The following is a 115,343-nucleotide window of genomic DNA, read 5'->3' on the forward strand; positions in this document are numbered from 1 at the left end:
CGGTCTGAACAGCGCGAACCAATTGTTGCTCTTTTGGCGTCATGCCGTGCGGGACGCACCGACAGTGACTGGTGCAGATTGGGCAGCAGAGCAAAGGGGGAAAGCAGGGGTGGGGGAGGCTCGTCTCTCTTTACTCTCTGTCGAACTGAAGGACGGCGGCCGCCCCTCCACGCCGCGTCAGCGGGTCGGGCTGGTGGTGGGCGAGGGGGACGCCACGGTGGGGTTCTCCACCAGGCGTCGTTCCAGATTGACCTGGGCCTGCCCGGTGCCTCCGACGGTGATGGTGTCGTACGCCTGGAGCATCTTCAGCTGGTCGAAGTAGAGCACGCTCATCGACAGCGGGGTCGGCTTCTCGCCCTCCAGGCCGCGCAGCCCGGCCCCGCCGGTCGAGCCTTCGACCATCAGCGTGGTGGGCTGCTGCCCGGGCACCTGCGGCAGTTTGGAGACCTGCCGCGCGTGGGTGTGCCCGGCCAGCACCAGCGGGCACGTGCCGGAGAGCGGCCCGGCCGACGCCGGATCGTGCACCAGCGCGATGTTCACCGGCCGGGGTGAGCGGCGCACCGTGGTCGCGAGCTGCTCGCCGACCCCGGTCACCTGGTCGGCGACCTGCTGGGTCAGGCCGCTGCCGGCGGGTGAGGTGTTCTTGTCCGGGGTGAAACGCGGGTCACCGATGCCGGCGATGGTCAGCCCGGCGACGGTCGTCGTCGTGTTGTTCAACACGATCGCGTTCGGTTGGCGGGCCACCGCGGCGGCGGTCTTGCCGGAGTCGTGGTTGCCCCGGATGAAGACGTACGGCTTCTTGAGCAGGCCGATCGACCCGACGAAGGACGCCTCCGGCTCGCTGCCCCAGTCGGTGATGTCGCCGGTGTCGATCACCACGTCGATGCCGAACTGCTCCACCACCGTGCGGATCAACTGCCAGCCGGTCGGGTTCAGGTGCATGTCGGAGACGTGCAGCACCCGCGTGGTGCCCGGGGTCGGCTCCAACAGCGGAAGCGCCGAGACGGTGGTGTAGAGCTGGCTGACATTGCCGACCAGGCGTTGCAGCTGCTCGGCGTACTTGGTGTAGTCGTTCGCGATCCGGCGGGCGTCGCCGACGATGGCCGGTGCGTTGACCAGCAGCCCCTCGTAGCGTGGTTCCTCGATCGCCTGCGGACGCAGGGTGGCCGCCGCCGTGCCGAGGCTGCCGGCGGTGATCAGCAGTGCGAGCCCGCCCGCCCAGGCGGTCCGCCGGACGTTGCGGAAGATCAGCCCGGCCAGGATCAGGGTGGCCAGCACCGACGTGCCCAGGGTCCGCAGGCCGAGCCGCATCACCCCGGAGCGGACGTCCTCGACGGCGCTCTGGCTGGCCCGGCTGATGCTGGCCGGGTCGTCGATCAGCGCCTCGGTGCGGCCCTGGTCGAGTGCGCCCAGGCGGACGGTGAGGTGAGTCGGCCCGTCGTGGCTGTCGAGCAGCAGCGCGCCCAGCGGTGGGATGTCGACGGTGGTGCCGCCGTCGCGGGCGGGGGAGATGCTGAGGTTGGCCCGGAACGGGCCGATGTCGGTGTCCACCCGACCGCCGGCCAGCACCCCGAGCACCGCCCCGCCCAGGGCCACGGCGAGGACGGCGACGACCAGCCCGATGCGGCGCAGCAGCTCGGCGGACCCGAGCCGCCGACTGTCCGGGCGCGGCCGGTCGCCGCCGGTCGCCGGGTCGTCCCGGTCGTCGGCGTCGTCGTGCTGCTCGTCGCGTTTCCCGTCCATGCTGAAAGTCTGACCTGCCCGTCGAAAGATCTTGGCAAACCTGACCGGATGGTGACGAACGTCAGCTGCGGCCGCCGTCGCCGCCCGCGAAGACAACCCGCAGGAGCCGGTCGTCGTCGCCGGCCGGGTCACCGCGCCCGTCGTGGTTGGAGGTGCCCACCCAGAGCGACCCGTCCGGTGCCGCGGCCACCGCACGCAGTCGACCGTACCGGTTGGTGAGCAGCTCACTGGGCTGGCCGAGCAGCGTCCCGGTGTCGGTCAGCTCCATCACCCAGAGGCGCTTGCCGCGCAGACAGCCGGTGACCAGCAGCCGGTCCGTGGCGGCCAGACCGGAGCAGGAGGCGTCCGAGGTGGCCCACTGCGTGATCGGGTCGGTGAACCGCCTGTCGCCGGCGCGCCCCTCGACCTCCGGCCAGCCGTAGTTGCCGCCCTTGGTGATCTGGTTGATCTCGTCCCACGTGTTCTGGCCGAACTCGACGGCGTACATCCGCTTGGCGCCGTCCCAGGTGAATCCCTGGACGTTGCGGTGGCCCAGTGACCAGACGGGGGAGTTGGGGTACGGGTTGCCGACGGAGGGCTTGCCGTCCGGCGTGATCCGGAGGATCTTGCCGCCGAGGCTCTTCACGTCCTGGGAGGAGGGGCGCTCACCCGCGTCGCCCGTGCTGACGTAGAGCTGCCCGTCCGGCCCGAAGCCCAACCCGCCGCCGTTGTGCACGTTGGCCTTGGGGATGCCGGTGAGGATCGGGGTGAGCTGACCGCCGAGTTGCAGCCGGGCGACCCGGTTGTCCTGGGCGGCGGTGTAGTAGACGAAGACCGTGCGGTCCTGGGCGTAGGCCGGGGAGACGGCGATGCCGAGGAGACCGCCCTCGCCGGCCGCGGCCACCTCGGGGATCGTCTGCACCGGGCGGACGCGCAGCCCGTCCGGCCCGGACTCGGGGCCGACCTGAAGGATCCGGCCGTTGTCGCGTTCGGTGACCAGCGCGCCGCCGTCCGGCAGGAAGGCGATGCCCCACGGCACCCGCAGACCCTTGGCGAGCACTGTCGCCACCGCCTGCTGGCCGGCGCCGCCGGCGCTCGCCGGCGCGGACGGGGTCGGCAGGTTGGGCGGCTCGCCGGCCGGGTCGGGTTCCGGTTCGCCGAAGCTGCAACCGGAGGCGAACAGCAGCGCCGCGCAGGACGCCGCGAGGGCCGCCCGGAGGCGACGGACGCGAGGGTACGGGGGACGGGCTCTCACCCGGCCCAGGGTAGCCCGCTGGACGGCCCGGCCGGGCCCGTCGCGACCCGACGGGTGCCGATGAACCCGGCCGGTGGTCCCCGGTGGACCGCTCACTGTGCCCGTACGGCCAGCAGCGCGGTGTCGTCCTCGCGGTGGTCGATCGAGGCGAGCAGCAGGTCGCACAGCTCGTCGAGGGGCAGCGTGTCGGTGCCGGCCAGTCGGCCTGTCAGCTCGGCCAGCCCTTCGTCGATGGAGCGGTCCCGCCGCTCGATCAGCCCGTCGGTGTAGAGCAGCAGGGTGTCACCGGTGGACAGGTTGGTCGACTGGCTGCTCCGCGTCGACGGCCGGGCCAGCCCGAGCAGCGGCTCCGGGGTCGCCTCCAGGGCCTCGACCGCCCCACCGGCGCGAACCACGAGGGCCGGTGGGTGCCCGGCGTTGGACCAGGTCACCTCGTGGACACCGCCGCGCTGCGGGCAGATCCGGACCAGTGTCGCGGTGGCGGCGATCGGCAGCCGCAGGCCACGGATCGCGCCGTCCAGGTTGCTCATCAGCGACCCGACCGTGTCCGGCCGGCCGAAGGCGTTGCCCCGCACCAGGTTGCGGAGCTGACCCATGGTCGCCGCCGCCTCGATGTCGTGCCCGGCCACGTCGCCGATCGCCGCGATCACGTCACCGTCGGGCTGGACGAAGGCGTCGTACCAGTCGCCGCCGACCTCCACCCGGTCGGCCGCCGGCTGGTAGCGGGCGGCGAGCTCCAGCTCGGTCACGATCGGCAGCTGGGGCAGCATGCTGTGTTGCAGCACCTCTGCGACGTGCCGCTGCTCGCCGTACATCGAGCTGTTGCCCACGGCCTGGCCGGCCCGGCGGCCGATGTCGACAGCGGTGAGCAGGTCGCGGTCGTCGAACTGCTGCCGTTGCGCGCCGTTGACGAGGGTGATCGCGCCCAGCACGGTGCCGCCGACGCCCTGCATCGGCACGCTCAGGTAGGAGGCGATGCCGAGACGGTCGGCGATCGTCGACATCTCCGGGTGTGTGGTGCCCCTCGTGACGTCGGCCAGGGACGCCACGCTGCCGAGCCGGGGCTGGCCGGTCCGCAGGACCGCCCGGACCATCGACTCGGGGCTCAGCCCGGTGCGCAGCAGCTCACCGAAGCGGTCGACGTCCGCCTCCCGGGCCGGGTCGCGGTGCACCGAGACCACCTCGCGGGGCAGGCCGGTCGGCCCGATCAGGGTGAGCAGGCACCAGTCGGCGAGCAGCGGCACCATCGCGGCGGCGAGCCGGCGCAACGCGGTGCCCACGTCCAGGGTGCCGGCCAGCGTCTCGCTCACCCCGGCCACCAGCTCCAACCGCTCGTGCGCCTGCACGATCCGCCGCCCGGCCTCCTGCGCGCTGTCGAGCGCGATCCGCAGTCGCAGCTCCGACGAGCAGGCGGCGGCCAGGTCGGCCAGTGTCCGCAGCTGCGCGGCCGTCCACGCTCGGGGCTTGTTGTCGATGGCACACAGCGAGCCGAGCACCCGACCGGAGAGGTCGGTCAAAGGCATCCCGGCGTACGCGACCACGCCGAGGTCGTCGATCGCCAGATTCTCCCGGACGCGGGGGTAGAGCCGGGCGTCCGGCAGCACCATCGGCACCTGGATGTCCACGACGTGCTGACAGAACGAGTGGCTCAGCGGGGTCTGCCGACGCTCCGACCAGGGGTCCGGCAACCCGACCGCGCCGGGGAAGAACTGCCGGTCGGCGGAGACCAGGGAGACCAGCGCCACCGGCACGTCCAGCAGGTCGCTGACCAGCCGGGCGAACCGGTCGAACGCCTCGTCCGGGACGGCGTCGAGCCCGGTGTCAGCGAGCGCGCGCAGCCGCGCCGGTTCGCCGAGCGCCGCAGGCGGGACGATCGGAGGCCGGGCGGTGGCGGGGGAGCCGTCGGTCATCGAGCACCTGTCTGCCGGGGCGGAGGCCGACCGGCCCTCCGACCCTTCGTTATACCTCGTCCAGGGCGGAGTCGAACATCGGTGTGCTGAGTCTCGCCCGCCCCGACCCCACGCGCCACCCCCCGGGACGTCTGTTCGCCGCCGTGCCCGCGCCGGCCGTGGTCAGGGGGACTATCGTCGGCGGACGTGAAGGTATGGATCCCACACCAGGCCGGTCTGAACCTCATGGGCGAGCTGCCCCCGGACGTGACGGTGGAGGTGTTCGAGCACGCCGACCGGCTGCCCTCGGAGGCGACCGACGTCCGCGTCTGGGTGCCACCGTTCCTGGGCGGCTCGGACGCGACGGCGTTGCTGCGTGAGCTGCCCGACCTCGCCGTGGTGCAGTTGCTCTCCGCCGGGGCGGACGCCTGGGCCGGCCGGACACCGCCGGGGGTCACGCTCTGCGACGCGCGGGGTGTGCACGACCCGTCCACCGCCGAGTGGGTCGTCACGGCTGTCCTTGCCCAGCTGCGGGCGTTCCCGACGTTCATCCGGGCACAGGCCGAGCGGCGTTGGGCGAACGAGGGAAACCTCCCGACCGACGAGCTGACCGGCAAGCGGGTGCTGATCGTCGGGGCCGGCGCGATCGGCACCGCGGTGCGGGACCGGCTCGCCCCCTTCGAGGTGAGCTTCACGCTGGTGGCGAGGACCGCCCGCCCGGAGCAGGGCGTGCACGGCGTCGAGGAACTGCCCCGGCTGCTGCCCGACGCCGACGTGGTGATCGTGATCGTGCCGCTCACCGACCAGACCCGTGGCCTGATCGACAAGGACTTCCTGGCCGCGATGCCGGACGGCGCGTTGCTCGTCAATGCCGCCCGGGGGCCGGTGGCCCACACCGAGGCGCTGGTCGCGGAGCTGGCCACCGGTCGGATCTCGGCCGCCCTGGACGTCACCGATCCGGAGCCGCTGCCCGCCGAATCGCCGCTCTGGACGATGCCGAACGTGCTGCTCACACCGCATGTGGCCGGGTCGGTGCGAGGTCTGCTGCCGCGTGCCTACCGACTGGTCGGTGACCAGGTGCGCCGGTTCGCCGCCGGGCAGCCGCTGATCAACACGGTGGTCGACGGCTACTGACCGGGCGCCTCGGCCGGATTGTCGGGCAGCGTCTGGCCGGTGGCCGACACCAGCCGGGGCAGGTCCACGCCGCGTACCGCCGGCAGGGTCACCTGCTGGCCGTCGTCGAGCCGCGCGACCGCACGTCCGCGCTGGTCGGTGACCAGTTCGAGGACCTGGTCCCAGTCGATGCGGCGTTGCCCGGCCAACGCCCGTACGCGCAGCTCCCGGGCGTTGGCGTCGGTGCCGGCCCGCCAGGCCCAGAGCGCGACGGCGAGCGGCAGGAGCAGCACCGGCAGCAGGTAGGCCCGGGCGCTCGCCAGCGGCAGCGCACCGATGAAGGCGATGACCGCGGCGACCAGGATGGCTTGGTTGTACCGGAAGCGGACCGTGTCGGGCTTACTCACCCTCCGATGATCCCACCCCCGGCCGGTCCGGCTCGCGGCGGGCGGTGCCGGCGGGGTGCGGTACGCCGTACAGTGACACAGGTCATTGTCTCCTCCAGGTGACCGACACGTAACCAATCCGGCCGCCGATCGTTTTCGTTTGTTGAGCAGCGGACCCGCAACGTCCGATGCCCCGCACCGTCGTACCGCCCCCGTGCCCCCTCACGAAGGCGACCGCCGTGCTCCTCGCGTACCCGTTCCGTGTTCTCGTCCCTCGCCGGGCGGCACCGGAGGCCGCCACCTCCACCGCGGTGGCGCTTCTCCTTCTCGCCGGTGCCATCGGTCTGGTCCCGGCCTCGGTGGTGATCGCGCTGGCCGCTGGTGCCGGCGCCACGCTCGCGGGGGTGCGACTCTCCCGGCTGGCCGGACGACGCCGTGCCGATCCGTCACCGCGTACGGCGGGTGTGCTCCTCGACGCGGCGGTGGTGACCGCTGGCCTCACCGCCGTCGTGCTGCCCCTGGCCGACGTCGGGTCGACCGTCGCCGTGCTGATCGGTTCGCTGGTCGTGGCCGCCCTCTCCGGGCTCGGTCTCCACCGCCTTCCCGGCCGGACGCGGGCGTCGGCCGGGGTCCGGCTGCGCCGGTCGGTCGAGTCGAGCGGCCCGGCCGTCGGCCTGGCCCTCGCCGGCTGGCTGCTGCTGCCCCGTGCCGACCTGCCGGGTTCGACCCGGCTGGTCGTCGCGCTGGCGCTCGGCGGGCTGGGGATGGCCGCGCTCAACGCGTTCGCGGGGCCGAGGCGACGCTCGGGTGCGGAGGTCTGCCGGGGCGGTGTCCTGCTCACTCTGGGCGGGTTGGTGCTGCTGGCCACGCTGCCAACCGAACCGGTCGGGCCGGCGGCCCTGCTGGTCGTACCCCCGCTGGTGTTCGGGATGCTGCTCGTCGCGGTCGGCGCGGCCGCCGCAGCCGACTCCGAGCCGGCGGAGCCGGTCGCCACGGCCTGGCCCCGAGCGGTGCTCCCGGCGGCGATGCTGCTGCTGGCGGCGGGTGTGCACCTGGCTGCCGGCCGTGCTCCCGACCGGACGAGCGTGGTGTTGGCCCTGGCGGCGGTGCCGTCCCTGGTGCTGCGTGACCTGCTGCGCGCGGGTGGCACCTCCACCACCGAACGGCGGGCCGCGCACCGCAGGCGCGCCGGCGGCGCGGTCCGGCACCGCCATGCGGCGCCAGCACGCTGGCCGGGCAGGTCGGAGCCTTCAGCCGCACCGGCCCAGCACCACTCCGGCCGCGCCGTCGACCCGGCCACACCGAGCGGTGTCGGCCCAGCCTGGGCAACCGACGACGGTGCCGCGTGGTCGGCGCTCAACCGACGGCCCGTCCCGGCGGGCGGCGGCGGTCCGGGTGAGCGGGCGGCCCTGCTGGACGCCCTCGCCGCGATCGGCGACGTGCCGGCACCGACCGGCGCGCTGCTGCTGGTGGACCTGCACGGCACCGAGGGCGTCGGCCCGACGGCCCGGGAGGACATGCTGGCCGAGGCGGTGCACCGGGCCCGCGCGGTCATCGCCCCCGACGACCTGGTCACCGGGTGCACGGGTGCCGGCTTCGCCGTGGTCACCGCCGCCGGTCCGATGCTGGCGTACGCGCTGGGCACCCGGTTGTTGACCGCGCTCAGCCCGCCCTACCGGCTGGGCGGTGCGGTGCTGCGGGTGCAGACGAGCATCGGGTTGGCCGAGGTCAGCGGGGCCGGGCCGGCGGATGTGCTCCGTCAGGCCGAGCTGGCCCGACGGCGGGCCGTGCAGCTGGGCCGGGACCGGGTCGAGTGGTACGACGCGTTCCTGGAGGAGCAGCTGGTTCGCCGGCTCGACCTGGAACGCGAGCTGCCCGGTGCGGTGGCCCGTGGTGAGTTGGATCTCGTCTACCAGCCGGTGGTCGACCTGGCCGACGGGCAGCCGGTGGGCGCGGAGGCTCTGTTGCGCTGGCGGAGCCCGGTGCTCGGCACTGTGCTCCCGGCCGAGCTGCTGCCGGTCGCCGAGGACCTGGATCTGATCGGCGAGTTGGAGTGGTGGGTTCTGGACCGGGCCTGCCGGCAGTTGTCCGACTGGTCGGTGGGCGTACGGGAGCTGTGGATGGCGGTCAACATCACCACCCGGGAGCTGACCACCCCCGACTTCGTGCAGCGGGCCGCGGCCGTACTGGCCGCGTACGGGGTGCCGCCGGAGCGGCTGGTGGTGGAGGTGAGTGAGCCGAGGGTTGCTGGTGACCTGTCGACGGTGGTGGCGCGGCTGGCCGGGCTGCGGTCGCTGGGTGTGCGCACCGCGTTGGATGACTTCCGGGCCGAGCACGCCTCGTTGGCGCAGCTTCGCCGCCTGCCGATCGACCTGCTCAAGGTCGGCCCGGAGTTGGTGGGCGCACGGCCGGACGGGCAGCCGCCGCTGATCGACGTGGTGGTCAACGTCGGAGAGCGGCTGGGTGTGGAGATCGTCGCGGAGGAGCTGGAGTCGTCGGCCCAGGTGGAGGGGGCGCGCCGGGGTGGCTGCCGGTACGGGCAGGGGTTCGCGCTGGCGCGCCCGGCGACGGCCGAGCGGGTCGAGGCGTACTTCGAGGAGTTTCCGTCAGCGTCCCGCTGAGCCCTGCCAACTGAACCGGTTCATCTCATCCGGGGTGGTGCGGTGCTGCCGCGCGGGGTGAGGTGCGGTGTCTCGTCCTGCACCCGGCCGGCGGGCTGTCCGGCGATGACCGCGAGCAGTTGGCGGGCGGCGTGCGCGCCGTACGCGGGGATGTCCCTGCCCAGCGCGGTCAACGACGGGTGCACCAGGCGGCACAGCGGCGAGTCGTCCCAGGCCACGATGGACAGATCACCAGGCACGGTGAGCCCCATCTCCTGGGCGACGGAGAGCCCGGCGATGGCCATCACGTCGTTGTCGTAGATGACCGCAGTGGGCCGTTGAGCGGAGCTGAGCAGCCGGCGGGTGGCCCGACCTCCCTCCTCGCCCGTGTAGTCGGACCAGACAGTGGTCGCGTCGACCAGGTCGAGCCGCTGGCAGATCTCCGCGAAGGCCTCGGTGCGGATCTCGGTGTGCCGCAGGTCGGGCAGGCCGCCAACCCGGGCGATGCGTCGGTGCCCGAGCGCGACCAGGTATTCCACCGTCTCGGTCAGCGCTGCGGCGTCGTCGGACCAGAGACTGGACAGCTCACCGGTGCCGCCGGGCCCACCGATCACCACCGCCGGCAGTTGGAGCTGCTCCAGCGCGGAAATGCGCCGGTCGTCGGTGCGCAGGTCGCACACGAGCACCCCGTCCACCCGGCGTTCGGCCCACCACCGTCGGTAGACCGCGATCTCGGCGTCGTGGTCGGCCACCACCTGGAGGGTCAGCGCGTACGAGCGGGCGGAGAGCTCGGCCTCGACGCCACTGATCAATGCCATGAAGAACGGTTCGATGCCGAGTGTCCGGGCCGGTCGGCACAGGGCCAGGCCGACCGCCCCGGCGGTGGCGGCGGAGAGGGCGCGGGCGGCGCTGCTCGGGCTGAACCCGATCTCCGTGGCGATGGCCAGGATGCGCTGCCGGGTGGTCTCGGAGACGCCGGGCTGCCCGTTGAGCGCGTACGACACGGCGCCCTTGGACACTCCGGCGCGTCGGGCGACGTCGGCGATGGTCGGCCGCTTCACCGGCGTGCTCCTCTTCGCTGCGGGGCGTCAACCGGCCGTTGACAGTCACCAGGGTGGACCGTACGGTTGCTAGCTTATCCGGTTCAGTAAACGTCTTTCGTTGCGGAAGGTGCGGTGCAATGGTGAGCCGACAGGCACTCTACGACGGTTGGACCCTGCGGGCGGCACCCGGAGCGCAGGTGCCGGCCGGGATCGCCGGGCGGACCGTGCCGGCGACAGTGCCGGGTTGCGTGCACACCGACCTGCTCGACGCCGGGCTGATCGAAGACCCGTACCTGGACGACAACGAGTTGGCGCTGGCCTGGATCGGGCGCACCGACTGGAGCTACCAGACCATCTTCGTGCACCGGCCGGGCGACGACGAGCGTGTCGACCTGGTCTGCGCCGGCCTGGACACCGTCGCCACGCTCACCCTCAACGGTGTCGAGGTCGGCCGCACCGAGAACATGCACCGCGGTTACCGGTTCGACGTCGGGTCGCTGCTGCGCGACGGCGACAACGACCTGGTCGTGGCGTTCGACTCCGCGTACCGCTACGCCGAGGCGCAGCAGGAGCGGCTCGGCGACCGGCCCAACGCCTACCCGGAGCCGTTCCACTTCATCCGCAAGATGGCCTGCAACTTCGGCTGGGACTGGGGGCCCACCCTGGTCACCGCCGGAATCTGGCAGGAGATCGGCCTGCACGCCTGGTCGACCGCCCGGCTGGCCACCGTCCGCCCACTGGTCACCATGGACGGCCGCGACGGCCGGGTCGAGGTGCACGTCGAGATCGAGCGGGCCTCGGACGTCCCGCTGACCGTCCGCGCCGCCGTCGCCGGCTCCCGCACCGAGGTGATCGTCCCGGCCGGCCAGCGCACGGCCGTGCTCACCCTCACCGTCCGCGAGCCCACGCTCTGGTGGCCCCGGGGGTACGGCGAACAGGCACGCCACCCGATCGAGGTGACAGTGCACGGGCCGGACGACGACACCCTCGACGTCTGGTCGCACCGGGTCGGCTTTCGCAAGGTGCGACTGGACACCACGCCCGACGAACACGGCACCCCGTTCGCGCTGTCGGTCAACGACGTCCCCGTCTTCGTCCGGGGCGTCAACTGGATCCCGGACGACGTGTTCCCCACCCGGATCACCCGCGACCGACTGGCCGAGCGGTTCGACCAGGCCGTCGAGGCCAACATCAACCTGCTGCGCGTCTGGGGCGGGGGCCGCTACGAGTCGGCGGACTTCTACGACCTCGCCGACGAGCGGGGGCTGCTCGTCCAGCAGGACTTCCTCTTCGCCTGCGCGGCCTACCCGGAGGAGGAGCCCTTCGCCACCGAGGTTGCCGCCGAGGCGGCCGAGCAGGTGGCCCGGCTCGCGCCGTACCCGTCGCTGGTGCTCTGGACCGGCAACAACGAGAACATCTGGGGCTGGCACGACTGGGACTGGCAGGAGCCGTTGGCCGGGCGCACCTGGGGGCGTGGCTACTACCTCGACGTGCTGCCCCGGATCGTCGGCGAGCTGGACCCGACCCGCCCGTACTGGCCGGGCAGCCCCTGGTCGGGCACCGAGGCGATCCACCCCAACGACCCGGCGCACGGCACCACGCACATCTGGGACGTGTGGAACACCGACGACTACACCAGATACCGGGAGTACGTCCCGCGCTTCGTCGCCGAGTTCGGCTACCAGGCACCGCCGACGTACGCCACAGTGCGCCGGGCGCTGAGCGACGAGCCCCTCGCCCACGACTCACCGGGCATGGCGCACCACCAGAAGGCGGCCGGCGGTGACGCCAAGCTCCAGCGGGGCCTGGACGCGCACCTGCCCGCCCCGGCGGACTTCGACGACTGGCACTACCTGACGCAGCTCAACCAGGCCCGCGCCATCCAGCTCGGGGTGGAGCACTTCCGCTCACACCGGGACGTCTGCGCGGGCACCATCGTCTGGCAGCTCAACGACTGCTGGCCGGTGACCTCCTGGTCGGCCGTCGACGGCGACGGCCGCCGCAAACCCCTGTGGTACGCGCTGCGCCACGCGTACGCCGACCGGCTGCTCACCGCCCAGCCCCGCGCCGGCGGGCTGGCCCTGGTCGCGGTCAACGAGACCGCCGAGGCGTGGGCCGTGCCTGCTGCGGTCACCCGGTTCACGCTCACCGCGGAGCCGAGGGCGAAGACCTCGGTCGACCTCGACGTCCCGGCGTACTCCTCGGTGGTGCTGGCGCTGCCGGCGGACCTGGCGCGGCCGGAGGATGCCCGGCGCGAGGTGCTGGTCGCGGAGGCCGGCGGCACCGCGGAGCGCGCCCTATGGTTCTTCGCCGAGGACCAGGAGGTGGACTGGCCGGCGGCGGCCTGGGACGCCACCGTCGAACCGGTCGCCGGCGGTCAGCGGGTCCGGGTCACGGCCCGTACGGTCCTGCGCGACCTGACGTTGTTCCCGGACCGGCTGGACGCCGCCGCCACTGTGGACACGGCCCTGGTCACCCTGCTACCCGGCGAGTCGACGACCTTCACCGTGCAGGCGGATCGGCCGCTGGACCCTGTCGCGCTGACCGCACGCCCGGTGCTGCGCTGCGTCAACGACATCACGTCGAGTCAGCTCACGGTCCCATGATCGTGCTCGATCGATGAAGTAGTGGCCTCCGGAGGCTGCGGAGGTCACTACTTCCTGATGTCCGTTGTGTGACCGCTGGGTGTCTCTGTTGGCGTGTGCCTGAGGTGGCCGGGGGCGAGGGGTGGTCGGTTGTCCTTTGCTCTGCACCCGCGGGCGCGACAGCTACGGTCTGCGACTGGTGCCTATTGGGGTGCAGAGCAAAGGGGGGGTGGCCTGTGCCCCCTCACCCACGGCGAGGGGGCACGCTGGTGACTCAAGGTCTTGCCTAGCCGGCCGCCGCGCTAGCGCATTGGCGTTGACCTCCATGTTCAAAAAACGATCAGCACCCGGGTGCGCTCCACCCGGCCGGTCTTGCCTGGAGCGGCGTCATGGCATCGAGTTGAAGACTTGTTCAAGTGCTAAAGTCTTCGAGTCGAGGGGGAGGGATCTCATGTCGGTGCCGCTGTACCAGGCCAAGGCGGAACTGTTCCGCACCCTCGGGCACCCGGTGCGGATCCGGGTGCTCGAACTGCTCCAGGACGGCCCGAAGCCGGTCCGCGACCTGCTCGCCGCGATCGAGGTTGAAGCGTCAAACCTCTCCCAGCAGCTCGCCGTGTTGCGCCGCGCCGGAATGGTCACCTCACACCGCGACGGCCCTCTCGTCATGTACGCGCTCAGCACCCCCGACGTGGCCGACCTGCTGGCCGCCGGTCGGCGGATCCTCGGCGCGGTCCTGACCAACCGGGACGCCCTCCTCGACGAGCTGCGCGCCACCGGCGCGGACAGGTGAGCCGCGCCATCCCGGTGGCCCGAGAGCGGTTCTTCGGACTGCTGCCCGGCCGGGCAGACTGGGCTGCCGTCCGCCGCTCACCGCGCCGGGACCTGTTGGCCGGGCTCACCGTGGCGGTGGTGGCGCTGCCACTGGCCCTGGCGTTCGGCGCCACCTCTGGGTTGGGCGCCCAAGCCGGGTTGATCACCGCCGTGATCGCCGGCGCGGTGGCCGCCGTCTTCGGCGGCTCCAACCTCCAGGTCTCCGGGCCGACCGGGGCGATGACCGTGGTGCTGGTGCCAGTGGTGCAGCAGTTCGGAGCCACCGGGGTGCTCATGGTCGGGGCGATGGCCGGCCTGGTGCTGATCGCGCTCGCCGTGGCCCGTGTGGGACGGTACGTCCGTTACCTGCCCACCCCGGTGCTGGAGGGTTTCACCGCCGGCATCGCCGTGGTCATCGCCGTGCAACAGGTGCCCGCCGCGCTCGGCGTCACCGACGCGCACGGGGAGAAGGTCTGGGCCGTCGCCGCCGACGCGGTCGCCCGTTTCGTAGTACACCCGAGGCCGGTCGCGCTCGCGGTCGCCCTCGCCGTCGCGGCGCTGATGCTGTTGGGCGCCCGGTGGCGACCCGGCCTGCCGTTCTCGCTGCTCGGCGTGGCGGCCGCCACCGTCCTCGCCGAGGTCGTCCCGGTCGACCTGGTCCGGATCGGCGCGCTGCCGCAGGGCCTGCCCGCCCCCTCGCTCGGCTTCCTCGACCTGGGCGCGATCGGCGTACTGCTCCCCAGCGCGCTCGCCGTCGCCGCGCTCGCCGCCCTGGAGAGCCTGCTGTCCGCCACGGTCGCCGATGGCATGACGATCGGTGAACGGCACGACCCGGACCGGGAGCTGTTCGGTCAGGGGCTGGCCAACCTCGCGGCCCCACTCTTCAGCGGCATCCCGGCGACCGCCGCCATCGCCCGTACGGCGGTCAACGTCCGCGCCGGAGCGGCCTCGAAGCTGGCGGCCCTCACCCACGCCGTCGCTCTCGCGGCGATCGTGCTGGCCGCCGCGCCGTTGGTCGGCCGGATCCCGCTCGCCGCCCTGGCCGGGGTGCTGCTGGCCACCACGGTCCGCATGGTGGAGGCCGCCTCGCTGTGGGCGTTGGCCCGGGCCACCCGGGGCGATGCCGTCGTGCTGGTGCTCACCTTCGCCGTCACCGTGATCTGGGACCTCGTCACCGCCGTCGCGGTCGGCGTCGGCGTCGCCGTGGTGCTCGCCCTACGCGCGGTGGCCCGTAGCGCCCGGCTGGAACAGGTGCCCCTCGACCCCGGTGAACACAGCGCCGAGGAGTACGCGCTGCTCACCGAACACATCGTCGCGTACCGGCTGGACGGGCCGCTCTTCTTCGCTGCCGCCCACACGTTCCTGCTCGAACTCTCCGAGGTCGCCGACGTTCGAGTGGTCATCCTGCGGATGTCCCGGGTGACCACAATGGACGCCACCGGCGCACACGTCCTCGGCGACGCGATCCGACGGCTACGCGGACGCGGGATCACCGTCCTGCTCTCCGGCATCACCCCCGCCCACGACCGGGTCCTCGCCACCCTCGGGGTCGCTGACGACCTACGCCGCGAGGAACTGCTCTTCCCGGATACCCCCGCCGCCATCCGGTACGCCCGCGCGGTCGCGCTCTCCGTGACCGGCGGCCCGGCTGGCCGGACGTAACGGCTGAGAAGTGCGTCCGGGGCCGGTGCAGGTAGGGCAGCCGTGCCCCGCTACGGCAGTATCTACCGCGTCTTGGCCGCTGCCTGACACCGCGGCCGACGGAAGAGGCGAAGACAAACGTCGAGCCCAGCCGGTACCCCGGGGAGCGCAAATGATCACCGAACATATCCGAGACGCGGCGGCGACGGCGTTCGTCTTCGGCTTCTTCGCCACCAGCTGGTTCGGCTGGGCGCAGGAGGCGCCTCCGAAGCCGTGGCGGCCGGTGCTCATCGCCGGTTCGGTTCTCGCGCTGCTCACGGCTGCGGCCGGTGGTCTCCTCGCCTGGAGTCACTGGTCGGACGGTACGGCGTTCGACGCCGACACCAGCCGGACCTTCGGCATCGTCGTCGGAGTCGAGTTCGGGGCTGCCGCCGTCGGTGCCGGGCTGCTCGCCCTGCTGAAGCGCCCTGATCTGACCGCCCCCTGGGTCGCCCTCGTCGTGGGCGTGCACCTCTTCCCGGTGGCGGCGCTGATGGACTACCCGCTGATCCATCTGGTCGCCGCGCTCGTCACCGTGGTGGCCCTCGCGGCGGTGCCGGTGGCCCGGGCCCGCGCCCTGGCGGTGAGTGCGGTGGTTGGGCTCGGTACCGGCGTCGTGCTCCTGGTAGCCGCGGTGTCCTCGCTGCTCATCGCCTTGGTCGCGTACTGACGTTGGCACGAGCGGTGGGCCTGAAGGGAGATGAAAGGCCTCAGGCCCACCGCTCGTCAGAGCGCGCAGCGGGTCAGGCGCGGGCGGCCGCGAGCACCTGGCCGACCAGGGCCCCGGAGGTGCCCGACCGCTCGTACTCGGGCCGGCTCAGGCTGCCGCCCATCAGCGGTGCCGGGTTGCGGTGCACGGCCGGGCTGTCCGAGCTGACCAGGGCCGCGAAGTGGTACTCGTCGGCACCCGTCGCCTCGACGATCCGGGCGATGTTGCGCGGGGTGATGCCACCGCCCGGCATGACGACGATCCGTCCGGCGGCCCGGCGCACCAGGTCGGCGATGAGCGGGGCGCCCTCCAGCACGCTGACCTCCTGGCCCGAGGTGAGCACCCGGTGCACGCCCAGCTCGATGAGCTGCTCCAGCGCCGCGTGCGGGTCGCGGGTCATGTCGAACGCACGGTGGAACGTGATGCTGGCGTCGCCGGCTGCGGCGATCAGGCGACGGGTGGTCGGCACGTCGACGTCACCCTCGGCGGTCAGCGCGCCGATCACGATGCCGTGCGCGCCGGCCTCAGCCGCGGCTCGCACGTCCCGCTCCATCGCCTCGATCTCGAACGGCGAGAAGATGAAGTCGCCGGCCCGGGGCCGGACGATCACGTGCACCCGGATCCGGTTGACGGCGCGCAGTGTCGTCTCGATGGCGCCCAGGCTGGGGGTCAACCCGCCGTCGAAGAGCGCGGAGCACAGCTCCACCCGGTCGGCGCCGGCTTCCTCGGCGGCGACCGCTCCTTCGACGCTGTCGATGCAGATCTCGAATGTGTTCATGGCTCTTCCTTTTCGGTACGAGACGGTGCCGCTTCGGTCGGAGACGATCCCGCTGATTCAGGACGGTGCGGTCCAGTCGATGACGGCCGTGACGGCGCCGACCGGTTGGCCGCCGCCGAGCACCGGCACCTGGCGCAGCGCGTCGGCCCCACCGACCGGTACGCCGACGGCGTCGAGGGCGGCGAGGGCGATGGCGGTGGTGGCTCGGGGTGACCCGTGCAGCAGATCGGCAAGGACCTCCGCGACGGTTACGTAACCCTGCCCTGGGCCGGGGCCGACCCGGTCGGGGAGCACGTCCGCAGCACAGGCCGGGGTACGCCGGCCGGTCGTCTGATCGTGGTGGCGACGCCTCCCGACGCGCCGCCGTTGGCCGAGTTGCTGCGGCTCGCACTCGGCCTTGACCTGGCGTTCATGGTGGCCATGTGCGACCTACGGCACAACGCCGCAGACCCACTGCTGGCCGACGGATTGCGCTGGTCGGTCGAGGTGAAACCGTTGAGCGACGAGCGGGTGGACACGGCACTGCCCGGCGGGCGCGTCTCCGCGCCGGCCGGGCAGTCTTCCGGTCCTGATCAGTTGCTGGCGGTCAAGCCCTGCAGACCCTTGAGCATCTCGGCGAAGTCGAGGGTCTCCGCCGTCGGTGGCGTCTCGACCGTCACCGCCTTGCCGTAGTCGGTGTAGTCCATCACCAGGTCACCCAACGGACCCATCTTCAGGGCCGCCCGGCGGGGCCGGTACTGCTCGTCAACCCACAGGTCGGTGGTGATCTCCTTGACGCCCATCTTGGTCATCTGCTGCTCGACGCCTGCCCGCAGCTTCGCGTCGACCTGCTCAAGGTGGGTCGCCAGGGGGGTGTTGACCGTGTAGTGGACGGTGGCCGTCCCGTCCACCGTCTCCTGCCCGACCACCTTCGTGCCCTCGGTGGCGATCAGCGTCTTGACCTGCTTGGTCGGGTCGATGTCCTCGAACTGCTTGCCGAAGTTCATCCCGGCCTGCTTGCCGGCTTCGCTCAGGTCCATCTTCATCCAGCGCTTGCCGTCCATGCTGGAGCGGTCCTCGGCCGGAATCTCGACGTAGATGACCGCACCGACCATCCGGACGACCGTCGAGTCGCCCTTCGGGTCCGTCGTCGTCATCTCGGCCTTGACCGGGTCACCGAGGTCCAGGACGCCGCGCATCTCGACCTTCTCGCCGCCCGCCGTGCCCGTCATCGACACGGTCACCGAATCGCTCTTGTTGGTGGCCTCGGCCGTCTTCTGCAGCGACCCCTTGAGGTCACTGGCCAGCAGCTCCAGAACGCTGGGCTGCTTGGGCTCATTGGACCCGCCGGACGTCGTGCCACACGCGGAGACAGCGAGCGCGGTGAGCGCCGAGACTGCCACCGCCACGGACTTCTTGCCAAACGACACGTACACGCCTCTTCCCCGCAGGAATCCGGGCTCTCCCCGAATTGATCGACGACACGCTAACCGACGCGTCCGACATCCGCGGACCGGTTCAGCCCCTCGACATCATCGATGTTGGGGCATCCCGTGGGACACCCCAACATCGGCGATCCAGTGTCGATCGCGAGCGGTGGTTACTCCGGGACGCGGCGGTAGGCGCCGTCGCTGGCCGAGGTGGCCATCGAGGCGTACGCGCGCAGCGCCGCCGACACCGGGCGTTGCCGATCGGTCGGGGTGTACGGCTTGTCGCGCTTCTCCTCAGCCACCCGGCGAGTCTCGAGCTCCTCGGCGGGCACGTTCAGCTCGATCGACCGGCTGGGGATGTCGATGACGACCTCGTCACCGTCCCGGACCAGGGCGATCAGCCCACCGGAGGCCGCCTCGGGGGAGACGTGCCCGATGGAGAGCCCGGAGGTGCCGCCGGAGAAACGGCCGTCGGTGAGCAGCGCGCAGGACCGGCCCAGCCCACGTCCCTTGAGGAACGAGGTGGGGTAGAGCATCTCCTGCATGCCGGGGCCGCCCTTTGGCCCCTCGTACCGGATCACCACGACGTCCCCGGCGACCACCTGCTTGGCGAGGATCGCGGTCACCGCGTCGTCCTGCGACTCGTAGACCTTCGCCGGGCCGCGGAAGGTCAGGCAGTCGTCCGGCACGCCGGCGGTCTTCACCACGCTGCCCTCCGGTGCCAGGTTGCCGTGCAGGATGGCCAGCCCACCGTCGGCGGAGTAGGCGTGCTCGCGGTCCCGGATGCAGCCACCGGCCGCGTCGGTGTCCAGCGACGACCACCGGTTGGTGGTGGAGAACGGCTCGACGGTACGCACGCCGCCGGGAGCCGCGTGGAACAGCTCGACGGCCGTCGGTGTCGGCGAGCCGCCGCGCACGTCCCAGTCGGTCAGCCACTGCGCCAGCGAGGGGGAGTGCACGGCGTGCACGTCCCGGTTGAGCTGCCCGGCCCGGTCCAGTTCGCCGAGGATCGCGGGGATGCCGCCGGCCCGGTGCACGTCCTCCATGTGGTAGTTCGGGGAGTTCGGTGCGACCTTGGCCAGGCACGGCACCCGCCGGGAGATCGCGTCGATGTCGGCGACGCCGAAGTCCATCTCCGCCTCCCGGGCGGCGGCGAGCAGGTGCAGCACCGTGTTGGTGGACCCGCCCATCGCCACGTCCAGGGCGACCGCGTTCTCGAAGGCGGCCTTGGAAGCGACAGTGCGGGGCAGCACCGAGTCGTCGTCGCCGTCGTACCACCGCTTGGAGATCTCCACGACGGTGCGGCCGGCCTCGACAAAGAGTGACCGACGCGCGGCGTGGGTGGCCAGCGTCGAGCCGTTGCCCGGCAGAGCCAGCCCGATCGCCTCGGTGAGGCAGTTCATCGAGTTGGCGGTGAACATGCCGGAGCAGGAGCCGCAGGTCGGGCAGGCGGAGCGCTCGATCTCGCCGAGCTGCTCGTCGGTGACTGCCTCGTTCGAGGAGGCGATCATCGCGTCGATCAGGTCGATCTTGCTGTGCACGACGCCCTCGATCGCCATCGTCTTGCCGGCCTCCATCGGGCCACCGGAGACGAAGACGGTCGGGATGTTGAGCCGCAGTGCGGCCAGCAGCATCCCCGGGGTGATCTTGTCGCAGTTGGAGATGCAGACCAGGGCGTCCGCGCAGTGCGCGTTGACCATGTATTCCACCGCGTCGGCGATCAGCTCCCGGCTGGGCAGCGAGTAGAGCATGCCGCCGTGGCCCATGGCGATGCCGTCGTCGACCGCGATGGTGTTGAACTCCCGGCCCACGCCGCCGGCCTCGGCGATCGCGTCGGCGACCAGGCCACCCATGTCCTTGAGATGGACGTGACCAGGCACGAACTGGGTGAAACTGTTGGCGATGGCGACGATCGGCTTACCGAAATCGTCGTCGGTCATCCCGGTGGCCCGCCAGAGGGCCCGGGCGCCGGCCATCGTCCGACCGTGTGTGGAAGTCCTCGACCGCAGCTCAGGCATGCATACCAGCATGACACCGCCGCCACGGGGGCCGGCCCCGGTGGGCGCCGTGTCCCAACAGATGCACACCCAGCCCCCCACGGCTCGCGCGCATCCGGCACTCTTGGGAGCGTGCATCTCCCCCCGGGCATGGTCGCTGTGGCGGCGCTCAGTGGGCTCGCCGCCGCCGTGGCCGCCGTGCTGCTGACCGTCGTCGCCTGGCGGCGTACCGGGCCGCGCCGGCCCGCACACGTGCTGCTCGCCGCAGCCGCCGGGGTCGCGCTGCTCAGTCTGCTGGCCGGGGTCGTGGCCGCGCTCAGCGCGAACGACCACTGGGCCCACGAGCAGGGGCAGCGTACGGGCTGGGCGACAGTGGTGGCGATCGGCGCGGCAGTGAGCGGGCTGGCCTTCGCCGCCGGTCTTCTCCGGCTGCCCGGGGTTGCCGCCACCGCGTCGGGAACGGCCCGGCTCGCCCTGGACGGGTTGGTCATGGCGGCCGCGCTGTGGTTCGTCGGCTGGGTGCTCTTCTCCGAGCCCACCCGGCTGCTCGGCGCCGCCACCCCGATGGCCTGCCCGGCGATCCTGGTGGCCACGGTGAGCGCCGCCCTCGGCGCCGGGCTCGCCGTGATCGTGGTCTTCCGGGCCGCGACCCCCCGTCGACGGCTCGCCGCGCTGGGTTCCGGCATCACCGCGGTGACCTGCGGTGGTCTCGGCCTGAGCGCCGGGCTCTGCCAGGCCGGGCCGACGATGGCGCTGACCGGTGCTGCGGTGCTCGCCGCCGGCCTGCTGACCGTCGCGCTGTCGGTGTACCGGGCGGACCGGCCAGGGCAGGTCGATCTGGACCTGATCGGCCGCGACGGCGAGTACGCCATCGCCCCGATGTTGGCGATGGCCGCGTCGGCGATGTACCACCTCGCCCAGGACGGCCGGTTCACGGCGGCGGGCATCGTGGCCGGCAGCGTGGAGGGCTTCGCCCTGGTGGCGCGGCAATACCTCACCCTCCGCGACGTCCGGGGGTACGCGGACCGCCTGGCCGAGCGGGAGGCGCACTTCCGCGAGCTGGCGCACACCGACCCGTTGACGTCGTTGGCCAACCGGCGTGGTCTGCTCCGCGCACTGCACGACAGCGCCGCGACGGGCAACCCCCGCGTCCTGCTCGGCCTCGACCTGGACGGCTTCAAGAACGTCAACGACATGCGCGGTCACGACGTGGGCGACGCCGTGCTGGCCGAGGTGGGCCGGCGCCTGCGCGCCAACCTGCGCCCCGGCGACGTGGCCGCCCGCCTGGGCGGCGACGAGTTCGCAGTCCTCATGCAGGGCCGGCCGGCCGAGGCGGACCGGGTCGCCGAACGGTTGCTCGGGGTGGTCAACCGGCCGTACGACGAGCCGGAGGGGCCGGTCTTCCTGTCGGTCAGCATCGGGGTGGCCGGGTCGGCCGGCGAGGGAGACGTGGAGCTGCTGCTGCGCCACGCCGACCTGGCGCTGCGCTACGCCAAGCAGCGCGGCAAGAACCGGATCGAGCGTTACGACGCGGCGTACGACCAGCTGTTGCGTCGGCGGACCGCGGTGGAGCACGAGCTGCGCGGCGCCATCGACCGCGACGAGCTGCGGTTGGCTTTCCAGCCGGTGGCGTCGCTGCCGTCGGTGCGGCCGGTCGGCGCCGAGGCGCTGCTCCGCTGGCACCACCCCGAGCTGGGCAACGTCCGTCCGGACGAGTTCATCCCGCTCGCCGAGGAGTGCGGGATGATCGCTCCGCTCGGCGCCTGGGTGCTGCACCAGGCCTGCTACCAGCTCTCCCGGTGGCTGGCCGACGGGCACGACGTGTGGGTGTCGGTCAACGTCTCCCCGCGTGAGCTGCACGCCCCGGAGTACGTGGTCCAGGTCGCCGAGGCGCTGCGCGCCCACCACGTGCCGCCGCAGCGGCTGGTGCTGGAGGTCACCGAGCACGCGGTCGCCACCGACCTGGACGAGCTGATCCGGCGGCTGACCGCGCTGCGGTTGACCGGTGTCCGGATCGCGCTGGACGACTTCGGGGCCGGCTACTCGTCGCTGGGGCAGTTGCGGCGGCTCCCGATCGACATCCTGAAGATCGACCACAGCCTGGTCGCCGAGCACGAGCCGGTCCGCCCGGTCGACCAGGACGGTCCGGCGTTCGCGCCGATGGTCGACATCGTCATGCGACTGGGCCACCAGCTGGGGCTGGAGGTGATCGCCGAGGGGGTGACGACGCCGACCGAGCTGGCCGCCGTGGTGGCCGCCGGATGCCGGTTCGGCCAGGGCGCGCTCTTCGGCTGGGGAGTGCCGGCCGAGCACCTGGAGGCGATGCTGGAGGCGGCGACCTCACCCGGTGCGCGGCCTGCTCCGCTGCCCACGCCACGTCGGCATCCGGGCGGGTCAGGGCAGCTCAAGCCGCCTGCCGACAGCGCGTCGCCGACCGACGCGCCGACGTCCGTTAACCAACATGTGGGATCAGTTGACTCATCGCGTGAGATGCGTCAGGCTTAGCCGCATGTCGTCGTACCGGTCGCTGCGAGTACTTACCTGAGCGCACTCTCCCTCCTGAGAGTGCGCTGGCCCCGTGCATCTGCACGAGGGCCGTTTTTATTGCCATCGGAACCTGGCGACGCGAGCCCCGCCCGTGTCGCATCGCTTGACTAGCCACCAGCCACTCCAGCCGAAGGCCAGAACCGTCATGACGAGACCCACGCCCGAGACCCTCGCCCACACCGCCCGCCGGGCCCGCGCCTCCGCCGACCCCGCCGTCGACGTCGACCCGGCCGCCGCACGCAGCGCGGCCACCCCGGCTGTCCCGGCGGTACGACCCACCGCCTCGGCCCAGGTCTCCGGGGCCGGCTCGCTCGTGCGGTCCCTCGAGGCGCTCGACGTCGACGTCGTCTTCGGCATTCCGGGCGGCGCGATCCTGCCCGCGTACGACCCGCTCTACGACTCCACCGTCCGGCACATCCTGGTGCGGCACGAGCAGGGCGCCGGACACGCGGCGACCGGGTACGCGCAGGCCACCGGTAAGGTCGGCGTCTGCATGGCCACCTCCGGCCCGGGCGCGACGAACCTGGTCACCCCGATCGCCGACGCGTACATGGACTCGGTGGCGATCGTCGCGATCACCGGGCAGGTGGCCAGCCCGTTGATCGGCACCGACGGCTTCCAGGAGGCCGACATCCAGGGCATCACTCTGCCGATCACCAAGCACAACTTCCTCGTGCAGAACGCCGAGGAGATCCCGCGGGTGCTGGCCGAGGCGTTCCACCTGGCCAGCACCGGGCGACCCGGCCCGGTGCTGGTCGACATCCCCAAGGACGTGCTCCAGGCGCCGACCACCTTCAGCTGGCCGCCGACCCTGGACCTGCCCGGCTACCGCCCCACCCTGCACCCGCACGGCAAGCAGATCCGGGAGGCGGCGCGGCTGATGTCCGGCGCCCGCCGGCCGGTGCTCTACGTGGGCGGCGGCGTGCTCAAGGCCGGCGCCACCGACGGGCTGCGCCGGCTGGCCGAGCTGACCGGCATCCCGGTCGTCACCACGCTGATGGCGCTCGGCGCGTTCCCCGACTCGCATCAGCAGCACCTGGGGATGCCCGGCATGCACGGCACTGTCGCCGCGGTCTACGGCCTGCAGAAGGCGGATCTGATCGTCGCGCTGGGTGCCCGGTTCGACGACCGGGTCACCGGCAAGCTGGACTCGTTCGCCCCGGACGCGACGGTGGTGCACGCGGACATCGACCCCGCCGAGATCGGCAAGAACCGGCACGTGGACGTGCCGATCGTCGGCGACGCCAGGCACGTCATCGACGAGCTGATCGCCGCGGTGACCGTCGAGCGGTCGGCGGGTCACAGCACCGACCTGGGTGACTGGTGGACCCAACTGGACGACCTGCGCAACCGCTACCCGCTGGGCTACGACGAGCCGTCCGACGGCACGCTCTCCCCGCAGTACGTGATCAAGCGCCTGGGCGAGATCGTCGGCTCCGACGCGATCTTCGTGGCCGGGGTGGGCCAGCACCAGATGTGGGCGTCCCAGTTCATCTCCTACGAGAAGCCGTACACCTGGTTGAACTCCGGCGGTCTCGGCACGATGGGCTACGCGGTGCCGGCGGCGATGGGCGCCAAGGTCGGCAAGCCGGACACGGTGGTCTGGGCGGTGGACGGTGACGGCTGCTTCCAGATGACCAACCAGGAGTTGGCCACCTGCGCGTTGGAGGGCATCCCGGTCAAGATCGCCGTCATCAACAACGGCAACCTCGGCATGGTCCGGCAGTGGCAGACGCTGTTCTACAACGAGCGCTACTCCAACACCGAGCTCGGCACCCACAAGCACCGCATCCCCGACTTCGTCAAGCTCGCCGAGGCACTGGGCTGCGTCGGTCTGCGCTGCGAGAACGCGGCCGACGTGGACAAGACCATCGCCGCCGCCATGGAGATCAACGACGCACCGGTGGTGATCGACTTCGTGGTCGGCAAGGACGCGATGGTCTGGCCGATGGTCGCCGCCGGCACCAGCAACGACGAGATCATGTTCGCCCGCGGCGTCCGCCCGACCTTCGACGAGGATGACATTTAACTATGAGTGAGCGAAGCGAACGAATCATCGAGCTCAGTGATGCGCAGGGGCGTGCCAGGACCGAGCGAAGCGAGGTCGTGGCATGACGATGCACACTCTGTCCGTGCTCGTGGAGAACAAGCCGGGCGTCCTCGCCCGGGTCTCCGGCCTGTTCTCCCGGCGCGGGTTCAACATCGACAGTCTCGCCGTGGGTGAGACCGAGAACCCGGACGTCTCCCGGATCACCATCGTGGTCAACGCGGAGTCGTCCCCGCTGGAGCAGGTCACCAAGCAGCTGAACAAGCTGGTCAACGTGCTGAAGATCGTCGAGCTGGATCCTCAGGTCTCGGTTGCCCGCGAGTTGCTGCTGGTGAAGGTCCGCGCCGACAGGTCCGCGAGGTCCCAGGTGCTGGAGACCGTCAACCTGTTCCGCGCCCGGGTCGTCGACGTCGCACCGGACACGTTGACCATCGAGGCCACCGGCACCCCGGACAAGCTCGACGCTCTGCTGCGCGATCTCGAAGCCTTCGGCATCAAGGAGATGGTCCAGTCCGGGCTGGTGGCGATCGGGCGCGGCTCGCGTTCGATCACCGCCGGTCCCGCACTGCGGGCCGCCTGACCGCCACCCGGTCGGCCCTGGCGGGCTGCCCCGGAACCCATCAACACAGACCACGACGGGCCGCCCCGGCCGTCGTACGAAAGGGAAGTTCTCATGAGCGTTGAGGTGTTCTACGACGACGATGCCGACCTCGGCCTGATCCAGGCCAGGAAGGTCGCGGTGATCGGCTACGGCAGCCAGGGTCACGCCCACGCGCTGTCGCTGCGTGACTCGGGCGTCGACGTGGTGATCGGTCTGCCGGAAGGCTCGAAGAGCCGTCCCAAGGCCGAGGAGCAGGGCTTCCGGGTCCTCACGCCGGCGCAGGCCTCCGCCGAGGCTGACGTGATCATGGTGCTCGCACCGGACACCGCCCAGCGTTCCATCTACTCGGAGTCGATCGCCCCGAACCTCGCCCCGGGCAAGGCCATCTTCTTCGGCCACGGCTTCAACATCCGGTACGGCCTGATCACGCCCCCGGCCGAGGTGGACGTGGCCATGGTCGCGCCGAAGGGCCCCGGCCACCTGGTGCGCCGCCAGTACGCCGACGGCAAGGGCGTGCCCTGCCTCGTCGCCGTCGAGCAGGACGCCAGCGGCAACGCGTTCGCCCTCGCCCTCGCGTACGCCAAGGGCATCGGTGGCACCCGCGCCGGCGCGATCAAGACCACCTTCACCGAGGAGACCGAGACCGACCTCTTCGGCGAGCAGGCGGTGCTCTGCGGCGGTGCCTCCGCACTGGTGCAGACCGGCTTCGAGGTGCTCACCGAGGCGGGTTACGCCCCGGAGGTCGCCTACTTCGAGTGCCTGCACGAGCTGAAGCTGATCGTCGACCTCATGTACGAGGGCGGCATCGCGAAGATGCGCTACAGCATCTCCGACACCGCCGAGTACGGCGACCTCTCCCGCGGCTCGCGCATCATCGACTCCCGGGTCAAGGACGAGATGCGCAAGATCCTGGGCGAGATCCAGTCCGGCGAGTTCGCCCGCGAGTGGGTCGCCGAGGACGAGGCCGGCCGGCCCAACTTCACCAAGTGGCAGGCCGAGGGTGCGGCGCACCCGATCGAGGAGACCGGCAAGAAGCTGCGCGGCATGATGAGCTGGGTCGACCGCCCGATCACCGAGACCGCCTGACGCATCCTGCGACACCGACGGCCCCGGCCGGCGCTCTCCCCAGCGTCGCCCGGGGCCGTCGGACCATGCGCCGCCCCGCCCCTCAACGCGCTCGATGCCCTCCGTGATCCGCGCAACATCAGGGATATTGCGCCCTCTGGCTGCTTCGAGGCAGCAGTTTCCCCGATGTTGCGCGGGTCATGGCGCCAGCGTGCGCGGGGGTGCGGGGCCCCGGGGGCACCCGGTGTGGGTGGGGCGTCTTGTTTCCGGGACCGTTTCGACCCGGTGAACGGTCGATGTCCGTCGCCCGACCGGGCGTGTGAGGGCCCTCACCCCGAAGACCGGAACATGCTGGGCAGCAAGGCACCTACGATCGCGGGTAGGTGCAGCAGCCGGCACCTGACGGCCACGGCACGGATCAGCGCAGGGTGCAGTGCGGCGCCCCGCCGCCCGGGCCGATCGCAAACACGACCTCTACGAGGACCGATGAATCCTGTCGTACTGATCGCCGAAGAACTCGCCCCCGCCGCCATCGAGGTGCTCGCCCACGACTTCGACGTCCGTCACGTCGACGGCACCGACCGTCCGGCCCTGCTCGCGGCGCTCTCCGAGGCCGACGCCGTGATCGTGCGCAGCGCGACCCAGATCGACGCCGAGGCGGTCGCCGCCGCGCCGCGACTCAAGGTGGTCGCCCGGGCCGGCGTCGGGCTGGACAACGTCGAGGTGCCGGCCGCCACCGCCCGGGGCGTCATGGTCGTCAACGCGCCCACCTCCAACATCGTCTCCGCCGCCGAGCAGGCCGTCGCACTGCTGCTGGCCGTCGCGCGTAACACCGCGAGCGCCAGCTCCGCGCTCAAGGCGGGGGAGTGGAAGCGGTCGAAGTACACAGGCGTCGAGGTGCAGGGCAAGACCGTCGGCGTGGTGGGGCTCGGTCGCATCGGGGTGCTCTTCGCGCAGCGCATCGCCGCGTTCGGCACCCGGCTGATCGCGTACGACCCGTACATCCAGCCGGCCCGCGCGGCGCAGCTCGGCGTACGTCTGGTCGGTCTGGAGGAGCTGCTGCGGGAGAGCGACTTCATCTCCATCCACCTGCCCAAGACGCCGGAGACGGTGGGGCTGATCGGTGAGAAGGAGCTGGCGATCGTCAAGCCCGGCGTTCGCATCGTCAACGCCGCCCGTGGCGGGCTGGTCGACGAGCAGGCGCTCGCGAACGCGATCGCCGAAGGGCGGGTCGCCGGCGCCGGTGTCGACGTGTACAGCAAGGAGCCGTGCACCTCGTCGCCGCTGTTCGCCTTCGACAACGTGGTGGCAACCCCGCACCTGGGCGCCTCCACCCACGAGGCGCAGGACAAGGCGGGTCTCGCCGTGGCCAGGAGCGTCAAGCTGGCGTTGCAGGGCGAGTTCGTCCCGGACGCGGTGAACGTGCAGGCCGGCGGCGTGGTCGCCGAGGACGTCCGGCCGCTGCTGCCGCTGGCGGAGAAGCTGGGTCGGGCGTTCACCGCTGTCGCCGGTGGGGTTGCCGCCAGCGTCACGGTCGAGGTGCGTGGCGAGATCGTCAGCCACGACGTGTCGGTGCTCAAGCTCGCCGCCACCAAGGGCCTGTTCAGCTCGGTGGTCGAGGAGCAGGTCACCTACGTCAACGCCCCGTACCTGGCGGCCGAGCGTGGCGTCGAGGTCACCCTGGCGACCCTTGCCGAGACGGCCGAGCAGCCCACGTTGGTGACTGTGCGTGGCGCGCTGCCGGATGGTCGTACGGTCAGCGTCTCCGGCACTGTCACCCACTCCGGTGCCCGGGACGTCCTCAAGCTGACCGAGGTGGACGGGTTCGACGTGGAGATCGGCGCGGAGGGCATCCTGCTCTTCCTGCGCTACGCCGACCGGCCCGGCGTCGTCGGCACCGTCGGCACCCTGCTCGGCGAGTCCGGCATCAACATCGCCGCCATGCAGGTGGCTCGGCGCGAGGCGGGCGGTGAGACGCTGATGACGCTGACCGTCGACCAGGCGCTCGGCGCGGACCTGCTGACCTCTGCCGCCGACTCGATCGGTGCCACGTCGGCCAGCGCCGCGGACCTGCGCGACGAGTAGTAGACGACAAACACTGTGGGGGGCCTGGCGATTCGCCGGGCCCCTCGTCATTTCCCGTCCGAGCCGCCGGCCAGGTCAGCCGGGTAGTCGGGCCGGGGGCGGGTAGACCGAGCCGTCCTGCGGGTCGAAGAGCATCAGCCCGTGCTCGCCGGCCAGCCGTTCGATGTCCAGCAGCACCTGGTCCGCGCAGGTCGGGTGCAGGTTCAACTCGACGTGATCGTGTGCGGCGTGCAGTGGCGCCACCGCCCACGGGCTGTTCGGGCCGGGGTGGCGGTCCGGATAGGAGGCGGTGATGGCGCGGTAGAAGCTGACCACCCTCGGGTCGGGGTAACGGTCCACGTGTCGCCCCTGTCGGCAACCGTCGACCGCTGTCCGTACGTCCTCGGGCGTCGCCCCGTGCTCCAGGGCCCACACGCTCAGATCGAAACTCACGGCGGACAGCGTGCCATCCGTCGTTCACCATGTCGAAACTGCCTCGCGGCCGGGTCAACCACCGGATACCGCAGTCTCCGGTCACGACGGTCCGCTGTGGAGACTCTTGCGTCGAGTTGCGTCGATTCGCTAGCGTACGTCTGCGGTCACTGGCCGAGTTCGAGGCGCCGGCCCGTCTTCGGGTGGCGCGGTCGACGTCCGGCCCGACCGGTCCGCACCCCTCGATTGTGCGAGCCACGCGCACTCGTCGCTGACCGGCCCCCACGGTCGTTGCCGAGACCGTGGGGGCCGATCGCATCGGCCCGTCCGGCCGCCTGTAAGCGGCCGAGGTGCGAGTCGGGCCCGAGCGCCGCGGGGAGACGGGCTCGTTGCGACGACGTTCTTCTCAGCGTCGGTGTGCGAACAGCGCGCGATAGTCGGAGTTACCACGGAACCACGACAGGCCGGTGGGGCCGGCCGCGTAGAGCGCTGTGGCGTACGCGTCGGCGATGGCGAGGTCTGGGCCCACGACGGTGGCGGCGACGAGCTGGTCGGCCGGCTCACCGGTGTGCGGGTCCACCACGTGCCCCTGCCGCCCGGTCACCCCGGACGTGCCGACCGCTCCGGCGGTCATCTCCAACACCAGCGGGGCGCGCTCGGGTGCGGTGGGGTGGTGCACCGCGACCCGCCAGGGCCTACCGTGCGGCGCGTGGCCGCGAACGACGAGGTCGGCACCGGTGAGGACGGCGTAGTCGTGGATGCCGGCGGCGCGAAGCCGCTCGGCGGCGCGTTCGACAGCCCAGCCGCCGAGCAGACCACCCGGGTCGAAGCCGCCGGGCACCGCCCAGGCGTCGAACCACCCGTCGGTGGCGGCGCGCATGGCCGTGCAGCGGTCCACCAGGTCGGCGAGTGGCGGGTACGAGTCGGGGCTGATCTCGCCCCTGCGCAGGCGGGAGACCAGGCTCTCCGGCCGGTTGGGACCGTAGGTGAGGTCGATGGCGCGCAGCTCCGCCACGCTGTCCCTCAGTGCCTCGCCGACGCCGCGCCGGCCGAGCCACGCGGGGGCGTTGAGCAGGAGGGTGTATTCGGCGGTCGCGGTGCGAACGGTGTGCTGCACCGCGATCCGGCCATCGGTGGCGGAGGTTGGGTCGATGCGGTGTCGACGGCTGCCGAGTCGGAGGTCCGGCCGGCGGGTGCGGAATGCGGCCGGGTCCGGCCAGCGGGTCCGCGGCTGCTCGTCGATGCGCATCGCATCTACCCCCTCGCGCTTGGCGTCGCGTCGTCGCGTCGCCGATGGTCGGCAGGCCCCCGTGACCCGCTGACCACCACGGTATGCAGCGGACATGACCGCCCCATGAGTCTCAGCTGAGAGGGTGCTGTGCATCCGCGCGTCCCGAATATTGGAAGGCGCGTACCGGGAGGCGGGACACCCACGTACCGTTGCCCCGGAGGAGAACCGTTGAGCAGAGGAGTGCGGTCGTGGCGCGGATCGCTGTGGTTGCCGGGGACGGTATCGGGCCCGAGGTGGTCGCGCAGGCCCGCAAGGTGCTCGACGCGGTGCTGCCCGGCGTGCAGGCCACCGAGTACGACCTCGGCGCCGCCCGCTGGCACCGTACCGGAGAGGTGCTGCCCGACTCCGTGCTGACCGAGCTGGCCGGGCACGACGCGATCCTGCTCGGCGCGGTCGGTGACCCGACGGTTCCGCCGGGTGTGCTCGAGCGAGGGCTGCTGCTCAAGCTCCGGTTCGCCTTCGACCAGTACGTCAACCTGCGCCCGTCCCGGCTCTGGCCCGGGGTCGCCGGCCCGCTCGGCAACGTCAAGCCGGGCGAGGTCGACCTGGTGGTGGTGCGCGAGGGCACCGAGGGTCTCTACGCCGGGGCCGGTGGTTCGCTGCACCGGGACACCCCCGCTGAGGTCGCCACCGAGGAGAGCCTGAACACCCGGCACGGCGTGGAGCGGGTCATCCGCGACGCTTTCGCCCGCGCCGGCCGCCGCGAGCGGCGCAAGGTCACCCTGGTGCACAAGACCAACGTGCTCACCCACGCCGGGTCGCTCTGGTCGCGCACCTTCGACGTGGTCGCCGCCGAGCACCCGGACATCGCCACCGAATACCAGCACGTCGACGCGGCGGCCATGTTCCTGGTCACCCAACCCCAGCGCTACGACGTCGTGGTCACCGACAACCTCTTCGGCGACATCCTCACCGACATCGCCGCCGCCGTCACCGGCGGGATCGGGTTGGCCGCCAGTGGCTGCATCAACCCCGAGGGGACGTACCCCTCGATGTTCGAGCCGGTACACGGCTCGGCGCCGGACATCGCCGGGCAGGGCATCGCCGACCCGGTCGCCGCGGTGCTCTCCGCCGCGTTGCTGCTGGAGCAGCTCGGGCACGCCGAGGCCGCGGCCCGGGTCAACGCGTCGGTCGCCGTCGAGCTGGCCAGCCGCGCTCCGGGCGTGACGCTGCGTACCGAAGAGGTAGGCGACCGGCTCGCCGCCCACGCCGTAGCCTGACCGACCCGACCCCACCAGCGACCGGCCCGGCCTCGGCCCGGCCGGGCCGCTCTGTCTCGCCCGAGCGGCGCTACCCGCTGAACGACCGTTCGGGGTAAGTTTCTGGCACAGCCAAGTCGGTGTGCGATTCCGCATGCCGTTGTCCCGCAGGGAGGTCAGCGCGATGAGCGGTGGTGACAAGCTCGACTTCGAGATCCGTCCGAATCCCGCACCGGTATCGGCCGCCGACCGGGCCGCCCTGCTGGCCAACCCCGGGTTCGGCCGCGTCTTCACCGATCACATGGTCACGGTCCGTTACGCCGACGGCAAGGGCTGGTACGACGCCCGGGTCGAGGCTCGGGCCCCGATCCCGATGGACCCGGCCAGTGCGGTGCTGCACTACGCGCAGGAGATCTTCGAGGGGTTGAAGGCGTACCGGACGGCCGACGGTGGCGTGACGATGTTCCGACCGGACGCCAACGCCGCACGCTTCGCCACGTCGGCGCAGCGGATGGCGATGCCGGTGCTGCCGCCCGAGGTGTTCGTCGACTCGCTGCACAAGCTCATCGAGATCGACCGGGAGTGGATCCCCACCGACGAGCACGGCAGCCTCTACCTGCGGCCGTTCATGTTCGCCAGCGAGGTCTTCCTCGGCGTCCGCCCGGCCAACGAGTACCTCTACATGGTGATCGCCTCACCGGTCGGCGCGTACTTCACCGGTGGCGTCAAGCCGGTCACCGTCTGGGTTTCCCCGGACTACACCCGGGCCGCGCCCGGCGGCACCGGCGCGGCCAAGTGCGGCGGCAACTACGCCGCGTCGCTGGCGGCCCAGGCCGAGGCCATCGAGGCCGGCTGCGACCAGGTCGTCTTCCTGGACGCGGTGGAGCGCCGGTTCGTCGACGAACTGGGAGGCATGAACGTCTTCTTCGTCTACGACGACGGCACGGTGGTGACCCCACCGTTGACCGGCACGATCCTGCCGGGCATCACCCGCGATGCCATTCTCGCGCTGGCCGGGGCGGCCGGGCACCAGGTCGAGGAGCGGCCGGTCAGCTTCGCCGACTGGCAGGCCGACGCCGCCAGCGGACGCCTGAAGGAGGTGTTCGCCTGCGGCACCGCCGCGGTGGTCACCCCGATCGGTGGGGTCCGCTTCCCGGACGGCGAGTTCCTGATCGGTGGCGGCGAGCCCGGCCGGGTCACCATGGCTCTGCGTCAGCAGCTGGTCGAGATCCAGCGTGGCGATGCCGCCGACCCGCACGGATGGGTGCAGCGGGTCTTCTGACATCCGTCGCTGCGCCGGCCCGTCCAGAGGGACGGGCCGGCGCAGTCGGACCGGTACAGGCGTCCGGAACCTCGGCGGTCTACGCCTCGGTGGGCTCGGCGAGCAGGTGGTCGCGGAGGGCGGCGAGCTGCTCGTCGGTCACGCCGGCGTGCCGCAGGTACGCCTCGACCGAACCGTGCCCCTCGCGCAGCTCGTCCAGGAAGATCTGCATCGCCTCGGCGGGTGAGGCCAGGAACGGCGCCGGCAGGTCCCCGCCGTCCGGGTTGATGGAGGCCAGCCACGCGCTGTACCGGGCCGACGCCTCGCTGCTGAGCGCGTAGTCCGCGGTGATGTCCGCATCGTCGACGCCGAGCACGGCGAGGGTCAGCGCGCAGACGATGCCGGTGCGGTCCTTGCCGGCGACGCAGTGCACCACCACCGGGGCGTTGGCGGAGTCGGCGATCAGACCGACGGCCTCGGCGAGCCCGGCGGTGCCGGTCTGGGCCAGGGCGGCGTACCGGTCCGCGAGGTACCGGGCCAGGCTCGCGCCCTCCTCGTGCGGCACGCCCGCCCAGTCGTCGTGCTCCGGGTGGATGTGCCGGTAGGTCAGCCCCTGGTATGCCGGCACCCGGCCGTCCCGCTCCACCTCGGTCGGGCGGCGCAGGTCGATGACCGTGCGGATGCCGATCGCGACGAACGCGTCCCGGTCCTGTTCGGTGAGGCGGTGCAGCGAGTCGGAGCGGTAGAGCCGACCACGGCGTACGGGTCGGCCACCGTGCCCGAGGTAGCCGCCGGCGTCGCGGAAGTTGAAGGTGGCGGAGAGCGGGATCTGTCGGCTGTCGTCGATGGCGTCCACGCCCTCACGGTAACGGCCGGTGGGTCCGTGCCCCACCGGCCGCCGGGGCCGAACCGTCAGCGTGCCGTGCCGGGCGGAAGCGCACCGTACGTCTCGTCGTAGTAGCCGCCCAGCTGATCCCGGTAGCTCGGGTCGCTGTGGCTGGTCTCGTCGTACTCCGGGGCGGCCTTGATCTGGTCGCGGGTCCGGTCGACGGAGACGGTGCGCTGGTCGTGGTCGACCTGGTTGACGGTGCCGGCCGGCAGCATCACCTTCTTACCGAAGATCCAGGGGCCGGTGTCCACGACCAGGTAGCTGCCGTCCACCTCGTGGCTGGCGCTGTCGATCTTGCCGATTCCACCGTCGGTGGCCTCGACCTTGTAGCCGACCAGGTCGGCGTCGGCCACCCCGGCCTGGTCCCGGTAGCGCCAGGGGTCGAAAGTGCCGGCCGGCGCGCCGCCGGGCACCGTGCCCTGGTCGCCACCGCGCAGCGGGTCCGGCCCGGCGTGGGTGGCGTGGGGATCGATCCTGTCCATGCCGTTCACTCCTGACTGTCGCCGATCGTCTCGGCGTAGGTGGGTGCGTCCCCGCAGGAGCTACCCGTCCGCCGGGGGCCGGAAACGGCGGGAGGCCGAGGCCGCGGCGCGGCGGGAGGCCGAGCCGCCCGGTGCGGCGGCGGCTCGTCGGGGCGTACGTGCGCAGGTCGGCGCTGGATACACCGTCCCGCTATATGGATTGTTCCTCCCAAAACCACGGGCGGAGTGGCAGAGTGGCCATCGTGACCAGCACCGCCCTGATTATTGCGACCTAGCGCGCCGGCCCCCTCCGCCGAGCGCGCAGACCTCCCGCATCCGCGGGAGGTCTTTTTGTTGCTCCGAGAAAGGATCCTGATGACGTTCCAGGTCTTCGACACGACGTTGCGCGACGGCGCCCAACGCGAAGGGCTCACCTACTCGGTGGTCGACAAGCTGGCCGTGGCCCGGCTGCTCGACGAGTTCGGAGTCGGCTTCATCGAGGGCGGTTGGCCGGGCGCGGTGCCCAAGGACACCGAGTTCTTCCGCCGGGCGCGCACCGAACTGGACCTGCGGCACGCCGTCCTGGTCGCGTTCGGCGCCACCCGCAAGGCCGGTGTCGCGGTCGCCGACGACCCCCAGGTCCGTGCCCTGCTGGACGCGCAGACGCCGGCGGTGGCGCTGGTCGCCAAGGCCGACAGCCGGCACGTCGAGCGAGCGTTGCGCACCACCGGCGCGGAGAACCTGGCGATGATCAACGACACTGTCAGCCACCTCGTCCGCGAGGGCCGACGGGTCTTCGTCGACGGTGAGCACTTCTTCGACGGCTACCGGCACGATCCCGCGTACGGCGCGGCGGTGGTGCAGACCGCGCTGGCCGCCGGCGCCGAGCGGATGGTGCTCTGCGACACCAACGGCGGCATGCTGCCGTCCCAGGTGACCGCCGTGATCGCTGACCTGACCGGCAGGCTGGGGGTCGACGCCGCGCTGCTCGGCATGCACGCCCAGAACGACACCTCCTGCGCGGTGGCCAACACGATCGCCGCCGTGGAGGCGGGTGTCCGCCACGTCCAGGGCACCGCCAACGGGTACGGCGAACGCCCCGGCAACGCCGACATCTTCGCGGTCGTCGCCAACCTCCAACTCAAGCTGGGCATGCCCGTCCTACCGGAGGGCTGCCTGGCACAGATGGTGCGGGTCTCGCACGCCATCGCCGAGATCGCCAACATCGCCCCCGACACCCACCAGGCGTACGCCGGGGCTGCTGCCTTCGCTCACAAGGCGGGGCTGCACGCGAGTGCGATCAAGGTCGACCCGCTGCTCTACAACCACGTGGACCCGTCGGTGGTGGGCAACGACATGCGGATCCTGATCACCGAGATGGCCGGCCGGGCCAGCGTCGAGCTCAAGAGTCGTGAGCTCGGCCTGGACCTGGCCGGCAGTCCGGAGGCGCTGACCCGGGTCACCAATCGGGTCAAGGAACTGGAGGCGGGTGGCTGGTCCTTCGAGGCCGCGGACGCTTCCTTCGAGTTGCTGGTCCGCTCCGAGTTGCCGGAGGGCAGCCCGGCCCGACCGTTCACTCTGGAGTCGTACCGGGTGCTGGTCGAGCACCGCGAGGACGGCGCGGTGGTCTCCGAGGCGACCGTCAAGATCCGGGTACGCGGTGAGCGGGTGATCGCCACCGCCGAGGGCAACGGCCCGGTAAACGCGCTCGACGAGGCGCTGCGGGTGGGGTTGGCCCGGCACTACCCGCAGCTGCGCGACTTCGAGCTGGCCGACTACAAGGTGCGCATCCTGGAGGGCAGCCACGGCACCGGCGCGGTGACCCGGGTGCTGCTGGAAACCGCCAACGGCACTGGCCGGGACTGGACCACTGTCGGTGTGCACCCCAACGTTGTCGAAGCGAGCTGGCACGCCCTGGTCGACGCCCTCACCTACGGCCTGGCCCCCACCACGGTCTAACCCCCCACCCCAGCGCTGCACGTGGGGCAGCGCTGGGGGTTACCGGGTTGGGAGGGTGACGGTGGCTAGGACGGGGCGGTGGTCGCTGCCGGGTAGGGCGAGCACCTTCACCGACCGGACCGCGATGCGCCGGTCGACGAGCACGTGGTCGATGGTGACCGGTGGGATGAGGTCCCCGTCGTACGGGCCCCAGGTGCCGGTCAGGCCCATTCCGGTGGCGTCGGCGGCGTCGACGTAACCGGTGCTCAGCAGGGCCCGCAGAGGGCTGTGGTCGAGGGTGGCGTTGAAGTCGCCGGCGAGGATCTGCAGGCCGTCGTCCGGGGTGGCCGGTGGTTGACCCTTCAGGTCGGCACGCCAGGCGCCCACCTGGTCCACCGCGTACGGCGCCGAGGGGTGGGCCGACTCCACGCGGACCGGGGGCGCGTCGGGGATGGCTATCGTGCCGTACGCCTGGGTGAAGCCCCAGCCGCCGAGGTTGCGCCGCAGGCCGACGTCGGTGAGCGGCCACCGCGAGTAGAGCCCGGAGCCGGGTGTGCCGATCTCCGGGTTGAGCTGCCGGTGCGGCAGCAGCCCGTCGAGGCCGAACCGTTCCAGGGCCGCCTGCGCGTCCGGGGTGAACTCCTGCACGGTGAGCACATCCACCTCGTGGCGCCGGACCAGCTCGACCAGGGTCCGCGCGTCGCCGGCGCCGACGAGCAGGTTGGCGGTGAGCAGGCGGACGGTCGGCCCGGCCACCGTCGGCTGCGCGGAGGCCAACGCCCGGGGTGCCACGGCACCGAGCAGTGCCACCGCCGCCACTGCCGCGAGGGCCGCCGGCCACCAGCGCCGCAGGGCGAGGGCGAGGGCCAGGGGCAGCACGCTGAAGCCCGCGACGTACGGCGTGAAGGCGAGCGCCTGCACCAGCGGCCCCCGGTCCAGGCCGATCAGTCGGAGGGCGGCCCAGAGGGCTGTCGGGGCGACCAACAGCCAGCAGACCGCTGTGCGGAGCCGAGCGCTTCGGTGCCACCCCGGCGTGGGAGTGGGCTTTGACGGAGCGTCGACGATCATGGCGCTGATCCTAGTTCAGAAGACCGAAGCAATTTCGTGAATGGTGACGCGCTCATCTTTCACAATTATCTGACGGCTGATTGACAGCTCGACAAAGTGAGATCAACTATTGACTCCCGGCTTTTTCCGGTGCTACGTTCCATCTGGCCTAAACGACGCAACTCTGAGTAGTAATCCCAGCTCAGACGGGTTAGAGGTCGTTGAGAAATCAACCTCACTGGGTGCAGGAGAAACAACTTGCCCCCGCCCTGCCGTCGTCGTGTCGCCTATTTGAGGGCAGTCATCCGTCCCGCCCCGCGGGTCGGCCGAATTCGCACGGTCACACAAGGGGGACCTGTCATGAGCACATCTTTCCGACGTAAGGCGGCAGCGGTCACGTTCGCCGTCCTGGGGCTCAGCCTGGCTGGTGGGGGCATCGCTATCGCCCAGCCGTCGGCGAAGGCACCGCAGGAGGCTGTCCAGCCGGCGGCCCGCGGCACGAACTCCCAGCCGCCGGTCACCGCCGAGTCGGCCCGGATGGCAAAGGCCGCGCTGAAGTCTGGTGCGGCCACCACGCTGGCCGCCAGCACCAGCGTCGTCGTCGTCAACTCCAACGGCACCAAGGCACGCGGTGTCGGCACCGTCATCAAGTACGGCGTCGGCCAGTACGAGGTCCAGTTCGGTTACACCGTCACGTCGGGCGTCTTCGTGGCCACCGTCGGCCGGGCTGACGCCTGCTGCATCCCGCCGGCCGGCGAGATCTCGGTCGCGCCCCGGCTCAGCACGCCCAACGGGGTCTTCGTGCAGACCCGCAACTCGGCCGGCACCCCGACCGACCTGGGCTTCCACCTGGTCGTCCACCTCCCCTGATCGACCGACGTCCGGCCCCTGCGCCTCGTGCGCGGGGGCCGGACCGTGTCCGCGGCGAGGCCCGGCCGTCCCAGATCGGGCAGCCCGACTCCGGCTCTGCTCCACTCGGTCTCCCGCAGGGTCCGGTTTCCGTGATCCCGAGTCGATCGGCCGTCGCCGAGTGCCTCGTGCCGGTCTTCACCCGTTCGCGCGGCTCATCCCCGTTCGGGCCACCCCGGGCTGGTCCGGCCCGCACAATCCGACGTTTGCCGGGCACGTGCCCGGGAAGCAAGCACCGTGACGGACATCTCGGACACCCTGGCCAGCATGCCCAGCTCGGTCGATCCCGAGCCGACGGGCGCCGAGCTGGAACAGACCCTCTTCGAGGTCAAACGCGTGATCGTCGGGCAGGATCGCCTCGTCGAACGCCTGCTCACCGCACTGGTCGCCAACGGGCACTGTCTCCTGGAGGGGGTGCCCGGCGTGGCCAAGACACTGGCCGCCCAGACCCTCGCCACAGTGGTCGGCGGCAGCTTCTCGCGGATCCAGTTCACTCCGGACCTGGTCCCCTCCGACATCGTCGGCACCCGGATCTACCGGGCCTCCAAGGAGACCTTCGACATCGAGCTCGGCCCGATCATGGCCAACCTGGTGCTGGCCGACGAGATCAACCGTGCCCCGGCGAAGGTCCAGTCGGCGCTGCTGGAGGCGATGGCCGAACGGCAGGTCTCGATCGGCGGGCGGAGCTGGCCGGTCCCGGAGCCCTTCCTGGTGCTGGCAACCCAGAACCCGATCGAGTCGGAGGGGGTCTACCAGCTCCCGGAGGCGCAGCGCGACCGGTTCCTGATGAAGGTGGTTGTCGACTACCCCAGCGACGCCGACGAACTGGCCATCCTCTACCGGATGAGCACCGACCGGCCGAGCCCACGGCGGGTGCTCGACGCCCAACGGCTGCGGGACCTCCAGATCCACGCCGAGAGGGTCTTCGTCCACCACGCGCTTGCCGAGTACGTGGTGCGGCTGATCCTCGCCACCCGGGACCCGGGCCGGTTCGGGCTGCCGGAGATCGCACCACTGCTGGCGTACGGGGCCAGTCCGCGGGCCACCCTGGGCCTGGTCGCGGCCGCCCGGGCGCAGGCCCTGCTGCGGGGACGGGAGTACGTGCTGCCCGAGGACGTCCGTGAACTCGCCGTCGACGTCCTCGCCCACCGGCTGGTGCTCTCCTTCGACGCGGTGGCCGACGGGGTGTCGGCCGAGAGTGTGGTGCGCCGACTGGTCGAGGCGGTGCCACCGCCTCGGCTGGCCAGCCCACAGCAGACGCCGGATCTGGCGGCGGCATGAGACGCGTGCAGGTGGCACCCGCCGCCGCGCCGGCAGACCCCGGCCTGGCCGAGCTGGCCCCCGACCAGCGGTTGCGCCGCCTGGAGCTGACCGTCACGCGCCGACTGAACGGCCTGCTGCACGGCCAGTACCGCGGCCTGCTGCCCGGACCGGGCAGTGAACCAGCCGGCAGCCGCGAGTACCGGCCGGGCGAGGACGAGGTACGCCGGATGGACTGGGCGGTGACGGCCCGTACCGCCGTACCGCACGTCCGGCAGGTCGACGCCGACCGTGAGCTGACCACCTGGCTGTTGGTCGACGGCAGCGCCAGCATGGAGTTCGGCACCGCCGAGCTGGACAAGCGGGAGTTGGCGGTGGCCGCCGTCGCGGCGGTCGGGTTCCTGACCGCGGGCGTCGGCAACCGCCTCGGCGCCCAGGTGCTGCGCGCGGACGGGGTACGCCGCTTCCCCGCCCGCGCCGGACGTACCCATCTGCTTGCTCTGCTCCGCGCGCTGCTCGCCGCCCCTCGTGCCGCCGCGCCCGGGTCGGAGGCCGGGGGACAACCCCGCCCGCCGGATCTGGCCGACGGGCTCGACGCGCTGCACCGGATCGCCAACCGGCGGGGACTGGTCGTGGTGGTGTCCGACTTCCTCGACGGGCTGCCCGACGACCCCGACAGGCAGGCGCCCTGGGAACGGACGCTGCGCCGGCTGACCGCCCGGCACCAGGTGCTGGCGATCGAGGTGACCGACCCGCGTGAGCTGGAGTTGCCGGACGTCGGCCTGATCACGCTGATGGACCCGGAGACCGGGCGTTGCCGTGAGGTGTGCACATCGGACCGTCGGTTGCGGGAGCGGTACGCCGAGGCCGCCGCCGCCCAACGCGATCAGGTCCGCCAGGCCTTGCGCCGCAGCGGGGTCACCCACCTGCCGTTGCGCACCGACGGGGACTGGAGCGCGGACATCGTCCGGCACGTCCACGCCCAACGTCGGCTGGCCGCCGCGCCGGCCGGCCACCGACGGGGAGGTGTCGCGTGATCTGGCAGTCGCCACTGCGACTCTGGCTGCTGCTCGGCGTGCTCGCCCTGGTCGTCGCGTATCTGGTCGTGCAGCGCCGACGCAGCCGCTACGCGGTCCGCTTCACCAACCTGCGGTTGCTGGACCGGGTTGCCCCCGAGCGGCCCGCCTGGCGCCGGCACGTGCCGGCCGGGCTCTTCCTGGCCATGCTGGCGCTGCTCGTGGTGGGGTTCGCCCGACCCAGCGCCGAGGTCCGGGTGCCCCGGGAACGCGCCACGGTGATGGTGGCGGTGGACGTGTCCACGTCGATGCTCGCCACCGACGTGGAACCGGACCGGTTGACCGCCGCGAAGCAGGCGGCCCGGCGCTTCGTCGAGGGCCTGCCCGACGAGTTCAACGTGGGGCTCGTCGCCTTCGCGGGCAGCGCCGCCGTGCTGGTGCCGCCCGGCACCGACCGGGGTGCCCTCGACGAGGGGATCGACCGGCTCGCCGAAGGAATCACCGGGGTGCAGGGCACCGCGATCGGCGAGGCCATCAACACCTCGCTCGGCGCGGTCAAGAGCCTGGACAGCGAGGCCGCGAAGGAGACGCCGCCGGCCCGGATCATCCTGCTCTCCGACGGCGCCAACACCTCCGGGATGGACCCGATGGAATCGGCGGCGGAAGCGGTGACGGCCGAGGTGCCGGTGCACGCCATCTCGTTCGGCACACCGTCCGGATTCGTGGACCGTGGCGGACGGCCCATCCAGGTGCCTGTCGACGGGCAGACGCTCAAGGCGGTCGCCGAGGAGACCGGCGGCATGTTCCACGAGGCCAGCACCACCGACGAGCTGCGAGCCGTCTACGACGACATCGGCAGCTCGGTCGGATACCGCACCGAGCGGCAGGACGTCTCGGCCCGGTTCATCGGCCTCGGACTGGTGTTCGCGATGGGTGCCGCCGCCGGCTCGATGCGCTGGTTCTCCCGGCTGCCCTGATCGCCGCGCACGACCGACGTCGACCGTGAGGAGTACGCATGGCAGTGCAGACCGGACTGGGCGAACCGCGCGGTCCCTGGTTCATCTCGCCGGAACTCGACCCGGACGGGCGCGGGTGGTGGGACCCACCCGAGCGGGAACCGGGCGGGCGACAGCCTGGGCGGCTGCTCGCCGTGCTGGCCGTGGTGGCGGTCTCCGCGGTCTCCGGTGCTCTCGCCGGTGGCGTGGTGGCCAGCCGGGACGGGGCTGGGGGTCCGGCAGCGGCGTCCGCCGCCCCGGTGCCGGCCGAGCTGGTCACGGCGGCGGAGCGGACCGTACCCGGGGTGGTGTCGGTGCTGGCCGGCGGCGGCGCGACCGGCGGGTCCACGACCAGCGGGTCCGCGACCGGTTCGGGCTTCGCCGTCGACGACCAGCAGCACCTCATCACCAACGACCACATCCTGGCCAAGGGGGGCGGTGGGCCGGTGACAGTGGAGCTGCCCGACGGCCGCCGGTTCGCCGCCGAGGTGGTCGGACGGGAGCCGCGCAGCGACCTGGCCGTGCTGAAGGTGCCGGCATCGGCCGGGCTCACCCCGTTGCCCCTGGCCAAGCCGGGAGCGACCCGGGTCGGTGAGCCGGTCCTAGCCGTCGGTTCGCCGCTCGGCCTGGCCGGGACGGTCACCGCAGGCATCGTCAGCGCGTTGGACCGCGAGGTGCGGCTGGGCAACAACCGGCACACCGCGGTGCAGACCGACGCCTCCATCAACCCTGGCAACTCCGGTGGGCCCCTCGTCAACGCCCGCGGGGAGGTGGTCGGGGTGAACACCGCCATCGCCACCATCGACGGAAACGGATCGATCGGCATCGGCTTCGCCATCCCGATCGACCAGGTGCAGCAGACCGCCGACACGATCATCGGCAAGGGTGGCTGAGCTGCCCGGACGGCCTCGCGGCGGGCGGCGGCAGCGCGGCCACTGTCAGATATCCGGCGGGACAGCATCGGGCCATGGAAATATTACGGTCGGTATGGATACTGGCGGAGGTGGAGAGTCCCCTTCTTGCGGTCCTCCTGCTGGTGGGCCTGGTCATTGGATGTGCAGTGGGGTCGGCGTACGCCCGGGCACGACGCGGGTGGAACGATTACCAGACCGTCAAGAAATCGGTGCCGGGCGCCCGTCGAGGCGCCTGGACACTCGTCCGTGGGCTCGTCGTGAAGGCCGCGGTGATCGCGCTGCTGCTCTTCGGCGCGGTGGCGTACGCGGCGGTCGGCGCCGACGAGGAAACCGCCGGGCCGACGCCCAGCCAGTCCCCGCCGCAGAGTGAGCGTCCGCACCGATGACCCCCGGCGGGTCGTCGCGGGTTAGCCTCGGGGCGTGGACGACGGACTGCGGGTGACCGACCGGTGGGTCGTCCCCGCCGGGGAGCTGCGGGAGCGCTTCTCCCGCTCGTCCGGGCCGGGTGGGCAGGGAGTGAACACCGCGGACTCCCGGGTCGAGCTGAGCTACGACCTGGCCAACTCGCCGGCCGTGCCCGAGTGGCTGCGGTCGCGGGCCCTGGCCCGGCTGGCCAACCGCCTGGTCGACGGGGTGCTGACGATCGCCGCCAGTGAGCACCGGGCCCAACTGGCCAACCGGGAGGCGGCCCGCGAACGGATGACCGCCCTGCTGCGGGAGGCCGCCGCACCCCCACCGCCGGCCCGGCGAGCGACCCGCCCGTCGCGGGGGGCCAAGGAACGCCGGCTGGCTGAGAAGAAGCGCCAGTCCCAGCGCAAACGCGACCGCCGCGCCGACGACGACTGACCGGTCGACCGGCTCAGGCCGGGACGGCGGCGAGCAACCGGTCGCGCAGCACGGCGGCCCGGTCGGCGAACCCACGTTGCGCCACCGCGTACTCCGCCCGACCCTCCGGCGTCTCCACCCGCACCGGCGGACAGCCCAGCGCCGCCAGGTCGTACGGGCTGGCCCGCATGTCCAGCGTGCGGATCTCCCGGGCCAGCTCGAACGTGTCGGCCACCAGTTCCGAGGTGACCAGCGGGGACAGCTTGTACGCCCACTTGTAGAGATCCATGTTGGCGTGCAGGCAGCCCGGCTGTTCGAGTGCGTGCTGCGTCTCCCGGGTCGGGGTGAGCAGGTTCAACTGTCGAGCCGGCGGCGTGAAGAACCGGAACGCGTCGAAGTGGCTGCACCGCACGCCGCGCTCCTCGACGACCGCGGCGGTCCGCTCCGGGGTCAGCCGCAGCGGCCAGGCGTTGTGCCGCAGCTCCTCACGGGTCTGCCGGTAGACCATCGCCCACTCGTGCATCCCGAAGCAGCCGAAGTGCGGGGCCCGCCCGGCGGTGGCCGCCAGCAGGGAGCGGATCCAGGTGATCGACTCGCCGCGCCGCGCGCGTACCGCATCGGTGTCGAGGGTGACCCCGGCCGTGGTGGCACGGTAGTCCCGGCCGAACTCGGCCGGGTCGGCGTCGCGCAGCTCGACCCCGGCCCCCGGGTGCCAGCGACGTAGCTGGGCCGGGCGGTGCGAGTAGTAGGTGAACAGGAAGTCGGCCACCGGATGCCGCTCACCACGCCGTCGGCGGGCCAGGTGCGGCGTCAGCCAGACGTCCAAGCGCTCCTCGTGGGCCCGTCGGCGGGCCTGCCACTGCGCCACGTCGAGCACGGCGGGGGCGAGGGCGGCGGTCACGCACCCCAGGGTACGACCGCCGCCCGCACACCGGTCAGGGCATGTGCACCCGGACGCCGGCGGAGAACACCCCGCTGCGCAGCTCCAGCTGCTGGGGCGGGTCCCGCCCGTCGACGGTGAAGACCAGCGGGAGCACCATCCGGGTGCCGGCAGCCATCGGGTCGGCGAAGATGTCCCGACCCAGGTTGGCCGCCCGGGTGGCCGGCTCGTCGGTGCTCACCCAGCGCCCGCCGGGCAGGTACGCCCGTTGCAGCTGACCGTGCCAGGGCTGCTGGTCCCCGGTGACGTTGCGCACACCCACGGTGGCCTGGCAGCGTCGACCGTTGGCCGGTGCCGCACCACCGCCGTCGGTCTTCGCGGCAGAGCCGGGCGCACCACACGACATCCGGTACACGGTGAACTCGAACGCCGACTCACGCAGCGGCACACCCACCGGTCCGGTCACACCGCTACCCATCCACGCGCCGCTGGTCGGCTGCTTCTGCGTGTCGATCTGCGAGACCTGCCGGGTCGCCGTCCAGCCGGCGGTGCCGACGACACCGGCCAGCACCACGACGGCGGCACCCACCAACAACCAGACCGGCGGGGTACGCCGACGATTCGCCGGCCTCGGGGCTGCCGGACGCGGATAGATCGTCCCGCGATCACCCTCCGGCCCGCCGCTGGTGGCCAGTGCGGCAGCCGTCACCCGACGCCCGCGCCGACGTCGCCACACCCACAGCAGCGCGGCGCTGACCAGCAGCAGGACCGCCAGGCCGGCGAGCAGCACCGGGTACCGCCGCCAGGGCGGCGCCTCGGTGACCTCGGCCGCCGGTGCTCCCGCCGCCTTCCAGGTGGCCGTCGCGCAGTCGTACGGCCGGCTGCCGTCACTGGTGAACGCGCAGGCCGGCGCGGTCAGCGGCTGGCCCGGCGCGGTCGCGGCGAGCGCGGTGCCCAGCGTGGTGCTGCTGTGCGCCGGCAGCCGCAACCGCCAGGTCACCTCCGTGCTGGACCCGCCGGCGCTGGTGGACCGGCCGCCGGCGCTGATCGCGGTCGGCGACGAGCCGGCCGGCAGCTCCTGACGCACAGTGGTGTCCACCGGCGCGTTGCCCACGTTGCGCACCTGGATCCGGTACCTCGGTGCCGGGCTGCTCTCCGGCGCGACCGCCACCGTGACCTGTTGCGGGGGCGCCGACGCCGGGGCCCGGGAGGGTGGTGCCACCGCCGGTGGCGCCGAGGGCGGGGTGGGCTCGGTCAGCCACGCGACCACCGCGACCGGCGGCTGCGTGACGGTCGGCCCGGCGGTCTCCGCGGGTGGCCGCGCGGCGCCCGGTCGTGGCGTCGCGGCGACTGGCGGCGCCGCAGCCGACGACTGTGGCGTCGCGGTCGCTGGTTGTGGCGTGGCGGCCGGTGGTCGTGGCGTGGCCGCCGCCTCCGGGGCCGCCGACGGCAGGGCCGGCACGGCGGCGAGGATGCCGAGGCAGTGTACGAACACTGCGAGGGCTCTGTGGTGTCGTGTCGATGCAGGCATACGAACGAACCTCCGGAGCCGACGGTAGGGGCGATCTGCCTCCGTGCGGGTACGAAGTCGGGAAGACCGCCCCGCTCACCTCCTGCTCCGATAGGGTGCCGCGCTGACGTGTTGCGCACACCGCACGGCCGGTCCTGGCCGGTGGAGGTGTCGGCGGGGCTAGATTGGCCGGGTGCGTATCGCTCGTTTCGCCCATGCCAAGGGAATGTCGTTCGGTGCCGTCGAAGGCGAAGCGGAGGCCGGGCCGCAGGGCCTGACCATCGCCGAGATCGAGGGCCACCCGTTCGGCAAACTCTCCTTCAGTGGGGCCCGTTGGGCCCTTTCCGACGTTCGGCTGCTCTCGCCGATCCTGCCCAGCAAGGTCGTCTGTGTCGGCCGCAACTACGCCGACCACGCCGCCGAGCTCGGCAACGACGTGCCCAAGGAGCCGCTGCTCTTCCTCAAGCCGTCCACCTCGGTGATCGGCCCCCGCGACGCCATCCGACTGCCGATCTTCTCCAAGCAGGTCGAGCACGAGGCGGAACTCGCGGTCGTGATCGGGGCGCCGGGGGCGCGCCGCGCCGACCGGGCCGCCGCCGAACGCGCCATCTTCGGCTACACCTGCGCCAACGACGTCACCGCGCGGGACCTCCAGCGCTCGGACGGGCAGTGGACCCGGGCCAAGGGCTTCGACTCGTTCTGCCCGATCGGTCCGTGGATCACCACCGGTCTGGACGTCTCCGACGTAGAGATCCGCTGTGAGGTGGGTCGCAACCCGGAGGAGATGGAGGTACGCCAGCTCGGCCGGACCAAGGACATGGTCTTCGACGTGGCGGGCCTGGTGTCGTACATCTCGCACGTGATGACTCTGCTGCCCGGAGACGTCGTTCTCACCGGCACTCCGGCCGGGGTTAGCCCGCTTGTCGAGGGGGATACGGTCACCGTGCGGATCGAGGGCATCGGCGAGCTCACCAACCCGGTGGTTCCCGTCGCCTGATCCGTCCGATGCCCCTGTTTTCGCAGCTCACGAGTGGTTCGGGGGGATCGGATTTGGCCAGTCGGCACCGGGAGGGTAAAGTTCACTCCCGGCGCCGCCAAGGTGCCAATGGGGTATGGGGTAATTGGCAGCCCGACTGATTCTGGTTCAGTTAGTCTAGGTTCGAGTCCTGGTACCCCAGCGCTGCTGGAATTCGCGAGAGTTCCAGACGCTGGATTCTGACGGAGTTCGACTCCGCCCCTTCGGGGGCGGAGAGTGGTCTTCGGTAGAGTGCAGCTCCTCCGCCCGCACGGGTGGGGGAGCAAAAGCTAGTTCTGGCCCCGTCGTCTAGTGGCCCAGGACGCCGCCCTCTCAAGGCGGTAGCGCCGGTTCGAATCCGGTCGGGGCTACATTGTGCACAGCCCGTCTCACCTGGTGAGGCGGGCTGTTTTGTTGTCCGCTTTGTGGTCCGCGCCGGCCCGCTGTGCGCCCTCTGGGCGCCCGCACCCCGCGATCACGCCGGCGCGACGGTGCCGCTAGACTACAGCCGTGCCGCCCGCGAGGGCGGTGAACGGAAAAGTTCTGGCCCCGTCGTCTAGTGGCCCAGGACGCCGCCCTCTCAAGGCGGTAGCGCCGGTTCGAATCCGGTCGGGGCTACAACACCCAAAGCCCGTCCCGCCAATGGCAGGACGGGCTTTCCCGCACCCCACCCCGGCCCCGGGCCGCCTCCACCCCCACCCCCACCTCGGTGATCAAGAGCTTTGCGTCACCGCTTCCGGCGTGTCTTGACGCAAACTTCTTGATCACCCGGGCTGGGCGGGAGGGGGCGGGGGCAGGGGTGGGTGGGGTTAGAGGCCGGAGAGGCGTTGGCCGGCTCTCACCACTGCCATGGCGTGGCGTTCGCCGGGGCGGCGGCCCAGGCGCTCTATCGGGCCGGAGATGCTCACCGAGGCGATCACGCGGCCGGTGCGGTCACGGATCGGCGCGGAGACGCTCGCCACACCGGCCTCCCGCTCGGCGACGCTCTGCGCCCAGCCACGACGGCGTACCTCGGCAAGGGTCCGGCCGGTGAACTTGCTGCGCGGCAGCAACGGCATCACCGCCTCCGGCGGCTCCCAGGCGAGCAGGATCTGGGCCGCGGAGCCGGCCGTCATCGGCAGCACCGAGCCGACCGGAACGGTGTCCCGCAGGCCGCTGGCGCGCTCCGCCGCCGCCACGCAGATCCGCTCGTCGGCGCGGCGCAGGTAGAGCTGTGCGCTCTCACCGGTGGCGTCGCGCAGGGCGGCCAGCAGTGGCTCGGCGGCGGTGAGCAGAACGTCCGGTGCGGCGTTGGCCAGCTCACCCAGCCGGGGGCCCGGTCGCCACCTGCCCTGGGTGTCGCGCACCAGCATCCGGTGAATCTCCAGGGCCTGTGCCAGCCGGTGCGCGGTGGCTCGGGGCAACTTGGTGCGTTCAACGAGTTCGGCCAGGCTGGCGCCGTCGACGCAGGCGGCCAGGATGACCACCGCCTTGTCGAGAACGCCGACACCGCTCATACTGTGTCCCACAAGCCGAAACTTACCTCCCAGAATTTAGGATGTCCAGATGGTGGGAGTCACTCCTGAGCCGAGGACCCTGGCCGAGAAGGTCTGGGACACGCACGTCGTACGGTCTGCCGCTGGTGAGCCGGACCTGCTCTTCATCGACCTGCACCTCCTGCACGAGGTGACCAGCCCGCAGGCGTTCGACGGGCTGCGGCTCGCCGGGCGCCGGGTGCGTCGTACCGACCTGACCCTCGCGACCGAGGACCACAACACCCCGACCGGGTACGCCGACCCGGCGTTCCGCCTCCGCCGTGGTGACCTGCTCACCATCGAGGACCCCACGTCGCGTACGCAGATCGAGACGCTGCGCCGCAACTGCGCCGAGTTCGGGGTGCGGCTGCACCCGCTCGGTGACGACAACCAGGGCATCGTGCACGTCATCGGCCCGCAGCTCGGTGTCACCCAGCCGGGCATGACGATCGTCTGCGGCGACTCGCACACCGCCACCCACGGCGCGTTCGGCGCGCTCGCCTTCGGCATCGGCACCAGCGAGGTGGAGCACGTGCTGGCCACCCAGACGCTGCCGCAGAGCCGGCCGAAGACGATGGCCGTGAACGTCACTGGCCGCCTCGCCCCCGGCGTCACCGCCAAGGACCTGGTGCTGGCGCTGATCACCCAGGTCGGCACCGGCGGTGGGCGCGGGCACATCGTCGAGTACCGCGGCGAGGCGATCCAGGCCCTCTCCATGGAGGGGCGGATGACCATCGCCAACATGTCCATCGAGTGGGGCGCCAAGGCCGGCATGATCGCGCCGGACGAGACCACCTTCGCGTACCTCAAGGGTCGGCCGAACGCGCCGCAGGGCGCGGACTGGGACGCGGCGCTGGCGTGGTGGCGGACGCTGCCCACCGACGAGGGCGCGCGCTTCGACGCCGAGGTGACCCTGGACGCCAGCCGGGTCACCCCGTTCGTCACCTGGGGCACCAACCCCGGCCAGGGGGCGCCGCTGAGCGCGCCGGTGCCGGACCCGGAGGAGTTCACCACCGACTCGGAGCGCGCCGCCGCGCGTCGCGCCCTGGAATACATGGACCTGCGCCCCGGCACCCCCCTGCGGGAGCTGCCCATCGACGTGGTCTTCGTGGGCTCCTGCACCAACGGTCGTCTGGAGGACCTGCGGGCCGCCGCCGACGTGCTGCGGGGGCACCAGGTCGCCGACGGCGTCCGGATGCTCGTGGTGCCCGGTTCCGCCGCAGTGCGGGAGGCCGCCGAGGTCGAGGGGCTGGACAAGGTCTTCACCGACGCCGGGGCCGAGTGGCGGTTCGCCGGCTGCTCCATGTGTCTGGGGATGAACCCCGACACGCTGAAGCCGGGCGAGCGCTCCGCGTCCACCTCGAACCGCAACTTCGAGGGCCGTCAGGGCCGGGGTGGGCGTACCCACCTGGTCTCCCCACCGGTCGCCGCCGCCACCGCCGTGGTCGGCCGGCTGGCAGCCCCCGCCGACCTGTAGAAGGGACCGAGGAGATGGACAAGTTCACCACCCACACCGGCACCGCCGTGCCGCTGCGTCGGTCCAACGTGGACACCGATCAGATCATCCCCGCCGTGTACCTCAAGCGGGTGACCCGAACGGGTTTCGCCGACGGGCTGTTCAACGCGTGGCGGGAAGATCCGGAATTCGTGCTCAACGATGACAGCTATTCCGGGGCGTCGATCCTCATCGCCGGCCCGGAGTTCGGCACCGGCTCCTCCCGGGAGCACGCCGTGTGGGCCCTGCGGGACTGGGGCTTCCGCGCGGTGGTGGCCCCGCGCTTCGGCGACATCTTCCGTGGCAACGCCCTCAAGGAAGGTCTGTTGCCGGTCGAGTTGGAATTGAAAGCCGTCGAAGAGTTGTGGGATCTGGTCGAGTCGGATCCGACCACCCCGGTGACCGTCGACCTGACCGCCCGCCAGCTCCGGGCGGGGGACGCCAGCTGGTCGTTCCCGCTGGACGACTTCAGCCGTTGGCGGCTGCTGGAGGGCCTGGACGACATTGGACTCACCCTTCGGCACGCCGCCGACATCGACTCCTACGAGGCGCGTCGACTGCCGTTCCTGCCCTCCGTGGCATAGCCGTACGCCCGCTCACACAGCGAATTCCACCCCCATCGGTCCAACCGGTGGGGGTGAATCCGTTACGACACAAGGGCTTTTTTCTACCGAATGTTTGTGTCTCGGCAGCACAGGGCATAACGTGCGCGCAGAATGGCTCGCGTCGAGTCAGTTGCACAATCGGGAGGAAGTCGTGAACAAGGCCGAGCTCATCGAGGCGCTCGCTGTTCGCCTGGGGGACCGGAAGATGGCGACGGCCGCGCTCGACGCGGTCCTCACCGAGGTCCAGGCGGCAGTCACCAAGGGCGAGAAGGTGGCGATCACCGGATTCGGAGCATTCGAAAAGCGTGTACGTGGCGCGCGAACAGCGCGCAACCCTCGTACCGGCGAGGCGGTGAAGGTCAAGAAGACGTCAGTCCCGACCTTCCGCCCTGGCGCCGGGTTCAAGGAGATGGTGGCCAGCGGCAAGGTGCCGAAGGCCACGGTGGCGACGAAGAAGGCCGCCACCAGCACCGCCACGGCCAAGGCGGCCGGCACCAAGGCAGCCGGCACCAAGGCGGCTGGCACCAAGGCTGCCGGCACGAAGGCGGCTGGCACCAAGGCGACCGCGGCCAAGACGGCCGCCAGCAAGAAGACCGCCCCGGCCAAGGCGAGCAAGAGCACCACGACGGCCAAGACGGCCGCCAGCAAGAAGACCGCCCCGGCCAAGGCGAGCAAGAGCACCACGGCGACCAAGACGGCCGCCAGCAAGAAGACCACCGCGGCGGCGAAGAAGACCACCGCGGTGACCAAGTCGACCGCGGCGAAGAAGACCACCGCGGCGGCGAGCAAGAGCGCGGCGGCCAAGAAGGCGCCGGCGAAGAAGGCTCCGGCCAAGAAGGCGGCCAGCAAGCGCTGACCGACCTGTTCCGAAAGGGCGTCCACCCGTGGGTGGGCGCCCTTTCGGCGTACGGGGACCGTTGACCCGCTCGCCTCGCTCGCGCAGAATCGCCGTGCCGGTCCCCCTCCGCCGGCCCGTCGACGCGAAATGGGGCGCCGGTGCGCTACCGCCAGCTCACCACCGGGACGCTCGCGCTGGGCGTCATCCTGCTCATCGACGTGCTGCGGGTCTGGCTGCCCGGCATCATCACCATCTTCGGCCAGGCGGCGTCCACGCCGGCCGAGCTGATGGGCGCGTTCGCCCTCGGCTGGTTCGTGCTCGCGCTGGGCGCACCCGCTGTGGTCCGCCGGGTCGGCGCCCGCCCCGTCACGGTCGTCGCCGCCGTTCTGCTCGCCGGCGCCCGGCTCGCGCTCACCGCAACACCCGGCGGGCGTACGCAGCTCTGGTTGGCCACCGCCGGGCTGCTCGCCGGGCTGGTCTGGCTGGTCGGCGTCGCCGCCGACACCGACCGCCCGGTTCCGGGGCTGGCGTTGGGTTTCGCTGTCAACGCGGCCCTGCACGCGGTGTTGGACACCGTCGACCTGGTGTGGCGGGGCGACTGGTTGGCCTGGCTGCTCAGCTCCGCCGCGGTCGTGCTGTTCGTGCTCGGGACGGCGCAGCCCGGCGCCCGTGCCGATGGCGTGACCGGTACCGGTGGGGTGCGGGCCTGGCTGCTGGCCGGGCCGGCGCTGCTGCTGGCCGCAATGGTGGCGCTCTCCCCGGCGCTGGCCCGGACCGGGATGTCGTACCTGGTGGCCGGGGACGGCGTGGCCCGTTCGCCGCTGTTCGGCCTGGCGCCGGTGCCGGTGGCGGTCGCCGGGTTCCTGTGTACCGCGTCGACCCGACCGCCCCGGGGGTGGAGCCGTGCGTACGGGCCGGTGGCGCTGCTGGCCGGCGCGGTGCTGTTCGCCCTCGACCGGGGTGACCTGCTCCTCCCGGCCATCCTGCTCGCGGCAGTCGGTCTCGGTGCCTGCCTCGCGCTGACCGACGACGCCAGCGGCCCGGACGGCGACACCAGCAACGCCAGCGACACCGCGAACGCCAGCAACGCCAGCGCCAGAGCGGCCCGCCGGGGGTACGCGGTGGCCGCCGGCATGCTCGTCTTCGCGCTGGGGGCGGTCGGGTACTACTCCGCCTACGACCTCGGTTACCCCAACGCGGCGGTGCCCGTGCTGGTGGCCGCGCTCGTCGCCGTCGTGGCGTTCGCCGCCCGTCCCGTCGTGCACCGGCTCCCCGGGCCGTTTCCGCCGCTACGGGCCGCCGCCGCAGTCACCGCGCTGGCCCTGCTGGCGCCGGTGCTCGCCGACGACATCCCGGTGGCCAGCAACCGGGACGGCCCGCCGGAGCGGCTGACCGTGGTGGCCTACAACATCCGGATGGGTTTCGGGCTGGACGGCCGGTTCGACCTGCCCGGCCTCACCGAGGTCGTCGAACGGCAACGACCCGACGTGGTGCTGCTCAGCGAGGTGGACCGCGCCTGGCTGCTCAACGGTGGGCACGACACCCTGGACCTGCTGGCGGGCCGGCTCGGTATGCCGTACGTCTTCGGGCCGGCCGCCGACCCGGTCTGGGGTGACGCGGTGCTCAGCCGTTGGCCGATGCGCGACCCGCGCAGCCTCCCGCTGCCGGCCGTCGGGGCGCCCACCGGTGCGCAGGCCCTCGCCGTCACGCTGGACCTGGGTGACGGTGTCCGTACCGCCGTGGTCAGCACCCACCTGCAACCGCCGCCAGGGCGGGGCCCTGTGGTGCAGGCCCGCGCGGTCGCGGACTTCGCCACCCGGTACGCGGCCGGCCGACCCCTGGTTGTCGCCGGCGACCTGAACACCGAGCCCGGCGACGAGGCGTACGCGCAGTTCACCGACGCGGGCCTGGCCGACGCGTTCGCGGCCGCCCGACCGCTGGCGACCAGCCCGGCGGACGACCCGCGCCAGCAGATCGACCACATCTTCGTCTCGCCCGGCCTGACTCCCGGCGGCCCGGTGGCGCCCCGCAGCACGGCCAGCGACCACCTGCCGGTCGCGGTGACCCTGACCCTCCCGCCCCGCTGAAACGCCCTACAGGCGGTCGACGGCCAACAGGCGGTCGGCGGTGAAGGCAAGCAGCCAACCGCCGCCCTTGGGCGTCGTGAAGTCCTCGTCGGTGCGGCCGGTGAGCTGCTCCAGGGCGCCCGGCAGCACCTTGCCCTGGCTGCACACCGCCACCTGCCCACCGGCGTTGGCCAACTCCAGCAGCCGGGCGGCGGTGGCCAGGATCTGCTCGTCGCTCTGCTGGCCGGGCTGGGGTTCGTCCAGGTCGCCGCAGATCTCGATCGGCAGGTCGAGCAGCGCCGCCGCCGGGTCCAGTGTCTGCACGCACCGTCGCGGTGACGCCGACACCAGCCGGGACGGCCGGATCAGGGCGACCAGGTCGGCCAGGGCGCTCGCCTGGGCCCGTCCCTCGGCGTCCAGGGGCCGCCCGACGTCCGGGCCGGACCAGGTGGCCCGCTTGCCTGCGTGCGCGTGCCGGACCAGCGCGACAGTCGCGGTCACCGGCGGCAGCGCGGCGAACGCCGCCAGGACCTCGGCGTCGTGCGGGTAGCTGACCAACCGGATCGCGTCGTCCACCGCGAGCCAGCGCATGTCGTCCACCTCGGTGTCCGGTTGGAAACCGCCGCTGGCCACAGCGAGCATCGACCAGTAGTCGACGAGCTTGGCCTGCCCCTCGCTGCGGTACCGCACCGACGGCAGCCGGACCTGCGGTACGCCCCGCACGTCGGACTCCTCGGCCACCTCACGGACCGCCGCTGCCAGCGCGTGCTCACCCGGCTCCAGCTTGCCCTTCGGCAGCGTCCAGTCGCCGTAGCGGGGGCGGTGCACCACACAGACGCGTACGCCGTCGGGGGTCGGCCGCCAGGCCACCCCGCCCGCCGCCCGGATGCCGATCACGGCAGCCAACTGGTCCGCCGTCGCCGGGTCGCCCGGTGCCAGGCGGCCGGAAGGAGGCCGCGCGTGCGGCGTACGGACCCGCGTTCCCGTTCGGCGAGCCGCCCGGCGGTGACCGCCAGCTCGTGGTCGTCCGGCCGCTCGGCGGCGATCTCCAGCCAGGTGTCCGCCGCGACTGCCGCATCCTGGTGCTCGCCGAGCACGTCCTGCACCCGGGCCAGGGCGCGGGACAGTCGACGCGCACCCTTGCCGACCGTCGGTGCCACGGCGTTGACCGCGTAACGGGCCTGTTTGGCCTCCTTGCGAACGGCGTGCCAACTGTCGTCCGGCGACTGTGCGTCGAGCCCGTCGACCCCGTCCGGCCCGGCCAGCCGCGCCCACGGCCGGGCCACCAGCGCGGGCAGCGCCTCACCCGCGGGCGCCGCCGCCCTGCGGGTCAGCCGGGGCGCGCGGGCGGCCAGCACCAGGGAATCCACCAGGGCCAGGTAACGCGCGGAGCGCAGCGCCTCGTCGATGGCGGCGTGCGCCGTCCGCTGCCGTTGGGCGAGCACCTCGTCCAGGCGGTCCACCGCGCCCTGGTCGAGCGGGCTGAGCGGGTCGGCGTCGGCGGTGCGGCGCAGCCGTGCGCGCAGCACCTCGGCATCGCGGGCCGCGCCGAGGACACCGGCCAGCCAGCGCAGCTCGTCACGCAGCGGACGGGACCAGGTCTTGCGGAGCAGCGGCCTGAAGGTGCGCAGGTCACTGCGCAGGCGTCGACAGGCGACCCGCATCTGGTGCACGGCGGTGTCGCCACCGGCGGCCGGGGCGCGCAGCCGGACCAGTGGGTCGTGCGCCAGCAGCCGGCGGATCTCCTTGCGGACCGCTTCGGTCACCACGTCGCCCGCGCTCGCCTCGGCGGGCAGCCCGGCCGGCGCGACCAGGTCCGGATCGGCCTGCGCCGTCTCGCCCAGCGCCCGTACGTGCTTCGGGGTGAACGACCCACCCCGGGCACCAGCCTCGCGCAGCACCGCGCCGATCCGGTCGAGCAGCTCGCTGTCGCCGGCCTTGCGTTCTGCCTCCACCTCGCGGAACGTGTCGGTGGTGGCGCCGGAGTCGTCCAGCACGGTCACCCGGTCGTCCACCACCTCGGCGAGCACCGTGCCGGCCTTGTCACACACCTCGTACGCGTGCCGCACCGTCCGCACCACGGTCACCGGGGCCAGCGGCGCCCTCCGGTGCAGGACGGTGACCAGCTCCACCAGCTCCGGTGGTGGCCGCCCCTTGGGCCCTGGACGGGAGATCTCGTGCCGGACACCCGGTGTCCCGGTCGGCAGTTTCACCGTCCAGGGCAGCTCGTCGCCCTTGCGGTGGCGCAGTGAGGCACCGGCGCGGGCCAGCCGCAGGTCGACGGTGTCGAGATAGCGGGCGACCAGCGTCACCGGTGGCAGCGCCCGGACCCGACCCCCGGCCGGGGCCGTGGCGGTCAGGTCCGGCAGCACGTAGGCGTCGTCCACCTCGTACTTCTGCTCCTCCTCGACCATCAGCTCAGCCTATGCGCTGATCGTTCAGCCGGCCGTGCCACCGACGCGGCGCAACAACAGTTCCTGCAGATGCACCCGGGCGTTGTCGTCGGCGCTGGTCCGTCGGGTCCAGCTGCCGTCGCCGGCCAGCTCGAACGCGTCCACGTCCGGGCTCATCGCGGCGGTCAGCACGTGGTCCAGCTCGGCCCGGGCGATCGGGTCGGTCACCTTCACCAGCGCCTCCACCCGACGGTCCAGGTTGCGGTGCATCAGGTCGGCCGAGCCCATCCAGAACTCCGCCTCGCCGTTGTTGCCGAACCGGAAGACCCGCGAGTGCTCCAGGAAACGGCCGAGGATCGAGCGGACGCGGATGTTCTCCGACAGCCCGGGCACCCCGGGACGCAGCGTGCACATGCCCCGGATGAGCAGGTCGACGTGGACGCCGGCCTGGGAGGCCCGGTACAGGGCGTCGGTCACCCCCTCGTCGACCAGGGAGTTGACCTTGAATTGGACCAGGCCGGGCATGCCCAGTCGGACGTGCGAGATCTCCCGCTCGATCCGCTCGATGAGGCCGGTGCGGATGCCCTGCGGGGCGACCAGCAACCGCCGGTAGGCGGTCTGCCGGCTGTAGCCAGTGAGGACGTTGAACAGGTCGGTGAGGTCGGCGCCGATCTCGGGGTCGGCGGTGAGCATCCCGAAGTCCTCGTAGAGTCGGGCGGTCTTCGGGTGGTAGTTGCCGGTGCCGATGTGGCAGTAACGGCGGATCTGGTTGCCCTCCTGGCGGACCACCAGCGCGGTCTTGCAGTGCGTCTTCAGGCCCACGAGGCCGTACACCACGTGGCAGCCGGCGCGTTCCAGCGTGCGGGCCCAGCCGATGTTGGCCACCTCGTCGAAGCGGGCCTTCACCTCCACCAGCACCACCACCTGCTTGCCGGCGGCGGCCGCGTCGACCAACGCGTCGACGATCGGGGAGTCGCCGCTGGTGCGGTAGAGGGTCTGCTTGATGGCCAGCACGTTCGGGTCGGCGGCGGCCTGCTCGATGAAGCGCTGCACGCTGGTCGCGAACGAGTGGTACGGGTGGTGCACCAGGATGTCCCCGTCGCGCAGTGTGGAGAAGACGCTGCGCGGCACCTCGCCCTCGGCGAGCCGGGGGTGGGTGGAGGGCACGAACGGCGGGTCCTTGAGGTCCGGCCGGTCGGCCTCGCCGTAGACCTGCCACAGCGCGGACAGATCCAGCAGTCCGGGCACCCGCAGTACGTCCTGGTCGTCCATGTCCAACTCGCGGACGAGCAGCTCCAGCACGTGGTCGGAGATGGACGCTGCCACCTCCAGACGGACCGGCGGACCGAACCGCCGTCGGGCCAGCTCCCGTTCCAGAGCCTGCAGCAGGTCCTCGTCGCGGTCCTCGTCGACCTCCACCTCGGCGTTACGGGTGACCCGGAACAGGTGGCACTCGACCACCTGCATGCCGCTGAACAACTGCCCCAGGTGCACCGAGATCAGGTCTTCCAGGGGCAGCATCCGCACGCCCGGCTGACCCCTGTCGACCCGGACGAAGCGGGGCACGTTGTTGGGCACCTTCACCCGCGCGAACAGCTCGGAACCGCCGTTCGGGTCGCGGACCGCCACCGCCAGGTTCAGCGAGCGCCCCGAGATGTACGGAAACGGGTGCGCCGGGTCGACCGCGAGCGGGGTCAGCACCGGGAAGATGTGCTCCCGGAAGTAGGTGCGCAGGCGTTCCCGCTCCGGATCGCCCAGCTCGCCCCAACGCAGGATGCGGATGCCCTCGTCGGCCAACTTGGGCAGCACGTCGTCGACGAAGCAGGCGGCGTGCCGGGCACCCAGTGCCGCGGTGCGCTCGGCGATCAGCTCCAACTGGGTACGCAGGGGCAGCCGGTCCCCGCCGCGCACCGGCAGGCCGGCGGAGAGGCGCCGCTTCAGCCCGGCGATCCGCACCATGTAGAACTCGTCCAGGTTGCTGGCGAAGATCGCCAGGAACTTGGCCCGTTCCAGCAGCGGGGTGCGCTGGTCCTCGGCCAGGGTGAGCACGCGGGCGTTGAAGTCGAGCCAGGAGAGCTCCCGGTTGAGGAACCGGTCCTCCGGCAGCGGCGCCGGCGGCTCGTCGTCCTCGTCATCGGCGCCGGTCGGTAGGTCGCCGGGCAGGACCTGGTGGACGCCACCGGCGGTCGGGCTGGCAGCCTCGACGCTCGGCGTGGGGTCGAGGACCTCGTCCAGCCCGGAGGAGGCGGCAGCCGGGTCGTCGGCGAGGGTGTCGGCGCGGGCGGCGCTGGCCCTCTCCGCGCGGGACGGGCGGAAGCGGCCGTCGGTGCCGCGTACGCGGGAACCGTTGCGGAGGTCGGTGGTGGGCGGGTGGGCCGGTTGCTCGCGAGGGGTGCTCACCCGCTCATAATCACCCGATTACGGTGAACGCAAAATGAACTTGGGCTCGCCGGCTCAGATCATCGTCGGCAATGTCACCCGGACGACCTCTCCGTCGGGATCCGTGTCGATGCGGACCCGCTGGCCCAGCCGGAGCAACCGCAGCCCGGAGGCATCGAAGGCCCGTGCGGGGAAGCGCATCTCGGTGCCGTCGTCGAGCAGCAGCACACCGCTGCGTGTTGCCGCGTCATAGCTGGCCACCGTGCCCTGCATGCTGGCACCGTACACCCGGGGGGTCACCCGGCGGAGCGGGCCGGACGGCTGGCGGCGGCGACGAGCGCGGCGGTGCGTGGCCCCAGTCCTAGCCGGGCGGCGGCGGCCAGGTCCGCGGCGGTGTCCACGTCCCGGCGCAGGCTGGGCCAGTCGCCGTTCAGGGGCAGCGCCCCGCTCGCCGCGTGCGCGACCGCCGAGCCCACCCCGAAGCGAGGGTCCAGCGGCACACCCGGCGGGGCGGCGAGCAGCACGGTGCCGCTGCCGGGGGCGTCCGGCACGAACCGGCGTACCCCTTCCCGGCCGTTCTGCGCCGCGAGCAGCGCGCCGGCCAGCTCGGCCGGGCGCAGCGCAGGCAGGTCCGCGGTGAGCCCGGCCACCCAGCCGGCGGTGGTCCCGGCCGCGCCGTGCCGGAACGCCGCGTTCAGGCCGGCGTCCGGCCCGTCGGGCAGCACCCGCGCGCCGGCGCCCAGCGCCGCCGCCGCGACCCGGGCGTCGTCGGTGACCACCAGGACCTCGGCGACCGCCGGGCAGGCCAGCACCGCGCGGAGGGTGTCAGCCGCCAGGGCCAGCGCCAGCTCCTCGTGCGGTACGCCGGACAGCGCGCCCCGCAGCCGGCTCTTGGCAGCAGCCAGATGCTTCACCGGCACCACCACGGCCCACCTCGGCTGACTCACGCCCGCAATCCTGCCAGCCGCACGGCGGGACCCTCGCTGGCCGTACCGGGGGCGAGCAGGCATGATTTCCGCTGCGGGTGTCGCGGGCGGGATTCGCGGCGGGGTTGGGGCGCGACGAGGAGGCACAGTGGCACGGCGGAGGCTGGGGTTCTGGCAACGGTTCGCCGTGTGGCTGATCAAGCCGGTGATGACCCTGTGGACCCGGCGCACCTGGCGGGGCCAGGAACACCTCGGCGGCGACGGTGGCGTGATCATCGTGGCGAACCACATCTCGCACGCCGACCCGCTGGTCTCCGCGCACTTCATCTACGACTCCGGGCGCTGGCCGCAGTACCTGGGCAAGGCCAGCGTGTTCCGGGTGCCGGTGGTCGGCTGGATCCTGCACCGGTGCCTGCAGATTCCGGTCGAGCGGGGCAGCGTCGACGCGGTCCGCTCGCTGGACGCGCTGGTCACCGCGCTCGATCAGGGCGGTGCCGTGGTGATCTACCCGGAGGGCACCACCACCCGACAGCCGGAGCTGTGGCCGATGAAGGCCAAGACCGGGGCCGCCCGGCTGGCCCTGGCCACCGGCGCACCCGTCGTACCGGTGGTGATGTGGGGACCGGAGCGGATCTTCGACCCCCGGACCAGTCGCGTCAACCTGCGCCCCCGGACCCCGGTGACCGTCGTCGCCGGAGACCCGATCGACCTGGGCCGGTGGGCGGACGCCCCGCCGACCCGGGCCACCCTCGAGGAGATGACGGACACCATCATGTTGCGGCTGCGGGACATGCTCGCCGAGATCCGTGGCGGCACCCCGCCGCCGCTGTGGGAACGACCGGCCCGGTCCGCCGTCCGGCACGAGCAGCAGGGCGACCTGGCATGACCGGCCACGTCGCGGTGCTCGGCGCCGGTTCCTGGGGCACCGCGTTCGCCAAGATCCTGGCCGACGCGGGGCGTGACGTGACAGTGTGGGCCCGGCGTGCGCCGGTCGCCGAGAGCATCCGGACCGAGCGCCGCAACCCGGAGTACCTGCCCGACCTGCTGTTGCCCGCCCGGGTCACCGCCACCGCCGACGCGACCGAGGCGATCACCGGCGCGGAGCTGGTGGTGCTGGCGGTGCCGTCGCAGACCCTGCGCGGCAACCTCGCTGAGTGGGTCGGACACCTGCACCCCGACTCCACCCTGGTGTCGCTGATGAAGGGCATCGAGCTCGGCACCACCAAGCGGATGAGCGAGGTCATCGTGGAGACCGCCGGGGTCGCCGCGGACCGGGTGGTCGTCGTGTCCGGCCCGAACCTGGCCCCCGAGATCGCCGCCGAGCAGCCCGCCGCGACCGTCGTCGCCGGGACGAACAGCCACCGCACCGCGCTCGTGCAGGCGTCGATCCGGACGCCATACCTGCGCCCGTACACCAACGACGACGTGATCGGCTGCGAGCTGGGCGGGGCGGTCAAGAACGTGATCGCCCTGTCGTACGGCATCGCCACCGCGATGGGTTTCGGCGACAACACCCGGGCCATGCTGATGACCCGGGGGCTGGCCGAGACCGCCCGGCTGGGCGTGGCGCTCGGCGCGGACCCGATCACCTTCGCCGGCCTCGCGGGAATGGGCGACCTGGTCGCCTCCTGCTCGTCCCCGCTGGCCCGCAACCGCACCTTCGGCGAGCACCTGGGCCGGGGCGAGACGCTGGAGCAGGCCCAGACGGCCACCCGGCAGACCGCCGAGGGTGTGAAGAGCTGCCTGGCGATTCGCGACCTGGCCCGCGCGCACGGTGTGGAGATGCCCATCACCGAGCACGTCGAGCGGATCTGCCACGAGGGGATGGACCCGCGCCTCGCCGTGGAAGCCCTGATGAGCCGCACCGCCAAACCCGAGTCGTACGAGTGAGGAATCCGATGAGCGAGTTGGGAGACGGCACCCGCTGCGTACGCGCCGGCCTGCCCGAGCCGGCACCAGGGGACCCGTTCCTGCCCGGGCCGGTCTTCGCCGCGCCGTACCACCTCGACCCGTTCCAGGGCCAGGGCACGTCGCCGAACGGCTACGGTCGCCCCGACAACCCCACCCGGCGGCTCCTGGAGGCGGCCGTGGGCGAGTTGGAAGGCGGCGACTGCCGCGTCTTCGCCACCGGTCAGGCGGCCATCACCGGCCTGCTGCTCACCCTGCTGCGCCCGGGGGACACGGTGGTGCTGCCCTCCGACGGATACTTCCCGGTCCGGGCGTTCGCCACCGACGTGCTGGAGGGCATCGGCGTCCGGGTGCTGTTCGCGCCGACCGCCGGGCCGTACCCGTCGTTCGAGGGCGTCCGGCTGGTGCTGGTGGAGACGCCGGCCAACCCGGGCCTGGACGTGGTCGACGTGGCGGTCCTGGCGGAGAGGGCGCACGCCGCGGGCGCGCTGCTCGCGGTGGACAACACCACCGCCACCCCGCTCGGTCAGCGCCCACTGGACCTCGGCGCGGACCTGGTGGTCGCCTCGGGCACGAAGGCGCTCACCGGCCACTCCGACCTGCTGCTGGGTTACCTGGCCAGCCGGTCCACCGAGCTGATCGGGGCGGTGACGACCTGGCGTACGACCACCGGGGCGGTGCCGGGAGCGTTCGACGCCTGGCTGGCACACCGGTCGCTGGGCACCCTCGATCTGCGGCTGGCCCGGCAGAGCGCGAACGCCGCCGCGGTCGCCGACCTGCTGGCCGGCCGGCCGGACGTGACGGGTCTGCGCTGGCCGGGGCGGCCGGGAGATCCCGCGTACGCGGTGGCCTCGGCCCAGATGCGTCGGATGCCGGGGGTGCTCTCGTTCGACCTGGGTAGCGCCGACCGGGTGGGCCGGTTCATCGAGGCCGCCCGGCTGGTGGCGGCGGCGACCTCCTTCGGTGGCCTGCACACCACGGCGGACCGGCGGGAGCAGTGGGGCGACGACACCGCACCCGGCTTCGTCCGGCTCTCCTGCGGTGTGGAGGACACGGCCGACCTGGTGGCCGACATCGCCGCCGCCCTGGACGCGGCCGGGTCGGTCCGAGGAGGCTCGTGACGTCAGCGCCCCTGGCCGACCGGTCCGGGCTCGTGGGCCGGCTACGCACCGCCGGCTGCGTCTACGCCGAGGACGAGGCCGACCTGCTGCTGGCCGCCGCGGACACCCCGGCGGCGTTGGCTGAGCTGACCGACCGCCGGGTGGCCGGTGAACCGCTGGAGTACCTGCTCGGCTGGGCCGAGTTCTGCGGGCTGCGGATAGCCGTCGACGCTGGCGTCTTCGTGCCGCGTGGGCGGACCGCGCTGCTGGTCGAGGTGGCCGCCGAACTGACCGGCCCGGCGCCGGCCGTGGCCGACCTCTGCTGCGGCTCCGGTGCCACCACTGTCGCGCTGGCGCACCGGCTCGCTCCACGCTGGCTGGCCGGTGCCGACATCGACCCGGCGGCCGTGGCGTGCGCACGCCGCAACCTCGCCGGGCTGGACGCCGAGGTGTACGAGGGTGACCTCTTCACACCGCTGCCCCGGCAGTGGCGGGGTCGGCTGGACCTGGTGGTCGCCAACGCCCCGTACGTGCCGACCGACGCGGTGCCGCTGATGCCCGCCGAGGCGCGGCTGCACGAGGCCCCGGTCGCGCTCGACGGCGGGCCGGACGGGCTCACCGTGCTGCGCCGGGTGGGCGTCGGTGCCGCCTCCTGGCTGGCCCCTGGCGGACACCTGGTGGTCGAGGCCAGCGACGCCCAGGCGGACGTGCTCTGCGCGGCGCTCGACGCCGCCGGGCTGGTGCCGAGGGTGCGACACGACGAGGACCTGGACGCCACAGCAGTAACCGCCCGCCGCCCCAACTGAGCCCGCTCGGGTGGCCGGGCGTAGCGGGGGAGGAGGGTTGGCACTAGCCTCGGCTCACACTCATGACGGCGGGAGGCGGTATCGGTGGGCAGCGCAGGTGTGCCGGTGGTCGTCGGGCTGGACAACGGCGGCACCAGCAACAATGCCACCGTGCTGACGGTGGACGGCCGCTTCCTGGTGGACGGGCTGTTGGAGATCCCCAGCGAGGTACGGGCCGGGCCGGAGGCGGCGATCGAGGCACTCGCCCAGGCGCTGGACGGCGCCCTGGCGCAGACCGGGGTGCCGCGCGACCTGGTCCAGGCGGTCGGGCTGGACACTCCCGGCCCCGCCAGCGCCGACGGCGTCATCTCGTCGCGGGGCTCCACCAACTTCTCCCAGCCGGCCTGGCGGGGCTTCGACGTGCGGGGCGCGCTGGAACGACGGCTCGGCCTGCCGGTCGTCTATCACAACGACGGCAACGCGGCGGCGCTCTACGCCCACCACGTGCACTTCGGTGCTGACGCGATGGGCCGCTCGTCGGTCTCCGCGATCGTCGGCACCGGCCTCGGCGGCGGTGTGGTCGAGAGCGGTCGGGTGATCGCCGGTGCGGCCGGAATGGCCGGGGAGCTCGGTCACGTGCACATCCCGCTGAACGGGCTGCTCAGCCCGGGGCAGCAGGAACCCACCTGTGCCTGCGGCTTCACCGGTGACGTCGAGAGCGTGGCCTCGCTGACCGGCATCGAGCGCAACCTGCTGCCGTACTGGCTGACCCGGTACCCCGACCACCCGCTCGCCGCCGAGCCGCTGGCCCGGGCGGCCAAGTTGGTTCGCGGGTACGGCGAACGGGGAGACGCCCTCGCACGGGACCTCTTCACCCAGCAGGCGATGGCGCTGGGCCGGCTTTTCACCGTTGCGGCGAACTTCACCGACCCGCACGCGTACTTCGTCGGTGGCGGGGTGGTCGAGGCGGCACCGGAGTTCCGCGACTGGTTCCTGGCGACGGTCCGCGAACACACAGTGCTCCGCGAGGAGCAGGCCGCGGTGGCCACCTTCGCGCTGGTGCCGGACCGGGACATGGCTGGTGCCCGGGGCGTGGCGATCGCCGCGCTGGAGGCCCTGCGCGCCGTCCCGGAGCCCCGCCCGCTGGTCGCCTGAGCCCGCCGGGCCTGGTCCTGCCACGTCTCCGGCCTGGCCCGCCGCGCGCCCTGATCGGCGGCGCGGCGGGCGGTCAGCAGGAGGCAGTGCCCGGTCCGGGCTGCGGTGGCCCCAGGTCGGGTCAGCGGTGCGACGGCCTGGTCAGCGGCGAGGTGGCGCCTGAGCGAAGGCGGCCCAGGCGCCCGTTGCGAACAGCAGAGCCGGGCCGGCCGGGTCCTTGGAATCGCGGACGGCCACCAGCCGTGGCAGCGCGGCAACCTCGACGCAGGCACCCTCGTCGCCGCTGCGGCTGCTCTTGCGCCACGCCGCCGCGGCCAAGGCCGCTGTGATTGTCGGTGTCATCGGTCCTACCGTCCCTTCAGGACTGACAGGAGCATCTCGCGGCTGTCCGCCGGGCTGAGCGCCACGCTTCGGAGATGCTCCATGATCTTGGTGCAGGTACGCGTCTCGCCGGCCCGGTCGAGGATCATCTGACCTGCCACGGTCTCCACCGAGGCGATGATCGGGTCCTCCGGGTCGGCGAACTCCAGGATGTGCAGCGAACCCCGCGTGCCCCGGTGGTAGCCGGCGGAGAGCGGGATCACCTGGACGCTGATGTTGGGCAGCTCGGCCATCTTGACCAGGTGACGCAGTTGCCCGTCCATCGCCGACTTGTCGCCGACGGGACGCAGCAGCGCGCCCTCGTCGATGATCGCGTCGAAGATGGGCGGGTTGTCGCCGGTGAGCCGTTGTTGACGGTCCAGCCGGATCTTGACCCGTTGCTCCACCAGGTCGTCGCCGAGGGTGTGCGGCCCGCCGCGCATCACGCCACGGACGTAGTCTGCGGTCTGCAGCAGGCCGGGCACCACCGAGGGCTCGAAGTTGGCGATGGCCGTCGCCTCGGCCTCCAGCGCGATGAAGTCGATGGTGCGCGGATCCAGCAGGTACGAGTACGACACCCACCAGCCCGGCTTGCGGGCGTCCTTCGCGAGCTGCACCGCCGCAGCCACCTCCTCGGCACCCACCCCGTACGACGTGAGCAGGGCGCGCACGGTGGCCGGGCTGATCAGGGTCTGGGCGTTCTCGTACCGGGAGAGGGTGCTGCGGGTGCTGTTGATCTCATCCGCCGCGGTTTCCAGCGTCAGGCCGGCGGCTTCCCGGTGATGGCGCAGGGCGATGCCGAGCCGGCGGGCACGGGCGGTCTTGGGGGCCATGCATCGATGGTCGCACACATTTGCGGGAACGTCTGCATGAGAAAACGTCGATGAGAGTTGCATTCACGGCTGTACACGTGTCAATCTGTTACCGCGTCCTCACCGCCGGTTGTCGTGGCGACGGTGGTGGTGAGCGACCGGAGGGGATGGGGCGCGCGGCGATCGGGTTTCTCCCCCGTGCCCGATCGTCGCGTGCCGCCCCGCCATCCCGTCCCGCCGGAAGGAGACGACGTGCGAACCTGTCCGGAGCCCTCCGCCGTGCACCCGGGCGGCTGTCGATGACCCGCTTCCTCGTGGTGCTCACCGACGTGCGCCCCGTCGAGGGCATCGACCGCAACGAGAGGGTCGCGCCCGAGCGGCGCCGACAGGTGGTCGGCGCCAGCAGTCGGGAGGCCGCCGACCGGATCGCCGGAGCGTTCATGGCGCTGGGCATGGTGCGGGCCGGCCGGCAACGGGTCAAGGTGATCGCGGTCGGTCGCCGGCACTCCCGGGACTGAGCAGGCCCAGGTCACCGGCCTGCGACACCGCGACTGTCCCGTCACGCACCGTACATCCTCTGTTGACCGATTGCCGTGTCGTGCTGTGGCTCGCCGGGTATCGCCTCGCCCTACCGCCACGCACAGTAAGGTCAACCGGGTGAGCGCCACCGGCGAGCACGACCAGCCGCAGTCGCGTACGAAGAGGTGACCGGAGTGACCACCCCAGGCAAGACCCGCGTGGCGATCGTGTTCGGCGGCCGCAGCCCGGAGCACGGCATCTCCTGCGTCAGCGCCGGCAGCGTCTTCGGCGCGCTCGACCCCGACGAGTTCGAGGTGGTGCCCGTCGGCATCACCCGGGCTGGCCAGTGGGTCCTGACCAGCGGAGATCCCGCCCAGCTCGCGATCAACGCCCGTCAGCTGCCGGAGATCACCGCCGACTCCGGCGACGACATCGTGCTGCGCGCCGACCCCACCGGCAACGGGCTCATGGTGCTCGACCCGACCGAGGGCCCCCGGGTGCTCGCCGACGTCGACGTGGTCTTCCCGGTGCTGCACGGCACGTACGGCGAGGACGGCACCATCCAGGGCATGCTGGAGATGGCCGGCATCCCCTACGTCGGGGCGAACGTGTTCGCGTCCGCAGCGGCGATGGACAAGGAGTTCACCAAGAAGCTCTGCGCCGTCGAGGGCATCCCGGTCGGCTCGTACGCCGTGCTGCGCAACGGCATGACGCTCAGCGAGCACGACAAGGAGCGGCTCGGTCTGCCGGTCTTCGTCAAGCCGTCCCGGGCCGGGTCGTCGTTCGGCATCACCCGGGTCACCGACTGGGCGCAGCTCGACGACGCGGTCGCCGCCGCCCGGCAGTTCGACCCGAAGGTCATCATCGAGGCCGCGATCATCGGCCGCGAGGTCGAGTGCGGTGTGCTGGAGGGCGAGGCCGGCGGTGCGCCCGAGGCGTCCGTGCTGGCCGAGGTGCGGGTCGTCGCCGACCACGACTTCTACGACTTCGAGGCGAAGTACCTCGACGACTCCTGCGAGTACGACATCCCGGCCGGCCTGCCGGACAAGGTGACCCGCCAGGTGCAGGAGTACGCCGTCCGCGCGTTCACGGCGCTGGACTGCGCGGGCCTGGCCCGGGCCGACTTCTTCGTCACCCCCGAGCTGGACGTCTACCTCAACGAGATCAACACGATGCCCGGGTTCACCCCGACGTCGATGTTCCCCCGGATGTGGGCGGCCTCCGGCCTGGAATATCCGAAGCTGGTCAACCGCCTGATCCGCACCGCCCAGCGGCGCGGCGTCGGCCTGCACTGAGCCACCCGGCCCAGGAGGGTCAGCCGGCCGAGCCGCCCGGTCCTTCCGACGTGCGTCAGGCGGCGCGGGATCGGGTCAGCGCTGGCAGCCGGACGGGATGGCGCCGCCGGAGGGCACTGTCGCCACGATCGTGCTGGAGATCGTCGTCAGCCACTGCAACGGCTGCTCGTAGGAGCGCGGCACACGCACCGTGATCAGCGTCTCCCGGTCGACAGTGCTGAGCACCGCCGCGTCGGCCTGCTCGGCCAGGTGCCAGCAGACCCGGTTCACCGTCCAGACCTCGTCGGTGCTGGGGAACTCCGGCTCGGTGCCGCCGCAGGCCACCGTGAGAGCGGGATCGCCGTACGCCGCGTTCTGCTCCGGGCCGGCGGTGACCGGCCGCTGGGTCAGGTCGCGGATGTTCGCCGGCAGTTGGGAGAGCAGGGCCCGGCAGACAGTGGCCGGGCGGGCGGCCAGCGCCGGGGCGGCCATCTCCACCGGGGCGGTGGACTGCACCCGGGGAGTCGTCGCGGACGGGGTCGGCGCGGCCGCGGGTGCGCCCGGGCTGAGCTTGTTGAAGGCCAGCACGGCCACCAGCAGCGTGATCGGCAGCGCGATCACCGTGGCCAGTAGCGCGGCGCCGCGAATGGTCCGGTCCCGGCCGGCCGGCGCGGCGGCGGTGGTGTCGGCCGGGTCGCGGTTACCGTCAGCCGGCTCACGCGTCCGGTCGTCGTCACGTGCAGAGGAGGCCGTCATCTCGTCCACTTACAGCCGCACCACCGAACACGTGAGGGTGCGGGTGATGCCTGGCACCATCTGCACCTTGCTGACGATGAGCTTGCCGAGCTCGTCGACGGTGTTCGCCTCGGTGAGGACGACCACGTCGTACGGCCCGGTGACGGCGTCGACGCGCACCACGCCGGGGATGTCCGCGATGAGACCCGCCACGTCACGTGCGCGGCCGACCTCGGTCTGGATGAGGATGTACGCCTGTACCACGACTCGACCTCCGTCCGTCGCCGCCCGGGAGCGGCCCGAAGGGTGAAACTACCTTACGGACCAGGTCTGATCCCTATCGGTCGTCAAGGAGCAGCGGTGAGCGAGCACGGCGGAGCCGGGCAGCACGGGCAGAACGCCGGCAGTGGCGCCAGTGTGTCCGGGATCGGGGAGTTCGGGCTGATCGGGAAGATAACTGCCCGACTCTCGTTCGGGCCCACGACCCTGCTCGGCCCCGGCGACGACGCGGCGGTGGTGGCCGCCCCGGACGGCCGGGTGGCGGCCTCCACCGACGTGCTCGTCGACGGTCGGCACTTCCGGCGGGACTGGTCCTCGGCGCGCGACGTCGGGCACCGGGCGGCGGCGGCCAACCTGGCCGACATCGCGGCGATGGGCGCCACGCCGACCGCCCTGCTGGTCGCGCTCTGCATGCCGGCTGACCTGGAGACCGGCTGGGCGGAGGAGCTGGCCGACGGGCTCGCCGCCGAGGCGGCGACGGTCGGCGCCAGCGTCGTCGGCGGGGACATGTCGGCCAGCCCCACCCTGACCGTGGCGGTCACCGCGCTGGGCGACCTGGAGGGCCGCCCACCCGTGCTGCGCTCCGGCGCCCGTCCCGGTGACGTGCTCGCCCTGGCCGGGCGCAGCGGGTACGCGGCTGCCGGGCTGACCGTGCTCACCCGCGGCTTCCGCACTCCCCGCCTGCTGGTCGAGGCGTACCGGCGGCCGCAGGTGCCCTACCAGGCTGGCCCGCAGGCCGCCCGGCTCGGCGCCACCTCGATGATCGACGTGTCGGACGGGCTGCTCGCCGACCTCGGCCACGTGTCGGCGGCCAGCGGGGTGGCCATCGACGTGCGGCGGGACGCGTTCGAGGTGCCCCGGCAGATGGCCGACGCGGCACAGGCACTCGGCGTCGACCCGTACACCTGGATCCTGGCGGGTGGTGACGACCACGCGCTGGCCGCGACCTTTCCCCCGGCGGTCGTGCTGCCGCCGGACTGGCGGCCGGTGGGCCTGGTCACGGAGGGTGCCGGGGTGACGGTCGACGGCGCGCCCCACGACGGCCCGACCGGCTGGGACCATTTCCGGTGAGGCCTGGGGCCCGCCGTACCCTGGACACCGTGAGTGAGATCGAGATCCGGACGGTGCGGTTCGACGCACCGGTGGCACAGCAGTTGATCCAAGCCGCACTGGCCGACCTCGGCGCCCGCTACGGCGGCACCGGCGACGACACCCCGGTGGACGCGACCGAGTTCGAGCCGCCGGATGGCGCGTTCCTGGTCGCCTACCTGGCCGGCGAGCCGGTCGGCTGCGGTGGCTGGCGCAGCCACGGCGCGGACACCGCGGAGCTGAAGCGGATGTACACGGCCCCGGCTGCGCGTGGGCGGGGCGTGGCCCGCACGGTGTTGGCGGCCGTCGAGCGCTCGGCCCGGGAGCAGGGCCGTAAGCGGGTGGTCCTGGAGTGCGGGGACAAGCAGCCCGAGGCGATCGCGATGTACAGCTCCGCCGGTTACGAGCGGATTCCGAACTTCGGCTTCTACAAGGACGCGGAGGGCTGCGTCTCCTTCGGCCGCACCCTCTGACTCCGTTGCGGTGATCGACTCGGGTTTCTTGAACTCGGGCTGTCCCCAGCGCAGGACACCCCGACTCCCGGAAAACCGAGGTCGATCAAGGCGGCACGCCACAGCTCAAGCGGCACAGCTCAGGCGGCGACCGGACGCGACAGAGCCGGCGGACCTCAGGGTCCGCCGGCTCCGCCGTACGAGAAGGTGGGTGCTACCGCGTCAGGCGCGGGTGACCTTGCCGGCCTTGATGCACGAGGTGCAGACCTGCAACTTCTTGGTGTTGCCGCCACCGGCCGGGGTACGCACCGACTGGATGTTCGGGTTCCAGCGGCGGTTGGTCCGCCGGTGCGAGTGGGACACGTTGTGGCCGAAGCCCGGTCCCTTGCCACAGACGTCGCACACGCTAGCCACGGGATACTCCTGGGATTGATACGTTCATGGGGTCGCCGGTAGGTGCTGCCCGGGCAACCTGGTCAGGTTACCCGATGACTCGCCGACCCGGCCAACCGGCCCGGTCCGGCGCTCGCCCGTGCCCCGGCTTGTGCCTGGTCGTGGGCCCGCCCGCCGGTGGGTGGGACCGGCCCGGCGGCAAGGGTACCGGAGGAGTTTGCCCGTGTTACGGCCACCGCCGGAGCGGGGCGCGGGGGACACGCGGGACGAGTCCGACGCGTGTCGGTGCGCGCCAGTAGGCTTCTGGCCGTGCTGGACACCCTCGACGCCGCCGCGGTCCGCCGCTGGTGTGCGAGCGGGTTGGCCGCGCTCAAGCGTCACCAGGGCGAGATCGACCAGCTCAACGTCTACCCGGTGCCCGACGGCGACACCGGCACCAACCTGGTGCTCACCCTCACCTCGGCCCAGCAGGCTCTCGCCATGAACCTGGACACCCTCCCCGACAGCGGGCCGACCGCGCACGGGCACGCGTTGCGGCTGATGGCGCAGGGCGCGCTGCTCGGCGCGCGGGGCAACTCCGGGGTGATCCTCTCGCAGATCCTGCGGGGGTTCGCCGACGAGGTCGCCGGGGTGCCGGCGGTGCGCGGTCGGGAGTTGGCCGCCGCGCTGCGCTCCGGCGCCGCCGCGGCGTACACCGCGGTTGCCCGGCCGGTCGAGGGCACAGTGCTCACGGTGGTCGCGGCGGCGGCCACGGGCGCCGAACGGGCGGACAGCGACGACCTGCCGGCGGTGGTCCGCGCCGCGGCCCGGGCCGCCGCCGAGGCGCTCTCCCACACCCCGGAGCAACTGCCGGTGCTGGCCCGCGCGGGCGTGGTCGACGCGGGTGGCCGAGGGCTGTGCGTGCTGCTCGACGCCCTGGTCGCGGTGCTCACCGGGGAGAGCACCGCGCAGCCCGCGCCGACGCCGCGCTCCGCCCGCCCGGCGGCCACCGTCGCCCGGGAGACCGGTTCCGACGAGTACGCGTACGAGGTGCAGTTCCTGCTCGACGCCGGGGCGGAGGCGGTCGACGGGTTGCGACGGGCGCTGGACGCGCTGGGGGATTCGCTGGTCATCGTCGGCGACGGGCGTGAGCCCGAGGGCACCTGGAACGTGCACGTGCACGTCAACGACGTGGGCGCGGCGGTCGAGGCGGGGGTCGCCGCCGGTCGCCCGTACCGGATCTCGGTGACCCGCTTCGCCGACCAGCCGGAGCCGCCCTCGGGCCCGGTGACGGCCGGGCGGGCCGCGGTGGTGGTCGCCACCGGCGGAGGGATCGCCGAGTTGTTCGCCGCGGAGGGCGCCACAGTGGTGCCGGGCAACCCGTCCACGGGTGAGCTGCTGGACGCCGTGCGCAGCACCGGCGCGGCCCGGGTGGTGGTGCTGCCCAACGACGCCAACACCGAGGCGGTGGCGAGCGCGGCGGCCCGCGAGGCCCATCGGCACGGCATCAAGGTCAGCGTGGTGCCGACGCGCTCGCCCGTGCAGGCGCTGGCCGCCCTCGCGGTCCGCGACGGCGACCGCCGCTTCGAGGACGACGTGATCGCGATGGCCGAGGCGGCCGGCGCCTGCCGCTACGCCGAGGTCTGCCACGCCAGCCGGGAGGCGCTGACCGTCGCCGGCCCGTGCCGTCCCGGCGACGTGCTGGCGCTGGTCGAGGGGGAGGTGCACCTCATCGGCACCGATCTCACCGACACCTGCGCCGCCGTGGTCGACCGGATGCTCGGCGGCGGTGGCGAGATGGTCACCCTGCTGGCCGGGGCGGACGCCCCGGCCGGGCTCACCGATGCCGTCCGCGCGCACGTCGCGAGACGCTGGCCGTTCGTCGAGGTGCACGCGTACCCGGGGGGCCAGCCGTTTTATCCGCTCCTGGTAGGGATCGAATGAGCGAACCAGCCACGGTGGACACTCCGCTGAAGAAGCTGGTCGGGGACAAGACGGCCAAGGCGCTGGCCACGCACCTCGACCTGCACACCGCGGGTGACCTGGTCTACCACTTCCCCCGTCGCTACGACGAGCGCGGCGAGCACACCGACATCCGCTCGCTGGACGTCGGCGAGCAGGTCACAGTGCTGGCCCAGGTGCAGCGCACCGCGGTGCGCCCGATGCGGCAGCGGCGGGGCAACCTGCTGGAGGTGACCGTCGGCGACGGCTCCGGCGGGGTGCTGACACTGACCTTCTTCGGCAACCAGGCATGGCGCGAACGGGAGCTGCGCCCCGGCCGGTGGGGGCTGTTCGCCGGCAAGGTCACCGAGTTCCGGGGCAAACGGCAGCTCAACGGCCCGGAGTACGTCCTGCTCGGCGAGGGTGGCGACGGCGAGGCGGCGGTCAGCGACGAGATCGAGGAGTTCGCGGGCGCGCTGATCCCGGTCTACCCGGCCGCCGCGGCCGTACCGACCTGGGTGATCGCGCGCTGCGTGCGAGTCGTCCTGGACACGTTCACCCCGCCGGACGATCCGCTGCCGGGCACCGTGCGCGCCAGCCGCAAGCTGGTCGGGTTGGGCACCGCGTTGACCGAGATCCACCGGCCGTCCAGCAAGGAGGAGCTGCACCGGGCGCGGCGGCGGCTCAAGTGGGACGAGGCGTTCGCCGTCCAGCTGACCCTTGTGCAGCGCAAGCACCGGGCAGCCGACTGGCCGGCGCGACCCCGCCCCGCACGGTCAGGTGGGCTGCTGGACGCCTTCGACGCCCGACTGCCGTACGAGCTGACCGCCGGTCAGCGCGACGTCGGCGTGGAGATCGCCGCCGATCTGGCCGCGCCGCACCCGATGCACCGGTTGTTGCAGGGCGAGGTCGGCTCGGGCAAGACCGTGGTGGCGCTGCGGGCGATGCTCCAGGTGGTCGACGCGGGCGGGCAGGCCGCGCTGCTGGCGCCCACCGAGGTGCTGGCCGCCCAGCACTACCGCGGCATGCTCGACCTGCTCGGGCCGCTCGGGCGGGCCGGCGAGCTGGGTTCCGCGGAGCACGCCACCCGGGTCGAGCTGGTCACCGGCTCGCTGGGCGCGGCGGCCCGACGGCGGGCGCTCGGCGAGGTCGCCAGTGGTGCCGCCGGCATCGTGCTCGGCACCCACGCCCTGCTCTACGAGGGGGTCGACTTCGCCGATCTCGGCCTGGTGGTCGTCGACGAGCAGCACCGCTTCGGTGTGGAGCAACGCGACGCTCTGCGCTCCAAGGCCGACCAGCCGCCGCACGTGCTGGTGATGACGGCCACCCCGATCCCGCGCACGGTCGCGATGACCGTCTACGGCGACCTGGAGGTCTCCACCCTCTCCCAGCTGCCCCGGGGTCGGTCGCCGATCGCCTCGCACGTGGTTCCGGCCGCCGAGAAACCTGCCTACCTGGACCGGGCCTGGCGTCGACTGCGCGAGGAGGTCACGGCCGGCCACCAGGCGTACGTGGTGTGTCCGCGCATTGGCGAGGGACCGGCCAGCGAGGAGGAGCCGCCACCGGTGGACGACAACGGCCGCCGGCCCCCGCTGGCGGTGACCGAGGTGGCCCCCTTGCTGGCCGAGGGGCCGTTGCACGGGCTGCGGATCGGGGTGCTGCATGGCCGCCTGCCGGCCGACGAGAAGGACGCGGTGATGCGCTCCTTCGCGGCCGGCGACCTGGACGTGCTGGTGGCGACCACCGTGATCGAGGTCGGCGTGGACGTGCCGAACGCGACCGTGATGATCGTGCTGGACGCCGACCGCTTCGGTGTCTCCCAGCTGCACCAGCTCCGTGGCCGGGTCGGCCGGGGCTCCGCCGCCGGGCTCTGCCTGCTGGTCAGCGAGGCGGCCGAGGGTTCGTCGGCGCGCGAGCGGCTGGACGCGGTGGCGTCCACGAGCGACGGCTTCAAGCTCGCCGAGCTGGATCTGGAGCAGCGCCGCGAGGGTGACGTGCTGGGTGCCACCCAGTCCGGGCACCGCTCACACCTGCGACTGCTGTCTCTGAAACGCGACACGGAGCTTATCCGCGACGCCCGTGCGGAGGCGATCACCCTGGTCGAGGACGACCCGGAGCTGACCCGCAATCCCGCGCTGGCCGCCTCGGTGGCCGCGCTGGTCGACGAGGACCGCGCGGAATACCTGGAGAAGGGCTGAGGATCGCCCGCTCCGTGATCCCCGGCCCGGCCGGTGATCCTCCGAAACAGACCAAGGGCGCGTCGACCGGGTGGTCGACGCGCCCTCAGTTGTCAGAGCGGGTTGTCTCAGGCGGTGAAGCGCACCCGACGACGACGCGCCATCACGAACAGGCCAGCACCAGCGGCGAGCAGCACCACGGCGCCCGCGATGATCCCGCCGGTCGCGGCACCGGTCAGGGGCAGGGTCGGCTCGTCCTTGCCGCCACCCTGACCCGGGTTGCACTCGGCCGGCTTCTCCCAGGCGATCGGGGCGGTGTCGTCCAGGCCCTCGGCGGCCGGCGTCACGGTCAAGCCCTCGAACGCCTCGAACTCGACGAACACGGTCTGGCCCGGCGCCACGGTCCGCTTCTGGGCCTCGCCCTTGTTCGGGGTGAGGGTTACCTCGAAGGCCTTGCCGTCCTTCGGGTTAGCGAAGCCGAAAACGAGCTTGTCGCAGGTCGACTCGTAGCCAGCCTGGGGCTCGCCGGGCTTGACGCAGTCTTCGGGACTCGCCCAGGTGTAGGGCTTGTCGACCGCCTTGTCACCCTCGCTGACGGTGATCTCGCCGGCCTTGGCGGGAACGACGATGTCGCCCTTGCTGGCGCCCGGCTGGACGGTGTACGTCTTCTCGAAACCCTTGGCCTTCACGGTGAGCTTGGCCGCGGTCGTGGCGTCGGCAGCGTTGGCCAACGTGACCGTGACGGCGCCATCGCAGTCAGAGGCGAAGCTGGCCGTCGGGACGGTCACCGCCGGGGGGGTGGTCGGCGTGGGGGTGGTCGGCGTGGGGGTCGGCGTCGGCTGAGTCGGCTCGGGCGACGGCGTTACCGGAGTTTCCTCCTTGGCGCAGGTGCCCCCGAAGGTGACCTCGCCCTTGCGAGCGCTCTCCTCCTTGTAGCCGTCGTTCCACTTGGCCTTCACCGCGAGGGTGGCCTTCGTCGCCGACCCCGGCACCCGCTGCACACCGGTGAGCGGCGTGTTGACGTCGTGGGGGTAATTGTTGCCAGCGGTCTCGACGATGTTGGTAACGGTGGTGTTCTCCGGCGCCAACTTGACGCTGTGCAGCTTGAAGCCGGTGGAGGAGTAGTGAGCGATACTCTTCACGGTCCAGGTCACCACCCACTCGCCGGTAGCGGTGTCGCAGATCGCTTGGCCGCTCGGCACGGTGTAGTGGGCGCTGGCGGGGCTCGCCACGACGCCGATACCGGCGAGGCCGATCAGCGCGCCAGCGGCGATGGCCGCGACGCGCCGGAACGGAGACTTGGGACGGATCACGGGTACTCCTGGAGTGCTGAAGCGTCAGGGGTGTGGCACGGGAGCGACAGTGGACGGTTACTGCACGTCCGATCGGAGAGGCGCGCTCCCGCACCGCGGGCCGGTGGGTTGCCGCCGGCACCCGGCAGACCCTAGCGAGATCGTCGCTCGTGATACAGCGCTCAGGATTTGCTAAGGCGAATGTTATGAATTCGAGATCATTGATATACGAGTGGTGATCATGTGGTCGCCGTGCCGGTGCTGACGCCGTCGGCAGCCAGACCCGACGGGTCGCGTAGCGTCGGGGGCATGAGCAGGAGGAGACCGTGACCCGGATCGTGGCCGGGACGCTCGGCGGCCGGCGGATCGCCGCGCCCCCCGGTGCCGGCACCCGACCCACCTCAGACCGGGTCCGGGAGGCGCTGTTCAGTGCCGTCGAGGCCGAGGTCGACCTCGACGGCGCCCGCTTCGCCGACCTGTACGCCGGCTCCGGCGCGGTCGGGTTGGAGGCGCTCTCCCGCGGGGCCGCGCACGTGCTGCTGGTCGAGTCGGACGCGCGGGCGGCCCGGGTGATCCGGGAGAACGTGGCGGCTCTGCGTGCCGGCCCCGCCGCCCGCCTGGTCACCGGCAAGGTGGCGACGGTGCTGGCCGCCGGTCCGGACGGTGGGCCGTACGACGTGGTCTTCGCCGACCCGCCCTACGCCGTGCCGGACGCGGAGATCACCGCGCTGCTTACCACGCTGGTCGACGGCGACTGGCTGGCGCCGGACGCGCTGGTGGTGGTGGAGCGGTCCCGGCGGACCAGGGAGTTCGACTGGGTGGACGGGATCACCCCGGAGCGCAGTCGCCGTTACGGCGAGACCACCCTTTGGTACGGTCGCCGATCATGAGACGTGCGGTGTGCCCCGGTTCGTTCGACCCGGTCACCAACGGACACCTCGACATCATCGGGCGGGCCAGTCGGCTCTTCGACGAGGTGATCGTCGGTGTGCTGATAAATCAGTCGAAGAGTGGCCTGTTCACCGTCGAGGAGCGGATCGAGATGCTCCGCGAGGTGACCTCGTCGTACGGCAACGTGCGGGTCGAGTCGTTCCGAGGGCTGCTGGTTGACTTCTGTCGGGCCCAGCAGGCGAGCGTGCTGATCAAGGGTCTGCGGGCGGTCAGCGACTTCGACTACGAGTTGCAGATGGCCCAGATGAACATCGGGCTGGCCGGCGTCGAGACGCTCTTCATGCCGACCAACCCGCTCTACTCGTTCCTCTCCTCAAGCCTGGTCAAGGACGTGGCCAAGTGGGGTGGCGACATCTCCGCGCACGTCCCCGACCTGGTCCGTGAGGCCCTTCAGGCCCGGCTCGCCCCCCGCCCCTGACACCCCCCATCCGGCGGTCCTGCCGCTTCGGTCGCCGTGACGCCCCTTTTGCGGAAAATTGACGCAAGAGTGCGGGCCGGGTGGGCGCGGTGTGACGATGTCGCGACGCGCCGGGTTGGGGCGGATGGGGCCGGTGTGGGGCCGGCACGACATGATTGGTGGCGCGGGGAACGGCCGTAGCCCGCATCATGGAGGTCGGCCGAAGAACGACAGGAGTGAGGTACCGGTGGACCCGCTCGATCGCATCGACGAACTGATCGCCATGGTGGAGCAGGCCCGCTCCGTCCCGATGTCGCGTAACAACTGCATGGTCGACCGGGGTGAGATGATCGCGGTCCTCGACGAGATGCGCGCCGACCTCCCCGCCGACCTGCGTCGCGCCGCCGCTCTCCTGGAGGAGCGCGACAAGATCATGGAGGCCGGCAAGCGCGAGGCGGACCGGATCATCAGCGAGGGTGAGGCAGAACACGCCCGCCTGGTCTCGGTGAACGAGATCACCGTGTCGGCCGAGCACGAGGGTGCCCGGATCATCGCCGAGGCGCGGGCTGAGGCACAGCGCCTGCGTGAGGAGGTCGACGACTACGTCGACACCGCCCTGGCCAACTTCGAGCAGTTCCTCACCCGGGCGCTGGCCTCGATAGAGCGCGGCCGGGACAAGATGCACGCACTGCGGGAGATCGGCACCTTCGCTGGGGATGAGGCGGAACGCCCGCTACCCTTCTGAGCGGCACCTCACCAGCCGACTTCTCAGGCGGGCGTCGCCCCCGGTTCGACGGTCCGGCGGTCGTCCAGGTAACCTTTTTTGTCGGCCTCTCACCGGCCGGAGTCTGACTATGCCCAAGCACTCGCCATCGACACTCAACCCCAGGTCGCCGTTGGTCCTCGACACGAGGGACCTCCCGCGCCGCCCTGGCGCGTTGCGTGAAGTCCGGCGGGTCGTGCCGGCACCGGCGGACCTCGGTGTGGAGTTGATCGGCGTGCCGGAGGGCGCGGACCTCGACCTCGATCTGAGGTTGCAGTCGGTGTCCGAGGGCGTGCTCGTCTCCGGGACCATCACCGGTCCCGTTCAGGGCGAGTGCGGCCGTTGCCTGCGCGAGATCAACGACTCGATGGGCGTGACGATCCAGGAGCTGTACGCGTACGAGGACAGCACCACGGACGCCACGACCGACGAGGACGAGGTGGGCCGGATGCAGGGCGATCTGATCGACCTGGAGCCGGCGCTGCGGGACGCGTTGGTGCTCACGCTGCCGACCAACCCGCTCTGCCGGGAGGACTGCCCAGGACTGTGCCCTGAATGTGGGGCGCACTGGGACGATCTGCCGGCCGACCACAGTCACCAGCAGATCGACCCGCGTTGGGCGGGCCTGTCGCAAATGACCGTTACAGAGGAGTAAGAACCGTGGCCGTCCCGAAGCGCAAGATGTCGCGCAGCAACACCCGGTCCCGCCGGGCGAACTGGAAGGCGACCGTGGTCGCGACCGTTGCGTGCCCGCAGTGCAAGTCCCCGAAGCTGCCGCACGCCGCCTGCTCCGTCTGCGGCACCTACAACGGCCGCCAGGTTCTCGAGGTCTGACCTGGACGCCGAGTGACGCCCCCGACCCCAGGTCGGGCGGCGCGCGCATCCTGGCATTCGCCCGGTGCCCCGGCTCCCTCCGACGCCCGGCCCACTCCGGCCGGCGTCCCGGTGGAGCCGGGCACCGCGCGGATCGCCGTTGACCTCCTCGGCGGGGACGACGCTCCCGCCGTCGTGGTTGACGGCGCTCTGCGGGCCATGCGCGCCGACCCTGACCTGCACCTGCTCCTCGTCGGCCCGACCGAGGTCGCCGACGGGATGATTGCTGCCCTCGATCCGGCGCAACGCGCCCGGATCACGGTGCGGCCCGTCCGCGATGTCGTCGGTATGGCCGACCACCCCAGTGCCGCCCGCGCGGAGAGCACCGTCCGGGCCGCGGTCACCGCCGTTCGCGACGGCACCGCCGACGCCCTGGTGTCCGCCGGTGCCACCGGTGCCACCGTCACCGCAGCCGTCCTCGGCCTCGGCCGTTGGCCGGAGATCCGCCAACCCGCCCTGGCCGCCACCCTGCCCGCCGTGGCCGGGCCGGTCGTCCTGCTCGACGTCGGCGGCTCCCTCGAACCCCGCCCTGCCACTCTCGCCCGCCACGCCGTGCTCGGCGCCGCGTACGCCGCGGTGGCGCACTCGATCGCCGCGCCGCGGGTCGGCCTGCTCTCGGTCGGCACCGAGGCCGGCAAGGGCGACCGGGTCCGCCGGGCCACCGACCCCTTGCTCGCCGTCGAGCCGCTCCCCGGCGGGGCCCGCTACGTCGGCTTGGTCGAGGGGTACGACGTGGCCCTCGGCGCGCGCGCCGATGTGGTCGTCACCGACGGCTTCACCGGTAACGTGCTGCTCAAGGCCATCGAGGGCGCGTACGCCATGGCTGGCGGCCCTCCCAGCGGGGGTGGCGCGCCCCGCGCGGCCGCCCTGTTGGGCGTTGCGGGGACTGTGGTCGTCTGCCACGGTTCCGCCCGCGCCGACGACGTCGCCTCCGGCATAGCTCTCGCCGCTCACCTGTGGCGGCGGCGCGCCACCGATCTGGTCTCCGCGTTGCTCGACGGCGACGCCGCGACGGACCGCACCGACCGTTCCACCGACACCGAGGTACGCACATCATGAGCAACGACAAGCGGCGGCGGGCGTCCGTCGGTCACCTGGAAGCCGCCTTCGGCGTGAGCCTGGAACCCGAGCTGCTGCAGCGTGCGCTGACCCACCGCTCGTACGCGTACGAGAACGGCGGGTTGCCCACCAACGAGCGGCTGGAGTTCCTCGGCGACTCGGTGCTCGGCGTGGTGATCACCACGGCGCTCTTCCACAACCACCCGGACCTCCCCGAGGGGCAGCTGGCCAAGTTGCGCGCCAGCGTGGTCAACATGAGGGCCCTCGCCGACGTGGCCCGTGGTCTGGGCCCGGACGGCCTCGGCGCGTACCTGCTGCTCGGCAAGGGCGAGGAGACCACCGGCGGCCGGGACAAGGCGAGCATCCTCGCCGACACGCTGGAGGCGCTGCTCGGCGCGATCTACCTCCAGTACGGGTTGGACACCACGGGGATCGTCATCCACCGGCTCTTCGACCCGCTGATGGCGGAGTCTGCCGGCCGGGGCGCCGCCCTGGACTGGAAGACCAGCCTGCAGGAGTTGACGGCGGCGCTCGGGCTCGGCGTCCCGGAGTACCGGATCGAGGGCACCGGCCCGGACCACCTGAAGACGTTCACCGCCTGGGTGGTGGTGGCCGGCAACCGGTACGGCGGCGCCGAGGGGCGCAGCAAGAAGGAGGCCGAGCAGCGGGCCGCCGAGGCCGCCTGGCGGACGCTCGCCGAGCAGAACGGCCAGAACGACGACGGTCAGGACGGGCGTGCCGGCGACGGGCGCCAGGACCAGCCGGTCGACCGGGGCGGCTCGGCCGACTCCGACGAGCCGTTCGGGCCGTTGGAGCGCGCCGAGCGGGCGGCCCAGGCCGAGCAGGTCGACCACCTGGCGCAGGCACTGCCGGCCGGGGGTGCCGACGGCCACGAGACGGGGTCACGGGGTGCCTGAGCTGCCCGAGGTGGAGACCGTCCGGCAAGGGCTGGCCCAGTGGGTCGTCGGCCGCCGGATCACCTCGGTCGAGGTCCGTCACCCGCGTGCGGTCCGTCGGCACATCCCGGGTGACGTGCACTTCGCCGACGTGCTCGCCGGCCGGACGGTGCTCGACGCCCGCCGTCGCGGCAAGTACCTGTGGCTGCCACTGGACAGCGGCGACGCCATCATCGGGCACCTCGGGATGTCCGGCCAGATGCTGCTCCAGCCACCCGGCACCACCGACGAGACCCACCTGCGGGTCCGATTTCGGTTCGCCGACGACGGGCCGGAGCTGCGCTTCGTCGACCAGCGCACGTTCGGCGGGCTCTCGGTGAGCGAGGGCGGCGCCGAGCTGCCCGACGAGATCGCGCACATCGCCCGCGACCCGATGGACCCGGAGTTCTCCGAGGCGGAGTTCGTCGCCGCGCTGCGCCGCCGGCACACCGAGGTGAAGCGGGCCCTGCTCGACCAGACCCTGATCTCCGGGGTGGGCAACATCTACGCCGACGAGGCCCTCTGGCGCGCCGGGCTGCACGGCGCCCGACCCACCGACGCGCTGACCGGCCCTGCCGCGCAACGCCTGCTCGGCCACGTCCGCGACGTGCTCGGCGAGGCGATCACACAGGGCGGCACCAGCTTCGACGCCCTCTACGTCAACGTCAACGGCGAGAGCGGCTACTTCGACCGGGCGCTGAACGCGTACGGCCGCGAGGGTGAGCCGTGCCGGCGGTGCGGCGCACCGATCCGACGCGAGGCGTTCATGAACCGGTCCTCGTACAGCTGCCCGCACTGCCAGCCACGGCCCCGGGCTTCCCTTCGGGGATGACCCGGAGCCGACTCCGGGGTGATACCGGCGGGTCGTGGCCGGCCGCTCCGGGCTGGACCCTGGCGTACGTCCCGACAGCGGGCTGACGCCCGCCGAACCGACCCCCGCGCGCCCTGCGGTGATTCCGGGGTGCGCCGGGGCCGATCCCCGATGTGACCGCCTCGTCACGCACCTAACGTCAGCACCGATCACTGGGGGGCTGACGTGACAGGGGGAGTCGGAATGAGGAAAAGACCGGTGACGGTGCGGCTGGCGCGGTGGAGCGCCGAGCACCCGTGGCGGGCGCTCGCGATGTGGGCGGTGTTCGTGGCGGTGTGCTTCGTCGGCGGCAGCGCCGCCGGTCTCAACGAGGCCACCAGTGGCGACCAGGCGATCGGCGAGACGGGGCGGGCCGGCCTGATCGTGGACGCCGCTGACTTCGACGACCCGGCCGTGGACAACGTCCTCATCACCTCCCGGGGCGGTGCGCTGGACGAGGCGGCGGCCCGGGCGGCGGCCGACGACGCGGCGGCCCGGCTGCGCACTGTCGTCGGGGTCGCCTCGGTGGGCCAGCCGGTCACCGCCCGGGACGGCTCGGCGCTGCTGCTGCCGATCACGATGTCCGGTGATCCGGAGACGGCCTCGGAACGGGTGCAGCCGTTGCGCGACGCCACCGCCGGCGTGCAGGCCGAGCACCCGCAGTTGCGCGTCGAGCAGGTCGGCGGGCCGTCGATCGGCCAGGCCCTCGACGACACCCTGGGCAAGGACTTCAAGCGTGCCGAGCTGCTCAGCCTGCCGGTCACCCTGGCGATCCTGATCATCGCGTTCGGGGCGCTAATCGCGGCCAGCGTGCCGGTGCTGCTGGCGCTCTCCTCGGTCGCCGCCGCGATGGGTCTGTCCACTCTCGCCTCACACCTGGTGCCGGCCACCGACACCACCGCCCCGGTGATCCTCCTGATCGGCATGGCGGTCGGGGTCGACTACTCGCTGTTCTACATCCGTCGGGAGCGGGAGGAACGTGCCAAGGGCCAATCCGGCCTCGACGCCGTGGAGATCGCCGCGGAGACCTCCGGACACGCGGTGGTGGTCTCCGGCTTCGCGGTGATCATCTCGATGGCCGGGCTGCTGCTCGCCGGCGACGTGGTCTTCTCGTCCCTCGCCGTCGGCTCGATCCTCGTGGTCGCCGTCGCGGTGACCGGGTCGCTGACCGTGCTGCCCGCCCTGCTGGCCAAGCTCGGCCGCTGGGTCGACCGGCCCCGGGTGCCACTGCTCTGGCGGCTGACCGCGCCGCGCACCGGCCGGCACGGCGAGCCCCGCAAGCCCCGGCTCTGGCCCGCGGTGCTCCGGCCCGCGCTACGCGCTCCGGTGGTGACGCTGGTCATCTCGGTCGGATTGCTGCTCGCGCTGGCAGCGCCGGCGCTCGGCATGAAGCTGAAGTTCCCCGGCATGGAGGACCTGCCCCGCACCACGCCGGCCATGCAGGCGTACGACCGGCTCACCGCCGCCTTCCCGAGCAACGGCACCAATCACGTGGTGGCCGTGCGGGCGCCGGCCGAGCAGGCCGGCCGGGTTCGCGCCGCCCTCACCGAACTGTCCACCCGTGCCGCCGGTGATCCGTTGTTCGCTCCGGTCGAGGCGGACGGTCCGAAGATCGAGGTGTCGGCCGACCGGCGGGTGTCGGTACTGGACGTGGCCACCCCGTACGCCAGTCGGGACGACCGGTCGGTGCAGTCACTGAAGAAGCTGCGCGCGGACCTGGTCCCGGCGGAGCTGCGGGGCATCCCCGGCATCGAGTACGCGGTCGGCGGCAGCGTGGCCGACAGCGAGGACTACGCCGCTCACGTCCGGCAGAAGTTGCCGCTGGTCATGGGCTTCGTACTGGTCTTGACCTTCCTGGTCATGGTGTTCACCTTCCGGTCGGTGGTGATCGCGGCGAGTTCGATCGCGCTGAACCTGCTCTCCGCCGGCGCCGCGTACGGGCTGCTGGTGCTGATCTTCCAGGGTGAATGGGCCGAGAGTTTGCTCGGTTTCACCTCGATGGGCGCCATCGTGTCCTGGCTGCCGCTGTTCCTCTTCGTGGTGCTCTTCGGCCTCTCGATGGACTACCACGTCTTCGTGGTCAGTCGGATCCGCGAGGGGATCCGGGCGGGAATGCCCAACCGCGACGCGGTGTCCTACGGGATCACCTCCTCGGCCGGGGTGGTGACCAGCGCCGCGATCGTGATGGTCGGGGTCTTCTCGATCTTCGCCACGCTGAGCACGATCGACATGAAGCAGCTCGGCATCGGCCTCGCGGCGGCGATCCTGCTGGATGCCACGATCATCCGGGGCGTGGTGCTGCCGGCGCTGATGACCATGCTGGGCGACGCCAACTGGTGGGCCCCGCGCTTCCTGCGCCCGCGTTCGGCGCCCGCGCCGGCCGACCCTCCGGCACCCGCCCCGGAGCTGGTGCCGGTGCCCTGACCCGCCCGGAAACCGCCCACGCCGTCCCCGCCCCACTGCTCGCCGTTCTTGCCCCTTGATCAACTCGGGTTCATTGATGTCGCGGTATCCCAGGCCGCCTGATACCGCGACTTCATGAAAGGCGAGTCGATCAAGGGGCGGAGGCGAGCGGGGCGGGAGCGGCGGGGCGGCGGGCCGGGCCGCGGTCACGGCCACGGCCACGGCCCGGCCCACAGCCGTGTCAGGGCAGGGGGCAGGCTTCCCGCCAGGCGTCCAACGGACGGTCCTTCCGGATCGACGCGAAGCCGTAGCCGACGGTGGTGACGCAGAACTCGTCGGTCGAGCTGGCGTACTCCACGTGGAAGACCGGTTTGCCGGCGTCGACGAACGGCAGCAGTTTGGCGCACTGGCCCAGTCGGACGCACTCCTCGTTGACGACGAAGTCGAAGTCCGGGGCCAGTGCGGCGAGCTGGGGGACGTCGTTGACCAGCCCGGGGGAGAGGCTCAGCGAGCGGGCCAGCTCGGCCAGCCGGCGGTTGAAGAGCAGTTGGTCGTCGAAGTCGAGCGGGAAGCCGGTGCGGGACGCGTACCCGTCGGCGTCGGCGAGCGCCACCGCGCCGAAGCCCTTGCCGCGGCAGAGTCGGAAACGGTCGGCCAGTACCGGCTTGAGCGCGCCCCAGCTCCGCACGTCCAGCCACCGGCTGTCGGGCCGACGTCCGGTCGAGCCCTGGACGATGTCCGGGAACCGGCTGGCGTCCGGGTCGGCGGTGCGGACCGACCCGACGTGCACCTGGCAGATCAACCGGCGGTCCCGGGAGCGGAGGTCGGTGGTCTGTTCGGTGGTGGTGACCACCGGGTCGAGCAGGAAGACGTCTGCTTCCACCGTCGGGTCGAGCGGGCCGCTGAGCTGCCACTGCCACTGCCAGGTGCGGGCCGACGCGGCCGGCCATGCGGTGGGCGCGCCGGGCGGGGTCAGCTTGGCTCGGCACCCGTACGCCGGCACGACCAGGAGGAGCGCGACGCCGGCCGACAGGACGCGGCGCAGGGGGCGTACGGCGACGCGTCGTCGCCGTGGCCGGATCCACATCGGCAGCTCCCGGGTCCCGGACGGCCCGTTGCCGCCCGCACCGGTACGCCGCCCCGCACCCTCGGCCCGACGTACCTCACCGGGTCAAACGAGCGCGGGGGCGCGGACGACGCGCGGTCAGCGCGGCGCGGCGAAGACCTGCGTCCAGTACGGCCCGTTGCTGTTGGCGATGCCGACGCCGATCTCGGTGAACGCGCAGTTCAGGATGTTGGCCCGGTGGCCGGAGCTGTTCATCCAGGCATCCATCACCGCGGCCGGGGTCTTCTGGTTCCAGGCCACGTTCTCGCCGTACGTGCGCCAGGTGTAGCCGACCCGGTCCAGCCGCGTGCCGGCGTTGCTGCCGTCGCTGCCGGTGTGCGACATCTTCTGGTGGTCGGCCTGGTCCTGACTGTGCTTCTGGGCGGCGGTCATCAGCTTGTCGTCGATGCTCAGCGCCTTGCAGCCGGCCTTGGACCGCTCGGCGTTGACCAGGTTCACCACCTCGCGGGCCTGGGCGCTGACGGTGCCGCTGGATCCGCTGGACCCGTTGGACCCGTTGTTCGTGTTCGGCGCGGTGCTGCGCTCGACGCTGCGGCGCGACGCGGCGGTGGTCCGTGACGCCGCCGGGGTCGGCTTGACGACCTTGCTCGGCGAGGGGCTCGGCTGCGCCGGGCTGGGCGTGGCGGACGGGGAGGGTGCGGCCAGGGTGTCGATGGCCGGCTGCTCGGCCGGGGCCTCCGTCGCGAAGGTGTCGTCGACGGCGGTTGGCTGACTGCCCCCGTTGTCACCGCCGGGCAGCGCGAGCGCGCCGACGCCGAAGCTCACCACGAGGGTGGCCGCTGCGGCGGCGCCTCCGATCATCAGTGGCTTGCGCCAGCGGCGGGGGGAGCGGTGCCGGCCCTCGCCGGGTCGTCCGGTCACGCCGACTGTCGTCTCCGGGTCGGCGTCGGTGCGCCAGCCGCCGGTGGTCTCCGCGTCGGTGTCCGGGTGCCAACCGCCGGTGGGGTCCTCTGCCGGGCGGCTGTTGGCCCAGGCGCCGCTCCCGGCATCCGGGCGGTGGGCCGGCCAGGTGGCGGTGTGGGCGTCGGCCGAGCCGGCGGGTGTCGCCGGGCCCGACTGCCAGTCGGCGGAGGGCTGCTCCGGGTGCCACTCGTCGCCGGGCTGGTCCGAGTTGTCACCAAAGAGGTAGGCCGAGCGGGGCTCCGGGCGGTCGTGCAGCCAGGCCGGCTCGTCGGTCGGCCGTTCGACGCGCCGGGGTGCGCCGTTCGGGTCCATCGGGTCGGTCGAGCCGTACACGCCTATGCCTCCAGGGGTCGGTTGCGGGCCGGGGTGACGCTACGGCGCGGCCCCGAGCTGCGGCAACGTGGCTAAGGAAGAGTTAAGGGGAAGTCGGACGCGAGGGGGCGGACTTCCGGAAATCCGGGCGTACAGTAAAGGTGTCCGGACAGAGAGTGTCCGTGCCTTGAAGGCAGCCCCCCGACAAGTGGACAGGTCGACGTGGAGATGATCTACGGCCTGCGAGAACTTGACGAAGGAGGGGGTTTCGGCTCAATATATAGGTGTCGCCAGTCGCGCCCGGTCATGCCCAGATACAGCCTGGAATGACAGCCGCGTACTTAATGGGCGCGCGTTGGCCGGCCTTTCCGGCAGCGCATATCAAGGAGTCAGCATGGCGAAGGCCCTCTACGGCCACGTAGGTGCAGCGCCCGACCGGCGTCTGCTCGACGAGGTCACCCGACTGCGTGCCAGGGTGCAGGCACTGGAGTTCGAGATCACGCGTCTGCGTGCCGACAACGATCGGCTCGCGGCGGCTGCGGCGGAGGCGGACGATCTGCTCCGTCTGGCCGAGCCGGCGCTGACCTGATCTCCACCTCGACAAAACTGAATCGCACTATCGCAAAAAGCGCGCCGACACGTTCTGTGCCGGCGCGCAACACTGTCCGGTTCCTTTCGGGCCGACGATTTGTGATCTTGTGGTCGGTCGCACGGGAACCGTCCCGGCCGCATCCGAATAGCGCGCCCACGGATAAGCCGATCATGAACTGCTCTCGCCATTATCGGGGCCGTCCGAACAACAGCGCGGTGGTGCCTCGCGCCCTCGACGCACACGACCCGGGGCGGGTCGCGTGCTCCTCCGCTCCCACCACCGGGTTAGTCTGCGAGTTCACCCAGGTCCCCAGAGCCGGCGACGGTACGGCGGCCACCGGACGAGGATCGAGAAGGTGTATCTCAAGAGCCTGACGGTGAAGGGCTTCAAGTCCTTCGCCTCCGCCACGACGTTGAAGCTGGAGCCCGGGATCACCTGTGTGGTGGGCCCGAACGGCTCCGGCAAGTCCAACGTCGTCGACGCCATCGCCTGGGTCCTCGGCGAGCAGGGCGCCAAGGCCCTGCGCGGCGGCAAGATGGAGGACGTCATCTTCGCCGGCACCGCCGGCCGGGCGCCACTGGGCCGCGCCGAGGTCACCCTCACCATCGACAACACCGACGGCGCGCTGCCGATCGAGTACACCGAGGTCTCCATCACCCGCCGGATGTTCCGCTCCGGCGAGAGCGAGTACGAGATCAACGGCAACACCTGCCGGTTGCTCGACATCCAGGAGCTGCTGTCCGACTCCGGCATCGGCCGGGAGATGCACATCATCGTCGGGCAGGGCCGACTCGACGGCATGCTGCACGCCAAGCCGGAGGACCGCCGGGCGTTCATCGAGGAGGCGGCCGGCGTCCTCAAGCACCGCAAGCGCAAGGAAAAGGCGCTGCGCAAGCTCGACGCGATGCAGACCAACCTCAACCGCCTGACCGACCTCACCGCTGAGCTGCGCCGTCAGCTCAAGCCACTGGGCCGGCAGGCCGAGGTGGCCCGCCGTGCCGCCGCCATCCAGGCCAACCTGCGCGACGCCCGGCTGCGCCTGCTCGCCGACGACCTGGCCACCCTGCGCAGCACCCTCGATCGGGAGATCGCCGACGAGACCGCGCTGCGCGAGCGGCGTGAGCAGATCGAGGGCGAGCACGTCGAGGTGCAGGGCCGCCTCGGCGAGCTGGAGGCCGCCCTCGCGGAGGACGCGCCGCTGCTCGCCGCCGCCCAGGACACCTGGTACAAGCTGTCCGCCCTCCAGGAGCGCTTCCGCTCGATCGAGCAGTTGGCCCGGGAACGGCTGCGGCACCTCAGCGCCAGCGGCGACGACGAGCGGCCCGGCCGCGACCCGGACCAGCTGGAGGCCGAGGCGGAACGCGTCCGCGAGCAGGAGGAGGAGCTGCGCGGGGCACTCACCGACGACCAGATCCGGCTGGCCGAGGCGGTCGAGCACCGCCAGGAGCTGGAACGGCAGCTCGCCGCCGCCGAACGGGAGCTGGTCGCCGCCGCCAAGGCCATCGCCGACCGCCGGGAGGGGATGGCCCGGCTCACCGGGCAGGTCAACTCGGCCCGCGCCCGGACGACCAGCGCCGGCGAGGAGATCGAACGACTCGCCGTTGCGCACGCCGACGCGCTGGGCCGCGCCGAGCAGGCGCAGGCCGACCTGGACGCGGTGGCCGCCCAGTCCACCGAGGCCGACCGGGACAACGCGGACCTGGACGCCCGGCACGCCGAGGCGGTCGCCGTGCAGGAGCGGGCGCAGGCCACCGTGCGCTCGCTGTCCGACGCCGAGCGGGCGGCGGAGAAGGACGCCGCCACCTGGAAGGCCCGGGAGGAAGCGCTGGCGCTCGGGCTGCGGCGCAAGGACGGCGCGGGAGCGCTGCTCGCCCGCGCCGGCGACGTGCCCGGCCTGCTCGGCAGCCTCGCCGGGCTGCTCACCGTCGCGCCCGGCCACGAGGCCGCGCTGGCCGCCGCGCTCGGCGGTCTCGCCGACGCGGTCGCCGTCAGCGGGGTGGACGAGGCCGTCGAGGCGATGCGCCTGCTGAAGATCTCCGACGCCGGCCGGGCCGGCCTGCTCGTCGGCAGCCCGGCGGGGCCCGGCATGACCGGTTCCGCCGACGCGCTGCGCCCGAAGCTGCCCGACGACGCCCGGTGGGCCCCCGACCTGGTGGAGTGCAGCGCCGAGCTGCGTCCGGCCGTGCACCGGGCACTGCGCGACGTGGCGCTCGTCGACGATCTCGCCGCCGCCGCCGACCTGGTCGCCAGCAACCCCGAGCTGCGGGCGGTCACCCCCGACGGTGACGTGGTCGGGGCGTACGCGGCGGCTGGTGGGTCGGCCAAGGCCCCCAGCTACATCGAGGTGCAGGCCGCTGTCGAGGAGGCCCGCGCCAACCGGCTCACCGCCGAGCGCGCGGGCGTGGAGCTGCGCGACCAGCTCGTCGAGGCGCGCGCCGAGGTGGCCGCAGCCAAGGAGGCCGTGCAGCACGCCGCCGCCGAGAAGCGTGAGGCGGAGAGCCACCGCAACGCCGCCGCGCGCCGGCTGGCCGAGCTGGGGGCGGCGGCCCGCTCGGCGAAGGCGGAGACCGACCGGCTCGGTGAGTCCCGCTCCCGCGCCGAGGCGGCTCGACAACGGGACCTCACCGCACTCGCCGAGCTGGAGGAACGGCTGCGGCTGGCCGAGGAGACCCCGGTCGACGCCGAGCCGTCCAGCGAGGAACGGGACCAACTCGCCGCGATGGTGCCGCAGGCCCGGCAGAACGAGATGGAGGTCCGGCTCGCCGTGCGTACCGCCGAGGAGCGGGTCTCCTCGATCGCCGGTCGGGCCGACTCGCTGGCCCGGCAGGCCACCGCGGAGCGGGCCGCCCGGGAGCGCGCCGCAGCCCGGCGGGCCGCGCGCACCAGGGGTGCGGGCATCGCCCGGGCCGTCGCCGGCGGCGCCCGGGAGGCCCTCACCCGGCTCACCACCTCGATCGCGACGGCCGAGGAGCACCGCGACGCGGTCGCCCTGGAACGCGCCGCCCGTGAGGCGGAGCTTCAGGAGGTACGCGGGGCAGCCAAGCGTCTCGGCGCGGAGCTGGAGCGGCTGACCAGCCAGGTGCACCGTGACGAGGTGGCCCGCGCCGAGCAACGACTGCGCATCGAGCAGTTGGAGGCGAAGGCCGCCGAGGACTTCGGACTGGACGTGGAGACGCTGGTCGCCGAGTACGGCCCCGCGCAGCCCGTTCCGCCGACCCAGGTCGACGTCGCGACGGCCGAACGGGACGGCCTGCCGGTGCCCGAGCCGGTGCGCTACGAGCGGCCGGTGCAGGAGAAGCGCGCCGCCAAGGCGGAACGCGAACTGGCCCTGCTCGGCAAGGTCAACCCGCTCGCGCTGGAGGAGTTCGCCGCGCTGGAGGAGCGCTTCAAGTTCCTCTCCGAGCAGTTGGAAGACCTCAAGGCCACCCGTCGGGACCTGCTCACCGTGGTCAAGGACGTGGACGAGCGGATCCTGGAGGTCTTCGCCAGCGCCTTCGAGGACACCGCTCGGGAGTTCGAGCAGGTGTTCACGGTGCTCTTCCCCGGCGGCGAGGGCCGGCTGATCCTCACCGAGCCGGACGACCTGCTCACCACCGGCGTCGAGGTGGAGGCCCGCCCGCCGGGCAAGAAGATCAAGCGGCTGTCGCTGCTCTCCGGCGGCGAGCGGTCGCTGACCGCGGTGGCCATGCTTGTGGCGATCTTCCGCGCCCGGCCCAGCCCGTTCTACATCATGGACGAGGTGGAGGCGGCCCTCGACGACGTCAACCTGGGCCGGCTGATCCTGTTGCTGGCACAGTTGCGGGAGAAGAGCCAGCTGATCGTCATCACGCACCAGAAGCGGACGATGGAGATCGCGGACGCGCTCTACGGGGTCACCATGCGCAGCGGGGTCACCCAGGTGATCAGCCAACGGCTCAACCGGGCCGACGAGGACGACCAGCGGCACGGCCGCGGCGAGGAGAACGGGTAGTGGCTCGGGAACGCGCGACGGCGCTCCTGCTGGACTTCGACGGCGTACTGCGCCGGTGGGATCCGGCGGTGGCTGCCGGTGTCGAGCGGGAGTACGGCCTGTCCGAGGGGGTGCTCGGCGAGATCGCCATGCAGTGGGGCCGGCTTCAGCCGGTGCTCACCGGCCAGGTCAGCCACGCCGAGTGGGTGAGCAGCGTGGCCGACGCTCTCGCCGAGCCGGCCGGTGGCCCGGACCGGGCCCGCGCAGCGGTGGAGCAGTGGCAGCGCTACCGGGGTGAGGTGGACACCGAGGTGCTCGACTTCGTCCGCGAGGTACGCGCGGCCGGGATCACTGTCGGGCTGGGCACCAACGCCACCGACCTGCTCGACGCCGACCTGGCCGCCCTCGGTCTGGTCGGCGAGCTGGACGTGGTGATCAACTCCTCCACCCTCGGAGTGCACAAGCCCGCCCCGGAATACTTCCAGGCCGCCTGCCAGGCGCTGGCCACCCCGCCGGCCCGGGTGCTCTTCGTCGACGACGAGGACTGGGCCGTACGGGGTGCCCGCTCCGCTGGGCTGTCGGCGCACCGCTGGGGCGGCCACGCCGACCTGCGTTACCTGCGGGCGGCTCTGGACCACTGAGCCGCGCCGCCTCTCAGCGCAGGCCGGGGACCTCGGTCACCGTGAACGGTGGCGCCGGCGCGGTCGCGTTGAGCTGGCTGTTGACCCACAGCAGCCGGTCGTGGTCGCGGGCCAGGGTGGTCGGGGACTGCTCCAGGCCGGCGGTGTGGGACTGCCGGACCACCCGGGCGGCCCGAAGGTCGCCGTCCAGCACCGCCAGGTTGACCGCGAAGCGGTACCCGCCAGCGGGATCGGGGAAGTTGACCACGCCGTAGAGGCGGTCGCCCTCCAGCAGCAGCCCGTCGGCGCCGAGCTGTCCACCCGACACGGCGACCTCGCTGGCCGTGGCGTCGGCGAGGTCGATGCGCCACAGACGTTCGCTGCCCGGCTCACCGGTGCCCTGGTCGGCAACGAGCGCGAGCCGACCGTCGGCGGTGGCGACGATGCCGTTGAGGAAGCCGGGGGCGGCCGGGAAGTTGGACGGCAGCAGCCACGGTACGAGCGGGCCGACGCGTCCACCGTCCAGCGTGGCCCGCCAGATCGTGCCGCCGGCCGAGTCGGTCACGTACACGGCATGGTCGGTGATCACCAGGTCGTTGAGAGCCGCACCGGTCACCGCGCTCCGCTTCGCCAGCAGGCGGCCGTCCGGGTCGTACACGAAGAGGGTCGCGGTGTCGTAACCGGCCACGAAGAGCCGGCCGGCGCGATCGACGTGGACCCCGGCGGCGCGGGTCCGCCCGTCCGAGCCGGCGGGGAGGAACGGGCGCAGCCACCGGTGTCGGACGTCTCCGCGGTAGACGGCGCCGGTGGCGACGCTGGTGACGTACATGGTGCCGGTGCGGGTGACGGCGATGCCCTCGGGCAGCACCCCCGGCTCGCCGGAGACGACGTACGTGTCGGGACGCGCGACGGCGGCGTGCGCTGGCGCTCCCGAGGTGCCGATGAGCACGACCAGGCTGGTGGCCAGGACAAGGAAGATGTTCATGGGCCGAGGATTCCGGTCCGGTCGCAGCCTGCTCCATGCCCTTTCAGGCAGGGCCGAAGGGTGGCTAGCGTCGGCTCATGCTGACGTTGCAGCTCACCGCGACGGATCTGAGCCGCACCGTCCTGCGCTCCGAACCCGCGGTGCTGCTGGAGCTCGGGGCGGCCGGCCAGCGGCTGTTCGAGGCCGCACCGGAACACCTCACGGTCTGGCGGGCACGCACCCGGGCGGCGCTGCGCCCGGAGATGCGCCCGTACCTCGACCTGTGCCGCCTGCCCTGGTGGTTTCCGGACTTCCTCACCCCGCCGAGCCTCGGCAGCGACCTGCCGGCCGCCCTGGACGAGGTGCTGGCCACCCCGACGGCGACGCTGGCGGCGGAACTGCGCCCCCGGATCGCCGCCGGCGACCTGCCGGCCCGGGTCGGTGCCCTCGCCTCCGGCGAGACGGCCGCCCGGCAGCGACTGAGCGCGGCGATGCGGGCGTTCCACCAGGTCGCGGTCGCGCCGTACCAGGACACGATCACGGCAGCGGTCCACGGCGACCGGGCCGTGCGGGCCCACACCATGGTGGACGCCGGGATCGACCGGGTCCTGCGTGACCTGAGCCCGTACCTGTTCTGGAAGCCGTACGGCGAGCGGTACGAGTTGTCGTACGAGTGTGGATTCGCCAACGGAGTCACCCTGGCCCCGGCCGGCCGGGGCGTCACCCTGGTGCCGTCGTACCTGCTGCCCCGACCGTGCGTCCTGGACGACCCGGCCGGCCCGATGGTGCTGGCCTACCCGATCCGGCCCACCCGACGGGCGCTGGTGAGCAGCAGACCCCTGGCCGACCTGCTGGGGCGCACCCGAGCGGCAGTGCTGGGTGCGATCGCCGACGGCCCGAGCACCTCACAGGTGGCCCGGACGGTCGGCATCTCCCTCGCCTCGGCCAGCCAGCACGCCACCATCCTCCGGTCGGCCGGGTTGGTCACCACCCGCCGGGCGGGCCCGGCGGTGCGACACACGCTCACCCCGCTGGGCGAGCACCTGCTCCGGGCCGGGCGCCCCGGCTGACGAGGGCAGCGGGTCAATCGCCGGTGACGCCGTCGATGCGTTCCCGGATCAGGTCGGCGTGGCCGTTGTGCCGGGCGTACTCCTCGATCATGTGGACGTACGCCCAGCGCAGGCTGAAGGTGCGTGTCCCGTCGCTGCGGGTCAGCATGAACGTCTCGTCCAGGGACCGTCCCTCGGTGGCCGCCCGTGCCGCTTCGACCTCGGCTCGGAAGGCGGCGAAGGCGGCCTCCGCGTCGGCGCACGCCGCAGCGTGGAAGTCGGCGTCGATGTCGGTGGAGTAGTCGAAGAGGTCGGGCAGGTCCTGGCCGGCGAAGCGCTGGCGGAACCAGGAGCGCTCGACGTCGGTCATGTGCAGGACCAACCCGAGAAGGCTCAGGCCGGAGGGCTCGACGCTTGCCGTGCGCAACTGCTCGGCGGTCAGGCCGGCGCACTTGTGCAGCAGAGTGTCGCGGTGGTGGTCGAGCCAGCCCTCCAGCATGGTGCGCTCATCTGCGACCAGAGGCTCGTGGCTGCGGTCGATCTCCGGTGCTCTCCATGTCGTCATCGCGTCATCCTGCGGCTCGGGTGCGACAGCCGCGACCGGTTGTCAGGGCACCACGACGACGGGCCACCGGCCGGTGCGGACCAGCCGGGTGGCGACCGAGCCGACCAGCCGGTGACCGGCCTGCTCGGAGGCGCCCACCACCACCATGTCGGCCTGGAACTCGTCCGCCGCCGCGCACAGCTCCCCGTACGCGTCACCGCGCCGGGACAGGAAAGTCAGCGGTACGCCCAGTTCCTCGGCCCCGCGGCGGCACTCCCGGCGTAGCTCGGCGGCCAGCTCGTCGTGGGTCCGCTGCACTGCGCCGGCGTCCATCCCCGGCATCAGGGCGGTCAGCCCGCTCGTCGAGCTGACGTAGACCACCACCAACGCGGCACCCTGCCGGCGGGCCAGGCCGGCGGCGTACCAGCCGGCCCGCTCGGAGGTGCGGGTGCCGTCGACGCCGACCAGGACCACCCGGGGCCCGTCCGTGCCGCGTTCGAACGGCAGCGGGCGGGTCCGGGGGCCGTACTCCTCGCGGTCCGGTGCTCCCACGCTCATGGCTGGCTACCTCACCTCTGCTCGCCGGTGCGGACCACGGCGGCACCAGCGCCGGCCGCGATGGTTGATTCCTGCTCGACCTCGGTGCCGACCGGAGAGCTGCTGTGCTGCCGCAGCGGCACCTCCTTGATGAAGCTCACAGCGATCAGTGCGATCAGCGCGAAGGGGGCGGCGGCCAGGAAGATGTCGCCGGCGCCGTGGCCGTACGCGCTCTCCACCACGGCCCGGATCGGCCCGGGCAGGGTGTGCACGTCGGGCAGGACACCACCGCTGCCCGAGCCGGACGCGGCGATCCCGAGCCGGCCGAGGCCCTCCGCGGTGTAGCCCGTGACCTTGTGGGCGAGCACCGCGCCGAGCACGGAAACGCCGATCGCGCCGCCCAGGCTGCGGAAGAACGCAACCGTCGAGCTGGCCACGCCGAGCTCGTGCGTGCCGACGGTGTTCTGCACGGCGAGGACCAGGTTCTGCATGGTCATGCCCAGGCCGATGCCGACCAGCGCCATGTAGACGCTGAGCAGGGTGAAGCTGGTGTCGGCCCGGAGCGTGCCCATCAGCGCGAAGCCAGCGGTGAGCAGCGCCGTACCGATGACCAGGAACCTCTTCCAGCGGCCGGTACGGGTGATGATCCGTCCGCTCAGCGTGGAGGAGACCAGCAGACCGAGGATCATCGGCAGCGTCATCAGGCCGGACATGGTCGGGCTCTGGCCGCGGCTGATCTGGAAGTACTGGCCGAGGAAGACCGAGGCGCCGAACATGCCCACGCCGACAGCGATGCTGGCGACGACGGCCAGGGTGATGGTGCGGTTGCGGAACAGCCGCGGCGGGATCATCGGCTCGGCGGCCCGGGTCTCGACCCGGATCGCCAGCGCGCCGAGCACCAGGGCACCGACCACCATGACGGCGCTCTGCCAGGAGGCCCAGGCGAACTGGCCGCCAGCGAGCGAGACCCAGATCAGCAGCAGCGAGACGGCTGCGGTGATCAGCGTGGCGCCCCACCAGTCGATCTGTGCCTTCCGCTTGATCACGGGCAGGTGCAGGGTCTTCTGGAGCACGACCAGCGCGGCGATGGCGAACGGCACGCCGACGTAGAAGCACCAGCGCCAGCCGAGCCAGGAGGTGTCCACGATCACACCGCCGATCAGCGGGCCGCCGATGGTGCCGACGGCCATCACAGCGCCGAGGTAGCCGCTGTAGCGGCCCCGCTCGCGTGGCGCGATCATGGTCGCCATGATCACCTGGGCCAGCGCGGTGAGGCCGCCAGCGCCGATTCCCTGGAGCACCCGGCAGGCGATCAGCTCACTGGTGCCCTGTGCGGCCCCGGCCAGCACCGAGCCCAGCACGTAGATCCCCAGGGAGATCTGGACCAGGAGTTTCTTGCTGGTCAGGTCTGCGAGTTTGCCCCAGATGGGGGTGGTCGCGGTGGTCGCGAGCAGGGCTGAGGTGACCACCCAGGTGTACGCGGACTGGCTGCCGTGCAGTTCGGTGATGATCCTCGGCAGCGCGTTCGAGACGACCGTGGAGGAGAGGATCGCGACGAACATGCCCAGCAGCAGGCCGGAGAGGGCCTGCAGGATCTGCCGGTGCGTCATGTCGACGCCGGTCGCCCGTGGGGGCGCTGTCGCCTGGGTCATCGTTGCTGCCTCCGGACGGAGTCGAGGTGAAGCGACGGGGGCGGTTTCGCGAGGGTCGCCTGGGAGTTGCCTGAGGCAACCGCATATTTGGTTGCCTGAAGCAACAACCTGACGGAGCGGTGCGCTATTCCCCGTCCCGGAGCGCTACTGCCAGGAGTCGTTGAACCGGCCCAACAGCCGGGCGAACTCCTCGACGTCCCGGGCCGGCCAGTCGTTCAGCGTGCGGAGCAACTCTCCCACACGCGCAGACCGGGCTGCGTCGAACCGGCGCTGGCCCTCCTCGGTGAACGTGATCTGCGCGGCCCGCCGGTCGCTCGGGTCGGGGTCGCGGTAGACCAGGCCGAGGACCTCCAGGGCGTTGATCTGCCGGCTCAGCGTTCCCTTGCCCACACCGAGCCGCGCCGCCAACTCGGTCAACCGGATCGACCCACTGCGTCGCAACCAGAGCAGCAGCCCGTAGGTGTTCGGCTCCAGGTTCGGGTGCACCTCGCGGGCGATCTCCCAGGAAACCGCCCGCCCACGGCGCAGCAGGGCGGTCAACTCGTGCTCGACCGCCCGGATCGGTTCTGGCAGGTGCTCGTCCACGCGTAGAGACTACGGCGAGGTCGGCCGTGCGGCGGCCGAGAGTCGGCGCCGCATCACGGGGCGTAGGTGGCCGTCCTTCGTGGTGCCCTCGATGACCACGTCAGCCCTGCGCCCCTCATGCGTCAGGGTCGCGACCGCGTTGCCGAAGTAGGGGCCGGCCAACTTGCGCCACCGCACCCCCGGCCGCCTGACACCCGCGGAGCGAGCCAGCGCCCGGGTGGCACCGGCCGGACCGGCCGACCAACCGAGCCGCATCAGCGGACGGATGCCGGCCGGCACCTGGTTGTGGATCGGTGAGCAGGTGAGCTGGTGCACGGGTGTGACCACCGCCGGGTCGCCGAACCGGGCCCGGGCCACGTACGAGTGGTGCACGTCCCCGGAGAGCACGCTGATCGACGCCGGCGGGGCGTACGCCGGACCGGCGCCGACCCGCGCGCCGGACTGCCGGGGGGTGCCGGTGCCGATGCGGGTGAAGGTCTCCGCCAGCGCCTCGAAGGAACGCCGGAACGCCGCCCAGTGCTCCAGGTCCAGTGCGCGGCGCAGCTTCTCCGCCCCGCGTGCCACCCAGGGGCGACGCGAGTCCGCCAACTTCTCGTTCCACGCCTCTATGTGGTGGATGCCCTGCGGCAGCAGCCAGGGCAGCGAGGCGCCGACCACCAGGTGGTCGTAGACCCCGTGCGCCTGGTCGAGGAACCAGGACCACTCGCCCGGCGGCAGCATCGCCCGGCTGCCCGGGTCGAGCACCCGGCTGCACCTGTTGTCGAGCATGACCAGCCGGGTCCGGCCCAGGTCCAGTGCGTAACTCCACTGGTACTGCACCGCGCGCCAGCGCTCGGTGTCGTGCGCCACATCCGACTCCTGGTCGACCCGGTGCCCGAAATCGCGCAGCACCCCGGTGGCGTCCTCGGCGGCGGCGACCTTCGCGAAGACCGGGTCGGCGGCGATCTCGTCCGGGGAGAGGTTGCCCAGGTGCTGGTAGACCCAGTACGAGGCGAGCCCGCTGCCGATCCGCTCCTGCCACCACGGCTGCTCGCGCATCTCGGCACGCCACGCCGCCGAGGTGTTCCAGTCGTCGATGATCTCGTGATCGTCGAAGATCATCACGCTCGGCACGGTGGAGAGCAGCCAACGGATCTCCGGGTCGCGCCAGGACTCCAGATACAGCTTCGTGTACTCGTCGAAGCTCACCACCTGGTCGGCCGGGGCGCCCTTCGGACGCCGCCGGCGCCGACGCAGCAGCCGGCGCACCGTGGGCGAGGTGACGTCGGCGTAGACCTGGTCACCGAGCAGCACCAGCAGGTCCGGCGGCGGGTTCGCCTCCGGGTCGGCCATCAACCGTCGGGCGTACGCGTCCAGCGCGTCCGGTGGCAGCTTGCGGGTCGTGGAGTGCTGGGTGGTCTCGCGGCACGAGCCGAAGATCAGGTTGACCGGCTGGTCCCGGTCGTCGGTCGCCCGGGTGCGGATCACGCTCGGCGGGAAGCCGCTGCTCGCCACCGGCCAGACCACCTCGTCGTCGACGAGCACCTCGTAGGTGGTCGTGCTGTCCGGGGTGAGCCCCTCCACCACCACGAGGGCGTAGTGGTGGTCGTACGCCGAGAAGGTGGGCGCGGTGCCGGTGGCGCCGTCGGCGGTGCGGACGGTGACCACGGCGGGCGCGGCCGTCTCCACCCAGACGGTCGCCCGGGTGTCCACCACTCGCCGCAGGAGTGGGCCGATGAGGAGGTGTGCGGCGGGCATGCGGCCGAGCCTACCGCCGGTTCCCGGCACCAGCCGGGTGCGGTGGCTGAGACTCCGGGCACCGCGCGGGGTGCGGTGGCTGAGACTCCGGGCACCGCTCGGGGTGCGGTGGCTGGGACGCCGCCGCCCGCATCTGACAGGATTCCGGCATGGCCGAATATCTCGTCCTCGCTCTTGTCCTGCTCGGTGTGCTGATCGCCGGCACAGTAGGGCTGGTCGTGCCGCGCCTGCGGCGGCGGCCCGAGCCCCCGCTGCCGCACACCGAGGTCGACACCAGGGCCGAGGAAGATCTCGCCGGCCCGCCGGTCGAGGCACCGGAGTCCGAACTGTCCACCGGCGTCCTGGTCGAGCCGCCGCCGGTCATCGAGGCGCCCGCACCGGTGGAGGTGCCCGAGCCGACCGCCGGGCGGCTGGTCCGGCTCCGCTCGCGACTGTCCCGCTCGCAGAACGTCTTCGGCAAGGGCCTGCTCGGCCTGCTCGCCCGCGACCACCTCGACGAGGACGTCTGGGAGGAGATCGAGGACAGCCTGATCACCGCCGACGTCGGCGTCGACGCCACCCGCGACATCGTCGACCGGCTTCGTGAGCGCACCCGGGTGCTCGGCACCCGTTCGGCCTCCGAGCTGCGGGCACTGCTCGCCGCCGAGCTGGTCAACGCGCTCGACCCGAGCCTGGACCGCTCGTTGCGGACCGCCCCGAAGGACGGCGTGCCGGCGGTGGTCCTCGTCGTCGGCGTCAACGGCGCCGGCAAGACCACCACCTGCGGCAAGATCGCCCGGGTGCTGGTCGCCGACGGCCGTACCGTGCTGCTCGGCGCCGCGGACACCTTCCGGGCCGCCGCCGCCGACCAACTGGAGACCTGGGGCTCCCGCGTCGGCGCGGAAACCGTCCGGGGGCCCGAGGCCGCCGACCCGGCCAGTGTCGCCTTCGACGCGGTCAAGCGCGGTATCGACACCGGCGTGGACACCGTGCTCATCGACACCGCCGGCCGCCTGCAGAACAAGGTCGGCCTGATGGACGAGCTGGGCAAGGTCAAGCGCGTGGTGGAGAAGCAGGGCCCGATCGACGAGACACTGCTCATCCTGGACGCCACCACCGGCCAGAACGGCCTGGAGCAGGCCCGGGTCTTCACCGAGGTGGTCAACGTGACCGGCGTGGTGCTGACCAAGCTCGACGGCACCGCCAAGGGCGGCATCGTGATCGCCGTGCAGCGCAAGCTCGGCATCCCCGTGAAGCTGGTCGGCCTCGGTGAGGGCAAGGACGACCTGGCCCCGTTCGACCCGGCGCAGTTCGTCGACGCGTTGCTGGGGACCGAGGCCACCGGACGGGACGCGTAGTCTCGGGTGTCCAGTGACAACCGCGCATACGCGGGCTGGCGTGACCCCGGCCACCCCTCGCAGCGCCTCGGGAGACCGTACGTGACTTCGCAGGAGATCCCGCTGCACGGCGGCAACGTGAGCACCGTCGTCCGCGTCGGTGACACGGTCCGCCGCAACGCCGGGCCGTGGACACCGTCCGTGCACGCCCTGCTGCGGCACCTGGAGTACGTGGGCTTCACCGGCGCACCCCGGGCGCTCGGGATGGACGAGCGCAACCGTGAGGTGCTGTCGTACCTGGAGGGGGAGTGCGGGGAATACCCGCTCGCCCCGCACTGGGTGACCGACGAGGCGCTGGTCACCGTCGCCACCATGCTGCGCATGTTCCACGACGCACAGTACGGCTTCACCCCGCAGCCGGGGGCCGTCTGGCGCTCGTTCGGGCCCCCGCCGCCGGACACCGAGGTGATCTGCCACCACGACGCCGCGCCGCACAACGTGATCTGGCGGCCGGACGGCACCCTCGGGCTGATCGACTTCGACCTCGCCTCGCCCGGCGCGCGGATCTACGACGTGGCGTACGCGGCCTGGACCTGGGTGCCGATCTTCGCGGACCGCGACTCGATCACGCTCGGCTGGAAGCACCCGGACCGGCCGCGCCGGCTCCGGCTCTTCGCCGACGCGTACGGGCTGATCCCCCGGGACCGGCACCGGCTGATCCGGACCATCCGTAAGCGGATCGTGGACCACGTCGAGGGCATCCGCCGGATGGCCGCCGCCGGTGAGCCAGCGTTCGTCCGGATCGTGCACAAGGGCCACCTGCGCCGACCGATGCGCGATCTGCGGCTGCTCGACTACGAGCGGCACGCACTGGAGAACGCCCTCCGCTGAGCGTCGGCCGGTCGATGCTCGGCCGGTCCCGTCAAGCGGACCGGTCGATGGGCCTGGCCGGTCAGCCATCGACGTCCACCGTCCGAACGATCCACCATTGTCCATGCCGCCGACTGTGCGGACTTCGTGACACGTACGAAACAACCCGTCACGAAACGGAAACCCGCCCGGGACCCTGTGTGAAACAGCCGGCCGCGAAGCTTCCGCGCAACCGGCCTACGGGCGACGCTGCCCCGGAAAGCCGCGAAGGAGGAATTCACCCTTTAGGAGGCCAGCGTGCCTGAAGCACCGACGATCGACGGCGCCAACACCACGTGGCTGCTGGTTTCGACCGCGCTCGTGCTGCTCATGACCCCCGGACTGGCGCTGTTCTACGGCGGCCTCAACCGGGCCAAGGGCGTACTCAACATGATGATGATGAGCTTCTCCGCTATCGGGCTCATCTCTATTCTGTGGTGGTTCTACGGATTCAGCGTCGCCTTCGGGACCGACGTGAACGGCTTCTGGGGCGACCCGGGCGCGTACCTCGGCACCAAGACGTTCCTCGCCGAGACCGACCTGTGGGGTGCCACGGCGGAGAACCCCAGCGGCATCGGGGTCCCGCTCTACGTGTTCATGGCCTTCCAGATGGTCTTCGCGGTGATCACCGTCGCGCTGATCAGCGGTGCCATCGCCGACCGGGCAAAGTTCGCCGGCTGGCTGCTGTTCGCCTTCGGCTGGGCCACCCTGGTCTACTTCCCGGTCGCCCACTGGGTGTGGGGCGGCGGCATCATCGGCGCCGACATCCACGCTCTGGACTTCGCCGGTGGCACCGCGGTGCACATCAACGCCGGTGCGGCGGCCCTGGCCGTGGTTCTGGTGCTCGGCAAGCGGCTCGGTTGGCCGCGTGAGGGCATGAAGCCGCACAACATCCCGCTGGTCGCGCTCGGTGCGGGTCTGCTGTGGTTCGGCTGGTTCGGGTTCAACGCCGGCTCCGAGCTGACCGTCGACTCGGTCGCCGGCCTCGCCTTCATCAACACCCAGCTCGCCACGGCGGCGGCGGTGCTCGGCTGGATCGCTGTCGAGTGGGTCAAGACCCGTAAGCCGACGATGGTGGGCGCCTCGTCCGGTGCCGTCGCCGGCCTGGTCGCCATCACCCCGGCCTGTGGTTTCATCGCCCCGTGGGCGGCCGTCCTGCTCGGCGTCGTCGCCGGTGCGGTGTGCGCGCTCGCCGTCAGCCTCAAGTACAAGCTCGGCTACGACGACTCGCTCGACGTGGTCGGCGTGCACTTCGTCGGTGGTTGGATCGGCTCGCTCTGGCTCGGTCTCTTCGCCACCAACTCGGTCAACGCCGCGATCAGCGACGTGGTGGGCGCCTCCGACGGTCTCTTCTACGGCGGCGGCGCGACCCAGCTCGGGCGGCAGGCCCTCGCCGGCCTGATCGTCACCGTCTGGTCCTTCGGCATCGCCTGGGTGCTGGCCTTCGTCATCGAGAAGACGATCGGCTTCCGGGTCAAGGGTGAGGACGAGGTCGAGGGCATCGACATCGCCGAGCACGCCGAGAGCAGCTACGACCTGTCCCCGGCCGGTGGTGGCACGGGCAGCGCGTTCGCGATGGCCGGCATCGGCACCCCCGGTGGCGGCACGAGTGGTGCCAAGCCGCCGGCGGAGCCCGCCGAGACGGTCAGCGAAAAGGTCGCCGGTTAACGTTCCTGGGATGGAGGGGTTGGACATGAAGCTGGTGACCGCAGTCATCAAGCCGTACCAACTGGACGCGGTGAAGGAGGCCCTGCACGCCCTCGGGGTGGCCGGGCTGACCGTCAGCGAGGTTCAGGGGTACGGGCGCCAGAAGGGGCACACCGAGGTCTACCGGGGTGCTGAATACACGGTCGAGTTCCTGCCCAAGATCCGGGTGGAGGTGCTCACCGACGAGATCGACGTGGACAAGGTGGTGGACGCCATCGTCGGGGCGGCCCGCACGGGCAAGATCGGTGACGGCAAGGTCTGGGTCACCGGTGTCGAAGAGGTCGTCCGGGTGCGTACCGGCGAACGCGGCCTAGACGCCCTCTGATCGCGCAACGACCGACATGACCTCGTTGATCAAGAAGAACGCGTCAGGGCACGCCGGTGACGGTGACGCGAACCTCTTGATCAACGAGGTCGTCGGCGTTCCCGGGGGGATCGGGGAGTCCGCCCGGCTGGGGCGGGCGAGCGCTTACGACACCTTTCTGCGAGGGCTGCTGCCTTCGCGGGAGGGGGTCGCGCTGATCGCCGTCGGGGGGTTGGGGAGGCGGCAGTGCGCCCCGTACGGCGACCTTGACCTGGTCCTGCTGCACGCCGGGGTGCCCGGCACCGACGAGTTGGCCGCCTCGGTCTGGTACCCGATCTGGGACGCCGGCCTACGGCTCGACCACTCGGTACGCACCGTCTCCGAAGCACTCTCGGTGGCCCAGGACGACGTCAAGGTCGCCCTCGGGCTGCTCGACGCCCGGCTGGTGGCGGGCGACCAGACGTTGGCCGACGCGCTGATCCGCACCGCCGCCGACCACTGGCGGCGCACCGCCGTCCGGCACCTGCCCGGCCTGCGGGCGGTCACCGAAGCACGCTGGCAGGCCCACGGTGAGCTGGCCTTCCTGTTGGAGGGCGACCTGAAGGAGGCCGCCGGCGGTCTGCGCGACGTCGGGCTGCTGCGAGCGATCTCCGCCGCCGGCATCACCGACGCGCTGCGCCCCGCCGTACGCGCCGCCCACCTGCGTCTGCTGGACACCCGGGACGCCCTGCACCAGCAGGTCGGCCGCCGGGTCGACCGGCTTGTCGCCCAGGAACGAGACGGTGTGGCCGCGCTCCTCGCGCTTGAGGACGGCGACGCCCTCCTGCGACGGGTCGCCGGTGACGCCCGCACGGTCAGCCACGCCCTGGACGACGCGTTCCGTGCCGCCGACCGACTGCGATCCGGCCGGTCCCGAGGGGGCGGCGCTCCCCCCGCGCGCCGCCCGGTGGCCCGCGACGTGGTCGAGCACGACGGCGAGCTCGTGCTGGCCCGTACGGCGATCGGGGCTCGCCCCGACCCGAGCCTCTCGCTGCGGGTGGCCGCCGCGGCGGCCACGACCCGACTCCCGATCGCCCGGGCCACCTGCGAATGGCTGGCGGCGTACTGCCCGCCACTGCCCGCGCCCTGGCCGGCTGATGCCCGGGCCGCGCTGACCACCCTGCTCGGCGCCGGTCCCGGCCTGGTGCCCGCCTGGGAAACCTGCGACCGGTACGGACTGGTCGACAACTGGCTGCCCGAGTGGACCCGGCTGCGCAGTCTGCCGCAGCACAACCCGGTGCACCGCTACACCCTCGACCGGCACCTGGTGCAGACCGCTCACGAGGCCAGCCGGCACGCCCGTGAGGTCGAACGGCCCGACCTGCTGCTCCTCGGCGCTCTCCTGCACGACATCGGCAAGGGACTTCCCGGTGATCACAGCACCGTCGGGGTGCCCGTCGCCCAGGCGGCGGCGGCCCGGATCGGCCTGCCCCCCACCGAGGTCGAGCTGATCGGCACGCTGGTCCGGTTGCACCTGCTGCTGCCCGACGTGGCCACCCGCCGTGATCTGGCCGACCCGGTCACCATCGCCTCGGTGGCCGAGTCGGTGGGGGACACCGGCACCCTCGACCTGTTGCACGCGCTGGTCCGCGCCGACGCGGCGGCGACCGGGCCGGCGGCCTGGTCGGACTGGAAGGGCCGACTCGTCGCCGAACTGGTCGGTCGGGTCCGCACCGCACTGGACACCGGCGTACTGCCCGAACCGCCCACCCCGGATCCGGCGCTGCTGGCCGGGCCCCTGCCGGTCGTCCACCTGACCGGCGACCGGGTGTCGGTCGCCGCGGCCGACCGGCGGGGCCTGCTCGCCACGGTCGCCGGCTGCCTGGCGCTGCACCGGCTGGAAGTGATCTCCGCGGATGCCTCCGTGGTCGACGGCCGTGCCCTGGTCGAGTGCCGGGTCCAACCCCGCTACGGTCTCCCGCCCGACCCGGTCCCGCTCCGCGCCGACCTCCGTCGGGCGGTCGGCGGCGACGTGTCGGTCACCCAGCGGCTGCGGGGTCGGGCGCTCGCCGCCCGGGGCGGTGGGGCTGCTCCCCGGGTCGTCTGGCACCGCGAGGCGGCCACCAACGCCGTGCTGCTGGAGTTGCGCGCCGCCGACGCCGCCGGGTTGCTCTACCGGGTCGCCTGCGCGCTCGACGAGGCGGGCGCCCTGGTCCGCGCGGCCCGCATCTCCACTCTCGGCGCCGACGTGGTGGACGCCTTCTACCTGGTCGGCGGCTGGCCGGACGACGCCACCCGGGCCCGCCTGGAGGCGGCCGTCCTCGCCGCCGTCTGACCTACGGCGACACCGCCGGCGGTTGCTGTCCGGCTGCGGCGCGTTGCACGGCCTGGCCGCCTCGCCGCGTTGCTTTCTCGCCGACGAGTGCGGCCCGGTGCTGCTCGGCCGTTTGGCCGCTCGTGCCAGCGGGTCACTCCCACGAGCGTGATGCCCCAGAGTCATCTTGATGCCTCACAGTCATCAGGCTCATGCGGGTGTCCGCTGCCGCTGCCGCTGCCGCTGCCGCTGGGGGGTGCGGGGTGCGGGGTGCGGTCGAAAGTGTCATCAGGATCGTGAGGTGTCCGCCGCCAACGCGGCGCGATCGAAGGCCCGGTGCGCGGGTACGCCCGGGGGCGTAGATGCGGTGCCGCTCGTGGACGCACGTCAGGTGGCCTCGGCGCGGGCAGAATGACGGCCATGCGAGGCAGCGGGCGGTGGCGGTGGCCGGAGGTGGCGGCAGACGCCACGCTGGCTCTGGTGCTGCTCGGCTTCGGGCTGCTCGCCACCGGTCTGGCCGGAGACAACCAGCCGGGGTCGACGCCGGTGGACGCCGCCAGCCGGGTGCTGATCGCGGTCGCCGCGCTCGCTCTGCTGTTCCGCAGGCGCGCCCCGATCGCCACCCTCGCCGTGGTCACCGTGGCCACGTCGACGTACCTGGTGTTCGGCTACCCGTACGGGCCGATCCTGGTCGCGTTCCTCATCGCGGTGTACACCGTGGCGGTGCGACTGCCGGTGCGCCCGGCGGCGCTCGCCCTTGGTGGCGCGTTCGTCCTGTTGTTGGCGCACGTCTTCTGGTCCGAGGGTCCGGCGCCCGGCTGGGCCGGAGTGCTGCCCGCGTCGGCGTGGGTGGTCGTACCGTTCGCGGTGGGGGTCGTGGTGCGGGTCAACCGCGAGACGGCCGCGCGCAGCCGGGCCGAGGCGGCCCGCGATCGCGCCGAACAGGCCCGGCGGCAGGCCGACGAGGAGCGACTGCGCATCGCGCAGGAGGTGCATGACGTGGTGGGGCACGGGCTTGCCGCGATCAGCATGCAGGCGGAGATCGCCCTGCACCTCCTGCCGAAACGGCCCGAGCAGGCGGAGACCGCGCTGACCGCGATCAGCCGGACCAGCCGGGAGGCGCTGGACGAGCTTCGGGTCACCCTCGGTGCGGTGCGGCAGGGCGCCGAGCGAGGGCCGGTGCCCGGTCTGGCCCGGCTCCCGGCGCTGCGCGACCGACTCGCCGGGGCTGGACTCGCCGTCGACCTGCGTGTGACCGGCGACGCTCGGGACCTGCCGGCGGCACTGGACCTGACCGCGTACCGGGTGGTGCAGGAGGCGTTGACCAACGTGCTGCGTCACGCGGGGGTGGCCAACGCGGAGGTGCGCGTCGACTACCGCACCGACGAGGTGACCGTCGAGGTCACCGACGAGGGCACCGGCGTGCGGCGAGGCCGAACGGATCTGGTCGACGACGAGAGTGGGCACGGCCTGGCCGGGATGCGGGAGCGGGTCGCGGCGTTGGGCGGGCGGTTGGCCGCCGGGCCGCGCCCCGACGGCGGATTCCGGGTGTACGCCCGGCTGCCCGTGGGGCCCACCACGTGATCCGGGTGCTGGTCGCCGACGACCAGGACCTGGTCCGGCTCGGTCTGCGCGCGCTCGTGGAGAGCGAGGACGACCTGGCCCTCGCCGGCGAGGCGGCCGACGGTTTGCAGGCGGTCGAGCTGGCGCGCCGGGAACGGCCGGACGTGGTGCTGATGGACATTCGGATGCCCGGCATCGACGGCATCGAGGCGACCCGGCGGATCGTCGCGGACCCCGACCTGACCGGTACGCGGGTGGTGGTGCTGACCACCTTCGAGCTGGACGAGTACGTCTTCGACGCGCTGCGGCACGGCGCGAGCGGGTTCCTCACCAAGGACACCCGACCGGCCGAGCTGCTGCGCGCCATCCGGTTGGTTGCCGAGGGGGAGGCGCTGCTGTCGCCGTCGGTGACCCGTCGGGTGGTGCGGGAGTTCGCCACCCGACCGTCGCGGGTGCTTCGTCCGCACCCCCGGCTGGGCGCGCTGACCGATCGGGAGCGCCAGGTCGTCGGTCTGGTCGGGGAGGGCCTGAACAACGAGGAGATCGCCGCCCGGTTGGTGGTCAGCCCGGCGACCGCGCGGACCCACGTCAGCCGGGCGATGGGCAAGCTGGGAGCCCGGGACCGGGCCCAGCTCGTCGTGTTCGCGTACCAGTCGGGGTTGGTGTCGGGGTGAGGCCCGGGCCGGGCGACAGCGGCCTTGCGGCGGGGCGGTTACCCTAGCGGTGGCCGGACTCCGCAGTGCCGGCCGCGTTGTGCCCGCCGGAACACTGACAAACGGGATGTTCGCGTGTTTGACACCTTGAGTGACCGCCTGTCCGGGATCTTCACCAAGCTCCGCGGCAAGGGGCGGCTCACCGACGCCGACATCGACGCCACCGCGCGCGAGATCCGCCTCGCGCTGCTGGAGGCGGACGTCGCGCTGCCGGTGGTCAAGGGCTTCATCGCGGCCGTCAAGGAGCGGGCCCGCAGCTCCGAGGTCTCCCAGGCGCTGAACCCGGCCCAGCAGATCATCAAGATCGTCAACGAAGAGCTGATCACCGTGCTCGGCGGCGAGGGCCGGCGGCTCCAGTTCGCCAAGCAGCCGCCGACCGTGATCATGCTGGCCGGTCTCCAGGGTTCCGGTAAGACCACCCTGGCCGGCAAGCTGGCCCGCTGGCTCAAGGGCCAGGGGCACCAGCCGCTGCTCGTCGCCGCCGACCTCCAGCGCCCCAACGCCGTCGGGCAGCTCCAGGTGCTCGGTGGCCGGGCCGGTGTCGAGGTGTACGCCCCGGAGCCCGGCAACGGCACCGGTGACCCGGTGCAGGTGGCGCGCGCCTCGATCGAGCACGCGAAGCGAGCTGCCCGCGACATCGTCATCGTCGACACCGCCGGCCGCCTCGGCATCGACGCCGAAATGATGCAGCAGGCCGCCGACATCCGCGACGCGGTCCAGCCGGACGAGGTCATCTTCGTCATCGACGCGATGGTCGGCCAGGACGCCGTCCGCACCGCCGAGGCGTTCCGCGACGGGGTCGGCATCACCGGCGTGGTGCTCTCCAAGCTCGACGGCGACGCTCGCGGTGGTGCCGCGCTGTCGGTGCGCGAGGTCACCGGGCAGCCGATCCTCTTCGCGTCCACCGGTGAGAAGCTGGAGGACTTCGACGTCTTCCACCCCGACCGGATGGCCAGCCGGATCCTCGGCATGGGCGACGTCCTCACTCTGATCGAGCAGGCCGAGCAGGCCTTCGACTCCGATCAGAAGGAGAAGATGACCGCCAAGCTGATGGGCGGCGAGCAGTTCACCCTGGAGGACTTCCTCGACCAGCTCATCGCGGTCCGACGGATGGGCCCGATCGCCAACGTGCTGGCCATGATGCCGGGCATGGGGCAGATGAAGGACCAGCTCTCCGAGCTGGACGACACCCACTTCGACCGGGTCACCGCGATCATCCGGTCGATGACCCCGGGCGAGCGGACCAACCCGAAGATCATCAACGGCTCCCGCCGGGCGCGTATCGCCAACGGCTCCGGCGTCACCGTGATGGACGTCAACCAGCTGCTCAACCGCTTCACCGACGCGCAGAAGATGATGAAGCAGATGGGCGGCATGATGGGCCTGCCCGGCGGTGGCCGGCGCAAGGCGACCAAGTCGCCGAAGAACAAGCGCAAGGGCACCAAGGGCGGTGGTCGGCCGCGTACGGGAGCGGGTGCCGGAGCCGGGATGCCGGGCGGCTTCCCGGGTGGCATGCCGCAGCTCCCGCCGGGGATGGACCCGAACGACGTCGCCGGTGGCCAGGGCCTTCCGCCCGGCTTCAAGCTCCCGAAGATCGACTTCAACAAGCTCGGCAAGGGCGACAACCGCCCCCGCTGACGTCCGTGCCGGTCGAGGGTGACCTGCTCGCCCCCGACCGGGCGTGATCGGGTAGGACTGTGCGCATGGCTCTTCACGTGCGCGGTGTGCTGCTCCCCGACGACGAGGTCCGGGATCTCTGGCTGGTCGGAGACCGGGTGACCTTCACTCCGGTGCCCGGTGCGGAGACGGTCGTCGACGGCGGCTTCGTCCTGCCGGGGTTGGTCGACGCGCACTGCCACATCGGCATCGCCCGAGGCGGCGCCCCGATCACCTCGCTCGACCAGGCCCGCGAGTTGGCCCACATCGACCGGGACGCCGGCGTGCTGGCGATCCGCGACGCCGGGTCGCCGTACCCGTACCCCGAACTCGACGACGAGCCGGATCTGCCGCGACTGGCCCGCGCCGGCCGGCACGTCGCGCCGCCGAAGCGCTACCTGCGGGACATCGGCGTGGAGGTCGACGCCACCGAGGTGGCCGCGGCGGTGGCCGCCCAGGCGCGGGCCGGCAACGGCTGGGTCAAGCTGGTCGGCGACTGGATCGACCGGGGTGTGGGTGACCTCGCGCCGGCCTGGGACGCGGACACCCTCACCGCAGCCGTCCAGGCCGCCCACGCCGCCGGGGTACGCGCCGCGGTGCACACCTTCTCCGAGTCGGCGGTCGAGATCATGGTGCGGGCCGGGGTGGACTCGGTGGAGCACGGCACCGGGCTCAGCCTCGACCTGATCGACGAGATGGCCCGGCGGGGCACTGCACTGATCCCCACAATGATCAACATCGCCACCTTCGGCGGCATCGCAGAACAGGCGAGGGGCAAGTTCCCCGGGTACGCGGAGCACATGCTCGCGCTGCGCGACGGTTTCCCCGAGGTGGTGCGTGCCGCGTACGAGGCGGGGGTGCCGATCTACGTGGGCACCGACGCCGGAGGCGGCATCGACCACGGCCTCGCCGCCGAGGAGATGCTTCTGCTGCACGAGCAGGCCGGCATGGCGCCCATCGACGTACTCGCCGCCGCCTCCTGGGGCGCCCGACAGTGGCTGGGCTTCCCCGGCCTGGTCGAGGGTGGCCTCGCCGACCTGACCGTCTACCCCGAAGACCCCCGCCGCGACCTGCGCGTCGTCCGCGCCCCCTCCCGCACGATCCTGCGCGGCCAGGTAGTGCGCTGACCCCGCGCCGTGCCCCGGCGCGCCGTGCCCCGGCCAGGGGAGGCAGCAACATCGGGGATGTTGCTGCCTCCCGCGCGCCGGAGGCAGCAACATCCGGGAAGTTGCGGGCGCGGCGCCGCTCGGCGGTCAGTGCGGCGGGCGGGGTCAGCGGGCTGGGCGGATGGCGGCGCTGAAGAGATGTACGGCCAGGTCGGCGAGGGCCGTGGCGGTCTGGTCGATCGGCGCGCGGGGGAGCACGATGTGGCTCACCACCAACCGGACGATCGTGTCGGCGGCGAAGGCCAACGCGGCCTGGTCCGCTCCGGGAAGGTGATCGCCGGCCCACTCGATGAGCGCCCCGGACGCCTCGGTGAGCACCACCTCGGCCCGCGTGGTGAGGTACGGAAGCAGCTCGTCCGAACCACCTCGGGCGCTGGTCAGGATGGCCTTGACCAGCGGGTTGTCGGCTGCCGTGGCGAGGGTGTGCGCGATCGCGGCGTACGCGCCGGTCCGTACGTCGGTCCCGTGCGCGAGCAGGGCGGCACGGACGTCGCCGACGAAGCGGTCCACCTCGCGGCGGGCGAGTGCCTCGGCCAGCCCGGCCTTGTTGCCGAACTCGTTGTAGACGGTCTGCCGGCTCACTCCCGCCGTGGTGGCCACGCCGCCCATCCGGACCGCGTCCCAGCCGGCGGCGATGGTCTGCGCGCGGGCGGCATCCACGATCGTGTCGCGCAGCCGCTGACGCGGCGAGTCCGTCGTTGCAGTCATGATGGTCGAATTCTAGGGGCCGCGCGGCCCGCCCGCCCAGAGCGCATGGCCCGCCCGCCCGACGTGCGCCACCGGTCGGCCAGCGAACGCCGTCGAGCCGCCCACCGGCCGCCGTCGAGTTGTCCAGCGCCGTCACCACCGACGCCGCGAGCGTGCGCAACAGCCACCAGAAGAGGGCTGCGACACGGCGCTGCGGCTCCCGGGCGCGGTGTCGCCCCGCGTGACGCATAGGATGTGCGGTCATGGCACGCGTGCTCACTCCCCGTGCGGAGGATTTCCCCCGCTGGTACCAAGACCTGATCGCCAAGGCAAAGCTGGCCGACAACGGCCCGGTTCGCGGCACCATGGTCATCCGACCGGCCGGCTACGCCATCTGGGAGCGTATGCAGGCCGAGATGGACGCCCGGATCAAGGCGGCGGGTGCGGAGAACGCGTACTTCCCGCTCTTCATCCCGGAGAGCTACCTCAAGCGTGAGGCCCAGCACGTCGAGGGCTTCTCGCCGGAGCTCGCCGTGGTCACCCACGGTGGCGGCAAGCCGCTCGCCGAGCCGGTGGTGGTGCGCCCCACCAGCGAGACGGTGATCGGCGAGTTCATGGCCAAGTGGATCGACTCGTACCGGGACCTGCCGCTGCTGCTCAACCAGTGGGCGAACGTGGTCCGGTGGGAGCTGCGCCCGCGCATCTTCCTGCGTACCAGCGAGTTCCTCTGGCAGGAGGGGCACACCGCGCACGCCACCCGCGAGGACGCCCGGGCGTACGCGCGGAAGATCCTGCACGAGGCGTACGAGGACCTGATGGTCAACGTCATCGGCATTCCGGTGGTGGTGGGCCTGAAGACGACGCGCGAGCGGTTCGCCGGGGCGACGGCCACGTACACCTGCGAAGGCATGATGGGTGACGGCAAGGCGCTGCAGTTGGGCACCAGCCACGAGCTGGGCCAGAACTTCGCCAAGGCGTTCGACATCAGCTACTCGTCCAAGGAGGGCGGCCGGGAGCACGCCTGGACCACCTCCTGGGGCACGTCCACCCGGATGCTGGGTGGCCTGATCATGGCGCACGGCGACGACAACGGTCTGCGCGTGCCGCCGAGGCTGGCCCCGATCCAGGCGTACGTCATGATCGTCAAGGACGGCGAGGGCGTCGCCGAGGCGGCGGCCAAGCTGCGCGACGGCCTGCGTGACGCCGGTGTCCGGGTCGCGCTCGACGACCGGACCGACACCGCCTTCGGCCGCCGGGCCGTCGACGCCGAGCTGCGTGGCTATCCGGTACGCGTCGAGGTCGGCCCCCGGGACCTGGCCGTCGGCAACGCGACGGTGGTGCGCCGCACCGACGGCTCGAAGTCCCCGACGCCGGTGGCCGACGTGGTCGCCGCTGTGCTGGCCGCGTTGGAGACGGACCAGCAGGTGCTGCACGACCAGGCGTTGGCCAACCGCGAGTCGCGCACGGTGGAGGTCGCCACGCTGGCCGAGGCGATCGAGGCCGCCGCGAACGGCTGGGCACGGGTGCCGTGGTCGGCGGTCGGCGTGGCCGGCGAGGCCGAGGCGAACGGTCAGGGCGTCACGGTGCGCTGCCTGCTGCGCGCCGACGGCTCGGTACCGGACTCCGAGGACGAGCCCGACCTGATCGCCATCCTCGCCCGCGCCTACTGAGGTGTAGGGACGCCTGGGCCGGCGCGCGTGGGCATCCTTCTCCACGCCGGCGGCAGAGGAAGAACAACCCGAAGGTGGGTGCGGTGCGCTTCGAGCCGGGTCGGCTGATCATGCATCGGAACGTGCGGCACGGTCGGATCGGGTGGGTCCGGCCGGGCCGCGTGGTCAGCGACGACGACCGGGGTCTGCTGGTGTGGATCGCCCGGGACTCCCCGGTGGCCCACGAGGTGACCGAGGCCGGGCTGGGGATGCGGGCGATGCCGTTCGCCCAGTGGATCTCGTCGTCGTACCGCTTGGCGCACGGGCGCTGGAACGGGCCGCCGCTGCTGAAGTTCCTGCCCACCGGGGCGGCGCACTCCGTCTGGTGGTTCCGCGACGCGCAGGGCCGGTTCGCCAACTGGTACGTCAACCTGGAGGAGTCCGGTGTCCGCTGGGACGACGGTCCGGTGGCCGGCGTCGACGTGGTGGACCAGGACCTGGACGTGGTGGTCCGACCGGACCTCAGCTGGGACTGGAAGGACGAGGACGAGTTCGTCGAGCGGCTCGCCTTCGGCGACGACTACTGGGTGACCGACGAGAAGGCGGTCCGCGCCGAGGGGGAGCGGGTGATCGCGCTCGCCGAGGCCGGCGAGTTCCCGTTCGACGGCACCTGGTGCGACTTCACACCCCCGCCAGACTGGGACGTACCGGATGAACTTCCACCTGGATGGGACCGTCCGCCAGTGCGCTGAGAGGTGTCCCGCGTCACCGGTGACGCGGCGTCCGGGTCCGATGCGTGCGATCGGCATCGGATCTGGCAGAATGGGTCGCTGGTATCCGGCGCGCGTCCGGCGCCCTCTAACCCGGGCACGTCGCTAGTCCACCGAGTAGTCTCCGGCCCAACCCCACGGGTCCGGTCGGCGCTCACCCATGCACACCGCCCGCACGGGCCGGTGAGATCGCAACAGGAGCGAAACAACTGTGGCCGTAAAGATCCGGCTCCTGCGGATGGGCAAGATCCGCAACCCGCAGTACCGCATCGTCATCGCCGACTCGCGCACCAAGCGTGACGGTCGGGCGATTGAGTTCGTCGGGATTTACCAGCCGAAGGAAGACCCTTCGATCATCGAGGTCAAGTCGGAGCGGGTCCAGTACTGGCTGTCCGTCGGCGCTCAGCCGAGCGAGGCGGTGCAGCGGCTGCTGGAGCTGACCGGTGACTGGCAGAAGTACAAGGGCCTGCCGGCCCCGCCGCCGCTCCTGGTCGCCCCCGAGCGGGCCGACCGCAAGGCTGTGTACGAGGCTGAGTCGAAGGCCGCCGCCGGGCTCGCCCCGGAGACGCCGGCCAAGCCGGCCAAGAAGGCCGCCAAGACCGCTGAGGCTCCGGCCGAGGCGCCCAAGGCTGAGGCTCCGAAGACCGAGGCTCCGGCTGAGGCTGCGAAGACCGAGGCTCCGAAGGCTGAGGCTCCGGCCGCCGCTGCCGACGCCGGTGAGCAGGCCTGACATGCCTCTGCGTCCGGCGTTGGAGCACCTGGTCAAGGGCATCGTCGACCACCCGGACGACGTCCGGGTGCGGATGGTCGATTCCCGTCGGGGCAAGCGGCTCGAAGTCCGCGTGCACCCCGAGGACCTCGGCACGGTGATCGGGCGGTCCGGCCGGACCGCCAAGGCGCTGCGCCAGGTGATCGGCTCCATCGGCGGGCGCGGGGTACGCGTCGACATCGTCGACTCGTACTGATGCAGCTCGTCGTTGGCAGGATCGGCAAGCCGCACGGCGTCCGCGGTGAAGTCACCGTGGAAGTGCGGACCGACGAGCCCGAAGCACGGTTCGCCCCCGGCACAGTGCTGCGCACTGAGCCGGGGGCGATGCCCCCGACCACAGCCCCGCACAGCACCGTGCTGCGCACTGAGCCGGGGGCGACAACCCCGTCGCCCGAAGCGGCGGATGAGCCCGGCGTTCCGTTCCGGGTTCCGGCGGAGCTGACCATCGAGGAAGCCCGCTTCCACCAGGGCCGGGTGCTGATCGCGTTCGCTGGAATCCCGGACCGCAACACCGCAGAGGCGCTGCGCGGCACCCTGCTCGTGGTGGACAGCGCCGATGTGACCCCGCCGGACGACCCGGAGGAGTTCCACGACCACCAGCTCGTCGGGCTGGCCGTGGTCACCCCGACCGGTGAGCGGCTGGGCGAGGTGGCCCGGATCGACCACGCGCCCTCCTCGGACCTGCTGGTGCTGCGACGCCCCGAGGGGCGTACCGCGTTGATCCCGTTCGTCCGGGCGATCGTCCCGGAGGTCGACCTGGCCGGTGGACGTGTGATCGTCGACCCGCCAGCCGGACTGCTCGATCTCTAGGATCACCTCGCTATGCGCGTCGACGTCGTGTCGATCTTTCCGGAATACTTCGCCCCGCTCGACCTGTCGCTGATCGGGCGGGCGCGGGCCAACGGCGTACTCCAGCTTGCCGTGCACGACCTGCGGACCTGGACCCACGACGTGCACCGGACCGTCGACGACACTCCCTACGGCGGCGGGCCGGGGATGGTGATGCGTCCGGAGCCGTGGGGTGAGGCGCTGGACGCGCTCGCGCCGGCCGAGGCCCCGCCACCCCGGTTGCTGGTGCCGTCGCCGGCCGGTGCCCCGTTCACCCAGGCCATGGCTCACGAGCTGGCCGCCGAGTCGCATCTGCTCTTCGCCTGTGGCCGGTACGAGGGCATCGACCAACGCGTTCTGGCGCACGCCGCCACCCGGATGCCGGTCACCGAGGTCTCGCTCGGTGACTACGTCCTCTTCGGTGGCGAGGTCGCGGTGCTGGTGATCCTGGAGGCGGTCACCCGGCTGCTGCCGGGGGTGCTGGGCAACGCGGGCTCGCTGGACGAGGAGTCGCACGCGCACGGGCTGCTGGAGGCGCCGATCTACACCAAGCCGCCGAGCTGGCGCGGGCACGACGTGCCCGAGGTGCTCCGCTCCGGTGACCACGGCAGGATCGCCCGTTGGCGGCGTGAAGAGGGTCTGCTGCGCACCGCCGCCCGCCGCCCCGACCTGCTCGCCGCGCTGCCCGCCGATCGGCTCGACAAACGGGACATCGCGGCCCTGGACCAGGCCGGATTTCAGCTGCCGGCGGGGGATGTGGCAAAGTAGGGGGGTTGCCGCATCCGTCCGCGCCCGCGGGCGGCTGCGAGGATCCCCGACCGGGGTCGGCCCGCCGACATCACCCGGGGATCAGAATCACCCACCCGCGCACCGAGTGACGGTGCGCCGTGAGCCTTACGAGGACGCAGCGATGAACATCCTGGACGCCCTTGACGCCCAGTCGAAGCGGACCGACCTTCCCGACTTCCGGGCCGGTGACACCGTCAAGGTGCACGCCCGCGTCGTCGAGGGCAACCGGTCCCGTGTCCAGATCTTCCAGGGCGTCGTGATCCGCCGCCAGGGTGACGGTCTGCGCGAGACCTTCTCGGTCCGCAAGGTCAGCTTCGGCGTCGGCGTCGAGCGGACCTACCCGATCAACGGCCCGGGCATCGACCGGATCGAGATCGTGACCCGCGGTGCCGTGCGCCGCGCCAAGCTCTACTACCTGCGCGAGCTGCGCGGCAAGAAGGCCAAGATCAAGGAGAAGCGGGAGAAGCAGCCCAGCTGACTTCCCGCTCACCACGCCGCCTGAGCTGTGCGTATGCCGTACCGACCAGACCGCACTACCCTGGTCGTACGGGCGCAGCGAGGCGGCGGCCCCGCCCACGTGGCGGGCAGCCGTCCACTGCCGCCCGTGGAGCCTCGTCGAGGCTCCCGGGCGGTAGTGCTTCTGTGGACCGGGGAGTGGCGTGGTGCAGACGCTTGACGAGGACGGCGCCGTCGATCCGTGGCGTCGGCGAGCTCGCCGTACCCGCCGCCAGATGCCCCTCTGGCAGGAGCTCCCGCTGCTGCTGGTGGTCGCGTTCTGCCTCGCGGTGCTGATCCGCACCTTCCTGCTCCAGGCG

Annotated in this window: 104 protein-coding genes and 3 tRNA genes (1 of these 107 cut by a window edge); 70 read left to right on the forward strand and 37 right to left on the reverse strand. The window is 72.2% G+C overall.

Features of this window, described 5'->3' with window-relative positions; translation table 11 throughout:
• Positions 1-177: 177 nt before the first annotated feature.
• From CLT68_RS12750 to CLT68_RS12760, 3 genes are all read right to left on the reverse strand, one after another.
• Entirely contained in the window at positions 178-1,743 is a 1,566-nt protein-coding gene (locus CLT68_RS12750) for a metallophosphoesterase (RefSeq protein WP_099851068.1), read from the reverse strand.
• Positions 1,744-1,804: 61 nt separating this feature from the next.
• Positions 1,805-2,977, reverse strand: coding sequence for a PQQ-dependent sugar dehydrogenase (locus CLT68_RS12755; protein WP_099857101.1), 1,173 nt, complete (start codon positions 2,975-2,977; stop codon positions 1,805-1,807).
• A gap of 92 nt (positions 2,978-3,069) precedes the next feature.
• A complete protein-coding gene (locus tag CLT68_RS12760) occupies positions 3,070-4,887 on the reverse strand; it encodes a GAF domain-containing SpoIIE family protein phosphatase (protein WP_099851069.1) in 1,818 nt (605 codons plus the stop codon).
• Positions 4,888-5,073: 186 nt separating this feature from the next.
• On the opposite strand from CLT68_RS12760, the gene CLT68_RS12765 reads away from it, so the two are divergent.
• Positions 5,074-6,000: a 2-hydroxyacid dehydrogenase gene (locus CLT68_RS12765; protein ID WP_099851071.1), complete on the forward strand. Its 927-nt coding sequence runs from the start codon at positions 5,074-5,076 to the stop codon at positions 5,998-6,000.
• On the opposite strand, the gene CLT68_RS12770 is transcribed toward CLT68_RS12765, so the two are convergent.
• Positions 5,994-6,386, reverse strand: coding sequence for a PH domain-containing protein (locus CLT68_RS12770; protein WP_099851073.1), 393 nt, complete (start codon positions 6,384-6,386; stop codon positions 5,994-5,996). The genes CLT68_RS12765 and CLT68_RS12770 overlap by 7 nt on opposite strands.
• Before the next feature lie 218 nt (positions 6,387-6,604).
• On the opposite strand from CLT68_RS12770, the gene CLT68_RS12775 reads away from it, so the two are divergent.
• Entirely contained in the window at positions 6,605-8,986 is a 2,382-nt protein-coding gene (locus CLT68_RS12775) for a GGDEF domain-containing phosphodiesterase (protein ID WP_099857103.1), read from the forward strand.
• A gap of 20 nt (positions 8,987-9,006) precedes the next feature.
• On the opposite strand, the gene CLT68_RS12780 is transcribed toward CLT68_RS12775, so the two are convergent.
• On the reverse strand, positions 9,007-10,026 hold the full coding sequence (locus tag CLT68_RS12780) for a LacI family DNA-binding transcriptional regulator (protein WP_099851075.1): 1,020 nt from the start codon (positions 10,024-10,026) through the stop codon (positions 9,007-9,009).
• Between the two features lie 119 nt (positions 10,027-10,145).
• On the opposite strand from CLT68_RS12780, the gene CLT68_RS12785 reads away from it, so the two are divergent.
• The 4 genes from CLT68_RS12785 (at position 10,146) to CLT68_RS12800 (ending at position 15,753) form a co-directional block, all read left to right on the forward strand.
• Positions 10,146-12,614, forward strand: a complete 2,469-nt coding sequence (locus CLT68_RS12785) for a glycosyl hydrolase 2 galactose-binding domain-containing protein (RefSeq protein ID WP_099851076.1) — start codon at positions 10,146-10,148, stop codon at positions 12,612-12,614.
• A gap of 430 nt (positions 12,615-13,044) precedes the next feature.
• A complete protein-coding gene (locus CLT68_RS12790; protein WP_099851078.1) occupies positions 13,045-13,383 on the forward strand; it encodes a metalloregulator ArsR/SmtB family transcription factor in 339 nt (112 codons plus the stop codon).
• Positions 13,380-15,065, forward strand: a complete 1,686-nt coding sequence (locus CLT68_RS12795; protein WP_099851081.1) for a SulP family inorganic anion transporter — start codon at positions 13,380-13,382, stop codon at positions 15,063-15,065. Before CLT68_RS12790 ends, CLT68_RS12795 begins: the two co-directional genes overlap by 4 nt.
• A gap of 151 nt (positions 15,066-15,216) precedes the next feature.
• Complete coding sequence (locus CLT68_RS12800) at positions 15,217-15,753, forward strand: hypothetical protein (RefSeq protein ID WP_099851083.1); 537 nt, start codon at positions 15,217-15,219, stop codon at positions 15,751-15,753.
• A 73-nt stretch (positions 15,754-15,826) separates the two neighbouring features.
• Here the strand turns inward: CLT68_RS12800 and CLT68_RS12805 are convergent, their stop codons facing one another.
• The 4 genes from CLT68_RS12805 to ilvD form a co-directional block, all read right to left on the reverse strand.
• Positions 15,827-16,570, reverse strand: coding sequence for a copper homeostasis protein CutC (locus CLT68_RS12805; RefSeq protein WP_099851085.1), 744 nt, complete (start codon positions 16,568-16,570; stop codon positions 15,827-15,829).
• A 57-nt stretch (positions 16,571-16,627) separates the two neighbouring features.
• The gene (locus tag CLT68_RS12810; protein WP_099851088.1) at positions 16,628-16,864 is read right to left on the reverse strand and encodes a hypothetical protein; all 237 of its coding nucleotides are present in this window, start codon (positions 16,862-16,864) and stop codon (positions 16,628-16,630) included.
• A 278-nt stretch (positions 16,865-17,142) separates the two neighbouring features.
• A complete protein-coding gene (locus CLT68_RS12815) occupies positions 17,143-17,985 on the reverse strand; it encodes an SCO4651 family lipoprotein (RefSeq protein WP_099851090.1) in 843 nt (280 codons plus the stop codon).
• Between the two features lie 164 nt (positions 17,986-18,149).
• The gene (ilvD, locus tag CLT68_RS12820; protein ID WP_099851092.1) at positions 18,150-19,997 is read right to left on the reverse strand and encodes a dihydroxy-acid dehydratase; all 1,848 of its coding nucleotides are present in this window, start codon (positions 19,995-19,997) and stop codon (positions 18,150-18,152) included.
• A gap of 129 nt (positions 19,998-20,126) precedes the next feature.
• Between ilvD and CLT68_RS12825 the strand changes: the two genes are divergently transcribed.
• From CLT68_RS12825 to serA, 5 genes are all read left to right on the forward strand, one after another.
• Complete coding sequence (locus tag CLT68_RS12825) at positions 20,127-22,481, forward strand: putative bifunctional diguanylate cyclase/phosphodiesterase (protein WP_486482428.1); 2,355 nt, start codon at positions 20,127-20,129, stop codon at positions 22,479-22,481.
• 187 nt (positions 22,482-22,668) lie between these two features.
• Entirely contained in the window at positions 22,669-24,552 is a 1,884-nt protein-coding gene (locus CLT68_RS12830; RefSeq protein ID WP_099851097.1) for an acetolactate synthase large subunit, read from the forward strand.
• 82 nt (positions 24,553-24,634) lie between these two features.
• On the forward strand, positions 24,635-25,150 hold the full coding sequence (gene ilvN, locus CLT68_RS12835; protein WP_088946549.1) for an acetolactate synthase small subunit: 516 nt from the start codon (positions 24,635-24,637) through the stop codon (positions 25,148-25,150).
• A 93-nt stretch (positions 25,151-25,243) separates the two neighbouring features.
• Positions 25,244-26,257, forward strand: a complete 1,014-nt coding sequence (gene ilvC / locus CLT68_RS12840) for a ketol-acid reductoisomerase (protein WP_088946550.1) — start codon at positions 25,244-25,246, stop codon at positions 26,255-26,257.
• 465 nt (positions 26,258-26,722) lie between these two features.
• Entirely contained in the window at positions 26,723-28,321 is a 1,599-nt protein-coding gene (gene serA / locus CLT68_RS12845) for a phosphoglycerate dehydrogenase (protein ID WP_099851100.1), read from the forward strand.
• Positions 28,322-28,396: 75 nt separating this feature from the next.
• Here the strand turns inward: serA and CLT68_RS12850 are convergent, their stop codons facing one another.
• Both CLT68_RS12850 and CLT68_RS12855 read right to left on the reverse strand, forming a co-directional pair.
• Positions 28,397-28,753: a hypothetical protein gene (locus tag CLT68_RS12850; protein ID WP_088946552.1), complete on the reverse strand. Its 357-nt coding sequence runs from the start codon at positions 28,751-28,753 to the stop codon at positions 28,397-28,399.
• A gap of 385 nt (positions 28,754-29,138) precedes the next feature.
• Entirely contained in the window at positions 29,139-29,981 is an 843-nt protein-coding gene (locus CLT68_RS12855; RefSeq protein WP_099851102.1) for an FAD:protein FMN transferase, read from the reverse strand.
• A gap of 230 nt (positions 29,982-30,211) precedes the next feature.
• On the opposite strand from CLT68_RS12855, the gene CLT68_RS12860 reads away from it, so the two are divergent.
• Positions 30,212-31,243: a 3-isopropylmalate dehydrogenase gene (locus CLT68_RS12860; protein ID WP_099851104.1), complete on the forward strand. Its 1,032-nt coding sequence runs from the start codon at positions 30,212-30,214 to the stop codon at positions 31,241-31,243.
• Positions 31,244-31,406: 163 nt separating this feature from the next.
• Positions 31,407-32,504: a branched-chain amino acid aminotransferase gene (locus CLT68_RS12865; protein WP_099851107.1), complete on the forward strand. Its 1,098-nt coding sequence runs from the start codon at positions 31,407-31,409 to the stop codon at positions 32,502-32,504.
• 79 nt (positions 32,505-32,583) lie between these two features.
• Here CLT68_RS12865 and CLT68_RS12870 read toward each other — a convergent pair whose 3' ends face one another.
• A complete protein-coding gene (locus CLT68_RS12870; RefSeq protein WP_486482156.1) occupies positions 32,584-33,339 on the reverse strand; it encodes a tyrosine-protein phosphatase in 756 nt (251 codons plus the stop codon).
• Positions 33,340-33,395: 56 nt separating this feature from the next.
• On the reverse strand, positions 33,396-33,854 hold the full coding sequence (locus CLT68_RS12875; RefSeq protein WP_088951510.1) for a hypothetical protein: 459 nt from the start codon (positions 33,852-33,854) through the stop codon (positions 33,396-33,398).
• Between the two features lie 354 nt (positions 33,855-34,208).
• Here CLT68_RS12875 and cimA point away from each other — a divergent pair, with 354 nt between their 5' ends.
• The gene (gene cimA, locus CLT68_RS12880; protein WP_099851113.1) at positions 34,209-35,792 is read left to right on the forward strand and encodes a citramalate synthase; all 1,584 of its coding nucleotides are present in this window, start codon (positions 34,209-34,211) and stop codon (positions 35,790-35,792) included.
• Between the two features lie 39 nt (positions 35,793-35,831).
• Here the strand turns inward: cimA and CLT68_RS12885 are convergent, their stop codons facing one another.
• Positions 35,832-36,839: an endonuclease/exonuclease/phosphatase family protein gene (locus tag CLT68_RS12885; RefSeq protein WP_099851116.1), complete on the reverse strand. Its 1,008-nt coding sequence runs from the start codon at positions 36,837-36,839 to the stop codon at positions 35,832-35,834.
• A 339-nt stretch (positions 36,840-37,178) separates the two neighbouring features.
• Here CLT68_RS12885 and CLT68_RS12890 point away from each other — a divergent pair, with 339 nt between their 5' ends.
• From CLT68_RS12890 to arfB, 7 genes are all read left to right on the forward strand, one after another.
• The gene (locus tag CLT68_RS12890) at positions 37,179-37,688 is read left to right on the forward strand and encodes a hypothetical protein (RefSeq protein WP_099851118.1); all 510 of its coding nucleotides are present in this window, start codon (positions 37,179-37,181) and stop codon (positions 37,686-37,688) included.
• Positions 37,689-37,964: 276 nt separating this feature from the next.
• Complete coding sequence (locus CLT68_RS12895; RefSeq protein WP_099851120.1) at positions 37,965-39,008, forward strand: AAA family ATPase; 1,044 nt, start codon at positions 37,965-37,967, stop codon at positions 39,006-39,008.
• A complete protein-coding gene (locus CLT68_RS12900; RefSeq protein ID WP_099851122.1) occupies positions 39,005-40,024 on the forward strand; it encodes a DUF58 domain-containing protein in 1,020 nt (339 codons plus the stop codon). The genes CLT68_RS12895 and CLT68_RS12900 overlap by 4 nt, the downstream gene beginning before the upstream one ends.
• Positions 40,021-40,980: a VWA domain-containing protein gene (locus tag CLT68_RS12905; RefSeq protein WP_099851124.1), complete on the forward strand. Its 960-nt coding sequence runs from the start codon at positions 40,021-40,023 to the stop codon at positions 40,978-40,980. The genes CLT68_RS12900 and CLT68_RS12905 overlap by 4 nt, the downstream gene beginning before the upstream one ends.
• 38 nt (positions 40,981-41,018) lie before the next feature.
• Entirely contained in the window at positions 41,019-41,891 is an 873-nt protein-coding gene (locus CLT68_RS12910) for a S1C family serine protease (protein WP_088946565.1), read from the forward strand.
• A gap of 110 nt (positions 41,892-42,001) precedes the next feature.
• Positions 42,002-42,298 carry a hypothetical protein gene (locus tag CLT68_RS12915; RefSeq protein WP_088946566.1) on the forward strand — a complete coding sequence of 99 codons (297 nt, stop codon included), beginning with the start codon at positions 42,002-42,004 and terminating at the stop codon, positions 42,296-42,298.
• Positions 42,299-42,332: 34 nt separating this feature from the next.
• Positions 42,333-42,758, forward strand: a complete 426-nt coding sequence (arfB, locus tag CLT68_RS12920) for an alternative ribosome rescue aminoacyl-tRNA hydrolase ArfB (RefSeq protein ID WP_099851126.1) — start codon at positions 42,333-42,335, stop codon at positions 42,756-42,758.
• 13 nt (positions 42,759-42,771) lie between these two features.
• Here the strand turns inward: arfB and CLT68_RS12925 are convergent, their stop codons facing one another.
• Together CLT68_RS12925 and CLT68_RS12930 are read right to left on the reverse strand one after the other, a co-directional pair.
• Positions 42,772-43,638, reverse strand: coding sequence for a 3-methyladenine DNA glycosylase (locus tag CLT68_RS12925; RefSeq protein ID WP_099851128.1), 867 nt, complete (start codon positions 43,636-43,638; stop codon positions 42,772-42,774).
• Positions 43,639-43,672: 34 nt separating this feature from the next.
• Positions 43,673-45,148 (reverse strand): hypothetical protein, encoded by a 1,476-nt coding sequence (locus tag CLT68_RS12930; RefSeq protein WP_099851129.1) that lies wholly within the window; start codon positions 45,146-45,148, stop codon positions 43,673-43,675.
• Between the two features lie 172 nt (positions 45,149-45,320).
• Between CLT68_RS12930 and CLT68_RS12935 the strand changes: the two genes are divergently transcribed.
• The 4 genes from CLT68_RS12935 (at position 45,321) to CLT68_RS12950 (ending at position 46,760) form a co-directional block, all read left to right on the forward strand.
• Complete coding sequence (locus CLT68_RS12935; protein WP_099851131.1) at positions 45,321-46,124, forward strand: fumarylacetoacetate hydrolase family protein; 804 nt, start codon at positions 45,321-45,323, stop codon at positions 46,122-46,124.
• A 109-nt stretch (positions 46,125-46,233) separates the two neighbouring features.
• Positions 46,234-46,305, forward strand: a tRNA-Gln gene (locus CLT68_RS12940).
• Positions 46,306-46,440: 135 nt separating this feature from the next.
• Positions 46,441-46,513 (forward strand) — tRNA-Glu (locus tag CLT68_RS12945).
• 174 nt (positions 46,514-46,687) lie between these two features.
• Positions 46,688-46,760 (forward strand) — tRNA-Glu (locus CLT68_RS12950).
• A 191-nt stretch (positions 46,761-46,951) separates the two neighbouring features.
• Here the strand turns inward: CLT68_RS12950 and CLT68_RS12955 are convergent.
• Positions 46,952-47,638 (reverse strand): IclR family transcriptional regulator, encoded by a 687-nt coding sequence (locus CLT68_RS12955; RefSeq protein WP_007456408.1) that lies wholly within the window; start codon positions 47,636-47,638, stop codon positions 46,952-46,954.
• Positions 47,639-47,687: 49 nt separating this feature from the next.
• On the opposite strand from CLT68_RS12955, the gene leuC reads away from it, so the two are divergent.
• The 4 genes from leuC (at position 47,688) to CLT68_RS12975 (ending at position 52,681) form a co-directional block, all read left to right on the forward strand.
• On the forward strand, positions 47,688-49,133 hold the full coding sequence (gene leuC, locus CLT68_RS12960; RefSeq protein WP_088946571.1) for a 3-isopropylmalate dehydratase large subunit: 1,446 nt from the start codon (positions 47,688-47,690) through the stop codon (positions 49,131-49,133).
• Positions 49,134-49,147: 14 nt separating this feature from the next.
• On the forward strand, positions 49,148-49,735 hold the full coding sequence (leuD, locus tag CLT68_RS12965) for a 3-isopropylmalate dehydratase small subunit (RefSeq protein ID WP_088946572.1): 588 nt from the start codon (positions 49,148-49,150) through the stop codon (positions 49,733-49,735).
• A gap of 172 nt (positions 49,736-49,907) precedes the next feature.
• Positions 49,908-50,612, forward strand: coding sequence for an HU family DNA-binding protein (locus tag CLT68_RS12970; protein ID WP_199177042.1), 705 nt, complete (start codon positions 49,908-49,910; stop codon positions 50,610-50,612).
• Between the two features lie 140 nt (positions 50,613-50,752).
• Entirely contained in the window at positions 50,753-52,681 is a 1,929-nt protein-coding gene (locus CLT68_RS12975; RefSeq protein WP_099851134.1) for an endonuclease/exonuclease/phosphatase family protein, read from the forward strand.
• A 6-nt stretch (positions 52,682-52,687) separates the two neighbouring features.
• Here CLT68_RS12975 and CLT68_RS12980 read toward each other — a convergent pair whose 3' ends face one another.
• Genes CLT68_RS12980 through cofC form a run of 5 tightly spaced genes read right to left on the reverse strand, consistent with a single transcriptional unit; the run spans position 52,688 to position 58,379 of the window.
• On the reverse strand, positions 52,688-53,566 hold the full coding sequence (locus tag CLT68_RS12980) for an NUDIX hydrolase (RefSeq protein WP_088946575.1): 879 nt from the start codon (positions 53,564-53,566) through the stop codon (positions 52,688-52,690).
• Positions 53,554-55,074 carry a CYTH and CHAD domain-containing protein gene (locus CLT68_RS12985; RefSeq protein ID WP_099851136.1) on the reverse strand — a complete coding sequence of 507 codons (1,521 nt, stop codon included), beginning with the start codon at positions 55,072-55,074 and terminating at the stop codon, positions 53,554-53,556. Before CLT68_RS12985 ends, CLT68_RS12980 begins: the two co-directional genes overlap by 13 nt.
• A 24-nt stretch (positions 55,075-55,098) precedes the next feature.
• Complete coding sequence (locus CLT68_RS12990) at positions 55,099-57,453, reverse strand: RNA degradosome polyphosphate kinase (protein ID WP_099851137.1); 2,355 nt, start codon at positions 57,451-57,453, stop codon at positions 55,099-55,101.
• A 54-nt stretch (positions 57,454-57,507) separates the two neighbouring features.
• Positions 57,508-57,705: a cold-shock protein gene (locus CLT68_RS12995; RefSeq protein WP_030335323.1), complete on the reverse strand. Its 198-nt coding sequence runs from the start codon at positions 57,703-57,705 to the stop codon at positions 57,508-57,510.
• Positions 57,706-57,728: 23 nt separating this feature from the next.
• Positions 57,729-58,379, reverse strand: a complete 651-nt coding sequence (cofC, locus tag CLT68_RS13000; protein WP_099851139.1) for a 2-phospho-L-lactate guanylyltransferase — start codon at positions 58,377-58,379, stop codon at positions 57,729-57,731.
• 127 nt (positions 58,380-58,506) lie between these two features.
• On the opposite strand from cofC, the gene CLT68_RS13005 reads away from it, so the two are divergent.
• The 5 genes from CLT68_RS13005 (at position 58,507) to CLT68_RS13025 (ending at position 63,306) form a co-directional block, all read left to right on the forward strand.
• Positions 58,507-59,244: a lysophospholipid acyltransferase family protein gene (locus CLT68_RS13005; protein ID WP_099851142.1), complete on the forward strand. Its 738-nt coding sequence runs from the start codon at positions 58,507-58,509 to the stop codon at positions 59,242-59,244.
• Positions 59,241-60,248, forward strand: a complete 1,008-nt coding sequence (locus CLT68_RS13010) for an NAD(P)H-dependent glycerol-3-phosphate dehydrogenase (protein WP_088946580.1) — start codon at positions 59,241-59,243, stop codon at positions 60,246-60,248. Before CLT68_RS13005 ends, CLT68_RS13010 begins: the two co-directional genes overlap by 4 nt.
• A gap of 8 nt (positions 60,249-60,256) precedes the next feature.
• Positions 60,257-61,387 carry a cystathionine gamma-lyase gene (locus tag CLT68_RS13015; protein ID WP_099851144.1) on the forward strand — a complete coding sequence of 377 codons (1,131 nt, stop codon included), beginning with the start codon at positions 60,257-60,259 and terminating at the stop codon, positions 61,385-61,387.
• Positions 61,384-62,172, forward strand: coding sequence for a putative protein N(5)-glutamine methyltransferase (locus CLT68_RS13020; protein ID WP_099851145.1), 789 nt, complete (start codon positions 61,384-61,386; stop codon positions 62,170-62,172). Before CLT68_RS13015 ends, CLT68_RS13020 begins: the two co-directional genes overlap by 4 nt.
• A gap of 84 nt (positions 62,173-62,256) precedes the next feature.
• Complete coding sequence (locus tag CLT68_RS13025) at positions 62,257-63,306, forward strand: ROK family protein (RefSeq protein WP_099851147.1); 1,050 nt, start codon at positions 62,257-62,259, stop codon at positions 63,304-63,306.
• 141 nt (positions 63,307-63,447) lie between these two features.
• On the opposite strand, the gene CLT68_RS13030 is transcribed toward CLT68_RS13025, so the two are convergent.
• Positions 63,448-63,648, reverse strand: a complete 201-nt coding sequence (locus CLT68_RS13030; RefSeq protein ID WP_088946584.1) for a DUF397 domain-containing protein — start codon at positions 63,646-63,648, stop codon at positions 63,448-63,450.
• A 5-nt stretch (positions 63,649-63,653) separates the two neighbouring features.
• A complete protein-coding gene (locus CLT68_RS13035; protein WP_099851149.1) occupies positions 63,654-64,499 on the reverse strand; it encodes a helix-turn-helix domain-containing protein in 846 nt (281 codons plus the stop codon).
• Positions 64,500-64,777: 278 nt separating this feature from the next.
• On the opposite strand from CLT68_RS13035, the gene CLT68_RS13040 reads away from it, so the two are divergent.
• Both CLT68_RS13040 and CLT68_RS13045 read left to right on the forward strand, forming a co-directional pair.
• Positions 64,778-64,996 (forward strand): hypothetical protein, encoded by a 219-nt coding sequence (locus CLT68_RS13040; protein WP_088946586.1) that lies wholly within the window; start codon positions 64,778-64,780, stop codon positions 64,994-64,996.
• Positions 64,997-65,191: 195 nt separating this feature from the next.
• The gene (locus CLT68_RS13045) at positions 65,192-66,292 is read left to right on the forward strand and encodes a D-alanine--D-alanine ligase family protein (protein ID WP_099851150.1); all 1,101 of its coding nucleotides are present in this window, start codon (positions 65,192-65,194) and stop codon (positions 66,290-66,292) included.
• Positions 66,293-66,367: 75 nt separating this feature from the next.
• Here the strand turns inward: CLT68_RS13045 and CLT68_RS13050 are convergent, their stop codons facing one another.
• Positions 66,368-67,027, reverse strand: a complete 660-nt coding sequence (locus CLT68_RS13050; RefSeq protein WP_099857105.1) for a DUF3515 family protein — start codon at positions 67,025-67,027, stop codon at positions 66,368-66,370.
• Positions 67,028-67,036: 9 nt separating this feature from the next.
• The gene (locus CLT68_RS13055) at positions 67,037-67,270 is read right to left on the reverse strand and encodes an Lrp/AsnC ligand binding domain-containing protein (protein ID WP_030487446.1); all 234 of its coding nucleotides are present in this window, start codon (positions 67,268-67,270) and stop codon (positions 67,037-67,039) included.
• A 96-nt stretch (positions 67,271-67,366) separates the two neighbouring features.
• Here CLT68_RS13055 and CLT68_RS13060 point away from each other — a divergent pair, with 96 nt between their 5' ends.
• Both CLT68_RS13060 and CLT68_RS13065 read left to right on the forward strand, forming a co-directional pair.
• On the forward strand, positions 67,367-68,356 hold the full coding sequence (locus CLT68_RS13060; RefSeq protein ID WP_088946588.1) for a thiamine-phosphate kinase: 990 nt from the start codon (positions 67,367-67,369) through the stop codon (positions 68,354-68,356).
• Between the two features lie 29 nt (positions 68,357-68,385).
• Positions 68,386-68,847, forward strand: a complete 462-nt coding sequence (locus CLT68_RS13065) for a GNAT family N-acetyltransferase (protein ID WP_099851152.1) — start codon at positions 68,386-68,388, stop codon at positions 68,845-68,847.
• 201 nt (positions 68,848-69,048) lie between these two features.
• On the opposite strand, the gene rpmB is transcribed toward CLT68_RS13065, so the two are convergent.
• Positions 69,049-69,240: a 50S ribosomal protein L28 gene (rpmB, locus tag CLT68_RS13070; RefSeq protein ID WP_007456456.1), complete on the reverse strand. Its 192-nt coding sequence runs from the start codon at positions 69,238-69,240 to the stop codon at positions 69,049-69,051.
• 288 nt (positions 69,241-69,528) lie between these two features.
• On the opposite strand from rpmB, the gene CLT68_RS13075 reads away from it, so the two are divergent.
• On the forward strand, positions 69,529-71,142 hold the full coding sequence (locus CLT68_RS13075) for a DAK2 domain-containing protein (protein WP_099857107.1): 1,614 nt from the start codon (positions 69,529-69,531) through the stop codon (positions 71,140-71,142).
• The gene (recG, locus tag CLT68_RS13080) at positions 71,139-73,337 is read left to right on the forward strand and encodes an ATP-dependent DNA helicase RecG (RefSeq protein WP_099851154.1); all 2,199 of its coding nucleotides are present in this window, start codon (positions 71,139-71,141) and stop codon (positions 73,335-73,337) included. Before CLT68_RS13075 ends, recG begins: the two co-directional genes overlap by 4 nt.
• A gap of 107 nt (positions 73,338-73,444) precedes the next feature.
• On the opposite strand, the gene CLT68_RS13085 is transcribed toward recG, so the two are convergent.
• The gene (locus CLT68_RS13085; protein ID WP_099851156.1) at positions 73,445-74,629 is read right to left on the reverse strand and encodes an LPXTG cell wall anchor domain-containing protein; all 1,185 of its coding nucleotides are present in this window, start codon (positions 74,627-74,629) and stop codon (positions 73,445-73,447) included.
• A gap of 305 nt (positions 74,630-74,934) precedes the next feature.
• Between CLT68_RS13085 and rsmD the strand changes: the two genes are divergently transcribed.
• The 9 genes from rsmD to CLT68_RS13130 all read left to right on the forward strand — a co-directional run bounded on the left by rsmD (position 74,935) and on the right by CLT68_RS13130 (position 82,860).
• Complete coding sequence (gene rsmD, locus CLT68_RS13090; RefSeq protein ID WP_088946594.1) at positions 74,935-75,498, forward strand: 16S rRNA (guanine(966)-N(2))-methyltransferase RsmD; 564 nt, start codon at positions 74,935-74,937, stop codon at positions 75,496-75,498.
• Positions 75,495-75,977, forward strand: a complete 483-nt coding sequence (coaD, locus tag CLT68_RS13095) for a pantetheine-phosphate adenylyltransferase (protein WP_099851158.1) — start codon at positions 75,495-75,497, stop codon at positions 75,975-75,977. Before rsmD ends, coaD begins: the two co-directional genes overlap by 4 nt.
• A 226-nt stretch (positions 75,978-76,203) precedes the next feature.
• A complete protein-coding gene (locus tag CLT68_RS13100) occupies positions 76,204-76,701 on the forward strand; it encodes an SPFH domain-containing protein (RefSeq protein ID WP_099851159.1) in 498 nt (165 codons plus the stop codon).
• 109 nt (positions 76,702-76,810) lie between these two features.
• Positions 76,811-77,374: a YceD family protein gene (locus CLT68_RS13105; RefSeq protein ID WP_088946597.1), complete on the forward strand. Its 564-nt coding sequence runs from the start codon at positions 76,811-76,813 to the stop codon at positions 77,372-77,374.
• A 5-nt stretch (positions 77,375-77,379) separates the two neighbouring features.
• The gene (rpmF, locus tag CLT68_RS13110; RefSeq protein ID WP_030335284.1) at positions 77,380-77,553 is read left to right on the forward strand and encodes a 50S ribosomal protein L32; all 174 of its coding nucleotides are present in this window, start codon (positions 77,380-77,382) and stop codon (positions 77,551-77,553) included.
• A gap of 111 nt (positions 77,554-77,664) precedes the next feature.
• Positions 77,665-78,651 carry a hypothetical protein gene (locus CLT68_RS13115; RefSeq protein WP_088946598.1) on the forward strand — a complete coding sequence of 329 codons (987 nt, stop codon included), beginning with the start codon at positions 77,665-77,667 and terminating at the stop codon, positions 78,649-78,651.
• The gene (gene rnc, locus CLT68_RS13120) at positions 78,648-79,568 is read left to right on the forward strand and encodes a ribonuclease III (protein ID WP_486482157.1); all 921 of its coding nucleotides are present in this window, start codon (positions 78,648-78,650) and stop codon (positions 79,566-79,568) included. The genes CLT68_RS13115 and rnc overlap by 4 nt, the downstream gene beginning before the upstream one ends.
• Positions 79,561-80,418: a bifunctional DNA-formamidopyrimidine glycosylase/DNA-(apurinic or apyrimidinic site) lyase gene (gene mutM, locus CLT68_RS13125; protein WP_099851162.1), complete on the forward strand. Its 858-nt coding sequence runs from the start codon at positions 79,561-79,563 to the stop codon at positions 80,416-80,418. The genes rnc and mutM overlap by 8 nt, the downstream gene beginning before the upstream one ends.
• Positions 80,419-80,640: 222 nt before the next feature.
• Positions 80,641-82,860 (forward strand): MMPL family transporter, encoded by a 2,220-nt coding sequence (locus CLT68_RS13130; protein WP_099851164.1) that lies wholly within the window; start codon positions 80,641-80,643, stop codon positions 82,858-82,860.
• A 220-nt stretch (positions 82,861-83,080) separates the two neighbouring features.
• On the opposite strand, the gene CLT68_RS13135 is transcribed toward CLT68_RS13130, so the two are convergent.
• Positions 83,081-83,926 (reverse strand): endo alpha-1,4 polygalactosaminidase, encoded by an 846-nt coding sequence (locus tag CLT68_RS13135; protein WP_099851167.1) that lies wholly within the window; start codon positions 83,924-83,926, stop codon positions 83,081-83,083.
• Positions 83,927-84,043: 117 nt separating this feature from the next.
• Positions 84,044-85,180: a CAP domain-containing protein gene (locus CLT68_RS13140; protein WP_099857109.1), complete on the reverse strand. Its 1,137-nt coding sequence runs from the start codon at positions 85,178-85,180 to the stop codon at positions 84,044-84,046.
• Positions 85,181-85,574: 394 nt separating this feature from the next.
• On the opposite strand from CLT68_RS13140, the gene CLT68_RS13145 reads away from it, so the two are divergent.
• From CLT68_RS13145 to CLT68_RS13155, 3 genes are all read left to right on the forward strand, one after another.
• Positions 85,575-85,769: a hypothetical protein gene (locus CLT68_RS13145; RefSeq protein WP_007456482.1), complete on the forward strand. Its 195-nt coding sequence runs from the start codon at positions 85,575-85,577 to the stop codon at positions 85,767-85,769.
• Between the two features lie 358 nt (positions 85,770-86,127).
• Positions 86,128-89,742: a chromosome segregation protein SMC gene (smc, locus tag CLT68_RS13150; RefSeq protein WP_099851168.1), complete on the forward strand. Its 3,615-nt coding sequence runs from the start codon at positions 86,128-86,130 to the stop codon at positions 89,740-89,742.
• Positions 89,742-90,362, forward strand: a complete 621-nt coding sequence (locus CLT68_RS13155; RefSeq protein ID WP_099851170.1) for an HAD-IA family hydrolase — start codon at positions 89,742-89,744, stop codon at positions 90,360-90,362. Before smc ends, CLT68_RS13155 begins: the two co-directional genes overlap by 1 nt.
• Positions 90,363-90,375: 13 nt before the next feature.
• Here the strand turns inward: CLT68_RS13155 and CLT68_RS13160 are convergent, their stop codons facing one another.
• Positions 90,376-91,326 carry a superoxide dismutase gene (locus CLT68_RS13160; protein ID WP_099851172.1) on the reverse strand — a complete coding sequence of 317 codons (951 nt, stop codon included), beginning with the start codon at positions 91,324-91,326 and terminating at the stop codon, positions 90,376-90,378.
• Between the two features lie 77 nt (positions 91,327-91,403).
• Between CLT68_RS13160 and CLT68_RS13165 the strand changes: the two genes are divergently transcribed.
• Positions 91,404-92,375, forward strand: a complete 972-nt coding sequence (locus tag CLT68_RS13165; RefSeq protein WP_099851173.1) for an ArsR/SmtB family transcription factor — start codon at positions 91,404-91,406, stop codon at positions 92,373-92,375.
• Positions 92,376-92,388: 13 nt separating this feature from the next.
• Here CLT68_RS13165 and CLT68_RS13170 read toward each other — a convergent pair whose 3' ends face one another.
• From CLT68_RS13170 to CLT68_RS13190, 5 genes are all read right to left on the reverse strand, one after another.
• Positions 92,389-92,919, reverse strand: coding sequence for a DinB family protein (locus CLT68_RS13170; protein ID WP_099851176.1), 531 nt, complete (start codon positions 92,917-92,919; stop codon positions 92,389-92,391).
• A 42-nt stretch (positions 92,920-92,961) separates the two neighbouring features.
• A complete protein-coding gene (locus CLT68_RS13175; RefSeq protein ID WP_185755217.1) occupies positions 92,962-93,456 on the reverse strand; it encodes a universal stress protein in 495 nt (164 codons plus the stop codon).
• 11 nt (positions 93,457-93,467) lie between these two features.
• Positions 93,468-95,087 (reverse strand): MDR family MFS transporter, encoded by a 1,620-nt coding sequence (locus tag CLT68_RS13180; RefSeq protein ID WP_099851178.1) that lies wholly within the window; start codon positions 95,085-95,087, stop codon positions 93,468-93,470.
• A 144-nt stretch (positions 95,088-95,231) separates the two neighbouring features.
• Positions 95,232-95,672: a MarR family winged helix-turn-helix transcriptional regulator gene (locus CLT68_RS13185; protein WP_231927243.1), complete on the reverse strand. Its 441-nt coding sequence runs from the start codon at positions 95,670-95,672 to the stop codon at positions 95,232-95,234.
• Positions 95,673-95,681: 9 nt separating this feature from the next.
• Entirely contained in the window at positions 95,682-97,409 is a 1,728-nt protein-coding gene (locus CLT68_RS13190) for an alkaline phosphatase D family protein (RefSeq protein ID WP_099851181.1), read from the reverse strand.
• A gap of 149 nt (positions 97,410-97,558) precedes the next feature.
• On the opposite strand from CLT68_RS13190, the gene ftsY reads away from it, so the two are divergent.
• The 9 genes from ftsY (at position 97,559) to CLT68_RS13235 (ending at position 108,997) form a co-directional block, all read left to right on the forward strand.
• Positions 97,559-98,746 carry a signal recognition particle-docking protein FtsY gene (gene ftsY, locus CLT68_RS13195; RefSeq protein ID WP_088946610.1) on the forward strand — a complete coding sequence of 396 codons (1,188 nt, stop codon included), beginning with the start codon at positions 97,559-97,561 and terminating at the stop codon, positions 98,744-98,746.
• A 6-nt stretch (positions 98,747-98,752) separates the two neighbouring features.
• On the forward strand, positions 98,753-99,616 hold the full coding sequence (locus CLT68_RS13200; protein ID WP_172861967.1) for an aminoglycoside phosphotransferase family protein: 864 nt from the start codon (positions 98,753-98,755) through the stop codon (positions 99,614-99,616).
• A gap of 276 nt (positions 99,617-99,892) precedes the next feature.
• Complete coding sequence (locus tag CLT68_RS13205) at positions 99,893-101,302, forward strand: ammonium transporter (RefSeq protein ID WP_099851183.1); 1,410 nt, start codon at positions 99,893-99,895, stop codon at positions 101,300-101,302.
• A gap of 25 nt (positions 101,303-101,327) precedes the next feature.
• On the forward strand, positions 101,328-101,666 hold the full coding sequence (locus CLT68_RS13210) for a P-II family nitrogen regulator (protein WP_172862163.1): 339 nt from the start codon (positions 101,328-101,330) through the stop codon (positions 101,664-101,666).
• A 16-nt stretch (positions 101,667-101,682) separates the two neighbouring features.
• Positions 101,683-103,959 (forward strand): [protein-PII] uridylyltransferase, encoded by a 2,277-nt coding sequence (locus tag CLT68_RS13215; protein ID WP_099851185.1) that lies wholly within the window; start codon positions 101,683-101,685, stop codon positions 103,957-103,959.
• Between the two features lie 399 nt (positions 103,960-104,358).
• Entirely contained in the window at positions 104,359-105,522 is a 1,164-nt protein-coding gene (locus tag CLT68_RS13220) for a sensor histidine kinase (protein ID WP_486482158.1), read from the forward strand.
• On the forward strand, positions 105,519-106,175 hold the full coding sequence (locus tag CLT68_RS13225) for a response regulator transcription factor (RefSeq protein WP_088946614.1): 657 nt from the start codon (positions 105,519-105,521) through the stop codon (positions 106,173-106,175). Before CLT68_RS13220 ends, CLT68_RS13225 begins: the two co-directional genes overlap by 4 nt.
• Positions 106,176-106,289: 114 nt before the next feature.
• The gene (gene ffh / locus CLT68_RS13230; RefSeq protein WP_099851190.1) at positions 106,290-107,852 is read left to right on the forward strand and encodes a signal recognition particle protein; all 1,563 of its coding nucleotides are present in this window, start codon (positions 106,290-106,292) and stop codon (positions 107,850-107,852) included.
• A 65-nt stretch (positions 107,853-107,917) separates the two neighbouring features.
• Positions 107,918-108,997 carry an amidohydrolase family protein gene (locus tag CLT68_RS13235; RefSeq protein WP_099851192.1) on the forward strand — a complete coding sequence of 360 codons (1,080 nt, stop codon included), beginning with the start codon at positions 107,918-107,920 and terminating at the stop codon, positions 108,995-108,997.
• Positions 108,998-109,141: 144 nt separating this feature from the next.
• Here the strand turns inward: CLT68_RS13235 and CLT68_RS13240 are convergent, their stop codons facing one another.
• A complete protein-coding gene (locus CLT68_RS13240; RefSeq protein WP_099851194.1) occupies positions 109,142-109,744 on the reverse strand; it encodes a TetR/AcrR family transcriptional regulator in 603 nt (200 codons plus the stop codon).
• Between the two features lie 242 nt (positions 109,745-109,986).
• Between CLT68_RS13240 and proS the strand changes: the two genes are divergently transcribed.
• The 8 genes from proS to lepB form a co-directional block, all read left to right on the forward strand.
• Positions 109,987-111,393 (forward strand): proline--tRNA ligase, encoded by a 1,407-nt coding sequence (gene proS / locus CLT68_RS13245; protein WP_099851196.1) that lies wholly within the window; start codon positions 109,987-109,989, stop codon positions 111,391-111,393.
• 83 nt (positions 111,394-111,476) lie between these two features.
• On the forward strand, positions 111,477-112,124 hold the full coding sequence (locus CLT68_RS13250) for a ribonuclease FAU-1 family protein (RefSeq protein WP_099857114.1): 648 nt from the start codon (positions 111,477-111,479) through the stop codon (positions 112,122-112,124).
• A gap of 229 nt (positions 112,125-112,353) precedes the next feature.
• Positions 112,354-112,872 carry a 30S ribosomal protein S16 gene (rpsP, locus tag CLT68_RS13255; protein ID WP_099851197.1) on the forward strand — a complete coding sequence of 173 codons (519 nt, stop codon included), beginning with the start codon at positions 112,354-112,356 and terminating at the stop codon, positions 112,870-112,872.
• Positions 112,847-113,107 carry an RNA-binding protein gene (locus CLT68_RS13260; protein ID WP_172862164.1) on the forward strand — a complete coding sequence of 87 codons (261 nt, stop codon included), beginning with the start codon at positions 112,847-112,849 and terminating at the stop codon, positions 113,105-113,107. Before rpsP ends, CLT68_RS13260 begins: the two co-directional genes overlap by 26 nt.
• Positions 113,107-113,721, forward strand: coding sequence for a ribosome maturation factor RimM (gene rimM, locus CLT68_RS13265; protein ID WP_099851199.1), 615 nt, complete (start codon positions 113,107-113,109; stop codon positions 113,719-113,721). Before CLT68_RS13260 ends, rimM begins: the two co-directional genes overlap by 1 nt.
• Positions 113,722-113,733: 12 nt before the next feature.
• Positions 113,734-114,507 carry a tRNA (guanosine(37)-N1)-methyltransferase TrmD gene (trmD, locus tag CLT68_RS13270; protein WP_099851201.1) on the forward strand — a complete coding sequence of 258 codons (774 nt, stop codon included), beginning with the start codon at positions 113,734-113,736 and terminating at the stop codon, positions 114,505-114,507.
• Positions 114,508-114,649: 142 nt separating this feature from the next.
• Positions 114,650-115,006, forward strand: a complete 357-nt coding sequence (gene rplS / locus CLT68_RS13275; RefSeq protein ID WP_088946622.1) for a 50S ribosomal protein L19 — start codon at positions 114,650-114,652, stop codon at positions 115,004-115,006.
• Between the two features lie 181 nt (positions 115,007-115,187).
• A protein-coding gene (gene lepB, locus CLT68_RS13280) for a signal peptidase I (RefSeq protein ID WP_099851203.1) crosses the window boundary here: on the forward strand, positions 115,188-115,343 show its 5' end (the start). It continues 714 nt past the right edge of the window; only the first 156 of its 870 coding nucleotides appear in the window; its start codon is at positions 115,188-115,190; its stop codon lies beyond the right edge, outside the window.

Source organism: Micromonospora sp. CNZ299 (assembly GCF_002754415.1).

Bases quoted from the DNA above. Each gene is read 5' to 3' on its own strand.
- recG (WP_099851154.1), top strand. From the start codon at position 71,139: ATGAGCGAACCAGCCACGGTGGACACTCCGCTGAAGAAGCTGGTCGGG.
- trmD (WP_099851201.1), top strand. From the start codon at position 113,734: ATGCGCGTCGACGTCGTGTCGATCTTTCCGGAATACTTCGCCCCGCTC.
- rimM (WP_099851199.1), top strand. From the start codon at position 113,107: ATGCAGCTCGTCGTTGGCAGGATCGGCAAGCCGCACGGCGTCCGCGGT.
- CLT68_RS13145 (WP_007456482.1), top strand. From the start codon at position 85,575: ATGGCGAAGGCCCTCTACGGCCACGTAGGTGCAGCGCCCGACCGGCGT.
- CLT68_RS13030 (WP_088946584.1), bottom strand. From the start codon at position 63,648: ATGACACCGACAATCACAGCGGCCTTGGCCGCGGCGGCGTGGCGCAAG.
- CLT68_RS12930 (WP_099851129.1), bottom strand. From the start codon at position 45,148: ATGCCTGCATCGACACGACACCACAGAGCCCTCGCAGTGTTCGTACAC.
- CLT68_RS12900 (WP_099851122.1), top strand. From the start codon at position 39,005: ATGAGACGCGTGCAGGTGGCACCCGCCGCCGCGCCGGCAGACCCCGGC.
- CLT68_RS12790 (WP_099851078.1), top strand. From the start codon at position 13,045: ATGTCGGTGCCGCTGTACCAGGCCAAGGCGGAACTGTTCCGCACCCTC.
- CLT68_RS13215 (WP_099851185.1), top strand. From the start codon at position 101,683: ATGACCTCGTTGATCAAGAAGAACGCGTCAGGGCACGCCGGTGACGGT.
- CLT68_RS13135 (WP_099851167.1), bottom strand. From the start codon at position 83,926: ATGTGGATCCGGCCACGGCGACGACGCGTCGCCGTACGCCCCCTGCGC.
- CLT68_RS12865 (WP_099851107.1), top strand. From the start codon at position 31,407: ATGAGCGGTGGTGACAAGCTCGACTTCGAGATCCGTCCGAATCCCGCA.
- CLT68_RS13140 (WP_099857109.1), bottom strand. From the start codon at position 85,180: ATGGACCCGAACGGCGCACCCCGGCGCGTCGAACGGCCGACCGACGAG.
- ilvN (WP_088946549.1), top strand. From the start codon at position 24,635: ATGACGATGCACACTCTGTCCGTGCTCGTGGAGAACAAGCCGGGCGTC.
- CLT68_RS12995 (WP_030335323.1), bottom strand. From the start codon at position 57,705: ATGCAGGGCACGGTGGCCAGCTATGACGCGGCAACACGCAGCGGTGTG.
- coaD (WP_099851158.1), top strand. From the start codon at position 75,495: ATGAGACGTGCGGTGTGCCCCGGTTCGTTCGACCCGGTCACCAACGGA.
- CLT68_RS13035 (WP_099851149.1), bottom strand. From the start codon at position 64,499: ATGGCCCCCAAGACCGCCCGTGCCCGCCGGCTCGGCATCGCCCTGCGC.
- CLT68_RS12985 (WP_099851136.1), bottom strand. From the start codon at position 55,074: ATGGTCGAGGAGGAGCAGAAGTACGAGGTGGACGACGCCTACGTGCTG.
- CLT68_RS12805 (WP_099851085.1), bottom strand. From the start codon at position 16,570: ATGAACACATTCGAGATCTGCATCGACAGCGTCGAAGGAGCGGTCGCC.
- rplS (WP_088946622.1), top strand. From the start codon at position 114,650: ATGAACATCCTGGACGCCCTTGACGCCCAGTCGAAGCGGACCGACCTT.
- leuD (WP_088946572.1), top strand. From the start codon at position 49,148: ATGGACAAGTTCACCACCCACACCGGCACCGCCGTGCCGCTGCGTCGG.
- CLT68_RS13040 (WP_088946586.1), top strand. From the start codon at position 64,778: ATGACCCGCTTCCTCGTGGTGCTCACCGACGTGCGCCCCGTCGAGGGC.
- CLT68_RS13105 (WP_088946597.1), top strand. From the start codon at position 76,811: ATGCCCAAGCACTCGCCATCGACACTCAACCCCAGGTCGCCGTTGGTC.
- ilvD (WP_099851092.1), bottom strand. From the start codon at position 19,997: ATGCCTGAGCTGCGGTCGAGGACTTCCACACACGGTCGGACGATGGCC.
- CLT68_RS13180 (WP_099851178.1), bottom strand. From the start codon at position 95,087: ATGACCCAGGCGACAGCGCCCCCACGGGCGACCGGCGTCGACATGACG.
- rnc (WP_486482157.1), top strand. From the start codon at position 78,648: ATGAGCAACGACAAGCGGCGGCGGGCGTCCGTCGGTCACCTGGAAGCC.
- cimA (WP_099851113.1), top strand. From the start codon at position 34,209: ATGACGTTCCAGGTCTTCGACACGACGTTGCGCGACGGCGCCCAACGC.
- CLT68_RS13050 (WP_099857105.1), bottom strand. From the start codon at position 67,027: ATGACGGCCTCCTCTGCACGTGACGACGACCGGACGCGTGAGCCGGCT.
- CLT68_RS13160 (WP_099851172.1), bottom strand. From the start codon at position 91,326: ATGAACATCTTCCTTGTCCTGGCCACCAGCCTGGTCGTGCTCATCGGC.
- CLT68_RS13235 (WP_099851192.1), top strand. From the start codon at position 107,918: ATGGCTCTTCACGTGCGCGGTGTGCTGCTCCCCGACGACGAGGTCCGG.
- CLT68_RS13240 (WP_099851194.1), bottom strand. From the start codon at position 109,744: ATGACTGCAACGACGGACTCGCCGCGTCAGCGGCTGCGCGACACGATC.
- ilvC (WP_088946550.1), top strand. From the start codon at position 25,244: ATGAGCGTTGAGGTGTTCTACGACGACGATGCCGACCTCGGCCTGATC.
- CLT68_RS12785 (WP_099851076.1), top strand. From the start codon at position 10,146: ATGGTGAGCCGACAGGCACTCTACGACGGTTGGACCCTGCGGGCGGCA.
- CLT68_RS13190 (WP_099851181.1), bottom strand. From the start codon at position 97,409: ATGCCCGCCGCACACCTCCTCATCGGCCCACTCCTGCGGCGAGTGGTG.
- CLT68_RS13015 (WP_099851144.1), top strand. From the start codon at position 60,257: ATGAGCGAGTTGGGAGACGGCACCCGCTGCGTACGCGCCGGCCTGCCC.
- CLT68_RS12800 (WP_099851083.1), top strand. From the start codon at position 15,217: ATGATCACCGAACATATCCGAGACGCGGCGGCGACGGCGTTCGTCTTC.
- CLT68_RS13010 (WP_088946580.1), top strand. From the start codon at position 59,241: ATGACCGGCCACGTCGCGGTGCTCGGCGCCGGTTCCTGGGGCACCGCG.
- CLT68_RS13165 (WP_099851173.1), top strand. From the start codon at position 91,404: ATGCTGACGTTGCAGCTCACCGCGACGGATCTGAGCCGCACCGTCCTG.
- CLT68_RS13220 (WP_486482158.1), top strand. From the start codon at position 104,359: ATGCGAGGCAGCGGGCGGTGGCGGTGGCCGGAGGTGGCGGCAGACGCC.
- CLT68_RS12750 (WP_099851068.1), bottom strand. From the start codon at position 1,743: ATGGACGGGAAACGCGACGAGCAGCACGACGACGCCGACGACCGGGAC.
- CLT68_RS12830 (WP_099851097.1), top strand. From the start codon at position 22,669: ATGACGAGACCCACGCCCGAGACCCTCGCCCACACCGCCCGCCGGGCC.
- ftsY (WP_088946610.1), top strand. From the start codon at position 97,559: ATGGCCGAATATCTCGTCCTCGCTCTTGTCCTGCTCGGTGTGCTGATC.
- proS (WP_099851196.1), top strand. From the start codon at position 109,987: ATGGCACGCGTGCTCACTCCCCGTGCGGAGGATTTCCCCCGCTGGTAC.
- CLT68_RS13130 (WP_099851164.1), top strand. From the start codon at position 80,641: ATGAGGAAAAGACCGGTGACGGTGCGGCTGGCGCGGTGGAGCGCCGAG.
- CLT68_RS12955 (WP_007456408.1), bottom strand. From the start codon at position 47,638: ATGAGCGGTGTCGGCGTTCTCGACAAGGCGGTGGTCATCCTGGCCGCC.
- CLT68_RS12890 (WP_099851118.1), top strand. From the start codon at position 37,179: ATGAGCACATCTTTCCGACGTAAGGCGGCAGCGGTCACGTTCGCCGTC.
- serA (WP_099851100.1), top strand. From the start codon at position 26,723: ATGAATCCTGTCGTACTGATCGCCGAAGAACTCGCCCCCGCCGCCATC.
- CLT68_RS13210 (WP_172862163.1), top strand. From the start codon at position 101,328: ATGAAGCTGGTGACCGCAGTCATCAAGCCGTACCAACTGGACGCGGTG.
- CLT68_RS13175 (WP_185755217.1), bottom strand. From the start codon at position 93,456: ATGAGCGTGGGAGCACCGGACCGCGAGGAGTACGGCCCCCGGACCCGC.
- CLT68_RS13170 (WP_099851176.1), bottom strand. From the start codon at position 92,919: ATGACGACATGGAGAGCACCGGAGATCGACCGCAGCCACGAGCCTCTG.
- CLT68_RS12875 (WP_088951510.1), bottom strand. From the start codon at position 33,854: ATGGACAGGATCGATCCCCACGCCACCCACGCCGGGCCGGACCCGCTG.
- CLT68_RS12855 (WP_099851102.1), bottom strand. From the start codon at position 29,981: ATGCGCATCGACGAGCAGCCGCGGACCCGCTGGCCGGACCCGGCCGCA.
- CLT68_RS12885 (WP_099851116.1), bottom strand. From the start codon at position 36,839: ATGATCGTCGACGCTCCGTCAAAGCCCACTCCCACGCCGGGGTGGCAC.
- leuC (WP_088946571.1), top strand. From the start codon at position 47,688: ATGGTGGGAGTCACTCCTGAGCCGAGGACCCTGGCCGAGAAGGTCTGG.
- CLT68_RS12760 (WP_099851069.1), bottom strand. From the start codon at position 4,887: ATGACCGACGGCTCCCCCGCCACCGCCCGGCCTCCGATCGTCCCGCCT.
- CLT68_RS12910 (WP_088946565.1), top strand. From the start codon at position 41,019: ATGGCAGTGCAGACCGGACTGGGCGAACCGCGCGGTCCCTGGTTCATC.
- CLT68_RS12825 (WP_486482428.1), top strand. From the start codon at position 20,127: ATGGTCGCTGTGGCGGCGCTCAGTGGGCTCGCCGCCGCCGTGGCCGCC.